At 66.1% G+C, this 92,661-nt stretch carries 77 protein-coding genes and 4 pseudogenes; 41 read left to right on the top strand and 40 right to left on the bottom strand.

The genetic code is table 11. From position 1 onward, the window contains the following. From KEG38_RS43340 to tssI (KEG38_RS43330), 3 genes are all read right to left on the bottom strand, one after another. Positions 1–427 (bottom strand): hypothetical protein (locus tag KEG38_RS43340; RefSeq protein WP_276074448.1); only part of this gene is annotated, 427 nt, incomplete at its 3' end. 23 nt (positions 428–450) lie between these two features. Next, the gene (locus KEG38_RS43335) at positions 451–2,067 is read right to left on the bottom strand and encodes a hypothetical protein (RefSeq protein WP_272426636.1); all 1,617 of its coding nucleotides are present in this window, start codon (positions 2,065–2,067) and stop codon (positions 451–453) included. 18 nt (positions 2,068–2,085) lie between these two features. Next, on the bottom strand, positions 2,086–4,971 hold the full coding sequence (gene tssI / locus KEG38_RS43330) for a type VI secretion system tip protein TssI/VgrG (RefSeq protein WP_272426635.1): 2,886 nt from the start codon (positions 4,969–4,971) through the stop codon (positions 2,086–2,088). A gap of 658 nt (positions 4,972–5,629) precedes the next feature. On the opposite strand from tssI (KEG38_RS43330), the gene KEG38_RS43325 reads away from it, so the two are divergent. From KEG38_RS43325 to KEG38_RS43305, 5 genes are all read left to right on the top strand, one after another. Beyond that, complete coding sequence (locus KEG38_RS43325) at positions 5,630–7,258, top strand: ATP-binding protein (protein ID WP_272426634.1); 1,629 nt, start codon at positions 5,630–5,632, stop codon at positions 7,256–7,258. A gap of 254 nt (positions 7,259–7,512) precedes the next feature. Further along, entirely contained in the window at positions 7,513–8,370 is an 858-nt protein-coding gene (locus KEG38_RS43320; protein ID WP_272426633.1) for a hypothetical protein, read from the top strand. 24 nt (positions 8,371–8,394) lie between these two features. Next, positions 8,395–9,882 (top strand): serine/threonine-protein kinase, encoded by a 1,488-nt coding sequence (locus tag KEG38_RS43315; protein WP_272426632.1) that lies wholly within the window; start codon positions 8,395–8,397, stop codon positions 9,880–9,882. Positions 9,883–10,966: 1,084 nt separating this feature from the next. Beyond that, complete coding sequence (locus KEG38_RS43310; RefSeq protein ID WP_272426631.1) at positions 10,967–11,185, top strand: hypothetical protein; 219 nt, start codon at positions 10,967–10,969, stop codon at positions 11,183–11,185. A gap of 825 nt (positions 11,186–12,010) precedes the next feature. Then, positions 12,011–13,177, top strand: a complete 1,167-nt coding sequence (locus tag KEG38_RS43305; RefSeq protein ID WP_272426630.1) for a hypothetical protein — start codon at positions 12,011–12,013, stop codon at positions 13,175–13,177. A gap of 3 nt (positions 13,178–13,180) precedes the next feature. On the opposite strand, the gene KEG38_RS43300 is transcribed toward KEG38_RS43305, so the two are convergent. Continuing rightward, complete coding sequence (locus tag KEG38_RS43300) at positions 13,181–14,176, bottom strand: hypothetical protein (RefSeq protein ID WP_272426629.1); 996 nt, start codon at positions 14,174–14,176, stop codon at positions 13,181–13,183. A 201-nt stretch (positions 14,177–14,377) separates the two neighbouring features. On the opposite strand from KEG38_RS43300, the gene KEG38_RS43295 reads away from it, so the two are divergent. The 4 genes from KEG38_RS43295 to KEG38_RS43280 all read left to right on the top strand — a co-directional run bounded on the left by KEG38_RS43295 (position 14,378) and on the right by KEG38_RS43280 (position 17,413). Continuing rightward, positions 14,378–15,511, top strand: coding sequence for an RNA polymerase sigma factor (locus KEG38_RS43295; protein WP_272426628.1), 1,134 nt, complete (start codon positions 14,378–14,380; stop codon positions 15,509–15,511). 503 nt (positions 15,512–16,014) lie between these two features. Beyond that, positions 16,015–16,479 carry a hypothetical protein gene (locus KEG38_RS43290; protein WP_272426627.1) on the top strand — a complete coding sequence of 155 codons (465 nt, stop codon included), beginning with the start codon at positions 16,015–16,017 and terminating at the stop codon, positions 16,477–16,479. A gap of 20 nt (positions 16,480–16,499) precedes the next feature. Continuing rightward, a complete protein-coding gene (locus tag KEG38_RS43285; protein ID WP_272426626.1) occupies positions 16,500–16,838 on the top strand; it encodes a hypothetical protein in 339 nt (112 codons plus the stop codon). Positions 16,839–17,059: 221 nt separating this feature from the next. Further along, complete coding sequence (locus KEG38_RS43280) at positions 17,060–17,413, top strand: hypothetical protein (protein ID WP_272426625.1); 354 nt, start codon at positions 17,060–17,062, stop codon at positions 17,411–17,413. 321 nt (positions 17,414–17,734) lie between these two features. Here KEG38_RS43280 and KEG38_RS43275 read toward each other — a convergent pair whose 3' ends face one another. Continuing rightward, positions 17,735–18,205 (bottom strand): hypothetical protein, encoded by a 471-nt coding sequence (locus KEG38_RS43275; RefSeq protein WP_272426624.1) that lies wholly within the window; start codon positions 18,203–18,205, stop codon positions 17,735–17,737. An 866-nt stretch (positions 18,206–19,071) separates the two neighbouring features. On the opposite strand from KEG38_RS43275, the gene KEG38_RS43270 reads away from it, so the two are divergent. Next, positions 19,072–20,349 (top strand): toll/interleukin-1 receptor domain-containing protein, encoded by a 1,278-nt coding sequence (locus tag KEG38_RS43270; RefSeq protein WP_272426623.1) that lies wholly within the window; start codon positions 19,072–19,074, stop codon positions 20,347–20,349. Positions 20,350–20,359: 10 nt separating this feature from the next. On the opposite strand, the gene KEG38_RS43265 is transcribed toward KEG38_RS43270, so the two are convergent. Next, positions 20,360–20,812: a toll/interleukin-1 receptor domain-containing protein gene (locus KEG38_RS43265; RefSeq protein WP_272426622.1), complete on the bottom strand. Its 453-nt coding sequence runs from the start codon at positions 20,810–20,812 to the stop codon at positions 20,360–20,362. Between the two features lie 150 nt (positions 20,813–20,962). Here KEG38_RS43265 and KEG38_RS43260 point away from each other — a divergent pair, with 150 nt between their 5' ends. After that, on the top strand, positions 20,963–21,487 hold the full coding sequence (locus KEG38_RS43260; RefSeq protein ID WP_272426621.1) for a hypothetical protein: 525 nt from the start codon (positions 20,963–20,965) through the stop codon (positions 21,485–21,487). A gap of 474 nt (positions 21,488–21,961) precedes the next feature. Here the strand turns inward: KEG38_RS43260 and tnpC are convergent, their stop codons facing one another. The 4 genes from tnpC to KEG38_RS43240 all read right to left on the bottom strand — a co-directional run bounded on the left by tnpC (position 21,962) and on the right by KEG38_RS43240 (position 25,361). Next, positions 21,962–23,620, bottom strand: coding sequence for an IS66 family transposase (tnpC, locus tag KEG38_RS43255; protein ID WP_272426620.1), 1,659 nt, complete (start codon positions 23,618–23,620; stop codon positions 21,962–21,964). A 47-nt stretch (positions 23,621–23,667) separates the two neighbouring features. Continuing rightward, positions 23,668–24,027, bottom strand: coding sequence for an IS66 family insertion sequence element accessory protein TnpB (gene tnpB / locus KEG38_RS43250; RefSeq protein ID WP_272426619.1), 360 nt, complete (start codon positions 24,025–24,027; stop codon positions 23,668–23,670). Beyond that, on the bottom strand, positions 24,024–24,380 hold the full coding sequence (gene tnpA / locus KEG38_RS43245; protein WP_272426618.1) for an IS66 family insertion sequence element accessory protein TnpA: 357 nt from the start codon (positions 24,378–24,380) through the stop codon (positions 24,024–24,026). Before tnpA ends, tnpB begins: the two co-directional genes overlap by 4 nt. A gap of 246 nt (positions 24,381–24,626) precedes the next feature. Continuing rightward, complete coding sequence (locus KEG38_RS43240; protein WP_272426617.1) at positions 24,627–25,361, bottom strand: helix-turn-helix transcriptional regulator; 735 nt, start codon at positions 25,359–25,361, stop codon at positions 24,627–24,629. A gap of 669 nt (positions 25,362–26,030) precedes the next feature. Between KEG38_RS43240 and KEG38_RS43235 the strand changes: the two genes are divergently transcribed. Continuing rightward, on the top strand, positions 26,031–26,228 hold the full coding sequence (locus tag KEG38_RS43235; RefSeq protein WP_272426616.1) for a hypothetical protein: 198 nt from the start codon (positions 26,031–26,033) through the stop codon (positions 26,226–26,228). Positions 26,229–26,328: 100 nt separating this feature from the next. Here KEG38_RS43235 and tcmP read toward each other — a convergent pair whose 3' ends face one another. After that, entirely contained in the window at positions 26,329–27,498 is a 1,170-nt protein-coding gene (tcmP, locus tag KEG38_RS43230) for a three-Cys-motif partner protein TcmP (protein WP_272426615.1), read from the bottom strand. Positions 27,499–27,566: 68 nt separating this feature from the next. Here tcmP and KEG38_RS43225 point away from each other — a divergent pair, with 68 nt between their 5' ends. Beyond that, a complete protein-coding gene (locus tag KEG38_RS43225) occupies positions 27,567–28,343 on the top strand; it encodes a DUF5131 family protein (protein ID WP_272426614.1) in 777 nt (258 codons plus the stop codon). Between the two features lie 395 nt (positions 28,344–28,738). Here the strand turns inward: KEG38_RS43225 and KEG38_RS43220 are convergent, their stop codons facing one another. From KEG38_RS43220 to KEG38_RS43205, 4 genes are all read right to left on the bottom strand, one after another. Then, positions 28,739–30,016, bottom strand: coding sequence for a tyrosine-type recombinase/integrase (locus KEG38_RS43220; RefSeq protein WP_272426613.1), 1,278 nt, complete (start codon positions 30,014–30,016; stop codon positions 28,739–28,741). A gap of 498 nt (positions 30,017–30,514) precedes the next feature. Continuing rightward, positions 30,515–33,400, bottom strand: coding sequence for a hypothetical protein (locus KEG38_RS43215; protein ID WP_272426612.1), 2,886 nt, complete (start codon positions 33,398–33,400; stop codon positions 30,515–30,517). 549 nt (positions 33,401–33,949) lie between these two features. Next, the gene (locus KEG38_RS43210; protein WP_272426611.1) at positions 33,950–34,885 is read right to left on the bottom strand and encodes a tyrosine-type recombinase/integrase; all 936 of its coding nucleotides are present in this window, start codon (positions 34,883–34,885) and stop codon (positions 33,950–33,952) included. Between the two features lie 419 nt (positions 34,886–35,304). After that, positions 35,305–36,051: a hypothetical protein gene (locus tag KEG38_RS43205; RefSeq protein ID WP_272426610.1), complete on the bottom strand. Its 747-nt coding sequence runs from the start codon at positions 36,049–36,051 to the stop codon at positions 35,305–35,307. 502 nt (positions 36,052–36,553) lie between these two features. On the opposite strand from KEG38_RS43205, the gene KEG38_RS43200 reads away from it, so the two are divergent. Beyond that, a complete protein-coding gene (locus KEG38_RS43200) occupies positions 36,554–37,849 on the top strand; it encodes a hypothetical protein (RefSeq protein ID WP_272426609.1) in 1,296 nt (431 codons plus the stop codon). Here the strand turns inward: KEG38_RS43200 and KEG38_RS43195 are convergent. Further along, entirely contained in the window at positions 37,846–38,805 is a 960-nt protein-coding gene (locus tag KEG38_RS43195) for a hypothetical protein (protein ID WP_272426608.1), read from the bottom strand. The two genes, KEG38_RS43200 and KEG38_RS43195, sit on opposite strands and share 4 nt — an antisense overlap. Positions 38,806–39,056: 251 nt before the next feature. Here KEG38_RS43195 and KEG38_RS43190 point away from each other — a divergent pair, with 251 nt between their 5' ends. The 3 genes from KEG38_RS43190 to KEG38_RS43185 all read left to right on the top strand — a co-directional run bounded on the left by KEG38_RS43190 (position 39,057) and on the right by KEG38_RS43185 (position 41,818). Further along, complete coding sequence (locus KEG38_RS43190; RefSeq protein WP_272426607.1) at positions 39,057–39,971, top strand: sigma-70 family RNA polymerase sigma factor; 915 nt, start codon at positions 39,057–39,059, stop codon at positions 39,969–39,971. Positions 39,972–40,119: 148 nt separating this feature from the next. Next, positions 40,120–40,416: a helix-turn-helix transcriptional regulator gene (locus KEG38_RS56245; RefSeq protein WP_372518234.1), complete on the top strand. Its 297-nt coding sequence runs from the start codon at positions 40,120–40,122 to the stop codon at positions 40,414–40,416. Between the two features lie 259 nt (positions 40,417–40,675). Continuing rightward, complete coding sequence (locus tag KEG38_RS43185) at positions 40,676–41,818, top strand: hypothetical protein (protein ID WP_272426606.1); 1,143 nt, start codon at positions 40,676–40,678, stop codon at positions 41,816–41,818. Positions 41,819–42,104: 286 nt separating this feature from the next. Here KEG38_RS43185 and KEG38_RS43180 read toward each other — a convergent pair whose 3' ends face one another. Beyond that, positions 42,105–42,344, bottom strand: a complete 240-nt coding sequence (locus KEG38_RS43180; RefSeq protein ID WP_272426605.1) for a helix-turn-helix domain-containing protein — start codon at positions 42,342–42,344, stop codon at positions 42,105–42,107. 134 nt (positions 42,345–42,478) lie between these two features. Here KEG38_RS43180 and KEG38_RS43175 point away from each other — a divergent pair, with 134 nt between their 5' ends. After that, positions 42,479–42,808 carry a hypothetical protein gene (locus KEG38_RS43175; RefSeq protein ID WP_272426604.1) on the top strand — a complete coding sequence of 110 codons (330 nt, stop codon included), beginning with the start codon at positions 42,479–42,481 and terminating at the stop codon, positions 42,806–42,808. Between the two features lie 311 nt (positions 42,809–43,119). Here the strand turns inward: KEG38_RS43175 and KEG38_RS43170 are convergent, their stop codons facing one another. Beyond that, positions 43,120–44,256: an FAD-dependent monooxygenase gene (locus KEG38_RS43170; protein ID WP_272426603.1), complete on the bottom strand. Its 1,137-nt coding sequence runs from the start codon at positions 44,254–44,256 to the stop codon at positions 43,120–43,122. Between the two features lie 132 nt (positions 44,257–44,388). Between KEG38_RS43170 and KEG38_RS43165 the strand changes: the two genes are divergently transcribed. Beyond that, the gene (locus KEG38_RS43165; protein ID WP_272426602.1) at positions 44,389–45,312 is read left to right on the top strand and encodes a TetR/AcrR family transcriptional regulator; all 924 of its coding nucleotides are present in this window, start codon (positions 44,389–44,391) and stop codon (positions 45,310–45,312) included. A gap of 999 nt (positions 45,313–46,311) precedes the next feature. On the opposite strand, the gene KEG38_RS43160 is transcribed toward KEG38_RS43165, so the two are convergent. The 3 genes from KEG38_RS43160 to KEG38_RS43155 all read right to left on the bottom strand — a co-directional run bounded on the left by KEG38_RS43160 (position 46,312) and on the right by KEG38_RS43155 (position 47,925). Continuing rightward, positions 46,312–46,845 (bottom strand): RNA polymerase sigma factor, encoded by a 534-nt coding sequence (locus tag KEG38_RS43160; RefSeq protein WP_272426601.1) that lies wholly within the window; start codon positions 46,843–46,845, stop codon positions 46,312–46,314. Continuing rightward, entirely contained in the window at positions 46,802–47,089 is a 288-nt protein-coding gene (locus KEG38_RS56240; RefSeq protein ID WP_372518236.1) for an RNA polymerase sigma factor, read from the bottom strand. Before KEG38_RS56240 ends, KEG38_RS43160 begins: the two co-directional genes overlap by 44 nt. A 509-nt stretch (positions 47,090–47,598) precedes the next feature. Beyond that, entirely contained in the window at positions 47,599–47,925 is a 327-nt protein-coding gene (locus KEG38_RS43155; protein WP_272426600.1) for a hypothetical protein, read from the bottom strand. Between the two features lie 243 nt (positions 47,926–48,168). Between KEG38_RS43155 and KEG38_RS43150 the strand changes: the two genes are divergently transcribed. Continuing rightward, positions 48,169–49,140 carry an AlbA family DNA-binding domain-containing protein gene (locus KEG38_RS43150; RefSeq protein WP_272426599.1) on the top strand — a complete coding sequence of 324 codons (972 nt, stop codon included), beginning with the start codon at positions 48,169–48,171 and terminating at the stop codon, positions 49,138–49,140. A 42-nt stretch (positions 49,141–49,182) separates the two neighbouring features. Here KEG38_RS43150 and KEG38_RS43145 read toward each other — a convergent pair whose 3' ends face one another. The 4 genes and pseudogenes from KEG38_RS43145 to KEG38_RS56235 all read right to left on the bottom strand — a co-directional run. Next, positions 49,183–50,508 carry a hypothetical protein gene (locus tag KEG38_RS43145; protein ID WP_272426598.1) on the bottom strand — a complete coding sequence of 442 codons (1,326 nt, stop codon included), beginning with the start codon at positions 50,506–50,508 and terminating at the stop codon, positions 49,183–49,185. Positions 50,509–50,523: 15 nt separating this feature from the next. Further along, the gene (locus KEG38_RS43140) at positions 50,524–51,042 is read right to left on the bottom strand and encodes a hypothetical protein (protein WP_272426597.1); all 519 of its coding nucleotides are present in this window, start codon (positions 51,040–51,042) and stop codon (positions 50,524–50,526) included. Between the two features lie 2 nt (positions 51,043–51,044). Beyond that, positions 51,045–52,001: a hypothetical protein gene (locus tag KEG38_RS43135; RefSeq protein WP_272426596.1), complete on the bottom strand. Its 957-nt coding sequence runs from the start codon at positions 51,999–52,001 to the stop codon at positions 51,045–51,047. Next, positions 52,002–52,139 (bottom strand): annotated as a pseudogene (locus KEG38_RS56235) (plasmid mobilization protein); the annotation flags it as partial. Between the two features lie 1,103 nt (positions 52,140–53,242). On the opposite strand from KEG38_RS56235, the gene KEG38_RS43130 reads away from it, so the two are divergent. Then, on the top strand, positions 53,243–54,331 hold the full coding sequence (locus KEG38_RS43130; RefSeq protein ID WP_272426595.1) for an RES domain-containing protein: 1,089 nt from the start codon (positions 53,243–53,245) through the stop codon (positions 54,329–54,331). 451 nt (positions 54,332–54,782) lie between these two features. Here the strand turns inward: KEG38_RS43130 and KEG38_RS43125 are convergent, their stop codons facing one another. The 3 genes from KEG38_RS43125 to KEG38_RS43115 form a co-directional block, all read right to left on the bottom strand. Further along, a complete protein-coding gene (locus KEG38_RS43125) occupies positions 54,783–55,217 on the bottom strand; it encodes a hypothetical protein (protein ID WP_272426594.1) in 435 nt (144 codons plus the stop codon). A gap of 110 nt (positions 55,218–55,327) precedes the next feature. Beyond that, entirely contained in the window at positions 55,328–57,373 is a 2,046-nt protein-coding gene (locus KEG38_RS43120) for a virulence-associated E family protein (protein ID WP_272426593.1), read from the bottom strand. A gap of 283 nt (positions 57,374–57,656) precedes the next feature. Then, positions 57,657–57,929 carry a hypothetical protein gene (locus tag KEG38_RS43115; RefSeq protein WP_272426592.1) on the bottom strand — a complete coding sequence of 91 codons (273 nt, stop codon included), beginning with the start codon at positions 57,927–57,929 and terminating at the stop codon, positions 57,657–57,659. A gap of 550 nt (positions 57,930–58,479) precedes the next feature. Here KEG38_RS43115 and KEG38_RS43110 point away from each other — a divergent pair. From KEG38_RS43110 to KEG38_RS43100, 3 genes are all read left to right on the top strand, one after another. After that, the gene (locus tag KEG38_RS43110) at positions 58,480–59,568 is read left to right on the top strand and encodes a hypothetical protein (protein WP_272426591.1); all 1,089 of its coding nucleotides are present in this window, start codon (positions 58,480–58,482) and stop codon (positions 59,566–59,568) included. Between the two features lie 151 nt (positions 59,569–59,719). Continuing rightward, positions 59,720–59,971: a hypothetical protein gene (locus KEG38_RS43105; RefSeq protein WP_272426590.1), complete on the top strand. Its 252-nt coding sequence runs from the start codon at positions 59,720–59,722 to the stop codon at positions 59,969–59,971. Continuing rightward, positions 59,958–60,398, top strand: a complete 441-nt coding sequence (locus tag KEG38_RS43100; RefSeq protein ID WP_272426589.1) for a hypothetical protein — start codon at positions 59,958–59,960, stop codon at positions 60,396–60,398. The genes KEG38_RS43105 and KEG38_RS43100 overlap by 14 nt, the downstream gene beginning before the upstream one ends. Before the next feature lie 620 nt (positions 60,399–61,018). Here the strand turns inward: KEG38_RS43100 and KEG38_RS43095 are convergent. After that, positions 61,019–61,231 (bottom strand): hypothetical protein, encoded by a 213-nt coding sequence (locus KEG38_RS43095; protein WP_272426588.1) that lies wholly within the window; start codon positions 61,229–61,231, stop codon positions 61,019–61,021. 237 nt (positions 61,232–61,468) lie between these two features. Here KEG38_RS43095 and KEG38_RS56230 point away from each other — a divergent pair. Further along, positions 61,469–62,554 (top strand): annotated as a pseudogene (locus tag KEG38_RS56230) (tyrosine-type recombinase/integrase); the annotation flags it as partial. 146 nt (positions 62,555–62,700) lie between these two features. Here KEG38_RS56230 and KEG38_RS56225 read toward each other — a convergent pair. Continuing rightward, complete coding sequence (locus tag KEG38_RS56225; RefSeq protein WP_372518235.1) at positions 62,701–63,087, bottom strand: site-specific integrase; 387 nt, start codon at positions 63,085–63,087, stop codon at positions 62,701–62,703. An 864-nt stretch (positions 63,088–63,951) separates the two neighbouring features. Between KEG38_RS56225 and KEG38_RS43085 the strand changes: the two genes are divergently transcribed. The 3 genes from KEG38_RS43085 (at position 63,952) to KEG38_RS43075 (ending at position 65,695) form a co-directional block, all read left to right on the top strand. Beyond that, entirely contained in the window at positions 63,952–64,362 is a 411-nt protein-coding gene (locus KEG38_RS43085) for a hypothetical protein (protein ID WP_272426586.1), read from the top strand. A 39-nt stretch (positions 64,363–64,401) separates the two neighbouring features. Further along, positions 64,402–64,536, top strand: a complete 135-nt coding sequence (locus tag KEG38_RS43080; RefSeq protein WP_272426585.1) for a hypothetical protein — start codon at positions 64,402–64,404, stop codon at positions 64,534–64,536. Between the two features lie 148 nt (positions 64,537–64,684). Then, on the top strand, positions 64,685–65,695 hold the full coding sequence (locus KEG38_RS43075) for a VOC family protein (protein WP_308216897.1): 1,011 nt from the start codon (positions 64,685–64,687) through the stop codon (positions 65,693–65,695). A gap of 47 nt (positions 65,696–65,742) precedes the next feature. Here the strand turns inward: KEG38_RS43075 and KEG38_RS43070 are convergent, their stop codons facing one another. Further along, the gene (locus KEG38_RS43070; protein WP_272426583.1) at positions 65,743–66,315 is read right to left on the bottom strand and encodes a hypothetical protein; all 573 of its coding nucleotides are present in this window, start codon (positions 66,313–66,315) and stop codon (positions 65,743–65,745) included. A 109-nt stretch (positions 66,316–66,424) separates the two neighbouring features. After that, positions 66,425–67,147 (bottom strand): hypothetical protein, encoded by a 723-nt coding sequence (locus tag KEG38_RS43065; protein WP_272426582.1) that lies wholly within the window; start codon positions 67,145–67,147, stop codon positions 66,425–66,427. Positions 67,148–68,857: 1,710 nt separating this feature from the next. Between KEG38_RS43065 and KEG38_RS43060 the strand changes: the two genes are divergently transcribed. Further along, positions 68,858–69,025: a hypothetical protein gene (locus tag KEG38_RS43060; RefSeq protein ID WP_272426581.1), complete on the top strand. Its 168-nt coding sequence runs from the start codon at positions 68,858–68,860 to the stop codon at positions 69,023–69,025. A gap of 57 nt (positions 69,026–69,082) precedes the next feature. Here the strand turns inward: KEG38_RS43060 and KEG38_RS43055 are convergent, their stop codons facing one another. Together KEG38_RS43055 and KEG38_RS43050 are read right to left on the bottom strand one after the other, a co-directional pair. Then, a complete protein-coding gene (locus KEG38_RS43055; RefSeq protein ID WP_272426580.1) occupies positions 69,083–69,325 on the bottom strand; it encodes a hypothetical protein in 243 nt (80 codons plus the stop codon). Positions 69,326–69,396: 71 nt separating this feature from the next. Continuing rightward, a complete protein-coding gene (locus KEG38_RS43050) occupies positions 69,397–70,428 on the bottom strand; it encodes a hypothetical protein (RefSeq protein WP_272426579.1) in 1,032 nt (343 codons plus the stop codon). 545 nt (positions 70,429–70,973) lie between these two features. Between KEG38_RS43050 and KEG38_RS43045 the strand changes: the two genes are divergently transcribed. The 3 genes and pseudogenes from KEG38_RS43045 to KEG38_RS56220 all read left to right on the top strand — a co-directional run. Continuing rightward, complete coding sequence (locus tag KEG38_RS43045) at positions 70,974–71,525, top strand: hypothetical protein (protein WP_272426578.1); 552 nt, start codon at positions 70,974–70,976, stop codon at positions 71,523–71,525. Between the two features lie 200 nt (positions 71,526–71,725). Then, positions 71,726–72,388 (top strand): hypothetical protein, encoded by a 663-nt coding sequence (locus KEG38_RS43040; protein WP_272426577.1) that lies wholly within the window; start codon positions 71,726–71,728, stop codon positions 72,386–72,388. A gap of 17 nt (positions 72,389–72,405) precedes the next feature. Beyond that, positions 72,406–72,564 (top strand): annotated as a pseudogene (locus KEG38_RS56220) (helix-turn-helix domain-containing protein); the annotation flags it as partial. On the opposite strand, the gene KEG38_RS43035 reads toward KEG38_RS56220, so the two are convergent. Then, the gene (locus tag KEG38_RS43035) at positions 72,563–73,438 is read right to left on the bottom strand and encodes an RNA polymerase sigma factor (protein ID WP_272426576.1); all 876 of its coding nucleotides are present in this window, start codon (positions 73,436–73,438) and stop codon (positions 72,563–72,565) included. The pseudogene KEG38_RS56220 and the gene KEG38_RS43035 overlap by 2 nt on opposite strands. A gap of 307 nt (positions 73,439–73,745) precedes the next feature. Between KEG38_RS43035 and KEG38_RS43030 the strand changes: the two genes are divergently transcribed. From KEG38_RS43030 to KEG38_RS43005, 6 genes and pseudogenes are all read left to right on the top strand, one after another. After that, entirely contained in the window at positions 73,746–76,049 is a 2,304-nt protein-coding gene (locus tag KEG38_RS43030; RefSeq protein WP_272426575.1) for a type VI secretion system Vgr family protein, read from the top strand. 10 nt (positions 76,050–76,059) lie between these two features. Then, positions 76,060–77,544, top strand: coding sequence for a hypothetical protein (locus tag KEG38_RS43025; RefSeq protein ID WP_272426574.1), 1,485 nt, complete (start codon positions 76,060–76,062; stop codon positions 77,542–77,544). Beyond that, positions 77,522–80,404, top strand: coding sequence for a DUF6531 domain-containing protein (locus KEG38_RS43020; RefSeq protein WP_272426573.1), 2,883 nt, complete (start codon positions 77,522–77,524; stop codon positions 80,402–80,404). The genes KEG38_RS43025 and KEG38_RS43020 overlap by 23 nt, the downstream gene beginning before the upstream one ends. Before the next feature lie 42 nt (positions 80,405–80,446). Continuing rightward, positions 80,447–81,538: pseudogene (locus KEG38_RS43015) on the top strand (RHS repeat-associated core domain-containing protein); the annotation flags it as partial. A 2-nt stretch (positions 81,539–81,540) separates the two neighbouring features. Continuing rightward, positions 81,541–82,014: a hypothetical protein gene (locus KEG38_RS43010; RefSeq protein WP_272426571.1), complete on the top strand. Its 474-nt coding sequence runs from the start codon at positions 81,541–81,543 to the stop codon at positions 82,012–82,014. After that, the gene (locus KEG38_RS43005; RefSeq protein ID WP_272426570.1) at positions 82,011–82,475 is read left to right on the top strand and encodes a macro domain-containing protein; all 465 of its coding nucleotides are present in this window, start codon (positions 82,011–82,013) and stop codon (positions 82,473–82,475) included. Before KEG38_RS43010 ends, KEG38_RS43005 begins: the two co-directional genes overlap by 4 nt. A 1-nt stretch (position 82,476) precedes the next feature. Here the strand turns inward: KEG38_RS43005 and KEG38_RS43000 are convergent, their stop codons facing one another. The 5 genes from KEG38_RS43000 to KEG38_RS42980 form a co-directional block, all read right to left on the bottom strand. Then, entirely contained in the window at positions 82,477–82,998 is a 522-nt protein-coding gene (locus KEG38_RS43000) for a tyrosine-protein phosphatase (RefSeq protein ID WP_272426569.1), read from the bottom strand. Positions 82,999–83,117: 119 nt separating this feature from the next. Further along, positions 83,118–83,744 (bottom strand): HNH endonuclease, encoded by a 627-nt coding sequence (locus tag KEG38_RS42995; RefSeq protein ID WP_272426568.1) that lies wholly within the window; start codon positions 83,742–83,744, stop codon positions 83,118–83,120. A 526-nt stretch (positions 83,745–84,270) separates the two neighbouring features. After that, entirely contained in the window at positions 84,271–85,749 is a 1,479-nt protein-coding gene (locus tag KEG38_RS42990) for a serine/threonine protein kinase (RefSeq protein ID WP_272426567.1), read from the bottom strand. A 24-nt stretch (positions 85,750–85,773) separates the two neighbouring features. Next, complete coding sequence (locus KEG38_RS42985) at positions 85,774–86,742, bottom strand: tetratricopeptide repeat protein (protein ID WP_272426566.1); 969 nt, start codon at positions 86,740–86,742, stop codon at positions 85,774–85,776. 116 nt (positions 86,743–86,858) lie between these two features. Then, positions 86,859–87,293 (bottom strand): hypothetical protein, encoded by a 435-nt coding sequence (locus KEG38_RS42980; protein WP_272426565.1) that lies wholly within the window; start codon positions 87,291–87,293, stop codon positions 86,859–86,861. 439 nt (positions 87,294–87,732) lie between these two features. On the opposite strand from KEG38_RS42980, the gene tssI (KEG38_RS42975) reads away from it, so the two are divergent. From tssI (KEG38_RS42975) to KEG38_RS42965, 3 genes are all read left to right on the top strand, one after another. Beyond that, a complete protein-coding gene (tssI, locus tag KEG38_RS42975; protein ID WP_272426564.1) occupies positions 87,733–90,573 on the top strand; it encodes a type VI secretion system tip protein TssI/VgrG in 2,841 nt (946 codons plus the stop codon). Between the two features lie 18 nt (positions 90,574–90,591). Beyond that, the gene (locus KEG38_RS42970) at positions 90,592–92,208 is read left to right on the top strand and encodes a hypothetical protein (protein WP_272426563.1); all 1,617 of its coding nucleotides are present in this window, start codon (positions 90,592–90,594) and stop codon (positions 92,206–92,208) included. A 188-nt stretch (positions 92,209–92,396) separates the two neighbouring features. Continuing rightward, a partial coding sequence (locus tag KEG38_RS42965) for a hypothetical protein (RefSeq protein WP_272426562.1) occupies positions 92,397–92,661 on the top strand: 265 nt, incomplete at its 3' end.

Here is a 92,661-nt window from a genome sequence, read left to right as displayed (position 1 = left end):
CGCGCGCCGCCTTCTGCGCGCCCTCGGCGGCCCCCGCGGTCGACAGGACCGTGGATACGAGCTTTTTTTGCTCGTCGATTGCCCCGAGCTCGCCCAGCACCGCGAGCTGTGCCTCCCAGGTCTCGCCGGCCTTCGCGGGGCAGAGCTCGGCGGCACGGGCGAGCGCGCGGCGCGAGCGCTCAAGCTTCCCCTCCGCACGAAGGCCCGGGACCCGCGCAACAAGATCGGCCGCTTGCTCGCAAGGGGGCTTTGGGGCAGGGACCAATGCGGATGCGACCGCCGGAGAGGCCGGCGTGTCCGTCGTCGGGCTGGTGGCACTGCCTTGCAGGGTGTGCGGAGGAGGAGGAAGCGGCGTCCCGCTGCCGCAGGCAACGCTGAGGAGCGCTGCGGCGAGTGAACTTGCGCAAAGAGAGCGCGATGCGTTCATGGTTCGTCGTGTACGCATGAGTATCACATGAGCGGGAGCATGCCGGGCTTGCCGGCGACCACGGTCTCCTCGGGCAGTGGGGACCGCGGGGGACCGCTGAAGTACGAGCTCATCGCCGTGAGGTCAGCGATCTGCGGGTTGTCCTTGTTGCTAGGATCCGCGCACGTGTACTGCTCATCGACGGTCATCCTGCGCCAGCGCGCCCAGAAGGTTTGCTTGGGCGCGTCCGCAAACTTTAGGTCCTGCAGCTCCTTGGGAAACTTCGATGCGCCCGAGATAGGCACCCCGTTCCACTCGTTTTTCTTGCCGTCGATCTTGCGTCGTTCGAACACGGGCCCCGCATCGGCACCGTCGATCATCGGCGTCGAGCCCATGATGTGCGTCGGCTCGAGCAGCGTTTCGAGCCCCTCGTCCCGCAGTTCCGCCGTGAGTAGCTCCCGCACGGGCTTCCCCCGTGCGCCTGCGGCGAGGAGCGCGCGCGTGAATTCCGCGACGCGCGGGATGCTGAGGATCCAATACACACGGACATCGTTTGCGGGCAGATTTCGGACGGACCAGATGTAACGGCAGAGCGAAAATCCCTTGCCACCGTGATCCATGGGCAAAACGCGACTGATGAAACGGACGGTGCGCGAGGCGTCCACGATCACGAGCTGTGCGAAGCCGAGAGGGCGCGCCGTCGCGAGGAACTCCACCTGGTCCTCCGAGGGCTCGGATGCGGGCAGAATACCGACCCCGACGAGGATACGGCTCAGGGCGGTCATCGCCCCCTTCGTCCCCCCGTGATCCGCCGTCCCTTGCTCATTTTTGCCATCTCCGAGCGGCCCGGTGTCGATCCCCTGGAACTTCGGCGGATCGTTGTCGGGATAGATCCGTAGCACGGAGGCAATGTGCGCCTGCCCTGCCTGGCTTCCCGATTCAGGCCCGAGCGAGTTGAAGGCGAAGACGCTTCCAGGCGTCAACTTCAGCGCATCGAAGAGGTATCTGACGCTGCGATAGCTGCCTGTCTCGGTCTTCTCACCCGTGCTCGCGACGTACCACCGCTTTTCCTCACCGGGCTTCGACTTGAAAATGGGTAGCCCGCCGGTACCGCCTCCCGCGGTCATTCCCCGCTTGCCCATCTCGGTATGTGAAATGCCGCGCGACATCGCGCAGAGCGTCGTCAGGTGTTGGCATGCGAGCACGATGGGATACGCGGGATCGCTCTCGTCCTTGTCGAGGCGACGCATGATGTCCATGTCGTCCTTGCCGCCGTCGGAGCCTTTCGTTCCGTAGCAGCCGGCCGTTCCACCATAGGCCGCGTACACGACGAGCTCGGAGAAGATGCGGGCCCACTTCTCCTCGTTCGAGGAGGGGAGCTTGCCCTGGTAGCCGTACTCGGAAGCCCACGCTTCATCGAGCCCCATCTCCAAGCGCTCGCGAAGGTGGTCCACGAGGAGCTGGACGTTCTCTCGGAACTTCGTGGGGTCACTGAGATCGGCGACGCGGTTCGAGCGCTCGACGGACGTCTTGTAGCGCTCCTCCGTGCCGACGGGGGCGAGTTTCACGGCCAGCGAGAGCCGTGGGACCGGCGCGTCCATGTCGGAGACATGGGCCGGCCTGGAGAGGTCGACGTCTTGCTGGTTGTTGGGCTTTGCCATCGGCGCACCTCCTCCCGTTCAAGATCCGTAGACGTCCTGAAGCGCGGCCACGGTCTTCGCGTCGAGCTCGCCGGTGGCCTCGAGCCGATCGCTCTCGACGTGATCCCGCTGGAAGGCCGCGAGCGCGCTCTTCGCGTCGGCGTTCATCTCCTCGGTGGGTTTGCCGAAGTAGAACCCGAGGGCCCGCAGTCTTGCCTGCGCCCCTTGCGGCGTATCGGCCGGCGGGATCTCCGCCATCGAGAGCGTGTAGAGCCGCTGCCGTCCGGTTGGATACTCGTCGACCCACAGCTTGATCACGACCTGCTTCACGCCCTTCGGGAGCTTCTGCTGCACGACGCCGTCGGCGTCCGTCGTGCCCTCGTACTTCAGCCCCTCCGCCATCAAGTGATACTTCTTGTTCGCGTAGGGCTTCATGTACCAATCGCTCAGCTTGCACGAGAACGGCTGCGTTTCCTTGCGGTTCTCGTCCTCGTCCCCTTCGGGCTCGCCCGCGTCGCAGTTGAGCAGCACCTTGTCGCCCTTGATGCTCGCCTCCTTGTCGAGCTCCACGGACGCGCCCTCCGAGTAGAGGCTGATCTTCTTCGCGACGAGCTCGACCTCGCTGTCGAGGCTCAACGTCGGCCCCTTGCCCGACACGGTCGCCGACTGCGCCGCCTTCACGTCGATCGAGCTTCCGCGCAGCGTGATCCCGCTCGGCCCGATCTCGATCGCACTCTGCCCGCACTCGATCACGAGCCCGCCCTCGGCGCGGAGCACGAGCCGCTCCGAGGCGCCGATCGAAGCGGAGCCGAACACGTACGTGTCGCTCTGCGCCTCGCGCACGCCGTTGCCGATCACGACGCTGTGATCGCCATCGACCGAGAGCGAGTGGTTCATCACGACGTGCAGTGAAGCGTTCCCGCGCACCGTCGTGGCGTCGTCCCCGTCGATCGACGTCGTTCGGTTCTGCTTCACCGAGAGCCGCGCGTCGCCGTTCACCTGCACGCCCTGGTTGCCGAGCACCGCGAGCGTGTCGTCGCGCCCGACCTGCGCGCTCCGGTTCCCCACGACGTTCTCGACGCGATGGCCGCGAACATCGCTCGTCTGGTTGCGCTCGATCACCTCGTCGAAGTCGCGCTGCGCGTGCAGGTACACCTGCTCACGTCCGGTGCTGTCCTCGAAGCTCAACTCGTTGAAGCCTTCGTCGCGCGGCGTGCTGCGCGTGCGCACACCGCTCCTCGTCTTGTTCTGCGGCAGCATGAACGGCGGCGGGTGGGTCGCGTTGTACGTGCAGCCCGTGACGATCGGGCAATCCTGGTCGCCACCGAGGAACGTCACCATCACCTCCATCCCGATGCGCGGGATGAACTGGAACCCCCACGAAGCGCCGGACCACGTCTGCACGACGCGCAGCCAGCACGAGCTGTGCTCGTTGCGCTTGCCGTCCAGGTCCCAGTGGAACTGCACTTTGATGCGCCCATGCTCGTCGGTGTAGATCTCCTCGCTCTCGGGGCCGACGACGGTTGCTGATTCGAGCACCTGCCGCAGCGCGCGGCGGGGGCGCTTCGGGCGGAAGACGACCGAGGCGGGGACACACTCGAAGCGGTTCTGATAGACCCGCGGCCCGGCATCGGTGCTCACCGTCGTGCTCGTGAGCTCGGGCGTGTGGCCCTCGTGTTCGACGCGCGTGGCGACGTACTCCAGGCTGAGCGAAGGGTTCGTCTCGGCGTCGAGGTGGAAGCGGCGGCCTGGCGAGAGGTGCCGCACCGTGCTCGCGCCCTCGCCATGCACGGCGTAGCGTCGGTGTTGCTCGAGCTCGACGCGCGCGCGCGTGGGGTTCACCTCGGGTTCGTCGTACTCGCCGCGGTGTTCGTAGATGCGAAGATCGCCGGCGACGGTCGTGGGCGTGTCGCCCGTGCGTAGATCCACGGAAGCCTTCACGCCGACGCGCGGATTGGCGCTCGCGGAGGCGCTGAGGCTGAGGCCGTTTGCAGATGCTGTCGCCTCGGATCGCAGATCAAGCAGCGGGCGGCGGAAGTCGTAGTCGCGCAGGAGCGTGGAGCTCGGACGCACCTTGCGGCGAAGCGAAAAGCTCGTGACGACGTCCTCGGGGGCGTTCGTCCCGGAGATGTCCCGAAGCGGGAGATGCGGGCTCGGCGTGGTGGTCGCGGACGCGTACATCGACACGTCGCCGCTCGGCGAGATGGATGCGTTGACCTCTGCGCCGAACAAGCCTCCGCCGGGGAGCGCGATGTACGCTTCCGCGCTGTCGCCGAACACGACCGTCTCCGCGTGGTCGAGCGCCGTGGCGACTACGCCGCTGGTCGCGCCTGGGACGAAGTTCTCCAGGAGGCCCGAGGGCTGCTCGAACGTGTAGAACATGCCTTCCTCGGCGATGAGCCGCTGGATGAACGCGTAGTCGGACTCCTGGTACTGCACGCAGTAGGTGCGCGCCGGGTACGAGCGCGAGAGCTTGAAGGCTGCGCGGACGCCAGCCTGTTCGAGCACGGCGCCGATGATCTCGGGCACGGTGCGGTTCTGGAAGATGCGGCTCGTGACGCGGTGCTTGAGGAGCCAGAGGCGCGGGACGAGGCGGATGCGTAGGGCGTGGCGGTCGCGGGCCTTAGTGGTGGCCTCGGGGGAGATGCTGGCGACGACGCCGTGGACGACGCGGGGGTTCTGATCGTGGACGCGGACGATGAGGGTCGCGGGTTGGCCGAGGAGAGAGGCTTCGACAAGGTCGAAGGGGGGCGGGGCGGTGACGAGGATGTCGAAGGAGAAGGGCTTCGACAGGGCTTCGCGGCCGCGGAAGGAGACGACGGCGAGGTCGAGGGCGCCGAGGGGGCCGAGGCGGAGGGAGAAGAGGGAGGGGGCGGGGATCGTGCCGATTTGGGCGTAGTCAGCCGAGCTTGATGCGCTTAGCATGGGGACAAGGACTCCTGCTCTCGAAGCCGCCTCTAGTCTGCGGGGGGCCTAAGCCCATCCTGGCACAGGCAGGCAGAAACAGAAGACGGAAGGTTGCCTGGAAGTGGGCGTCTCCGTCCCTGGGCAGCTACTCGGGGCTTGCGAACGGATCCAAGGAGTGAGAACATTTGGGTTCCGGCACGTGGCGGGCTCGCGAAGGAAAACGCAAGTGAGTCACTTTAACGAAGATCCTGCGGTTACAGAGCATTTCGCCCACCACCCTGACGAGAGGACCCTTCTTCGCCCAATCTCTCAGAGCTTCAAAATCAGCTGGGCTGCTCGGCGGCGACCTGCCAATGCCGACCTCTCAGTTTTCATTGTCCGTCCAAACAAGCAAGTATCCGAGTTGTTTGGGTTCACTCAGGAACTGCTTCTTGTATATTCTCCTCATCGAGAGCTGCAACCGCGTGCATTTCAGGGAGCCGAGGAAATACTAAGCCAGCTGCCTGCGCGCGGCAGAGTGGACCCTCTCACCTGTCTCGTCGTCTCCAATGACCCTGACGCAGACAGTCGTGTCCTTGAGTATTTGGCTCAGAATCGTGAGTCCCGTACATACGTGGGGCTAAGTGCGCAACAGCTCAGGCATGACAAGGACGGATGGGGATTCAAGAACCATTTGATGGCCCGACTGTTCGGGCGGGACATCTTTGACCACCGCCTGCCACTGAAGAGTGACACTTACTTCTTTGGGCGAGAAGCCCTAATTCAGGAATTCCAACAAGCATTTCTTGCCGGCGAAAATCGAGGCTTATTTGGACTTCGCAAGACCGGAAAAACCTCATTTTTATATAAGCTTCAGCGCATGTCTGAGGGTCACTCTGCGCTGTGCTACCTCTACTATGACTGCAAGTCTCCTACGATTCGGACCCTGCGCTGGACGAAACTCCTCAAGAAAATAGCCAACGACATGGCCACTGCGTTGGGGATTCACGCTAGCGATATGGGTGAGGAGCCCGCAGAGGCGGCCGAAGCATTCATGAGGGTAGCTTGCAGGGCGCCCGATGGTCAGACGCCGGTACTTGTATTCGACGAGGTTGAATATATTAGCCCATTTGCTAAACTCGATAAGCACTGGGAACAGGACTATGTGCCCTTCTGGCAAACCATCTGGTCAGCTCAAAGTGCTGCCCGTGCGCTACCGACCTTGGTATGCGGTGTTAGTCCTGCGGTTGTAGAGCAGGATTTGGTTGGAGGAGTACAGAATCCGCTTTTCGGGATAGTTCCGGCACGTTACCTCACGGGTTTGGGGAACGCGGAAACTCGTCGAATGCTGCTGTCGCTCGGCAGTCGAATCGGGCTCAAGTTTACAGATGATGCGGCCACATATCTATATCAACGATATGGCGGACACCCTTTCCTGACACGTCTTGCATGCAGCGCCGTGCATCGTGCGCTGCAAGCCCAAAAAGTGCCACGGCCCATCACCATTGATCGCGACCAGCTTATTAACGGGGAAGAGCAGCGTGATGGAGAGCTGGCATATTACTGCGGTCACGTTGTTTCAGAATTAAAAGAATTCTACCCGGATGAATACTCGTTGCTCGAAAACATCGCCACAGGGCAGCTTGCGGACTACTTTGACTTCTACCGCCAACCGGAGTTCGTAACACATCTCTCGCACTATGGCTTGCTACAGCGTGCACCCAATAGTGTGCCTCAAATATCGATTCCTGTGGTAGGTCACTATGTAGGTCTTCAGGCTGCTAGAGCGGCCGGTCGTCGGTCCATCCTGCACGTGATTCCCGTGGGATCACGTAAGGATTGGCTCGGCAGAAGAATCCGCGCCATCATCGACGACATTCGGGCACTCGAGGGTGTTACCCGGCGACCGGGGGCCACACTATTGTTTGGTCCCAACTCGTTTCCAGAAGCAGATAAGCTGCTGCATGCTGAGGTTGCCGAAAACGAAACATCGTTTGCTACTTGCGTAAACATACTCAATCGCTGCTTTGTTGAGCCGATAGAAAAGTACGGGTTGTCTATCGGCAAGAAGAATTATTTCTGGGACGAGGTAAAAGCTGTGTTCCCCTCGCTCTGGGATGCTTTGTGCAGGATCAAAATATACAGACATGACCGAGTGCACATCGTCCTGAACCCTTCCGTGTCCGACGCGCTCGACGCATACCTGAATCGTGACCTAGAGGGACGGACTCCTGGAAGTGTGGACGGACTCTGGTTCGTGCTGCAACAGTGCACCCTAGATAATTTGTTTTTGGGCATCCAGGCCGAACTGGAGAGGTTCAGCTGATTCAGCGAAGTTCGTTCACCTCGCAGGGCTACGACCAGGGGCAGGGGCTCGGACATCGCTGGGGGACTCCGCATGAGTACCTCTGTTGTCCCCCACCTGGATGCCCCTGTACACTCCTCCCGCAACCCGGAAGGTCCAGACGGATGCACACGCGAGCCAAGCTTGCGGCCTTGGGGGTGGTCTGTGCCGCAGCAGCGTTCGCAGCACCGGCTCGGGCCGAACCCACCGCAGCCGACAAGGCCACCGCCGACGCCTTGTTCACCGAAGCCCGCCAGCTCCTCGATGCGGGCCGCGCACCAGAAGCCTGCCCCAAGCTCGAAGAGAGCCAGCGCCTCGACCCCGCCGTCGGCACCGCCCTGAACCTCGCGGACTGCTACGAGCGCACCAACCGCACCGCAAGCGCCTACATCACCTTCGAGGACGCCGCAGCCCTCGCGCGCCGCACTGGCGACACCGCCCGTGCCGAGGAAGCTGAACGCCGCGCCCAGGCCCTTCAGCCCAAGCTCGTGCGCCTCGCCGTCAACGTTCCCGAGCCGCACCGGATCCCGGGCCTCACGATCCTGCGGGACGGTCAGCCGCTCCCGCAGGCTCAGTGGGGAACGCCGGTCCCGGTCGATCCCGGCGAGCACGTGGTCGAGGCGAAGGCGCCGGATCGAACGCCCTGGAAGAAGACCGTGCAACTCACGACGCCGGGAACCGTCGAGCAGCTCGCCGTGCCGCTCCTCGGCGAAGTCGAGCGCCCGCCGCCTCCTGGGCGAACGGCTCAGCGGGTCGCCGGCATCGTGGTCGGCAGCGTGGGGCTCGCGGGGCTCGCCGTGGCCGGAGGGCTTTCCATTGCAGCGGTCACGACCGACAAGGAGTCGAAGCAGTATTGCCCCGAAGACCCGAACAAGTGTTACCCGAGAGGCGTCGCACTTCGGAACGAGGCGATCATGTACGCCGATACCGCGACGGTCGTGGTGATCGCCTCAGGCGTCGTCGTCGCCACGGGCGTCACCCTGTTCCTCCTCGCGGGGGCGCCGAAGTCGCCGAACAAAACCGCCCGTACGTGGGTCCTCGCGCCCCACGCTTCGCCGCAAGGCGCGGGCCTCGTGCTCGGTGGTGTCTTCTGACGAACCCGGCCCTCCGGAGCCCGCATGCAAACCGCCTTTCAACCCGGGCAAATCCTCCTCGACAAGTACCGCGTCGAGCGTGTGCTCGGCGCTGGAGGCATGGGCGTCGTCGTCGCGGCGAGGCATCTCGCGCTCGATGAGCTCGTCGCGATCAAGTTCATGCTCGGGCCAGGGAGCCAGGCGGATGTGACTCGCTTCGTGCGCGAGGCGCGCGCCGCCGTGCGCCTTCGGAGTCAGCACGTGGCGCGTGTTCTCGACGTCGCTGCGCTCGAGGACGGGACGCCGTACATGGTGCTCGAGCACCTCGAGGGGAACGACCTCTCGCACGTGCTCCGCGAGCGCGGGCCGCTTCCCGCGGAGGAAGCGGCGGACGCCATCCTTCAGGCATGCGAGGCCATCGCAGAGGCGCACTCCATCGGGATCGTGCACCGGGACATCAAGCCCGCGAACCTGTTCCTCACGCGCGCGCTCGACGGCACGTCGTGCATCAAGGTGCTCGACTTCGGCATCGCGAAGTGGGCGAATGCGAGCACGGCGAAGCTCGACCCTTCGCAACCGATGGGATCCGCGCCGTACATGGCGCCGGAGCAGTTCGCAGCGACGACCCGCGTGGATGCGCGGACCGACGTGTGGGCGCTCGGCGCGACGTTGTTCCACCTCTTGACCGGCAAGATGCCGTTTCACCACGACGACGTCGACTCGATCCAGTCGATGATGCACGCGGTTCTGCATCGTCCGCCGTGGAAGCCGCGTGAGCTCCGGCGCGGTCTACCCGAAGCGATGGAGGCCGTGCTCCTACGTTGCCTGGAGAAGGACCAAGCTGTGCGGTTTGCCAGCGTCGCCGCGCTAGCGGCGGCTCTGGCGCCCTTCGGCTCCGAGCACACGACGATGTATTCGAAGCGCGTGGCGAAGGTTCTCGGCGAGCCGGAGCATAGCGCACGTGTGCCGTCGCGTCCGGATGTTGCGCCGGTTGCTGCAGCGCACCCTGCTCTACCGCACGCGCCAACAGCGCCGTTGCCGGAGCTCGGCGCCACGGCACGATCCGCGGAGCAGACAGCTCCGGTCCCGCAGCTCGGCCGCGTGAACGAAGCAGCGACACCACCGGCGGCAGCAGTCACCACTCCGCAGCTCGATGCATCTGCCTCGAGCAAGCTTCGCGGCCCACTCGTTGCTGCACTCGTATCCCTTGTCGCGGTGCTGGTAGCCCTCGCGATCGGCATCCGTGTGGGCCGTGAATCTGTCTCGCCGGCTGCGGCATCCGATGTACCTGAAGCGAAGGTGTTGCCGCCGACCGAGAGGCCGACCGAGTCCTCCGCCGTGGCTCAACCGCCTCTGCCTGCCTCCGATGCCTCGTCCGCGAGGGATACGCCCGCACGCGTCGAGACGACGGCTAAAGCCGCTCCGACGCAGGCTGCACCCCCGCCCCAGCGACGCGCGAGCTCCCCTTCCCCCGCGACCACGCCCGCCGCGACGACCGCACCGAAGGAGGACCTCTATGGCCGCCGTCGATGACCTGCGCACGCCTGGACAGCAACGCCCGCCGCACCGACGAACGGCATGGGGACGTGCGCTCGCGGCGGTGCTCGCCGCCGGCCTGGCTGCCACCATCTCGGGATTTTCGTGCAAGTCGTCGAACTGCTCGCAACCCGAGGACGATCACAACCCGTGCACGATCGACGCCTGCGACAACGGCACGCTGACGCACACGTACCTCGGCGACGGGCATCCGTGCTTCTATGGTGCGCTCAAGGGGACCTGTGCCGGGGACGTGTGTTTTGTCCCGTGCAGCACGAACAAGGACTGTGGTACCGGTCTGCCGTGCGCCTGGAGAGCGTGCACGCAAGGGTACTGCGCCATCGGTCCAAGCGAGCTCGCGCCACCCGACGACGAGAACGAGTGCACCGAAGATCAATGTTTCGACGGGGAGCCGAAGCATTGGCCAAAGCCCGACGGCACGCTGTGCGGTGATGGCCGCAGCGAATGTACGGCAGGGATGTGTGAGACCCAATGTAACATCAGCACGGACTGCGGGGGCAGCACGGCGTGCATGACCTGGAAGTGCGAGAGCGGGGTCTGCATTCCTAGCTATGGGCCCCAATCGGTTCCCGTGGCCTCACTCGAGGTGGGCGGCGACTGCAGGCAGTGGGTTTGCGACGGGCATGGTGGAATCGAGCTCGAGGTGGCTCTCCAGGACACTCCATTTAGCAGCGATCCATGTTTCGAGTGGAAGTGCGAGGGCTGGACCCCGGTTCGCCTGCCCCGGATCCACCAGCCATGCACGAAGAACAACGGAGACCTGGGATACTGCGATCTGACTGGCGTCTGCGTCGAGTGTGTCACGGACAACGATTGTTCCTGGAACGAACGCTGTGACCAAGGCACTTGCATCACGTGCGGTGATATCACGCCGGATGGCCAAGAACTTTGCGGCGGGAGCTGTGGCGCATGCCTCGGGCAGCCGTGCGGAGAGGACCTGGAATGTGCGGCCAAGAAGTGCGTCTTCACGAACGTCGGCGCGAGCAAGGTATGCTGTGACAATCCGTGCGACGGCCCCTGCGAGGAGTGCTCGACGTCCGGCGCCTGTCAGGCGGTCCCCTTGGGAAAGATTGATTATGAAACGTGCAACAGCCCGGGGGAAGTCTGTAATGGTAAGGGGCAGTGCAAGGTACAAACGGGCTACACGTGCAAGACCAACACCGACTGCGCGAGCAAGCTGTGCGATCTCGCCACCGGGACGTGCAAGCCCTGTGCATCGAGCGCCGACTGCGCCATCTACGGCACGACCTGTGACCCAGTGCTCAAGTTCTGCAAGTGAAGGCCATGCGCGCATATCACATTCTCACGCTGGCTGCGCTTTTTGGTATCGCGACGGGTTGCCGACGGATTTTCGGCATCGAAGAGGCTACGCTGATTTGCCCTCCGGAGAACCCGAACTGCGAACTATGCAATACCACCAGCGACTGCGGCCCGAGCGGGGAGTGCTATTCTTGGACTTGTAAAGACAACGCGTGCGTGCCCGTCAACTTGCCGGTACGGACGAAATGCTCGACGGGTGTGTGCAGTGAGGACCCCACCTCCGTATGCGTGGCTTGTGTAGAGTACGAGGACTGTCCGGATGGTGGGCAGTGCAAGAACCATGTCTGCTCACGATGCGATGACGGCATACAGAATGGTTACGAATCCGGCGTCGACTGCGGAGGCGGAGGCGCCTGTCTCGAATGTCTCGGAACCGCGTGCACGAGCGATGCCGAATGCAAGAGCGGTTTCTGTGCACAGGGCACATGCTGCGTGACCGCATGCGACGAGACCTGCACATGGTGCAACAATGCCGAGGGCAACTGCTCACCCTTGCCGGCGTACAACAACGACACGTACCACGACCCTGTGTGTGCAGGTAATTACTCTTGCAACGGTGCCGGCGCATGCCAAATCACCGCAGGGGCATTCTGCACGTCGCACGTCGAGTGCATCAGCGGGCGGTGCGTGAACAACCGCTGCGCCAAACTGCAGGGCGAGTCGTGTACCCAGCCCGAGCAGTGTGTCGACAACTCCTGCGTAAGCGGTGTCTGCACGACGTAGGCTTTCCTGTTTGCCCAGGGGGCTCGACCAAGCCCGCCCCGACAGGCTATCATTGCGCCGAATGTTGTCCCGGCTGCGCATCGCCGCCCTGCTCGTGCTTCCAACCGCGGCCGCCCTGGTCTCCGCGACGGCTTGTGACGTCGGAACCATCGAGCTCGGCAGCAACTGCCCCGACTGGGTCACGGACGAGTGCTGCCCCTGCCCCGTCCCCGAGGCGTGTCCAGACGGATCCCCGCCGTTGCCCGCGCACTGCTTCGCGGACGGTGGCGACGCGGGCTCGGAGGCGTCAGCCGACGGCGAGTCGGCCCTCTGCCCCGGCGACTGCGCGCCGAAGCCCCCGGATGCGTGGAAGGGTCCAGTTCACGTGGCGATCGGGGCCGCGATCAGCCTCGCCGAGTGTCCTGCGAGCCTGCCGAATGTCGTGTTCGAGGGGCAGGCGGCGCCCGAGCCTTGGCCGCTCGTCTGCCCCACCTGCTCCTGCGATGCTCCTCTGGAATCGTGCGAGCTGCCGACGACGTGGACCGTCAGCTCGGCGCCCTGCAACGATCCAGGGTCGGGCGTCAAGACAAATCTCGATCCGTCCGCGGGGTGGGATGGCACCTGCACCACCGAGGACGCCATCGCCGCGGGCAAGCTTTGCGGCGGCGCCCCGTGCGTTCAATCCATTGCGGTGTCTCGTCCCGTCCTCGAGCAGCAGCCATGTGTTCCGCACGTGGACGAACCCGAATTCGAGCTGCCACGGTTCAGCGGCGGCCCGTTTGCCACCTCGGTGCGGGCGTGCGCAACGGACGTGCAATGGCCTTCGTGCAGCGACTCGGCCCTGTGCGTACCACAAGAAACGGGATTTTCCGTCTGCATCAGCCATTCTGGAGACGAAACGTGCCCCGAGGGATGGAACGACAAACACGTGTTTTACGACGCGGTGGATGACCTGCGCTTCTGTGAGCCGTGCACATGTGGCTTGCCGAAGGGGGGCGTCTGCGAGATCCGTTATCGGATTTTCGACGACAGTGCCTGTTCGAGCGAGCTGATCGCCATCAAGCTCTCGTCTGCCGGCGACCCCAATCCATGCCAGGATTTCAGCGTCGCCGGAGTCGCCCTCGCATCCAGGACGGCGGAGGTCCTCACGTACGAGCCCGGTGCGTGCGAGCCGATGGGAGGAACCGTCGCTGGTGAGGTCGTATTGTCTCAGCCGACCACCTTCTGCTGCCTCACTCCGTCTTCGTGAGGTTCAGAGCGAGGCGAATAGCCAGGCCCCGAAGGTGACGCTCACGGGGCCGGGCGCTCCGAAATCGAATCGCCTCGTCGTACTGCGCCAATGCGCACCCGAGACGACGACATCAGCGTCGAAGCGGAGCGTGAATCGGCTCGCAAGGGGTGGACTCTCCGCTGCAACACGAGCACCCGAGCCTAGAACGGGGACCCCGCCCCCATTGGGATCGATGACATTCACAGTGGACTCTTGACGCCACCCAACTACCAAAAGCCCGCAAAACGCAAACGGATCAGGGCGAAAGCAGGGCGCAGCGACCGCCGACATGGTGGTGACCTCGACGATCGTGGGCCCGATCGGACGCGTCTCGACCGCCGGCGTCCATCGTGCATCGAGCTCGACCGACCACAACTTTGGCCACCGCGCCACGACCCCGGCCTGGATCCCGCCAAGCGCCTCCGGCGCCATCCCGAGCGAGAACATTCCCCCGAGGCCGACCTGCACCCGCATCGTCCGAGACGCGCGCGGTTCGAGCACCGCGGGTCTCGTCGCTCCCGTGACCCTCGTCGTGGACGGAGCTGCCTTTCGCACCGCGTTCGGCGGCGGAGCTGCGGGAGCTGGTTGCTCTTCGGGACAGTGCACGAGCGGGGCCCCATCCCGCTTGCTCTTTGGCGGCTTGAATGCGCCCATCTGCGTCGCCGAGATGAAGGCTGCATTGTAGAGGACCTCGAAGCAGCTAACCGCCGAGGGGTATTCGAGGTGCTGGGGTTCGCCGATCGTCGTTCCCTCCAGGCTCTCGATCCTCACGTCAGCCGTATACGTCCCGCTCGACGTGCGCCCGATGTGCATCACGAGAACTCGTGAGGCGGGCGGCTCGAGTACGTCCTCGGACACGTGGCTATCGAGCATCGCCTCGAAGCTGCTTGCGCGATCGCACGCCGGCAGCTTGGGGTCGGCCGAGAACTCGATGCGGTAGTGAGGCGCCTCGTCGGCCCTGCACTCCGGCGCTGTCATCAGCGCGCACGCCACGGCCGTAGCGGCCGCTACGAACTTCCCGATGTAGGTTTGTCGAGGTGGACGGCAAGGAGCATGCCTACCGCTCTCCCGACCCCCACGGGCGGTGCCTTGGATCACCATGCCCGGGCTCCGAGAGGTTTCTGTCGGGTGGCTGCTCTTTCCTTGCATAGATTTGGCCTTCTCGTGCTCCTTATCCACGTGGCCAGAGACATCCCAGCCGATGACGTCCGACGGTATCTGGAGATCGCGCGCCGGCACATGGCGCTCCTGCAATACACCGCTCGGGAGCACGGCGTCGAGATCCAAGACGTCGATGATGTCGTCAGCAGCGCTCTCGTCTCCGCCTTGAAGTTCCCGGAAGACAAACCGCCGCCGCCTCCCGAGGACGAGGGCCGGGTCAAGGCCTGGCTGGTGAATCGCGTCAAATGGACGGCGATCGCTCATCGGTCGCAGGAGAGCAGGTCGGTCGAAGCCCTGTTCGACGACGCCGAGGGAATACAGGCCGTACCCGATGAGCTGGATGTCACGGGCGAGATCGAGCACGGTCGAAGCCTCGATCTGGGCCTGAAGAGCGTCCGGCCCGAGCATGCGCGGGTCATGCTGGAGCACGAGGTGTACGACGTGCCGGTCGCCGACATCGCGAGAGACCTGAACATCCCCTACGCGACGGCGTATTCCCACTTGCGTCGCGGCAAGCAGGAGCTGCGTGAGGCCCTCGAGAAGCTGGAGCTTCCCGGGGTGAATCCGCCGCAGCGGAAAAACAGGTGCATTCTCCCGTTGTGGTGGTCCGACAACCTGCGGGCTCGCCTGAATCAACTTTTTCACGAGTCTGCCCGGCTGCTTAGCGACTTCCTTCGAGTGCCGCTTCGGGTGTGCGCGAATCTCGCTGCTGTGGTTGCTGTGGTGGCATTCACGCCGAGCGACGATTTGTGCGCGTTCGAGAGCCGTGCGGCGCCGAGCTCCACGGTGGAAGCGGAGTCGAGGCCCCTCACCCGTGTGCAAGCAAGGGGAGCCGCGCCGAAGACACCAGCACCCGTCCCCGTCACTGGCGAAAAGCCTGCTGATCATCGACCGTCAAGGCAACGGCCCTCCGCGCGCCCCTCGTCACCCGCCGGAAGCACGCCAGCGGCCGCGTGGGACCTTGCGCTCGCAATACGCGCGGCCAATGCACTGGCTCGCGGCGATGTAAAGAAAGGACAGGCGCTGCTCGACGCCGACGAGCGCGCCCGAGGCGGTCCTGAGGATCCGGCACGGCGCGTTCTCCGCGCCGATGTTGATGCGCAGCTAGGAAAGATGCGGCCGGCACCGACAGCGACAGAAACGGCACATTAGCGGCACTATGCAAATCTCGCCGCTCGCGGGCGGCTGCGCATGGCGTGCGTTCGAGCCTGGGACTGGACCCCCGGGCAGGATCGACGCATCTGCGCGCAGTCGCCCGGGGGTGACGAGCCGTGTATGCGGCTCGGTCGAGTCTCAAAAATAACGGGCCCGTAGAAGTGGGCGATCGGGATGCGCATATGCTCGGGCGAGCACACGTCCCATCGTCCACTTCTGCGGGTCGCTCGTCACCGATCTCGGGCGGCGGCGAATCGAGGCGTCCCTTTTCACGCGCACGCTCTCGATACGCCGTCGCCTCGGGTCGGTGACGATCTGGAGGGGCCATGGGTGCCGCACCGAATCTCGATGATGATGAGCTAGCGACAACAGTGATGGACCGCCCCGTGCTGCCCCCGCAGAGTGGGACACGCGTGAGCGTGGCGCATTCCGAGCCGCCGCGCGATACGGTCGTGGATCCCCCCTCGGGCTGGAGCCGCATCCGGGCTTTCGCAGGTGCCGTGGTACGCCAAATCCGCGAGCGCTTCCACAAGCCGCGCCTTGCGGATCGCCTGCCGCCGCTTCCACCGCCGCGTTCTGCAAGGGCAACCCAGGTTTCAGCGGGCGCCGTCGGACACGACGACCGCGGCGAGCTGCTCCTGCTCGAACTCATGCGCGCGGACCCGGCCTACCAGAGCGCCGCGATCTACATCGCGAACTATGCTCTGGCTCTTCGTAAGCTTGGCAGCAACGCGTACGCCGAGGGCCTCGTGCACTACACGTTGTCGCGGATGCGGGCAGACGCGGACGGATTCGTCTCCTTCGCGCGGCTGCGCGACATCCTTTGCGAGATGTCGGTGTCGGGGACACTCGTGCCCGCACTGCTCCGGCTGGAGAAGGCCGGCATCGTCGCGATCAAGGGAAGCACCTCCGTGGGAGCCGCCGCGCCGCTCCCCGATCGCGTGCAGCTCCGAGTTCCGTTGTGATCCCGGAAGGAGATCGAACCGTGGAGACCCTACAGACCGAGCTTCTTTTCGCAAGTGATGGCACGATCTACGTCCACTTCGAAGACACGCCGCCCGCAGGCCGGCGCGTCTTCGCCGGCTACGCGCTCACCGCCGAGGAACGGGCGCAGCATGGCGCGCGAGGCTTGCTTCGCTGGGCCTGTCTCCAGCTCCTGGCGGTCGGGAGTGATGGGTGCGTGTACGTCGAGCAGGGGGCAATCAATGCAGAGGGACGCAAAGAGTTCCATGGTTACGCCCTGACCGACGAAGAAGCCGCGCGCATGTTCGAGGAGTTCCACCGCACGGCGCTCAACCTGACGATCGCGGCGCGGACCAAATAGCAACATGATCGACGATCAAGAGGCGATCGACGCGCATTTCGCGCAACACGTGGGGGAGTCCGCGTTTGCGGTTCTGGACGACGACCCCGTGCTCTTCCCCACGCACATCTACGCCATTCCACCGAGTGAGCGGCGACCGTATTGGGTACTCCATACCAACGGGATGAGCGTCTACCCCCTCGAAGGTTCGAGCGGAGGGTGCTCCGCGGCACGCCGAGTTCATGATGTCGCTCGCAGCGAACTGGGACCCAAGCCACGACTGGCCCCGTTACGTGCTCCGCTCCATCGCCCGCGTGGTCGCTACACACTACGAGGTCCCGCTGGACGGCGAGGTGTACGTCAATACATGCGACGTGGAACCAGGCTCCGAGGAGGTGTTCGCCTTGGTCATCGCCCCATCCCGGCAGCTTGGCAAGGCTTGGCTATTTCGTACCCCGTCAGGGTGCAAAGTCGGTATTTACGCGATGTATCCCATCCCGATCGACCAGTATCTCGACCGCCTGAAGAGGCCGATCGACGTGGCCGCGCTGCCGGAGGTCATCGAGCGATGGCAAAGAATGTTGCGGCCGTTATAGGCAGGGAGGCTCGGGGCGATGAAAAGCAAACGTGAACGACGAGCAGCTCCGCGTAGCATTGGAGTGAAAGGGGACGAGGGGGACGAAGTATGCATCCAGATCGTTGACGTACCGGAAGGGAACAGAATCGGTCGAAGGGCGAGATTCATCGACGCGCTCGCAGATCTTATCCTCGCAGATCTCATAGCATATCCTCCCCCCAAGCACGGCGTTGCAAAACCAGATCAAAATGGCGGTGAAGACCGCTGAGTGACCGTTGAGGAGCTAGCGTGTAGGTAGGAGGAGGGTCTGTTCTCGGAAGGCCATCGAGCAACGACAGATTCACGCCGCGCGCATCTCGTCCTCCAGTATCTTCCGCGCCAGCACCCGCCCGGTCGGGTCGACGACGTGTACCTGCCAGCGCAGGTGCACCGCCTCGTACATCGACAACAGCACGCCCCAGACCACGTGTCGCCGCACGATACGTGGCTCGGCGCGGACGCGGAAAGACCGCTCAGCTTCAGACGCCTCCCCCCGGAGCAGGACGGAGCCGCTCGCGAGGATATCGTCATCTGCGTCGACGAGGTCGAAGCGGACCTCCGCGGCCTCGACCTGAACCGCCTCGAGCCGAACGCGAACGAGGATGCCGAGCACCCCCGCGAGCTCCGCGTCGATGAGGCGCGAGGCGTGGTCGCCCCCTTCAACCCCTTGTTCGGCTTCCTCCCCGCCTTCCGGCCACCACGCCCTCCCAGATCCCCTGCTCTGGCTGCGAACCTGCCTTTTGGTTGCGAAGTAAGTCCTCTGCTCGCGCATGATCTCCACCTGGCCACGTTGGCCTCGGAGGGACCCCGCCCAGCCCTACGCTGGGCATAGATCCCCCTTCACTAGGCCCAGTGTGTTGACAGCGCGTTTCGTCCGCAGAATTCGAAGCACCTTCCCAAGAAAGGTAGGACAATGTAGGCATCTCGAAGGAGGACCTGCCATCTCCCACCGCTGTGAAGGTTGCTGCCCGTGCCACGACCGACCTCCGTGGGCAAACGGATTTCAAGCCGGGGCCATCCAGGCGAACAGAGGGTGGCGCCACCGCCCCCCCGGCAGCGGCGGCTCGAGGAGAGAAACGGCGTGGCGTGTCCAGTTATTTGATTATTTTGTAACCCAGACGTCGCAGTTCTTCCCTCGCACGTCGCCTGTCCTCCTCGCTCGGTGGATGAAGTGGCGGTACCACAGGAGCATTGAATCGGACAGGGCGGCGACGGAGACCTCCGCCGGGGATCTCGTGATCTTCCGGCGCGTCGAGAAGATCCGCGATCCGCCGAAGCAGAATGGCTATCTGCGTCCACTTGCCCTTGGCCGACGCTGCTGGTGATAGCTTCCGCTCTTTTTGCGTAGATGCGCCCCGTTTGTCACCCTGCTGATCGTTACGTCGGTGTCGCGGCGGCATGCTGCATGCTCCTGGCCCGGGCGAGTTTCGCGCGAGGTCGGGAAGACGATACGGATGTTCGACAATCGACGTCAAGGTGGACGCAAACCTGGCTGCCCGCCCTCAGTTGGCGACGCTCATGCCGGACTTGCCTGGGGTTTGGCGCTCGTGCCAGTCTGGAACGTCAGAGCGCAAAGTTCTTTCCCATGGAGGGCCAGACATGTATGCTGGGACTGGTGTGATGCCTCCCCCGGTCGACGTGTACATCTCCTTTGCGCCGGAAGATGCAGCGTCTTGCGAGACGCTCGAGAGGCACCTCGCGCGCTTCGTGAACAAGGGTCGCATCCGCGTCGCGCACCGGGGTAAGGTCACCGCTGGGCAGAACATCCACGCCGTCCTCGATACCTGGTTCACGCAAGCGCGCATTATCGTACTTCTGCGCACAGTTAATTTCGATAATAACGAGCGATGTCGGAACGAGGAGCAGTGGGCCTATGAACGACAAGAGCGGCATACGGCGAGGGCCGTTCCGGTCCTCGTCAGGCACCACGCCTTGAATACGACCCGCGTGTTTCCCGCCGGTGTAGCCACCCTGCCTGGCAAGGGGTTCGTCGAGAGCTGGTCCAATCGCGATGAGGCTTGGACTGTGGTCGCGGAGGGCATCTACGGCATTGTCAAGAGCCTACTTGCGTCCGAGGGGTATGTCGATGCGCCGGTGAGTATGCCCATGCATGCGCCACTGGGGCAGCACTACCAGACGCCAGCCGTTTCCCCGATGCAGGCACAATATGCGCCTCATCAACCGGCTCCCCAGCCCGCCACGGCCGCGACCAGCGCACGTGGCGCAATGATACGCAAAGCCGTCGGGCTTGGCCTTCTGGGCTACGCCGTATACCTCGCGTGGCAAAAGACGGCACACGAGAACGCTCCTGCGGCGCCAGCCGCCATCGCGCCCACCCCGGTCGCTGCGACGCCTCTCGCGCCCCACACGACCACCATGCCTACCGGCATCTACGCATCTTCGTGCTGCGGCGGAATCGACTGCCAAGCCGATGCCGAGAACCGGAAGAAACTCCCGGACGTGTGCCTCGATGGTCAGGCGATGTGCGGGAAATGTGGTTCTGCAAGGGCGCGCGTGCTGGGCGCGTGCAGCGAGAACCTCAGCGCCGAGCAGCGCTATTCGCTCCGGCTAGCTCACGCATTCATCAACGGCAACGAGCCGTCCAAGGATGCGCTCGTATGCTTCCGCCGACCAGGAGTAACCGCATCTCGCACGTGTGTCCCGTACTCGTCGGCGCACGCAAACTCGGAGAAGCTGTTTGCAACGCCGCCGCAGCCGGTACCTATTGTACTGGGTGAGCTGATCCACGGAAAAGGCATCCAGATCGAGATCTGGGAGCCTGGACAGCTTCTCCCTAGTATGCAATTCACCGCGAGCCACAACTACATCAAGACAACGGCGCTATGCATCGGGCTTCGGCTCGCGCCACCGAACGCCAAGGACACGCGCGTGCTGGTGTTCCTCGATGATCCTTGATGGCCGCCGGTCAAGGACGGGCCAAGCCTTCGACCACGGCTCTGATTCCCCGCGCGACGTCCGTCCACGCAGCGTCGCGACTCTGCCACTCCGCGACGGGTTTGGCGTCTTTCGGGAGAGCCTGTAGCGCCCCGAGCGGTGTTTGGTGCCAATCGCAGGCACGCACGATGATGGGGACGACGTGCGCTTGGCCGGCCTCGCGGCGTTCGAGCGCACGCTTCATCTCGATTTCGTAGCAGTAGTTGGACGCGATGAAATCGGCACTGACGAGCACCAGCACGAGGTGCGCCTTCTCGAGATGTACGTCGATGGCGTGCTTCCAGCTCTCGCCGGCTGGGATGAGCCGGTCGTGCCACTCGTGGATCAACCCGCTCCGCCGAAGGCTGGACAAGTGGGCTGCGAGCTCGTCACGCATGGCCTCGTCACGGTGCGAGTAGGAGAAGAAGATGTCGATCGGTTTCATTCGAGCTCATCCGCGCCTAGCCGACCCCGTACGGCTCGTCAAGTAATGGCGGAAAGCGACTCCGCGCGCGCGCGGTCCAGCTCTGGGTCCCGCTGCCGAACATCCTGCGCTCGTTGTCCTGCCCATACGCGGTGGTCTACGCTGGCATCGATGAACGACCCGCCCGCCCAGCAACCGCCCACACGCGAAGAGTTGCTCGAGAGGCTCGAGGACCTCAAGCGACGCACCGAGGAACTGCGCGACCGCGCAGACGCCGTGACCCGGCCCTCGCCCGCAGTCGTCGCCCTGCGCGTGTTCCTCCTGTTCGGGCTGCCCATCCTCGTCGCGATCGGCGTCTACGTCCTCACGTCCTCGATCCTGTTCGCGATCCTCGCGCTCGTGGCCGCGCTGATCACGGCCATCGCGATCGCCCTGCGCCTGTCGCCGGCTCCCGCGGCGATGACCCCCGGCACGCGCGCCTTCGAGGCCCATCACACCGCGATGCTACTCGGTAACGTGATCGCCGCGCGCCGCGAGGAGCAGCGCACGACCTCCGATCCCGAGCGGCGCGCACGGCTCGAACGCGAGATCGCGTTCCTCTCCGAGCAGCTCGACGAGAACCGCGCGATCGTCGCCGCCAACGACGGTTCGCCTGGCAAGGGCCACATCGGGTTCAAGCCGTACGCGGGCCCGTGACCCGCTCTCTTCCTTCGCGGAGCAGTGTACGAACGTGCCCCCTCTGGGCCGGGTCATGGGGAGCAAGAGCATCACGGACCTCGCCTACATGGTATCCGTTCGGCCTCCCGCATCATGGCGTCGCTCGAGGCTGCTGCGTAACCTTCCGCCGCGATGCCGCAGCGTGACGAGTTCGTCGTGGATGGACCTCTGGGAGAGGCAGCACGCCCGAAGCCCGCGAGAAAGCGTGGTTCTGCGGGGGGCCGAAGCGTAGGTGGCAACCGCGCGGGTGCGCCCGAGGGCCTTGATGGTCGCCCGGGAGGCATCGAGAGCTCGTCGCGGCGTCGCGGCTCGACCGAACCGTCCGAGCGTGGCGAACAAGCGACGTCGACGTCCGACGCACCTTCGAGGCCTGCTCGGAATGTTCGTGTCCGACGAACCCTAGCCGACGAAGGCGCGGATTCGAGGGCCCCCACGACCGCACCGCGCTCGAAGTCAGGACGAGGGCGGCGTGCTCGAAATGCGGCGCCAGATGCCCCTGTCGAGCCGCTCACGAGCGTCTGTCTGCTCGAGGGTTTGCTTCCAGTGCTTGGGGGACAACTCGAGGACCCGGTCGCGGGGCCAATCCGGCAGCAGGATGAGCACGTCGCGCAGGTATGCCCAGGGCTCGATGCCGTGGAGCTGGCAGGAGGCGATGAGCGAGACGGCGATGGTATTCCACTCGGCGCCCTCGTCGCTGCCGACGAAGAGCCAGTTTTTCCGGCCGACCGCCTGGCGGCGCAGCTCGAGCTCGGACCCATTGTTGTCGAGGCGCAGACGACCGTCGTCGAGGAATCGCGTGAGCGGCGCCCATTGATTGCGAGCGTAGCCGATGGCTTGGCCGATGGGGCTCTTGGGCAAGGCGACGAGCGCCTCCACGTCGAGCCAGATGCGGAAGGCCTCGAGCACGGGCGTGGCGAGCCTCCGGCGCTCCTCCGTCCGGCGAGCCGGCGGCAGCTCCTTGGTCTCGGCGTCGATTGCGTAAAGCTTTCCGATGAACCCGAGCGCCGCGAGGGCGCGCTCCTTGTCGGACGAGAGCGACTTGAAGAAACCGCGCCTGCAGTGGGCCCAGCAGCCGACCTCGGTTACGTCCTCGGTGCGATAGAGCAGCTCGTAGACATTGTGCGCATCGGCGAGTACATAGCCCTTGTAACCGCGCAGGAATTCTCTCGGCCCGTCCTGGGTATGCCGGGGCGTGAAGCGAAAGAGGACGTGGTCCTGGTCGGCGACGAGCACCCAGAAGTAGCCCCTCCGGCACTTCTCCTTTGCCTGCACGAGCACGCCGGTCGCGTCCATCGCGATGCAATGCGCGGTTTTCGCGTCGACGAGCATCGCGTCGACGACGTACTTGAGCAAGCCCGTGGAGGCCCCCACCCAGTTGCACAGGGTCGAGCGCGCGAGGGAGACGCCCTCTCGCTCGAAGATCCTCTCCTGCCTGTGGAGTGGCAACGAATTGCCGTACTTGCTCACGATGACGTGCGCGATCAGCCCGGGGCCAGCCATGCAGCGCGGAATGGGCGCCTCGGGCGCGGGCTCGACGCGCACGCCTTCCTCGGGTTTGCCTTTCGTCGCGAACTTCGGACGAATGACCCGGACCCGCACGAGGCTCGCGGGCCGCCATTCGAGCGTTTCGCTCACCTCTTCGCCTATCCGCACGAGGGACGCGGCGCCTTCGCCCTTGGCCTCGGGCGGGAGGAGCTCGATTTCGTGGACGGGCAGGTGCTCGGGTAAGATCTGCCGCCCATGCGGCGTGACCTTGCGGTCCTTTTGCTTTGGCTTTTTGCCATCCGGTAGCTTCTCTCCGGAGGGCCGATCGGAAGGCGGAGCCGCATCCGGCGTCTGCTCGGAGAGCCGCTCGAGGCCGCCGAGGGCCTCGACGACCGCGGTGAAAGCGAGCTGCGTCTGCGCCGGATCGATCTGCTCGGCCTTGCGACCGAAGATATGGCGACGAAATCGCTCGAGCTCGATGCTGGCGAGCTCGTAGAGCTTGCGATACTCGTCCCGCTCATGCCGGAACTTGTCCCGCTCGTGGCTGAGTTTGTCCCGCTCGCGGGAGGCTCCCGCGAGGCGGCTCTCCAGAACGACGACCTTGGCCTCGAGCTCAGGGTTTGTCACGGGACGTGCCGTACACGCTCCGTGGCTCTCTTGTAAAGAGGAAAGTTTTACTTGATGGAACCCGGCTCGAGCGCGCGGGTGCGCTGCTTCGTCGGCGGGAGCTGGATCCCTTCGAGGAGCCTCGCCATCTCGGAGGCCTCGATCGGGATGCGCGTCGCGCCGGGCTCGAGCCCCTTCGGCACGCGAAACGTCCCGCGCTCGAGGCGCTTGTAGAGCAGGCAATAGCCCGTCCGATCCCACCAGAGGATCTTGACCCGGTCGGACGCCTTGTTGAAAAACATGAACAGCGCGCCCGAGAGCGGATCCTCGCGCAGCACGTCGCGCACGACCCCGGAGAGCCCGTCGAACGAGCGGCGCAGATCGAGCCGCTCGGTGGCGACGTAAATGGCCATCCGCGCGGGGATCATTCGAACACTCCGCGCAGCGCCGCGACAACACGGCCGAGCTGGGCGAGGTCAGCGCCAGGAGGCACGCGGATCACCTCGCCGCGAGGAAGAACGACCTCCAGGGTCATCGGTGCGGACATCGAGCCCGACGGGGCGTCGTCGATGATCTCGACCGGCAAAAACGTCGGCGCAGCGGGAGCGCATTCGGAGTCGTGTGCCGCATCCTGTCTGCCGAGTCGACTGCTCCACCAGTACATCGTGACCGGGCTGATCCGATGGCGCTTCGCAAACGCGCGCGCGGGCAAACCGCTACGCCGCCACTTCTCGACGATGCGCCGCCAACGACGCTCGGCCTTGGTCGTCCTCGTAGCCATGACGAACCTCCCTTCGACGGGCATACATGCATGACCGAGGACGGAAGCGGAAGGATGGGGGTGGCGGGACGGATACCCTACATGCCTGGGCACGTGCCTCGCGAACGGCGGCGATCCGATCGGTGAGGCGCAGCCCAATGCGGATACCGCCGTCACCTTTTGCTGCATAGCGCCATTCGCTGGCTGAGTCGGCCATGCCCACGGGGCCCGCTGCCCCAGGTGTCTCTTTAGCCCCCGCCCCGCGGTCTACGGACCTCGGGACGTGTGCTTCATCCTGCCCGAGAACCAGAACAGAAACTCCTTTGCAAGCTCGTCTCGCGACTCCACGCAAACCGTAGCGAAGATCTGCTTCAGGTGCGCTTTCACACCGTCGACCGATATACCCAGGAGGCGCGCAATATCCAAATTTGATAGACCGCGAGACACCTCTTCACAGATGGCGAACTGTCGACGGCTCAGCGAATCGAAGAGGACCCGAGGCCTGTGGTTTTCTAGCTGCGCGATTCTATCCTGCATGTGCAATGATACAGCCGCAAGGGTAAGCAGGTCTTGGGCGTCCAGCGGTTGGTCGCCATCCCTACGTGCACCTGCGATGGCCCCTCTTACAACATTACCGACAATGATCGGGCTTGCGCCATAATGCCTCAAGTTTTCACGACGCCCAAATTCTAGCCACATCGGATGCCGGCGCCATTCGTGCTCCTCATGCAGCATCATATCATGCATGGGATTACCGAGCTCAAAGATGGCACGGACCAATTCATCATGTGGAACACCACGCTCGATGTAGTGCTGCGCGAGCCGCTGATCGTGGCCACTAAATTCAACCGCCCTCAAAATACCATTAGGTTCCCTGAACAAGAACCCAGTGACAGGAGCCTGAGTGAGCGCGGGCAGATGGTCCATCACGTGACCGGCCAACTCCTGAAGAGTCGATACCTGTTTGATGCGCATGGCCAGCTCGTTGAAACAACGGTTCATCGGCCCCCTCCCATCGTCCGGTTGGTGCCCCACCAGGCAAACGTAGCGGAGCCCACTTCCCCGAGAAACCTATAGCATAATACGTACAGAGTGGACAGTAGCTACTGCCCTCCGACTTGACACAACTACCCGCCGGGTAGTTGCGCTCGTCGCCCTACGAATCCTAGCTCAGTACATCCGGCGTGCTGACGCCAGCATGCGTAGCATCGAACGCCAACAAGCCCGACACAGTGTCACCCTGGCATTAGTGAAAGGAGACCAGCGTGTCCACTCCCTTAATTAGGCACAGCACAACAGCAATCATAGGTCTTCTCTGTCTCTGTACTCCGAAGTGGAGCCGCGCAGAAGCGCCATTCGTAATAAATGGCATATCGATCAGATCCGGAACAGCAATCGTCACGCTACCGGCAGGACACCGGAGCTATCGATTAGACGATGGTATCCTTGTTCAGCGCGATGAAATTTTCTTTGGGGGCGGAGTCATTACCGGACCCTCGTTGGGGTTGAAAGTCCGCGGGTGGGATGTGGACATCAGCTGTCCCCTGACTTTCGCCCCCTTCGACTCGAACCTATCTAGTGCGGTGATGTTTTCGCCAGGCGTGTCAGGTGGAGTCAGTTTTCTGAGCTATAACAACAGCAGGCCAGCAATGATTTAATGTATTCGCCGGCGTGATGGTGCCGTTCGCCAATGGCCCTGACAACGCAATACTGGCGAAAAACAGAACGTTGATTGCTGGGCGCGAGGGCGGGACGTGCGGTGCCCCCGCAACGATGCCATGTCCGCGAATAACGGAAGCGGAGTTCGCCGCAAGTACCAAGACGACGCCTTTGCTGTCGTTCATGATCGGCGTGCAGATCGGCCTCTGACGGTGGGCTCACCCCTCGGGGCGCAGAGCGATGGAAGCAGCCCGCACGCTCGACGGTGCATTCGGGTGGAGGCTGACGCTGCTCTCGACACAACCGGAGATTACGCCAACCTGACCAGGGCGAGAACGTGGTCGTCCTTCACTGACCGTTCGCGGTGCTGCTTGTTCTCGATGCAAATCTCACCCTGCTCGTGCATCTGCCAGATCACCTGCGCGAGTTGCGTTTTCGTCAGGTGATGGACTTCCAGCAACTCGGGCCAAAGATCGGCAAACCTCACCGTTCGTCGCTGCCCGATGCGCTCCAGGATATCGCGAGGGGCCTGTGCGAGAGCGCGCGCGTGAAACGATTCGTAGTGCAGGTCCGTCGCTGGCGGCGCCATTAGCAGAGGGAGCTGGCCGGTCCGCGCCTCTTTGGCCTGTGAGACAGCTTGCTCGCGAACTGCGGCAGCCTCCACACCGATCACTTTCTTTTCTATGCCACGGAACACCTCAAGCACTGCTGGGTTCTTGCCACCGACAACCAGCCGAAACTTCGTGCGTGACATGGTTGGATGCGGGATCGCCAGATCGGCAGCATATGCGATGCCACAGTGAAGCTTGATCTGCCGCCGATAGAGCGCGAAGAGCTCTTCCTCTCCGAGACCAGGCGGCATGTCGCGATCGTCGAGTCCGAAGAACTCCCGCATCTGCGTACGCAGGAACCGCCGGGGGTCGTCCTTGAACCGATTGATGTGGTCGAACATGACGTTCACGAGAACGTCCCGCATCTTGCCGTCAGAGAGCAGGGGCGCGATGCGGTGTATTTCCGCTCCCTTCCAGCCCGTCGGATCCACGAAGACAAAGGCTGGATCTTCTTTGAGACAGGCTCGGATCGTGCCGCCGTGATCTCCGAACTCACCGCGGAACGCTTGTGTTCTGACGTTGCCCGATCGGGACGCCAGGATCTGCTGGAGGGCAGCGAACGAGTCCTTGTCCTTCTCGACGAAGTAGGCATCGATGGCGATCGAGGAGCCCTGGCTCCTCCACGTCGCGGCAGCGGCCTCGAGTGCGTCGAGGGCGAGCGCGATCGACGTGTCGGCGAACGCGGCATCCTTCGCCTCCCATGGCCCGGCGAAGCAGTCGACGTAGCAGAGGCGCACCGGAAGCCCCCGTCTCGCGACCGAACCCAACTTGATGCCCCACTCGAGGAGATACTCCTTGAGCACGCGGTGCTTCAGGTAGCTCTGCTCTCGGCCCTGATACTCCGCGGGAACGCCCGTGTTGCTCCCCATGCGGCAAACCCCCTTGTCCGTTCGATCTCACTCTACGATACTGCACACGTGCCCAGGATGAGCAGACCATGAGCGACCAGAGCGCGATCGAGTGGACGGACGCGACGTGGAACCCCGTCCGAGGGTGCACGAAGATCTCCCCCGGTTGCAAGAATTGTTACGCCGAAACGTTTGCCGAGCGCTTCCGCGGCGTGCCGGGGCATCCGTTCGAACAGGGATTCGATCTCCGGCTCGTCCCGGCGGCGCTGGAGTTGCCGCTGCGCTGGAAGCGCGGGCGGCTGATCTTCGTAAACAGCATGTCCGACCTGTTTCACGAGGACATCCCGCTCGACTTTGTCCAGCGCGTCTTCGCCGTGATGGGCGAGGCGAAGCAGCATCAGTTCCAGGTACTCACGAAGCGGGCCGCGCGGCTGGAGGAGGTCGCGCCGCGCCTTGCGTTCGCGCCGAACATCTGGATGGGCGTGAGCGTCGAGAATGCTGTCTACACGAAGCGGATCGAGCACCTGCGCCGAGTCCCCGCGCATGTGCGCTTCCTGAGCATCGAGCCCTTGCTCGGGCCGATCGACGACCTGCCGCTGGAGGGAATCCACTGGGTGATCGTCGGGGGGGAGAGCGGGCACCGCGCGCGACCGATGGCGCCTGAGTGGGTGCGATCGATCCGCGATCAGTGCCGGCGTGCACGCGTGCCTTTCTTCTTCAAGCAGTGGGGGGGCGTGTTCAAGTCACGGACGGGGCGAGAGCTCGATGGGCGGACGTGGGATGAGATGCCGAAAACGCTCCGTGAGGCGGTGCTGCCGTCGGCGAGGCAGGGGGGCGGCAAGGTTCATCTGCCCACCAGTCCTTGAGGCGACGACCTGGAGGGTGGTTGTCGCTTCCGGACGAGTCCGCTCGCCGGCGTTACCAGAGCGTTACCACGGCGAGGCTACCGTCGTGTCTCTTCCCGTCCTCTCCCGGGCACTCCGAAGAACCCCCTCACCTTCGCGAAAGTGCCTGGAACGACGCTGTTTTTGATGTCATTCTCGTACTTTGGTGAGGGGGTTCCCGAATCCCCGGCAGCGGTTTCCTAAACCGAAGGTCGCAGGTCCGATTCCTGCCGGGGGTGCCCAATGATTCCGCGGGGTTAGCGCATCCCGCTCCCGTTGCCCCAGGGCCGTCTGGAAACGCGTTGCCCCACTGTTGCCCCAACCCCCCGGGTCCTCTCCTCGACCCCGGCGGGTCGCGAGCGGCTCCGTGGTGACGGTCACCCCTTCCGGCCTCGCCCCTTGACCGGACGCGGACCGTGCGATGCCCCACCATCGCCCCGTCCGTGACCCCGCCTCTGCTCCGGCTCGCCGGACTCCGTTGCCCCGCTGTTGCCCCGCCCCTCGGTCGCCAGCGCGATCCTCCGGGCGGCCTCGGCGAGGTCTTCCTTCAGGTGGTGCACGTAGCGCTGCGTCGTCGACAGGTGCTTGTGCCCCGCCATGCGCTGGACCACGTGCACGGGCACCCCGGCCCTCAACCACGACGTGATCGCGAAGTGCCGCAGCCCGTACACGCTCCACCCTCCGAGCGCGGCGCGGTTGCGCACGCGCTCGAACGCTTGCGTCAGCCCGTACTGCCCCCACGGCTTGCCCTGCTGGTTGAGCGCGACGCGCCCATCCTTCGGCCCGTGCTCGACGTGCTCGAGGAGCCCCGCGAGCGGGGCCGTGATGGGAATCTCGCGTTGTCCCGTCTTCGGCGTGTGCGTCTCGCCGTAGGAGCGGCCTTCGCGCACGCTGAGGAAGCCGCCTTGCGCCTCGCCGTTTGTCCCGGGGAGGAGCACGTCGCGCCGACGTAACGCGCGTACTTCGTTGGGGCGAAGGCCGGCATACGCCATGAGCGCAAACGCGAGGCGCTGGGACGGGACCGCGGAGGCCAGAATCGTGTGGATGTCCCTTTCGGTGGGGATTTCGAGGATGCTCTTCTCGGCGGCTTTGAGCCGAGGCAACGCGGGGGGCAAGCCCGCGAGGTAGCCGCGGCTCGTCGCGAAACGCAGCACGGATCGGAGGACGATCTGCACGTTGTTTCGCGTGGCGCGGGCGCGGTCCTGCTTGGAGAGCGCGAGGTCGAGCTCGGCGGCCGCGGCTCCGTCGACCTGGGCGAGCGGGAGCTCGCCGAAGGTCGGGAGGAGGTGGCGGTCGAGGACGAGCGCGTAGCCTCGGCGGGTGGTGACCTTGAGGTCGGTCAGCATGAAGGTGGAGCGGTATTCGCTGACGACTTCGGAGAAGGTCTTCGTGGGGAGGGCGGAGGTGGTGGATGGGGTGGGAGGGAAGCCGGCGGGGGAAGCTGCCGGCGACGCGGGGACGTCGTCCTCGGGCGCGTACGGGGTGCCGTAGCGGGCGAGGTTCAGGAGAACGCGTTTCTCCTCGGCACGAGCGCCGGGGAGCGTCTGGACCTGGGCATCTTTGCGGTACCTTGCCCGCTGTCCGTCTTTCGTCTTGTAGCGGATGTCAATGAACAGCCGGGTTTCCCCGCGGCGGTTGACTTTCCGGATTGGCATGATCGGGTCCTTTCCCGGTCATCCCAGCCGAACTGCGAGGTTCAGATCATATCATGCGCTCGTCTTAACTGCCCCTGCTAATCGTGGCACCTCCGCATCCACGTCTGGACGGGCGTCAGCGGACGTGTAGGGACCGCCGCTGGCTTCGTGGACGGCTGCTGCTTGAGTCTGGGTCCGGCGTAAGCAATCTATTCGTTGCGCGCATCACCGACGCCCTCGTAGCTTTGCCGAGCACCTGCTTCGCCTAGACGAGCGACCATTCGATAAGCGACCGCATATCCGGCGCGACTATCCGACCACGCCGAGCTCGTGCACGACCTCCACGATCGGCAACGACGGCTGCGCCTTCGGTTCAGCCGGGGGTGTTCACGATCTTGCCGAACCCTTCGCCCGAGGCGGCGGAGAGGCATCACTGAGCCCGAGAGGGGGGCGGTCGGGAGGGGGCCTCGCTCCGCAGGAGCAACCCATCCGCCCCCCAGGTTGATTTGTACCGTTACCTCACTTCTCGGCCCTGCGCCGCAATCCCCCCAGTGTGACAAGACCTATGAGGACGAGGCTCCACGCGGCATTATCACGGGAATCACTGCCTGCGACGCGGCAGCCGCAACCCTCCTCGCCGGCCCCACCGCCTTGACCGCTGCCGGCGCCGCCTCCCCCTGCGCCTCCACTGCCAGCGGCACCTTCACCCCCTGCGCCTCCGCCACCAGCGGCGCCCCCACCGCCAGCACCCCCACTGCCAGCGGCGCCCCCGCCGCCAGCGCCCCCGCCGCCAGCGCCCCCGCTGCCAGCGGCGCCCCCGCTGCCAGCGGCGCCCCCGCTGCCAGCGGCGCCCCCACCGCCAGCACCCCCGCTGCCATCGACACACATGCCGTCGACGCACATCCCACCCGCACAGGTCTCGCCATCGGGGGCGGCGCCGTCGTTTGGGCAATCGGCCGAGATACCGCTGCACGTCTCCGCGATATCGCATGAACCGGCGGCAGCACGACAGACAACGCCCGGCGGCGCGAGCTGATCGGCAGGGCAAGCCTTCGATACACCATCGCACTTGTCGCTTACATCGCAATCGCCCGCGGCTGGTCGGCATACCGTTTGCGTGCTGGCAACGGCATCGGCTGGACAGGTCTTCGAGCTGCCATTGCAAGTATCGTCGATGTCACATGGGCCCGACGCCGGACGGCACACGATCTGCACGTCGGCCAGGGCGTCGGCGGGGCAGGCCGCAGAGAGGCCGTCGCAGTTCTCGGCCACGTCGCAATCGCCGGCCGCTGCGCGGCATGGAGTGCCTGCGAGCGCCAGCCCGTCCGCGGGGCACGCCGCGCTCGTCCCGTCACACGATTCGGGCGCGTCGCAGGCGTCCGCGGCGGCGCGGCAGGTAGTTCCGGCGGGGACAAGGGCATCCGCGGGGCATGCAGCGGACATACCATTGCAAACTTCAACCATGTCGCAATCGCCCGCGGCCGCGCGGCACCCCGTGCCCGCGGGAGCGCGCGCATCGGCAGGGCAGGTCGTGCTCGCGCCGGTGCAGGCTTCAGCCACGTCGCAATCGCCGGCGGCTGCGCGACAGAGCGTACCAGCCGAGGCCGGCGCGTCGCTGGGGCACGTCGTGGCCGCGCCATCGCATACCTCTGCCGCGTCGCAGGCACCCACCGCGGCGCGGCAGACCGCCCCAGCCGCCACGGGCCCGCAGGTCCCATCCATGGCCGCACCCGAAGCCACGCTACACGCCTGGCAATCGGTCGTCGATCCTCCGCCGCAGGCGCTGTTGCAGCACACGCCATCCACGCAGAAGCCGCTCACGCAAGCGGTGCCGAGCGAACAGCTCGCGCCATTTGGCTTCGGGGGCGCGAGAGAAAACGCATACGCTGCACCTGTGTTGGTTGCCCCAGCGTCATGTTCGTAAGCTCCGACGAGCACGGTGTCGCCGCTCACGCCGACGGAGAAGCCGAAATAATCCCACATGCCGTATGTGTTCGGGAGAAGCTTCGCTTGCTCGGTCCAGATGGTGCCGCTGCGCGTGAACACGTGGGCGGCGCCGACCATGCTCGATCCGATCAGCGTGTTGTGGGCGCCGATGACGGCGGTGTCGCCCTCGAGCGAGACTTGGGTGCCGAACACCTTCGAGTTCGCCACATCGGTGGCGTAGAACTTGGCCTGCTGCGTCCAGACGGCGCCGCTCCGAGTGAACACGTAGGCCGAACCAATGTAGGTGTTCCCCGCGTATTCGTCGCCGGGCGCTCCGATGAGCAAGGTATTGCCGTCCAGGGACACGCTGGTGCCGAACAGGTCGTTTCCGTCGCCGCCGAGGGCGGAGGTGAGCTTGGCCTGCTGGGTCCAAACGCTGCCACTGCGCGCGAACACATAGACGACCCCTTCGTCCGCTATCGAGTTGATATCCGTGTTGGGGGCCCCGACGACGACGGTGTCACCACGGATGGATACCGATCGGCCGAACCCATCGGCCAGCTGCTGCTGGCCGTTGACGTAGAGCTGAGCCTGATAGGTCCAGACACCGCCGCTCCGTACGAAGGCCAGTACCCCGCCGGAGCCGCTTCCGCCCTGGGATGCGACAATCGCCGTGTCGTTGTCGATCGCCACGTCATGGCCAATCTGCGCGCCAGCCGGGGCCGGTGCAGTGAGCTTGCCCTGCTGGGTCCAAACATTGCCAGTGCGGGTGAAGACGTAAGCCGCGCCCACGTTGGCGATTCCCCCGATATCGACGCCAAAAGCTCCGATTATGGCAGTGTCGCCTTGGAGCGCGACGGAGTGCCCGAAATGGTCGTTGGCGAGCGCGTCGTTGGCCACGAGCTCGGCCTGCTGGACCCAGGCACCGCCATTACGCACGAACACGAAGGCTGAACCTGCCTGCTGTCCGGCAGCCGTGGTGTCGTTCGGGGTCCCGACGATGGCGGTGTCCCCGCTGATCGCGACGGAGTAACCGAACCAGTCACCGGCCTCCTTGTCGGGGGCCACGAGCTTGGCTTCCAGCGTCGCGATGAGCGGGTCGACGACCACGGGATAGACGGCCCCCGCATCGTCGAACGAGATCGTCACGTCGCTGCCCCGCACCCCGAGCCGTGAAGGCAGCGTTCGTCCGGTCGCGTCACGAACGAAAAGATTCCCATAAAGGAGCTCGGTCGCCCCCGCGCCATTGTGGAGCTCCACGATGTCTCCCGAAGCACCGAGCGCCGGGGAAAGCTCGCCCGCGACGGTGAGGCCGAGCGTGATCTCGCCACCGCCGCCGCCTCGGCACGCGGGCGCGGCAGTCAACGTGAACCCCTGCTCCAGCCCGAGCGGGCCGCTGACGTACCACTCCGTCAACTCTCCGCGGTGGTAATCGACGCGGTTTGCCGTCGCCACCGGCTCCGCAGGCGACGGCGCCAACAGAGAGCCGCCGCAGCCCATACCCGAGAACGACAGCGTCGCGGACCAATCGGGCGATGGCGAGGCTTGGGCGCCAGGAGTCAATCGCACCCCTTCGGCATCAAGGTCCGCCACGAATCCCAAGGAAGGGTTGGCCGCACGCCAGCGACCAGCGGCGACACGCTCGACGGAATGGGATTCGCCTGCCCGCGATTGCATCGCTTCGATGTATGCTGCGACGAGCTCCGCCGACATGGGTGTTGCGCTGTGAGGCGCGCTCATCACCTCGCCGGCTCGATCGGTCTCCGCGGTCCAGAACGGCAAGGGATCGCCGTCGGCACCACAGTTGGCGACCGTCAACAACGTGAATATCGCGAATGCATTCGATGCCCTGGCGGGTAAACTCATTTGAATCACCGAGCGCGCGCATGGACTGAAGTAGTTCCCCCCCGCCCAGAAGAACCGTGCGCGGAGAGATGCGCGACACCATACAAATGTGGCTTCCCGTTGTCCAGTGCATTCGTTCCCGAGGAGCTGCTCGCGCCACGGCTGAGAGCGCGGGCCGGGAGCTTAAACCGTCCGCCTCCCCGCCATCCTCCTCCCCGCCTCCTCCAAATCCTCCTTCAGATGATGCACATACCGCTGCGTCGTCGCCAAATTCTTATGCCCCGCCATCCTCTGCACCACGTGCACCGGCACCCCAGCCCTTAACCACGCCGTGATCGCATAATGCCGCAGGCAATACACCGACCACCCTTCCAACCCCACCCGAGCCCTCACCCGCTCGAACGCCTGCACCAACCCCGACTGCCCCCACGGCTTCCCCCGCGCCGTCATTGCCACGAGCTCCTCCCGCGCCCCCGCCTCCACCGGCGCGAGCAACCTCCCGAGCTCCGGCGTCACCGGCACCTCCCGCTGCCCCGTCTTCGGCGTATGCGTCTCCCCGAACGACCGCCCCTCCCGCACGCTCACGAACCCCCCGGCGACCGCCTCTCCCTCCCACCTGAGCCGCACATCCCGCCGCCGTAGCCCCCGCACCTCATTCGGCCGCAGCCCGGCATACGCCATCAACACGAACGCCAACCGCTGCGACACGCTCGCCGCCGCGAGGATCCGGTCGACCTCCTCGTCGGTCGGAATCTCCAGAATGCACTGCCCGATCGGCTTGAGCCGCGGCAACCCCTCCGGCACCCGCGCGATGTACCCACGCGCCTTCGCGAATCGCAGCACCGACCGGAGCACGATCTGCGTATTGTTCCGCGTCGACTGCGACAGCTCGCGCTTCGACAGCTCGAGGTCGAGCTCCCCGGCCGCGACGCCGTCCACCTCGTCGACCCCACGACCGCCGAACCTCGGAACCAGCGTCGCGTCGAGCACCCCCTCGTACGCCTTGCGCGACGTCACCTTCAGCTCGGTGATCATGACCGTCGACTTGAACTCGTCGACCACCTCGCCGAACGTCTTCCTCGAAGGCACCACCAGGGGCGCATGATCCTGGCGAACCACGTCGCGGGAGCGTATTGGAAGTCAGATGGGTCGCACGGTCCTGATCCGACCAATACCTAGAGATGGGTGACCTACAATGCCGGGCGGCGGGGGCGTGATGTCATTCCGACCCATCTTTCGCTGCGCTCGCACCCAGGAAACCGTGGCTGCCTGGGGCAGCATCGTGCGCATTGGCTGGCCGCACAAGGATAGGACCATGCCACGATTCTCCGGTTCTTCTACGGGGAAGACGTCGAGTTTCACGAGCTCTCCAGCAGTGGGGAGAGCACGGGGTTCGGCCAAGTGCTGTTTGGCGTGATGGCGCTGGCAGTTTTCGGACGCACCGTGCGGAGGTAGCCGTGGTGCTTCGCCTCGTGCAGGTCGGCGAGCGCATGAGCTCGTCGAGCTCCTGTCCCATCACGAACACATGCAGAACGCAGTTACTTGCAGCTCTTGCTCGTGTCGCGTGTGCACTCGTGTGGGCCGAGGCTCATGCACTTCTTGTACGCCTCTTGGCTCGGGCACGCGTAAAACGCGCCGTTGATGCAGCACGTGATCGTCTGGCTGCCATGGGTCGTCGAGTGGTTCAGGTTCACGCCACCCGCGGGGAGCTGGGGCAGCGGAATCGGGATGACCACCTGGCCCTGCACGGGTTGGGTCTGCGGTGGCTGCGAGGCCGCCTGGGCAGCTTGGGCGTTCGCCTGAGCCTGCGCCGTTTTGTGCTGCTCGATGAGGAGCTGGTACTCGCGCTCGCGTTTCGCCGTCTCCGCGGCCTCTTTCTTCGGCACGAGGAGCTCCTCGCCGATGCGCGCCCTCAGGCCACGGACCCACCCCGACCAGTGATCGTCGACGAGCACTTCGCCGCCCGGGCCCGGCTTCGTCTGGAGGCCGGTGCTCTTCACGTATTTTACGACGTACTGCGTGCCCGAGTACTCGATGTCGACGTCGAGGGTGATTTCGCCTTTGTCGAGGCGGGCGGCGATCTTCCCCGGCTCTTCGCCGAGGGCCGAAAATCTCCGAGCTTCCATCGCTCGGATCACGGCCGCGCGCACCTCGGCGGGAGACTCCGCGCGCGCGATGAGCACGGGCTCCGCCGTCTTCGTCGAGGTGAACGCCGTGCCGCCGCACGCGACGACGGACAGGGCGAGAAGTGCAGGTGCCAAGAAGTGCGAGGCGCGAAAAGTCATGCCGGAGCGTGTACCAGAAGGGCGGTTCGTTCGACAAGCGCCTAGGGCGGACAACCCCGGATTTTGTACTCACCGACGCCGAGCATGCTTCCCGCATGCCGGATGGTTGTGACATTCCACACATGCAGCGACCACCCGCTTCTTGCTCCAATCGACCTCTTCGCGAACGTCATGGCGTCGCATTGATGTCCCGATCATAGCGATAGAAACCCGAACCTCGCCCGCTTTGACGAAATCTCGGAGACCGAGGTGCGCGCAATGCCGCTCGCCCAGCCAATTCTTCTCGCCGAGAAACTCCCCGCCTGCACGTGCTCGGATCGCTGCGAATCCGCCTGCCGTATGAGCCGCGACGAGTCCCCCGAGTGCCGCTTGCGCTGCCCGTGCACCCCGTAAGCCAAGGTTTGTCCCTTCCCCCACAGGGTTTGCCCGCGCATCTCCAACCAACACGGGATCCGCCCTTTAGACCTTGCCGCACCACGCCCCGGTGCCGTACCCTCGCGTCATGGTTCGTCTCGCACGTACAGCGCTTCTGCTCGCAGCCAGCGCGGGCCTTGCCGCGCTCGCCATCCCGGCCTGCATCGTCTCCAGTGGCACGATCGGGTCTGATTGCCCCATCGACGACGACGGCAACCTCCTCATCCCGCGGGAGTGCTGCATTTGCCCCTCCCCTGAGGCTTGCCCGCAGGGATGGCCGAAGTACGTGACCGTCCCCGACTACTGCCGCCCCGATTGCCCGGAGGACGTCCCCTACGAGTGCTGCCCGTGCCCGAGTCCCGAGTGGTGTCCCGACGGCGTCCCCCCCGAGAACTCCAGCTACGAGAGGTATTGCCCATCTGCGGGAACGGACGCAGGTGTCGACGGCTCGACGTCCTCGCTCTGCACGGGCGGCTCGTGCGTGGCCCCTGGGCCTGCGGGCTGGAAAGGGCCGATGAGCTTCTGGCAGGGCTGGGACATCGCGGCGCCGCCATGTCCCAAAGAAGCGCCGATCCTCGCGTTCGAAGGCTGGACCGCGCCGCCCCCGCCCTCGTGCGGCACGTGCAAGTGCGATGCGCCCGAGGGGACGTGCAAGCTCCCAGAGACGTGGACTGTCAACTCGGCCGCCTGCGCAGATCCGGGTGGCGGTGTCAAGACAAACTTCGATCCGCCGACAAACTGGGACGGGACCTGCAACGGCGACAAGTCGATCCTTGGGGACAAACTCTGCGGCGGTGTTCCCTGCGTCCGTTCGATCACGATTTCGCCCCCGGTGATCGAGGAGCTGCCATGTAAACCGCACCTCGTCGGCGATCCGGAGCCCAAGGCTCCAAAGGCATGGAACGGCGGACCGGAGATCACGCTCGGGCGGGTCTGCACGAGCGAGAGCGCCTTGCCGACGTGCACCGAGGCGGAGGGGAAGGTGTGTGTCGCGACGCCTCCCGGCTTCTCCTCTTGTTTGTACCTCGAGGGGGACCACGTGTGCCCGGAGGGATGGGGCGAGAAGAAGCTCCTCTACGGGTACGTGGAAGACAAACGGACCTGCGCGGAGTGCGCGTGCAGCGAGCCAAGCGGCGGGTTCTGCAATGTGAAGTTTCGGATCTTCAGCGACGCGGCATGCACGATCGAGAAGGAGGCCGCCGACGTCTCGGCCGGCATGACCGCTCCCTGCAAGGACCTCATGCCGGGGACGCAGCTCTCCGGCAAATCGGCCGCGGTCCTCGAATACACGAAGGGCGCGTGCACGCCGAGCGGGGGGAACGCGGAAGGGGAGCTCGTGCTGCTCGAGCCCGTCACGGTCTGCTGCGCCATGGCCGTGATTTAGAACGCGTACACGAGCGAGCCTCCCCCCGTGAACGTGGGGGTCAGCGTCTCCCAGAACGAAGGGTTAACCAAATCGAGTCGGGTACCGACCAGCGGAAACGCAACTTCAACGTCGACGCGCGCAGCAAGGTGCTCCGTAAACGGTAGCTCGACGCCACTGCGCGCACCGACGCCGAAGAACGCGCGCACGATATGACCAGCGTAAGCTCGGTTGAGCGTCGCCGCCCCTACGGCGCCCCCCGCAGCCAAGAGACAGCCGAGAAGCGGAGGGCGCTTCACACACGCGCCAGCCGTCAGGGCGAACGTGTGCATCTCCGCCTCCGTGAACCCCAGCGGGCGCGTGTTCAGGTTCGCCCCCCAGCGCGCATCGAGCTCGAGCGAGAGCTGCGGGAGCTGAACGCCGCCGGCAACGCGGAGCCCGGGTGCCCAATCCGGAATGAGCCCGTAAGACGCGATCCCTCCCAACGCCAGGAAAACGCGCCTGGCCACCGGAGCCGGGGCTGCCGCGGGCGGTTTCGAGGGCGGTGGACACGTCGGGAATCTCGGGCACGGGGCCGTCTTGGGAGATGGCGGAGGCTCTACCGAAGGCGTTGGGGCCTGCTCCTCCTTCTTCGGCGCTGCTGCTCGGATCCGCGTCGCCGCGTCGAAGGCCGTCCAATAAAGCACCTTGAAACAGTCGGTTTGGGGCGAGTAGTCGCGGTGATCGGTGGATACGGCGACGCCGTTCTCGTCCGTGATCGTCGTATCGACCGACTTCCCGCCATCGGGGAGTCGCCGGATCCGCACGACAAGCGCGCGCGCCGCCGTCGGATCGATCGTACTCACGGGCACCCAATTAGCCAGGATGGCCTTGAACTCGAACGCATCCGAGCAACCGGGCAACGTCCGATCCGTCGTGAGCTCGACGCGACTGTGCGGCAGCTCGTCCGCCGCGAGGGCCGACGACGACCAGGCCACGCTTAGGGCCGCCGCGCCAAACGCACTCCAGAAGCGCCTGAAATCAGTGTGCGACCTCACTCCGTGGCCCCCTCGACGAAAAATGTGGAGGGGTCGGTCGATTTTTCCCGTGATGGAGGGCGACTTCTGCCCTTTGTATCCATGGGACTCGTGAACGCGAGCAGAGGGTCTGGGGCATGACACGCGTCCTCGACGACTGCTCGAACGAACTCGGTATCTCCAGAGAGGCCACGCTCCGGTATCGGGATGCTATGGCCGCGGTGGTTCGCTCGGTCGGAGTCGATTCGGAGCATGTGATGGACGTCGTCCATCATGCATTCCTGGTCGTATGTAGCAAGCCTAAAGCAGAGCGGCCCGATCCAAAAGACGAAGAAGGCTTTGGCGCATGGCTGAACGCCGTCGCGAAATACGAGGCCCTGACGAACCGCAAGGACGCATCCCGCTCGCGGGAAGTCGCGACGCCCACCGAGGAGATCGTACGCGCAATCGAGGCCAGCAGCGCGCATGTCGAGAACTACGAGGCGAAGGTCGACGCGTCCAAGGTATTCGAGCGTCTGGGCCTTGACGATGGCTCACTGCTCCACGAGCATTTTTACGAGGGGACGACGATCAAGGAACTCGCCGCGGAGCGCAACGTCGCGTGGGCAACGATGCGAGAGCGAGTGGATGGCGTGCTCCATCGGGCGCGCATTGCGGTGGACGAGTCTGCGGCGCGGTCGCTCCGCCGTCGTCGGCGCCGGATCGGTGCCATTCCGCTGGCTCTTTTTGGCTTGCTCGCCCGCGAGGCGCGCGCGCAGGTGGGCTCGTTCTGGACGCGGTTGCTCGGGTCTCTTCACCGCACCCCTGCCCGTTTCATCGGAAGCCTCGGCACGGCAGCCGTAGTCTTCACAGCCACGCCCCACCTCGGGTCGTGCGCAGGCGAAGAGGACGCATTCGCTGCTCGCGCCCACAGCGTGGAAGGCCGAATGTCGGACGGTCTCGCGCGGCATGCTGGCCTCGTAAGGTCGAGACTGAAGCCCACCACCCCCGCGGAAACGCCGAAGGTCACAAGTCCCCGACGCACGTCGATCGGCCCTAAGTCTCCGCCGGGGCATCGATACGAGGAGCGCTCGCCGTCGCCATGGATGATCGCGAACGCGCTTCGAGACGCCGAGGCGACGCAGTAGCGCTTTCACATCGGTTTTTTAGTTCGCGAAGTACGAATCGCCGGCCTTGGGCGGCTCCGGTGTGGCCGCTCCCTGCTCGCGCACAGGTGCTCGCTGGCTGCACCGTAGTCGCCCAAGGTCGACGAGCACCAATCTCGGAGGACCGGCCATGCCACGTCGACCAACGACCCATCCACTTCTCTCAACCCTCGGCACGCGCATCCGGGAGTTACGCCTGGATCAACGAATGTCGCTGGCCGACCTCGCCGACACGAGCGGAGTTACGAAAGGCGCCTTGTCCAGTATCGAGAATGGGCGCGTCAATATCACGATCGAGACCTGCGTGAAGATCGCCGTGGGCCTCGGCCTCCGGGTCGAGGACGTGATTCCTGGCGGATTGGAGGATCTGGTGGGGAGCGGTCCGGCGAACGGACCGAGGAGCCATGCCCAAGAACGCGCTCGATAACGTCGCGACCGCGCGCTCCACGGCGCGGCCGAGGGTGGGTGTGGGACGGTGGCAGCGCCGCGCCGCCAAACGATAACTAGGGAGCAGACGGCCCCCTGATCGTCTATCCCCTTGTGCACGTTGTACGTCCCATCCCCACCAAGTTGAAACACGGCGAATGGACGCCCTTCGGGTGTCTCGAGCACGATCCGGCGCCGCCCCGTCGGAATCGTGCTCGCCCGCTGGGCGCACCGCCGCCGTCGTGCTGACCATCCCGGCCATGGTGAATCGCCCGATCGTGTACGCATCCATCCTGACCTTCCTCATCGCGGCCTGCGCAGCCAGCTCGAGCTCCCCGGGCACGACGGGAGGCGGAGGCGACGGCGGCACGGACACGGGCAACGTCTCGTCGAAGGGCGAGCAGGCGAACGGCGCGTGCCCGTCGTCGCCCGCCGAGCTCCACGGCACCAAGCCCGGCGGCGAGAGCTGCTCCACCTTCGCCGACTGCGCGCCCGTGTGCTGCAACTGCGCCACGAGCGGCGAGCAGTTCCTCGCCGCCGCGTGCATCGACGGCGCGTGCGCGGCGGCAGGCAACGCCTGCCAGGCCGTGGAGACTCCCACCTTCTGCGGTGGGGGCACAGGCGGCGGCGGCGGCGCGGGCGGCGGCGGCGCGGGTGGCGGCGGCACGGGCGGCGGTCCCGTCGACCCCGAGTGCGATCCGCCCATCGACGGATGCTGGCAGACCTGCCTTGCCAACGACACCAGCCCGTCGACCTGCGCCTCGCAGTGCCCCATCGGCAACGGCGTCGGCTGTTATGCCCTGTGCGTGCAGAAGGGCACCTCCGCCTCCACCTGCGAGACCATTTGCGGCACCGACACCCCGTCGGCACAGGGCGCCTGTTACGATGTCTGCATCGCCGACAGCACGTCGGCATCCACCTGCGAGATCATCTGCGGCACCACCACCGCCTGCGGTGAGCGCGGCTGTTACAAGAACTGCGCCGCCGACGGCACGAGCACGTCCACCTGCGAGACCATCTGCGGCACCACCACCGGCCTCGGCCAGTACGCCTGTTACCAGCTCTGCGCCGCCAACGGCACGTCGTCGTCCACCTGCGAGACCATCTGCGGTCTCGGCACCGAGTGCGCCGAGCTGGGTTGTTACGAGAACTGCGCCGCCAATGGCACCTCGACCTCCACCTGCGAGACTATCTGCGGCACGAACTCTGACTGCGCCATCGTCGGCTGTTATAAGTTGTGCATCGCCAATAATACGTCGACGTCGACCTGCGAGACCATCTGCGGCACTTCGGCGGGGACGTGTAATGCCTGCGGGACGTCGCAGACCCCCAAGGACGCGTGCTACGCGCTGTGCGCGCACAACGGGACGTCGACGTCGACGTGCAGCACGATCTGCGGCTGAGGGAGGAGCTGGGTGGGGCCCCACGCGCGGCTCGGCCGTAGCCTGCACTCGCCCCACTGTTACCCCAACGTAGGCACCGAAGGGTCTCAGAACGTCGCGTTGTGGTCAGCTTCAACTCGCCCCCTCGATCTCGCAGAACGGCCGGGGCATCCGACCACAGGATCTACAACGTGTTCATTAATCCCGCGTAGGGGTAGGCGAAGTGACGTTGAGGTAGCGCCACCGTCGCATCCCCTCCCGCCTCGAAGCGCGACGATGACCCAGGGGTGGGCATCGGGGGTTTGTCCTACTTCCGTGGCAGCCTCGCTTCGACCTCGGAAACCAGGCGCGTCATCGTGGTCCCGAGCGCCGTCGCGAGGGCCTGGACGACGTTCAGCGACGGATTGCGCTTCCCTCGCTCGAGCAGGCTTACGTACGTGCGATGCAGATTGGCCCGATCTGCCAGCTCTTCCTGGGAGATCCCCACCTCGATCCGGACTTCGCGGACCACTTGCCCGAAGATCTGCTCCAGCCCGTTGCCAGCCACCTTGACGGTCGACGGTCTGCGAGTAGAGACTGGGCGTCTACAGACTATAGTCTGCAAGAAGCGCCGCCCCGAGGGACCTGGAAATCCCCCGGGGCGACTTGGCCGCAACCCCGTTACGAGCGGAGTCGCAACCCATGCCCATCATCGGTCGTCCTGCCATCGCAGGGCAAGAAGGCACCGATCCGTCCGTCGAGGATACGCACGATCAAGACCCGGACAGCGTTCCCGCTGTCCTCTCGAACGATATGCAGGAGCGCGTGCGGAGCGCGCTCGTCGCGTACGCGCAGGGGAAAGCCCAGCATGCCGTGGCGCAGACGCTCGGGTATCCGCGTGGCTACGTGGCCGCGGTCCTCGACGGCAAGCTTCACGTGACCGTCCACTTCGCGGGTGGGCCTGCGCAGCCCGGGGTGGGAGAGGCGGCGGAAGGCGCCCCCGAGGGGGCGGAGGGGCCGCCTAAGGCCTGACCGACCAACGAAGGCGGAGGGCGCGCTCCAGGCCGGGGTCTGGGTCAGGGGTTTTTCTTGGTCCCGTTTCCCGGCAAGCCGGGTGGGTGTCGCGAGTTCGGGGACCCCGGGTTGAGCGCGCCCTCCTGAGACAAGGTTTGTCCCGGGACGGGGCGGATGTCCAGAAAAACCGACCGCAGCCGGATCGCGCTCGTGACACCATCCGCCTCCTGCTCCGACGCTTGGGCTCCCAAAGGAGCATCCGATGAGATCATGGTGCGAATCGGACGGCCACCAGACAATGCTCACCGCCGCTCGCTGACCAGCCTGGTTCAGACGTACGTCGGCAATGTGACGTCGCTGGCCGCGCTCGCCGTCATCCGCTCGAACACGCCGGCGAGCGGGCGGGATGTGAGCGCTCGGTACATCGCGTTCCGGAGGGCGATGGCCGCGCGGGATCGCGGCGCGAAGAATGGGCCCATGTGGCGCGCGGTGGCCTGGCAGCCGCGCGCGTAGCCCGCGATGGTGGCCTCGTAGCGTGCGAAGGCCCGCGCGTGATCGGCCTCCCTCGCGAGCTCGCCAGCGAGCACGTACGCGGCGACGACGGCGACGCCCGTACCCTGGCCCCCGATGGTGGCGCCGTAACCCGCGTCGCCGAGGAGGACGACGCGGCCGCGCGACAGCCCGTCGACGTCAACGCGACTGATGGTGTCGGTGTAGAGGTCGCTCGCGCCGTCGAGGTACGGGAGAAGCCGCGGCACCTCCCAGCCCATGCCGGTGAAGCGCGTGCGGAGCGGCTCGTTCGAGGGGGTGAAGACGAGCATGACGACGGCCTCCTCCACATTCCGCGTGCTGCTGACGACGACGGCCCTCCCGGGCTCGCTGTAGACGAGGCCCCTCCGCTCGAGGCCGAGGAGGTTCGGCATGCGGAACGTGGCGACGGAGTGCCCGTGGTGACGCACGTAGCGGCGCTCCTCGCCGAACGCGAGCGCGCGGACGCGCGAGTGGAGGCCGTCGGCGCCGACAACGAGATCGAAGCGGCGCGGCCGTTCGCGCTCGAATGTGACGTCGACGCCCCCGCCATCCTGCGCGATCGAGGCGATCGAGTCGCCAAAGACGTATTCGGCGCTATCGCGGCTTTTCTGGAACAGCACGTCGACGAGATCGCCTCGCTCGATTTCGAGCTCGCCGCCGGCGAACGATGGCGGCAACGTAAAGACGACACGACCCCTCGCGTCGACGAATTGCAGCGCGCCCATGTGCGTACGCCGCTCCGCGAGCGCCTCGAACAGGCCCATCTCGCGCAGAACGCGCATGTGCACGGGGCCGCGGAAATCGACGGCTTGCCCTCCGCGCCGCAGGGCGGGGGCGCGCTCGACGACGGTCACGGAAAAACCCGCGCGGCCGAGCCGGCACGCGAGCGCGGGGCCGGCGATACCTGCGCCGGAGACGAGGATGCTACGAGCCATGGGACCTCCTCGCGTGCGAGGCACGCCGAGCCGCGCGCACCACACGCGGAGCTGCGTGCACTGTACGCAGCCCAGCAGGATCGTCGAATGAATCCTCCGCAATTCGCAAAGATTCTGTGCTAGTACAGGGCGATGGATCGCGCGGGGGCCTCGCAGCGAATCGTGGCGGAGCTCAAGCGGCAGGTGGCGACCGGCGCCCTCCCGCCGGGCGCGCGGGCGCCGTCGACGCGGGCGGTAAGCCGGCGCTTCCGGGTGGCGCACGCGACGGCCGCGAAAGCGCTTGCAGCGCTGTGCCAGGAGGGTGTGCTCTTGGCGAAGCCGCGGGTCGGCCACGTCGTCGCGCCGCGGCAGGCCCCGGCGGAAGAGGGCCTCGGCCGCGCGAAGATCGTGCGGGCGGCGATGGCCATCGCGGACGCGCAGGGAGTCGACGCCCTGTCGATGCGCGCGGTCGCGGCGGTGCTGTCGGCGCCGCCGATGTCGCTCTATCGCCACGTACAGAGCAAGGCCGAGCTCGTCGCCGCGATGGTCGACGCCGCGTTCGGCGAGCTCCAGCTGCCGCCGCCCGCGCGCTCGTGGCGCGAGGGCCTCGAGGTCTCCGCACGCGGGCTCTGGACGCTCTACCAGCGCCACCCATGGCTCGCCCACGTGATGACGGTGACGCGCCCGCTCACCCAGCCGAACGTGGTCGCGTTCGCGGACTGGATCTTCCAAGCGCTCGAGGGCTCGGGCGTCGACGCACGCGGGCGCCTCGAGCTCCACCTGCTTGTCTTCAGCTACGTGCGCGGCGTCGGCGTCGATCTCGAGGCCGAGCGGCGCGCCGAGGCCGAGAGCGGCGTCGACGGGGAGCACTGGAACGAAGCGCAGGCGCCCGTGTTCGCCGAGCTCGCGAGGTCGGCCCGCCACGCGAGCTTCTCGTCGGTGCTGCGGGACCTCCGGGAAGGCTTCGACCTGAGCCTCGACGCGCTGTTCGAGAGCGGCCTCGCGGCGCTCCTCGATGGCATCGAGCGACGGCTCCCCGCGCCCCCGGCCAGCTCGCCACGGGCACGGACGCGGTAGTGCTCCCGGCAAGCGGGGTCTTCCTTGTTGCCCCACTGTTGCCCCAACCGATGCACCGGACGGTCTCGAAACGTCTCGTCTCGGTCATCCCCAGCTCACACCCTCGATCTCGCAGAACGGCCGGGATCACCGCTGTTTTGCTGCTGATCTCCGTGTGGTTCGAGGGTGCTGCTAGAAGCTACCTAAGCCGTTTCCTAAACCGAAGGTCGCAGGTCCGATTCCTGCCGGGGGTGCCAATGATTCCGCGGGGTTAGCGCTTCCTACCGCGCTGCCCCGCCGAACTCTCGGAACCCGTTGCCCCACTGTTGCCCCCACCCCGTTTGCCCTCGGAGGCCAGGGTGAGCCGGCGGGCGGCCTCTTCAAGGTCCTCCTTGAGGTGATGCACGCAACGTTGCGTGGTGGCCAGGTGCTTGTGACCTGCCATCCGCTGGACGACGTGTACGAGCCCCCCCACCCGCAACCACATCGTGATCGCGTAGTGCCGCAAAGGATATGAGATCGAGCCGATCGACCTCGAACCCGCGGAAAGCGAGCCCGAGACCGTCGAGCCCATCGAGCCGATCGGCGAGCGTAACCCCGCGATTCCTGGTCGCTCGACAGAATCCCGACGAGAACCCAAGGCGATCACGGCCCCCCCGTCGAGCCCTCTCGTCCAGGCGACCGCGGCCGTCCGTGCGATGCTCGACGCGGCGCTTGCGTCGGGTGACATCGAGGGCGCGCGGCGCGCTACGGTCGCCCTACAGGCCCTCCTCGGCGAGCCCCCGCCCGCTGGCCAGGAAGCGCCGGCCTCGGCGGTGAAGAGCAGCCGCAAGCGCCGGAAGGCGTAGGCCGCTCCCATGGCCCCGGGCGAGCTCGTGAGGGTTCGCCCGGGGCTCACCCCTTCCCGATCCCCCTGCACCATGTGCGCGTCGCGCCGAGCGGCGCGCGCTCGCGGCGTAGCCGACGCGCGAGGAGCGCCGCCGCAGCGCGCCCGTTATTGCGCGGCCGTGCTCCCGTGGATCATCTCATGATCGCCAGCAAGTCACGCGCTCGAGACAGCCTGCTTTTGGCCGTGCCGAGCACCACGCCGACGGTCTCGGCGGTTTCGCTTGTCGTGCACTCGAGCGCGTCGAGCTCGACCACCCTGCGCAGGTTCGGAGGCAATCGCTCGACCATCCGCAGAGCTTCGCGAGCCTCGAAACGGAGAGCGGGATCCCCCCCGCGCGAGGGTGTTTCGTCTGCCGGGCCCCCACCGCTCCACCTTGCGCTCCGCCGATAGCGCCGGGCGGCCCGGACTGCAAACGCCGCGATGAGCGTCCGTGCCGCGTCCACGTCGGCCTTCCCCTCGATGACGCGGATCCGTCGCTCCTCGGAATAGCGCCAGAATGCAAAAAGCACGTCCTGCGCCAAATCGTCACGGTCGGCAGCGATAACGCCTACCCGGCGAGCAATGCCGCAGACGTAGGGCCGAAGCTTCTCTAGATCGGATTGATCCAGCGTGATCCGTTCGCTATGCTTGCCCGTCTCTTCGTTGACCACCCATTGCCGTTGCATGGCGTCCCTCCGTTCGTTTCAGCCGTTCTTGTCCAGCGTGCAATCGTTTCCAAGCGGTAGCGCGCGAGGTCTCGAGCCTGCGTGCTATCTCGTCGATCGAATAACCTTCGAGGTGGAGCCGCAGCGCGGCGCGCTCGACGGGCGGCAGCCGTTCGGCGCGGTCACACCATTGCGCAAGCTCGGCGCGCTCCTCGGGCGAGGGCGACGGGTCGAGAGCGCACCTTTGCAGGTCTCTCCCTGGCATGAGCACCTCGACCCTATGACGGGCGAGGCGTCGCCAATTCATCGATAGGAACCACGCCGTTCGCATGAGCCATTCGGCAGGGTTACGCGGCGCTCTGCTTAGCTGGGAGTATTGCAAGAACACACGTTGCGCGAGGTCGTTCGCGTCGGCCTTATGCACACCGAGCCGGCGCAGCTTCGCGACAATTCGCGGCCGTTCTCTGGCAAAAAGGCGGACGAATCCCGCCCCGCTCGCGCCCGTCGGGCGCTCGGGTCCCTTGCGCTGCATTGTGCATCGCTCCCGGCCGCGTAGGACGGCCCAGGCTCGATTTACGAGCGGCCGTGGCCCGGTGGCAAGCGCATTTGCGTACGACGAACGTTTTTCCTGGCCACGTGTTGCACGATGACGATATGCCACGCCGCACGCATGCAGCATTGATTGCGCATGTTTGCGGCACGCGGACGCGTGAATCGCCGGTGATTGACAGATATTCGCGGGGCTACCGTCGACGAATATCCGGGCGGCCGTCCCTATGGTCGCGCTGAGGCCGAGGACCAGGGCGCCTCGCGGCCGTCCTCGCGCGTCGAGCCGTGCCGCCCGGGGGAAGAGCACGAGCACGAGCTCGCCGCCGTCCTCGCGGCGCTCGCGGCGCTCGCCGAGGTCATGGTCGAGCAGAACGAGGCCGAGGACCAGGCCGCCTCGATGCACGGCGCTCGCGGCCGTCCTCGCGCGTCGAGCCGTGCCGCCCGGGGGAAGAGCACGAGCACGAGCTCGCCGCCGTCCTCGCGGCGCTCGCGGCGCTCGCCGGGGTCATGGTCGAGCCGAACGAGGCCGAGGACCAGGCCGCCTCGATGCACGGCGCTCGCGGCCGTCCTCGCGCGTCGAGCCGTGCCGCCCGGGGGAAGAGCACGAGCACGAGCTCGCCGCCGTCCTCGCGGCGCTCGCGGCGCTCGCCGGGGTCATGGTCGAGCCGAACGAGGCCGAGGACCAGGCCGCCTCGATGCACGGCGCTCGCGGCCGTCCTCGCGCGTCGAGCCGTGCAGCGGAAACCAATGGTGCTTCTCCTTGCCAGGATGCTGCCGCCACGTAAGATCGCACTCGTGATCACGCCTTCTCAACTACAGGCACGCGTTCTTCAGGTGGTCGACCTTGTACTTGAGGGCCGAAAACCAGAGGATCAAACGGTCGAGTTAAAGAGCAGATGGATCGAGCCGATACACAAAATGGCCCGACATATCGCGGCTCATGCCAATGCATCTCGAGGCAATGACATTTTGTGGATAATCGGCGTCGATGATGACGGCCGCAAAGTCACCGGTGCAGACGGGAAAGAAATCTCCAACTGGTATAGCCGGATGGTCTCCGAATTCGAGCAAAGCGTAGCTCCAGAGTTGTTGTTGCACCGCGTATGCATGCACGAGCAGGGACCCGTTGTTGCAATGTTGTTTTCAACAAGCGCGGCGCCGTACGTCGTGCGCATCCATGATAAAGAAGCGGGTGGCTTCCAGCCTAAGCATGAAGTTCCGTTCCGTCAGGGCAATTCGACACGCACCGCAACGCGTACGGATCTGCTGCGAATGCTCGCACCCCCAGCGTTGCTACCATCAATGGAACCACTCAATTGCAGCTTGCGGCTTTATCCGGGGCGCAGCCGAGGACTTCCAAACGCGATAATTCAAATGAATGCATTTGTCTCAGCGCCCAATGGCGCCAAGCTAGCTATGCCATATCACAAATGCTTCGCCAGGATAACTTCCCGCGACGCGATCTGCCACAGGTCTCTTTCGTTTGCGGCCAAAGGATTTCGATTTCTGCCATGTGAACAAGGGGATCCAGTTCAGTCGGTGGCAATCGTGGACAGGGCCGCATATATTCAAGCAATCGTCGAAGCGGAAACCGATTGGTCGCCAGATACTCATGACTCAGTTCATCTGGTCATGAGTTTTGGGTTCCCAGATACGGCGCTCACGCTGGATCATCATATGCCGCTTCGCCCGCAACTCGGCGGCGGCAAGAATAGTCGATTAAGTTGGGCGTGGCTCTCTCGGCACGAACAGGAAGCAATAGAATAGCTGTGCCGCGGAGGATTGATTCTATGGCGGACCGCAGGCACTTTACAGATACGGTCCGCGTTCGCGCGCCTCAGCCGCATTGCGCTCGTCCTCGGCCCGCATTGCCGCGAGCCTCGGATCCGTCCCCCGTCCCTGCTTCTCCTCGTATTCGAGCGCCGCCCGATCGCCCTGCGCCACGAGGCGCGCATGATCGGCGCGGAGCATCGCCCGGGGCTTCCCGCCCGGATCGCGTAGAAGCAAGCGCGCCCGCTCCTCGCTGGTCAAGGTCCGCCCGTGGTTTCCCTCGTGCACGCGGCACGTGCTCATGGCCCAATTCGTCGAGAGCGCTCGCATGATCGCCATATCGATCGCGTACGCGCGGCGCTCGATCTCGGCTCGGTCCTCGGCGGTCGCTCCGAGGAACCGGCCGAGGATCACGGCCGCCTCGGCGAGCTTCGGATCGACCGGCTCGAATTCGCTCCCCACCTTGCGCGCATCGACGCCGGCCTCGTGCGCCTCGGCCGCGAGCTCGCCGAGCATCCCGCGCGCCTCGCGTTCCAGCTCGCCCGCGAGCGCCAGCATGGCGACGGCCGGCGCAGCGTGCGCATACCAGCGCTCGACATCGGCGAGGGATTCCAGGACGGCGCGAGCGGCGGCGCGGCGCTCCTCGGCCTCGGCCTTGATCTCCCGGGCCCGATGCGGCTCCGCCGCGAGCGCTCGCCGATCGCCCGCCTCCCCCGCGTCGAGAGCGGCGAACACCTCGGCGCGCAGCGCTCCGGCGCGGGCCCGCGCCTCGCCGAACGCCTTGCGCGACATGTCGAGGATCACCGCGAGCTTCGGCCCGGGGTGCGTCGCGACGTAGGCCGCGCTCGCCTTTTGCGCGTCCTCTCCGGCCCGCACGATGCGCCCCTCGGCCTCGGCTCGATCGGCGTCCGCGCGAGCCCCCTCGAGACGCGTCCGCGCCGCCGCGAGCGCCGCGCGGGCCTTTTCGAGGGACGCGCCGGCCGCGTCATGCCGCCGCGAAAAGGACGCGAGGATCCCAGCGGCGCGCGCCTCGGCTTGCTGCGCCGCCGCGAGCGTCGATGCCGCGCGCTCGTCGTCGGGAGCCGAGGCCGCGACGTCCTCGGCCTCGTGCAACGCTCGACGGGCCGCTTGATGCGCGCGTTCGGCCGCTTCGCACGGCATGCGGGCCGCCGCGAGCGCGGCTTGCGCCTCGGCCTCGGCGCGCTCGCATGCCATCACGGCCGCCTCGGCGCGCTGGACCTCGAGAGGGGGCGGCGAGGGGGAAGCGGGCGGCAATGCCGGGCGAGGCCCGGGCCCACCGGGCGCGGGCGCGGGCGCGGAGGTGCCCCCGATGGCAGAGAACAGACGACCGAGAGGGTTTTTCATGGTGAACGCTTCCTTTCATCGAGCGCCGCACGCGGGCGGCGAAACACTCATTGCGGCGGCTCGTTCGGCTTCCGCGATGATCGGCGATACCGTGGGCGGAGAGGGCGCAGCGACGCAGCGCCGGCACGTCTCGGCGAAGAGCCCGGCCGTGCGCGCCGCGAGCGCCGGATCCTTGCGTTTCGCTTTGACCAGCATCGGGGCGACGATATTGATCACGAGGTGTTCCTTTTCGATGCTCCACCCCGCCATGCGGTAGGCCGCGCCGAGGACGTGCATTACCTCGTGACAGACGGCCTCGGGCCATTCCCGTAGCTGCCGCATCGTGCGAGGCCTACGAACGGCGATCCTGGCGCTGCGCGCATTGCGGTCGACGGTGCACAACCCCGCCATGCGTTCGCCCTTCGCCGGGTATCCCGCGCCCGCGTCGTTGCACGGATATCGAAGATCCTCGACGTGGCGCGCTTCGATCGTCCAGTCATCGAGGCCGAACGCCTTTTGCCAGAATGCCACCTCGGCCGCGAGGTTCGGGAGCACGGTCAACCCTGCCTTGCGGTCACGAGGCGGACCGCGGTGATCGTTCGTCCGGACGCATCGATCGGCGCGAGGCCGCTCGCGTCGTCGCCTGCCTCGGCCGCGAGCTCGCCGCGCGTGACGAGCACGAGCACGGCCGCGCGCGCTTCCTCGAGGGACACCCCGCCGACGTGGACCTCGAGGACGAGCACGGGCGCGGGGATCGGCGCGGAGGGATCCAGCGCCGCGAGGGACCGCGCCGCCGCGAGGACGGCCGCCGCTGCTTCGGAGAGCTCCGGGGCATCATCGAGGCGCGCCTCGTTCGCAGGGACCTCGGCGAGCTCGTGCACGGACGCGGGCGGCGCGTCGAGAGCGTGATCCGGATCGGCGAGCGCCGCGAGGACGGCCTCGTGAGCCTCGCGCGTCGCGCTCGCGGCGAGCGTCGGAAGCGCCGGCCGGGCATCGAGAGCTTCCTCGGCCTCGGCCGGCGCAGCGGCGGCGCGAGGGGACGCCGGGCGGCCCGGATCATCGAGGCGCGCCTCGTGCTCGCCAATCGGCTCGCGCGGCTCGCGGCGAGGCGCCTCGGCCTCGGCGGGCGCGGATGGGAGACGATTGGCCGGACCGGCATCGAGGGGAGCGGCGGGCGGCGCGGCTCCGTTCGTCTCGACAGACGGGCGCAGCGGGCGCGCCTCGGCGAGCACGGGCGCCACCTCGAGAGACGGATCGGCGAGGGGTGCGCTCGTCCCGATCGTTCGGCGCGCAGCGGCCGAGGACGGGCGCCTCGGCGAGCGCGGAGGGGGGCGCGCATCGAGGCTCACGACGTTGCGGCACGCAGGCGCCTCGGCGAGCGCGGGCGCGGAGGATGCGCGCAGCGGGATCGGCTCGCGCGGCTCGCGCGGCCCGGCATCGACGGGGGAGACGCGGCGAAGGGCGCGAGGCGGCGCGGGCGGCGCGTAGCCTCGGCTGGACAGATGGCCGAGCATCGTGCGCCGGGCGTATTCGTTCCTCGCGATCCCGGCTTCCTCGGCCGCAGATTGCAGCGCCTCGGCCTCGGCCCGCGTAAGCCGAAAGGATACGAATTCGGAGGCCGGCTCACTGAAACATCGTCGGGGGCGGCCCATTGTGCACGCGGAGCATAGCAGCGCGGCGCGATTACGGCCAGCAGCGAGGAGCATCGACACGAGTTTTTCGCGAATATCGTGCACGAAACGAGCGGCGATAGGGTGACGGGCGCCGACGTTCACGGACACGAACCGCGCGAAACAGCGAGATCCGCCTCGCTTTCAGTGTTCACGACGATTTCAACGCGTCGAGGTCTTCGCGGGAAAGTCGCCTCCCTAGCGCCTGCGTGTCCCTGGTACTGTTTTCGAGGGTGTGCACAGTGGCCAGCCTAGCCAAACTGTGCAAAGCGCTTCGGCCAATGGTCGCGAGGAGCACGAGCGGCGGCGCGGGGTAGGGCGCCTCGCACTGGCAGGAGATTGGCCAGAGATTGGCCAAGGATTCCCCAATGGTTTCGCTGGAGTGTCCAATCGGCCAATCTGTCCAAGGGGTCCCGCAACATCTTCCACGTGCACACGTGCGTACCGTGTGCGCGCCTCCCCCCGAGGGGAGCGTGTAGCGTGGTCTTCTATGTGTGCGCGTACGCTTATGCTTGGACACATTGGACACGTGTGCAGATGAGGCGGGATCGCAAGGCTTTTTGCGGTGTCCAATCTCTGGCCAACCTGCGGCCAATCTCCCAAGACTGGCCAAGGGGAGCCACGGGAAACGCCGCGTTTCCGGACCTCGAGAGCATCGAGGGGGGGCGAGCACGAGCGCCGCGAGCACCCTGCCAACCGTACCCCCTCGCCGATGTCCCCCCGTCCGCGCAGCGGCGGCGCGGAGCACGAGCGGCGCCTCGGCGCGCGCATGGTCCTTCAGCGCCGCGCGTACCTCGCCGAACGCCAGCGGCCCCCAGCGCCGCGAGGACGCCCGGTAGCAGCTCCCCACGGGCGCGAGGTCCCCCGTCCCCCGTCGATGCGTCCTCGGCCCGGTAGCAGGCGACCGCGAGCCGATCGGCGAGCGCCGGCAGGCAGAGAACACCCCGCGCCGTCTCCGAACGCGAGCGCCGAGGAGCTGCTACCGCGCCCGCCTCCAAACCAAGGGCCGCCGGGAAGCCGGCGGGCCGCGTTTCTTGGCCTTGCCGGGCAGTTCGATCGAGCATGCATCGAAAGGAGATCTCCCCATGCCGACCCTCGAAGAGTGGTGCCGATCCGATGCTGCGCAGCTTCCGAAACAGCGCAGCGAAGACCACTTTCCCCAATATCTGGAGAGAGTATTCGCCGAGCACAAAACGGCTATGACTAACCTCTCGGGCTCACCACTCGAAGCGCGCATTGCGGCAGAAGCAGCGGCTTTCGAAGAATTGACATCCGGCATTCGTCAGTGCGTCGACGAGTATCTCGAAGGGCGTCCAAGCAACGCATATCTTACATTTGCCAAAGCAATGTCCCAAGTATCACGGCATATTCAATCGATGAGGGTGTTCCCGGCACGCAATGGACTCCCATTTGCGTTTCGCATGCGGACCAGCGTCGAGCCCAAACGGTGGTCCTCGGAAGAGCTATTCCACATACCATTTGAGAAACGTGGCCGAGTCTCTTCACAACGCTACAGCATTCAAGGGCTACCATGTTTGTATCTCGGCACGTCGACGTACGTTTGCTGGGAGGAGATGGGACGCCCACCATTCGCTTCCGTCTATGTCATGGCGCTTCGGTTTGCCGATCCGGAAAATGTTCATGTGCTGGACTTGGCTAATGTTCCTCGCCGCCTCGTTTCAGAAGTAGAAAAGCTTCGGCAGGATCCTGCCCAGACTGACTTGGAAAATTACATCGTAGCAAATGCCGTTTGCTGGCCACTTGTAGCAGCGTGCTCCACGATAGCTAAAGAACCTAGTGCGACATTTAAGCCGGAATACATTGTCCCGCAACTACTGCTGCAATGGGTCACGCAGAATACTGCTGTCGATGGTATTCGATATTGTTCAACGAAGGTGGGCAATCGAACGAGCCCCCACTTGGGCACAAATTACGTATTCCCTGTGCGCTCGTTGCAGTCGAAAGGGTATTGCTCGAAGCTGTGCAGCATGTTCCGCGTGAGTCCCGTGGTCAATTGGGAGACACTGCTCGCATGCCCCCCTGGAGGCTATACCATATATAGTCTTGGAGACCATATCGAGGCTGCTCCGGACGCCTTGTCGTGGTATACGACTACTACCTTTGCCAAGGTCGATGGAATGCTTCTCGAGTATGAGGGAAAGCCCATATGCTAAAGAGCACTTGCTGGCTGTGCTCGCGAACGGCTCGGCGAGATGCGACAGACGTCCGCCGCTTGCGTCGCAGTCCGCCCCTGCCGCGCCCGCTCGAGCTTCGTCCTTCGCGTTCATCCCGCCCGAGCGCTGGGATCGTCCTCGTTCGCGCTCGCCGTCCGCCTCGGCCTCGCGTTCGGCCTCGCCACGGTACGCTCCCCACGTCTCCCCCCACGACGCGCCCACGGGCGGCGCGAGCTCGTGCACCTTCACCCCGCGAGCGGCGAGCCGGCGCGCGAGCTCGTACCCATGCGGGCGCGGGATCGACACGTACACACGATCGCCGGGCGCGAAGGGCGATGCATCCAGGGGGAGCCATTCCAGCCACGGGACGACGTATGCGACGGCCGCCCGCCCGCGGGCCTCGGCGAACGCGAGCAACGCGAGCGCGTCCAAGGCGTCGGCGACGAGCACGCTACGCGCATCCCTCGCCGGCTCCTCCGCGCCGATCCGAAGCAGGCCACGCGCGTGCCGCCCGGGGGGGCCATATCGTGACCGGGTAGCGCTCGTCCGGTGGTAGGAGCGAGCGCCGGGCGAAGGTGCGCTTGTGCTCCTGCTCCGCGCCCGCCTCGGCCGTCCAGGGGATCAAGAGACGGTGCGCGGGCCACTGCGGGCGCATGCCGCCCGCGTCGAGCCGCGCGAGCCCAGCACCGACGAGCTCGGCCGTCGAGAGCGCACGCGCGAGGACATCGAACGCAGGGAGCGCCGTCCACCCCGCGCGGCGCGCATGGCCGAGCAACCCCGCACGGTCGAGAGCGCGCGCGACGGGCGCGCCCTGCTCGCTCTCGAGGGATCCGAGGCGGGCGAGGGTGTCCAGCACACGAGCGAAGGGCGCATCATCGAGGCGCACGCGCGGCGAGGCGGAAGCAGGCGATGGGCGCGCGGGCGGCCGTCTCCCCGACGTCGAGCCCCGTTGCGACGCCGGGCGGCGCGGAGGGTTCCCATATCGGCCGCCTTTCGTCAGCACGTGCAACCCCCTTGATCCATGTCTGCATGCTCGCAATGGCCATTGCGGCAAATCGGTCGACATTCGCAGAGCGCGAAGGGACAGCCGTTTTTGCCCTTGGCGAAAACGTACCGCGGCAACCTCCCGGCGTGCGCCGCTTCGTCAGGATCGAGCCAACGCACGACATGGCGACCCGGCAGAGCGACGACGGCAAAGCTCTGATAATGGGCCTCGGCGTAGGATTGCCCTTCAGGCAACGGCTGCAATCCGGCCGCGGCGATTGGGTCGCGTCTCCAGTCGTGCGGCTCCGCGCCCGCGTCCTCGTCCTCGCGCGGTAGCTGCGCGCCCGCCTCGGCGCTTGCGGGTTGCTTCGGAGGCCGCTTGTAGACGGTCTCCCTGCGGCCGTCGCGGCGCTCGCGACCGTCCCTGCTCCACCCCGCGCGAGTGAGACACGTAGCGGCCCGGATGCTCGCCCCGTGGTCCATTCTGGACGCGTCCAGCCGGACGGCGCGCTCCAAAACCTCCGTGATCGTGACCTCCTTGCGCGGTGGCTTTTCCAGGTAGGCGTCAATCAAGCCCTGCCACGCATCGCCGAGGCGGCGTGCTTCGGCCTCGGCCGCGCACAAGGCTTTTTCCTCGGCTGTCTCGGGCCACCATCGGCGCGTTGCTTCGTCGCCCTGGTACCATTGGACCGCCTCCGCCCATAGCTGCTCGCGTTCGGCCGCGAGCTCGCCGAGGTCCGCCTCGTGCGTGCATAGCACAGGCCAGAACCGCCGGTTTTCGTCGTCGCGGAGATACGTGCCCAGGGCGTTCGGATTGACCGTGCCCGCGAACACGCAATGCCTCGGCGCGGTTTCCGCCGCTTTCGCATAGGGTCGGCGGTAGTAATCCTCTTGCGTCGCGAGGAACGCCTTGACCCTGGAGATCTCGGCCTTGTGGATGCCATCGAGCTCGGCCATCTCGACGCACCAGCGCCCACGAAGGACCTCGAAACGGTCTTTGCTACCCCAGTCGATCGACGCGTCGGAGAACCATTGCGCGCCGAACAGGGTGCGGAGCGTCGTGCTTTTCTTGAGCCCCTGAAGTCCCTCGATGATGATCATCGTGTCCACCTTCTCGCCGGGGCGCATCGCCCGAGCCACGGCCGACACGAGAAACCAGCGCGACACGAGGCGCACGTACTGCGTATCAGACGCGCCGAGGTGACGGATCAACCACGTCTCGAGGCGTTTTTCGCCGTCCCATCGAAGGCCGTGCAGCCATTCGCGGATAGGGTGGATCCGGCGCTTTTTTGCCACAAGCTCGGCCGCCGCGTAGCATTGCCCTGGGGTCAAGTCGAGCTCGTACCGGCGCACGAGCCACGCCTGTAGCTTCGTGACGTCCGTCTCCGTCCACTGGGATAGCTGCGCCCCGTCGTCGTCGTCAGGATGCCAGGGTGGAGACCGCGTGCACACGATCGCACAGATGAACTCGTCCCAGACCAGGACACCGCGCCACGATTCGTCGTGAGTTAGAATCGTAATGGCATTCGCCGGGACGTGCCGGATCTTGCGGCTGTCTCGTGTGTACGTGTACACGAGCGCGCTGCGCCAATCCCCCGGGGGATGGTCCGGCGCTTGCCGCTGGGATCGCTTGTGCCCGCGGGCCGAACCTTGCGCCTCGGCGCGTTTCGAGCCGCGAGGGGACCGGGCGCGCTCGCGAGCCTCGCCAGGCGGGCGGCCGTCGTCGTGCTCCTCGGCAGGCGGGCGCGATGCGTCCGGCCGGCTCTCGACCTTGGCGGATTGTTTGCGGCGCGGAGGGACCTCGAGAGCATCGAGGGGGGACTCGTTCTGCGCCAATTGTTCCGCGCCCGCCTCGGCCTCGCGGGGCCGGATCTCGTCCGGCTCGACGTGCGCCTCGTTCGGCTCGCGCGTGGTGTGCTCGGCCGTCCCGACCGGCGCGCCCGCCTTGGCCTCATGCGGAAGCTCCCCAGCGTCGGCCGGGCGACCGTCGAGAGCATCGAGGGAATGCTCGTCCTCGCGCCGCCCATTGCATTCGGGCTCTGATTCTGCTACTTTCATGGTGTCTCGACCATTCGCGGCCGTCCGGTGTGCTCCCGGGGCGGCCGTTTTTCTTGGTATACGATCCCAGCGCGCACGATCGCCGCTCGCGCGAACCATCGCAGCGCGCACCTTTCCCGCTCGCGCCGCCCTCCTTTCGACGCGTCCCCCTGGCATTATGATTGCGAGGCCGCGAGCGCCGCCCGGCATCGAGGCCGAGGACGCTCGCACCTCGCGTTCGTTCAGGCGAGCGCCGCCGCGCCGCCCGGCATCGAGGCCGAGGACGCTCGCACCTCGCGTTCGTTCAGGCGAGCGCCGCCGCGCCGCCCGGCATCGAGGCCGAGGACGCTGCGCCGGCCGTGCTCGCGGTGTCGGTTGCCGTGAGCCGATCCAGGACCGCGCCGAGCTCGTCACGGACCGTGGACACGTTCGCCCGCGCAGCGCGCAGCGCGTCGCGAGTCTTTCGGGACATGGGCTTGCCCTCAAGCGCCGCCCGCGCCGTCTCGGGGTGTAGGTCTGCGACGGCCGCGAGCAGATAGACGCGCCGCCGCGTGTCGGATTCCAACGGAGTAGCCATGGCCGAGGTTTTTTCACAAGCTCCCGGCATTAGCAAGAGCACTGCGAGCACATTGTGCGGCACACAATCGAGCCTCAACGCAATGCAATCGCGGGCCGTCCCCGCGACGCATACCGCTCGATTGGCGAGGGGTACCGCGCGATTGCTCCGCCGAGGTCCGAACCGGCGAGCCGTCGGAATCTTGCCCCCTCTGCCGGAAGGCAAGCGGGCGCACCGAGGACGCGCCGCCCGGCGTCGCACGTCGAGACGCACCCCGCGATCCTCCTCGGCCTCGGCGCGGGCCGATCGGCGAGGCTCGCGCCGCGAGCTCGTGCACGTCGAGCCGGCGCTCGTCCTCGGCCCGCTGCGCCCATGGTCCGCGGTCCCTTGGCCCGGCGATCATCGAGGGCGGCGCGGAGCACACTCGTCCTCGGCGAGCCGCGCCGCGAGCTCGTGCACGTCCGCCGATCGCAAGCGCCCGGCCTCGGCCGCTACGAGCTACGCCCGGCCGAACCTCGGCCCCCTCGCCGAAAACTTGGGGATCTCGAGGACGGAACGCACGATCCCGCACATGGCCAAGGGGAAGGCGAGCACGAGGAAGCAGGGCAAGGGCGATGCGACGCGCGAGGCCGCGAGCGCCGCGAAGAAGAGCGCCGCCGCGAAGAAGAGCGCCGCCGCGAAGAAGAGCGCCGCGAAGAGGAACGCGAGACAGGCGAGCACGCGCAACCCGCCCGATGCGCCCGCCGTGGCGAGCGTCGAGCCTAATGCGAGCGCGCCGCACGATGCGCCGGCCGGTGCGCATATCGAATCGAAAGCGGGCGCAACGCACGAGCAAGCGCCGGTTACCCAGGAAGACGCCTTTACCGCTCAAATCGAGGAAACCCAGCGCCTTCTGCGCGAAGTGCTGACGTTCTTCGGGCCCAACTTGATCCGGCTCTCCTACGTGCCAACGGCGAGCGAGAGCGAGGCACTTGCACGCCTCGGCATGACTCCAAAGGCGACGAACGACCCACAAATCAGGCACCGACGCCATATCCACACGATACGGCGGGTCGTGCTGGCTCAGCGCATCCTTTCTCACCTCATGCTTGCCATCAAAGAGAATAACCACGCGGCATGGCTAAGACTTGAGCATGCGGCAGAATCCTTGGAATGGAAAGGCACGCCTCCCCAAAAGGATCTTTTCGTCTATGCCGTACTGGACGCGATCCGCGATGCGCGGGAGGAGCTAAGCCGTCTCCACGGCTTTGGGCATCTTGCCCCGGGGTGGCGAGACCTCGACAAGAAGGGCGGTCGAAAAAAGAAGATCGTCCCCGGCCACGGCGAGCCCTTGCAGCGCGAGACGATCGAGCAGGTTCGCGCCCTCGCGCTGAGTCTGAAAGAGGACCTGGAGAGCATCGACCGACGATTCCGCCACGTCGCGATCGAGCGCTTGGATGAATTGCTCCAAGAGAACATTACCGTTGAGCGGTTCGCCGGATATCTGATTGCAGAGTGTGGCGCGCTTGGATACCAGCTACCAAAGGAAAAGCTGATTCGCACGATCGGAACCATGCAATACAACCGCGAAGCGGAGCGGCGCGAGAATGCGGAGCGCCTCCGGGCCGAGACCCAGGCCGGTCGACCCCAGCGAGACCCCAATACCGACCCCGACCCCTAGATCGTGGGAATGAATGCCCAAAGCGGGTTTGGGCACCCCATGTAAGCCGCGATTCCCCAAAGCCTCTTTGGGCATTCCTGGCCGCGGGTCTCGAATGCCCACGGGCGCATTGTGCATAGGCGGGGGCGCAGGAATGACTAGAACACCTCGCATGCACCAAGCGCAACGCTCCAAGATTCCCCGCGCGCAGGGTGTCACCCCGCCCGATGACGTGCGCCAAGCCCTCGGCGCTCTCGTGTCTGCCATCGGCGAGCGGGCGGCACTCGAGCGCCTCAACATCAGCCGTCAAACCCTCGCACGCGTGACGGGGGGCCTCCCCGTGCGCGTCGGGACGCTCGCCCAGGTTCGTCAGCAGCTACAGGCAAGCGCGCAGAAGGGAGGCGCCAACCATGGCAACGGATGACCCTCGGCCCGGCGATCCCTTGACCGATCTTGGCAACGCATTCGTGCGCTTCCTGAAATGGCTTGTGACGCTCGTCATAGAGACCGCGGCGCAGCACGGGAGACGCGACGGGCCGCGCTACTACGACCGAAAAACCTTCCCCTGGGGCGAACGGTCCTTCCAGCGGCTCACGGGGCAAGGGAAGCTCCGGAGCTTCAAGGCGCCCGACGGGAAGACGATCCTCGTGCTGCGGGATGAGGCTCACGCGTTCATCGAGGCGCAAGAGGGCGCGCCCCCGCGAGCGCCGCGCCCGCCTCCCTTCGCCCGCGCCGCGCCGCCCGTCGACGTGAACGCCTTATCGCCCGCCGAGGCGCACGAGCTCGTCATGGGTCGAGACCCGAAGCAGGGCCCGACCACGGAACGGAGCCCGCGCCCGCGCCATCGCTGATTCCGCCGAGGCGCCTCGCGCGAGGTCCGGACCGTCGAGACCTCGATCGGCCTCGTGCTCGCGCGTCCTCGGCCATCGTGCGCGCCCGTGGGGGGCGGGCGCGCTGGGATTGAAGCACTCGAAAGGGAGCGGCGAGGCGCACGCGAGCGCCGCCGCTGATATGCCATGACGAACCATACACGAGCGGCGCCTCGATGCGCGCCGCCCGAACGGACCGATCCGCCCTTCGCCCGTCGAGACATCGAGGCCGAGGACGGCCGCGAGCTCGCCGCGCTTCCGAACGGGCCACGCTGCGCGGAGCATCGCGCCGCCGCGAGCCGATCGAGCCGCACGGGCGAGCGTGCGCTCTCCGAGGCGCCCGCCGAGGACGAGCACGAGGCGGACCTCGAGAGCATCACCCCGCGCCGCCGCGCCGCCGCTGCGCCGGGCGGACATGCGCGCGCCGAGGCGCATCCGGACGAAGGGCGCGAGCGCGCCCCCCACCACGCGCGAGCCGATCGCCCGGACGAACCAAGCTCGAGAGCACCCCGACGCGGGCGCGCAGCGGGCGCGAGAAGATCGGCGAGGGGGGCGAAGCAGGGTTCGGGCGCTACCGCGACGCGGGCGCGAGCACGAGGCGCCTACGCGCCGCCGCGAGCCGATCGCACGGGCGCGCCGAGGCCGAGGCCGAACGCGAGCACGAGGCGGACCTCGAGAGCCCCCGCGAGCTCGCCGAGGTCCCCCCGCGCCGAGGCCGACCGGCGCAGCTCCGCCACGTCCCCCCACGGGCGCGAGGACGGGCGCAGCGTGCTCGATGCGACGCCGGGCCGCTCTCCCCTCGCCGATCCCGTCACGGGCGCCCCGCGCGCCGCCGCGAGCCAACCGAGCGGCCGAGGCCGGCCCTTGACGCCCGCCGAGGGGTGTGGTCGGCTGGTAGGGCAGTACAAAGCGGGCCTCCATGCATGATGGGACATGCACGGAGACCCTTGCCAAACCCCGAACAGAGCGAGGTTTGACCGTGGCTACCATACCGTCCATCTGGGCGAGATCCAGCGTTTTTCCATCCAACCGAAGCGCGGAGGTCCTGTAATATGGGCCGCCGTCGCACGGGTAACATATTGCTTGAAGGTGACCATTACGTGGCGCGCGTCCTTCTGGACGGCCGCTACGTGCGGATCCACCTCCCCCCGGGCATGTCCGAAGCTCGCGCCCGCGAAACGGCGAAGTTCTACACGGACAACCCCGACAAGGCGCGCGAACGGCTCGACCAGCAGGCGCGCGAGCGGAGCAAGGGCGCGCCCATTCCAAAGGGAGAGACGTTCGCTGCGTATTTCGAGCGGTGGATAAGGGACCGCGAGGAGCGAGGATATACCAGCATCAAGAGCGACCGCTCGGCCTTTACGCTGCACGTCGTGCCGACCATCGGAGAGAAGCCAATCGCGACGATAACGCGCGAGGATTTGGAGAGACTGGTCCAAGTCCTCGACAAGAAGATCGTCCAAGGCGAGTATTCGTGGCGCAGCGCGAAAAAGCTATGGCTTGCGGTGCACAAGCTGTTCAGGGATGCATCGTCGGCGAAAAACCTCGCGCTGCGCGTCCGCAAGGACAATCCAGCGCAGGGCGTCGTGGGTCCTGACTTGGGTACTCATCGATCGAAGGTGTACCTTTTCCCGAGCGAGTTCCTACAACTCGCGTCGTGCGAGAAAGTACCGCTCGAAATGCGCCGGCTGGCGACGCTTGCCATATACCTCTACTCCCGCATATCGGAGATCCTTCGTCTGCGGTGGACCGACGTTAACCTACAGGAGGGCGTCATCTATGTCCGCCGCAGCTTCGATAACGCTCGAAAGCAGGAGAAGGGGACGAAAACCAAGCGCCCGCGTGCCTTTCGCATCGAGCCGAATCTACTGCCCTTGCTTCACGCGCTGTACGCCGAACGTGACGAAAGCGGCCGGGTGATTCCAGTCTATGGCGGCCACATGGCCCGGCGCTTCCGCCTCGCCATGCAGACGGCAGGACTCGACCGGCCGGACCTGTACATCGCGGATGACCTCCACAAGCGAATGACGTTCCACGACCTACGTGCGACGGGGATTACGTGGATGGCCATGCGTGGGGATTCTACGCATGTCATCATGCAGCGCGCGGGACACCAGAACTTCAACTCGACGTTGATCTACATCCGCGAAGGTGAAGCGCTCCGGGGCAACGCCGGCGAAGTCTTCCCGCCCCTGCCCGCCTGCCTGCTCATCCCGGCCGGCGAGGGATCCCCGGGCGGCGGGAATCTGTCGGAAAACTATCGGGGAGGCACGACCCCGACGAGTCAAGTGTCGGTAAAATCAAGCGAAAGTGAACGCGAGGCGTATTGCTCTAGACAATACACCGACCACCCCCCGACCCCCACCTTCCGCCGCACCCTCTCAAACGCCTGCACGATCCCGTACTGCCCCCACGCCCTCCCCCGCTCATTCAGCGCCACAAACTCCTCCCGCCCCGCACCCCCGGCCCCCTCGACCCCCGCCAGCAACCTCCCCAGCTCCGGCGCCACCGGCACCTCCCGCTGCCCTGTCTTCGGCGTGTGCGTCTCCCCGTGCGACCGCCCCTCCCGCACGCTCACGAACCCGCCCACGACCTCCCCATCTCGCCGCAGCCGCACATCCCGCCACCGTAGCGCCCGCACCTCGTTCGGCCGCAGCCCCGCGTATGCCATCAACGCAAAGCTCACCCGATGCCGCTCACTCGCGGCCGCGAGGATCCGCTCGACCTCCTCGTCCGACGGAATCTCCAGAATGCTCTGCCCCATCGCCTTGAGCCGCGGCATCCCCTCGGGCATCGCGCGCAGGTACTTCCGCGCCACCGCGAATCGCAGCACCGACCGGATCACCACCTGCACATTGTTCCGCGTCGCCCGCGCGAGAGCGAAACGAGCACGGCGCATTCAACGCGGTCATTCACGTCCCGGAGGACATCGTCTTCCCGATCAAGCCGATCGAGCTCGGAGGCGTGCTCATGCGGCCGCTCGAAGTGGGGCTCTACGTGCAGCTCTCGCTCAACGGGATCGCGTTCCAGCACCACCAGCGGCAATCGGGCGTGAAGACCTGAAGGGGGATGGCATGAGCGTGGCGGAGATCGATAGCGAATCGAAGCAGAACGTCGTCGAGTCGGATCCGCAGTTCGGCCCAACGACACATTGCATCGTTATCATGGAGCAGCCGCCGCTGGTGGGGGACGAGCCTCCCCCGCTCACGCTTCGGGATGTCGTTTTCGGAAAGGAACGGTTGCTCGTCAGTCTGCCCGCCGTGATCGTGGGTCCCCTCGTGCAGAAGCGGCAGGTCGTGGCGATGGCGAAGTATCCGAGCCCCGTCGAACGATGGGTCTTTCGCTTCTGGAGTGGTGCGGGGCGGGCGACGGCGCGGGTCTGGTTGCATCCGGGGACGTCGCCGGTGACGGATTGCGGCATCTTCGTGGTTCGGCACGGATTGAAGAGATGAGCATTCTGATGGAGGAGGAGCCTGCCGAGGCGCCGGAGCGGATCCTCACGACCGCGGGGTGACTCTCGCTCGAGCTCGAATACGTGCCGCGGGTGGTCGCGGGCGAGCATTTGCACGCGCATCCGGAGGCGAAAGCGGCTCTCGCCATCGCCGTGCGAACGTTCGTGCTCCGGGCGATGCGGGACCGGCTGACGCTGGGACGCACGACGGCGATCCCCAGCGGGCAGCAGTTCCAGGTGTTCTCGCGGTACGCCGGCGGGGACTGCGTCGAGGCAGCGACGCGGACGCGGGGCATCGTGTTGCGTTATCAGGGGCCGATGATCCTCGCGAATCACGTTGCGGGGGCGTATTGGAACCCGGATGGGTCGCACGGTCCGGATCCAACCGAGACCGAGCGATGGGTGACGTACAATGCTGGGCGGCGAGGACGTGATGTCATTCCGACGAGTCTTTCGCTGCACTCGCACCCGGGAAACCGCGGCTGCGTGGGGTAGCATTGTGCTCATTGGCTGGCCGCCCAGGGATACGACCACGTGACGATCCTCCAGTTCTTTTACGGCGAGGACATCGAGTTTCACGACCTTGCCAGCGGCGAAAGCACGGGCCTCGGTCAGGTGCTTTTCGGTGTGCTGGCGCTGGCGGCTCTCGGAATTACCATGCGGAGGTAGCCGTGGCACTTCGGCTCGTGCTGGCCGGCGAAGGGCACCCGAGACCGCTCGTGTTGGCGTTTCTGATCGGGGGCGACCTCGATCCGAAGCTTCGGCCGGCGTTCGCCCGCCACCAGGTAGATTGACCACTCGGTCGGAGGTATTTAGGGTGGCCGACGTGAGACACGACATCGTTCGCATACACCACGTTGGCCACGTGGTCGACGACATGGCCGCCGCGCTCGCGCTCTACCGACGCCTGGGCTTTGTGGTGCCGCCACCCAGCTATCCCGCGATGGCCCGCCAGGAGGGGGCCGAGCCCGAGCCGTTCGGCGCTGCCAACACTCACGCCGATTTCCCAGGCAACTTCCTTGAGCTCGCGACCCGCGTGCGCGAGGGCGACCACATCCCGGCCGACGCAAAGCTTGTCCCTCTGCAGGCGCCGGCCGATGTGCTGCCGAAACTCGTCGAGCGGATTGCCACCACGAGCGCCAGCCTGGCCGTGTGCCTGGAGCGCTTCGAGGGCTTGCACATCTTGATGTTCTCATCGCCCGACATCGACGCGGTTGCCACGCGGCTGACCGCGTCCGGGATCGGGCACGGCGGGGTGAACACCGTGCGGCGCCCGGTGGAGACCGAGACCGGAACCGTGGTCGAGACCGTTCGCTACTTGGAGATCGACACGAGGCCGGGCTCGGTTGCGGAGGGACGGGTCGGCGTCGCCGCGGAACTCGATTCGCACATCCAGGGCGCCCGACAGTCAGACCACCCCAACGGCGCGGTCGACCTCGTGGAGGCCGTGCTTTGCGTCGCGGATAGCGAACTTGCGGCCGCCCAGGCCCGGTACCAGGACTACCTCGACCGGCCGATCCGGACGGACGGCCCGGCGCAGGTCTTCGACCTTGATAACGCGCGGTTGACCCTTGTGCCCGAATCCGGCCTGGCAACACTGTTGCCGGGCGAGCAACCCGCCGCACTGCCCGCCCTCGTCGCCTACACCGTCGCCGTGCGCGACATCGCCGCCACCCAAAACCTCCTGCGGGACAACGGGATCCCACTGCGCCGAACAGCATCCGGCGACCCCTTCGTGCCAAGCGCCAATGCCCTCGGCACAGCGATCATCTTCCGGGAGGCGCTACCCCCCGAACACGCCACAGTCCGGGGAACATGGCCGAAGTGAGGCGCGACCGGGGCACGCATCCCTGCCACCAATGTCCGGCAAGGGCGTCAGAAGCGGAACCCGACGTTGATATCCACCGTTGGCCCGAAGAGGGAGAACCCGGGGCGTGCCGTCCTCCCCAAGAAGGAAGCGCGGTGATATTGGGCGCCGAGCCCGAGGCCGAGCAGGACGTGATTGCCCAGCCTCCACGTCCACCCGGCGCTCAGCCCCGCCGCGAACGCGGGACCCCAGATCTTCTCCGATGCGACCCTCGAGCGGACCGGGCCCGCCTGCGTATAGGGTGAAATCCAAAGCCCGCCGGGCGCGCGCCCGAGCGGGTGGAAGAAGACACGCCCACGCAAGACCATACCGATGACATCCTCGTCCGGCGTGCGATCGCCGCGGCCCAGACCGAGCACGTTTTGCGTAACCGTCCAAGGCCCATAAAGCCCGGCGGTCGCCTGCACCGTGACGTGACAGCCGAAAACGCGCTGATAACCGGCGTTGATCACGTGCAGCCCGAGGTCCGCGACGACGGCGTTCGGGCGTTCGGAGCACGACGGCTCCTCGGCGTGGGCGGCGCTGGCGATGAGGAGGACTGCGGCGGGAACGACCAGATCGAGGGCGGTGCGTCGTCTCATGCGGCGCAGGAGCGTCGCACCGTTCGGCGTCGATGGGCAACAGGGGCGGCGAGGCGCTTTTCTTCTTCCTTCATGAACCCTTTCGGTCCCCGGACGTTGCCTCTGAGCGTCATTGTTGGGTTCCTGGTGTCCTTGCTCGGGTTGACGTCCAAGGCGCGCTAGACGCTCGGTTCATGCGCACGAATCCGGCAAAGAGGTCGCCAGAATACTGACTGAGGTGATCACAGGGACGCATCTCTTCGTTGTGAAAATGCGCGAGGGCAAAGGAAAACCGCAACATGTTGCGGCGTGCTGCATCATTTGGATGAATGACCTCGGAATCGAGATTGGACTGTTGGCCGAAGAGGGTATACAGCGCTTGATAGAAGAGCGGGCCCGGCACCACGGCTCCGTCCGAGACGAGCCACGTAACGCCTTGGTTGAACCTGTCGAGCATGCTGCGCGGCGGAGGGGGCGAGAGCGGCATGTTGGTGCAGTTGCTCAGCGACAACCGCCTCAACATCGTGCCGTGGCGCCATTCCTCGCCGTCGAGCAGCCACACATCGGAGATGTAGCCGTGGTCGAGCTCTCGCACGTCGACAAGGAACATCCCCAGCAGTCCCTTCTTCGCGTCGAGCAGGAAGAACGTGGCCGGCCCCGAGTAGCGAATCTGTTCGCCGTTCGCGAGCTTGATCTCCTGCGCACCGGTCATCGTGGGGGCCTCTGTCGGATCCACGTCTTCGGGAGTATCGGTGAGGGACCGCTTCGCTGCGGGCGAGTCGCCCGTCTGCCGTGCAGGTTCGAGCCCGCTGGTCGGCCCAACCAAGACGTTGACCGTTTGCGTCTGGGTCATGGGCGGCGCGGTAGGGGCCGGTGCGGTGGAAGTGGGTGGCTGCGGGTCCCACGTCACGGGCATGCGCGCGGCATCGCCGGTCGCTGCATGAATCACCGTGTTGGGCATGGGGCCACTGCACGCCGTTAGGCCAAGGGACGTCGCGAGCCAGATAATGGCGGGGGACTGCATCGACGCTCCTCCGTCGCGATGCTCCACATCACGACGCGTCGACCACTACCCCGCAGCATGAGCACGGGCAGTGCGGGAGTTCGGCGGCTCCACGTAGGCGAGTTCCTGGTGCCCCATGTCACGGACATGCGGTGCCGTCCGTGGCGCCGCGGATCGTAGGGGCAGGTTTGTCCCTTCCCCTCCCAGGTTTGTCCGTGTACCCTCCGCCCTCATGGCAGAACCGACCGCTCCGGCGCCGACGCGCGAGCCCTCCGCCGCGCCGGCCGTCAAGCAGCGCGCGACCGCGACCGAGAGAGTAAGAGCAACTCCTTCGGCCTCCGCGCGCGCTGCGCCTCCGCGGCCCCTGACGCCGAGACCTGCGGCCCACCTGCCCGCGACGCTCTCCGCGGAGCTCGCTGACGAAGGAGTGGTGTAACATGAGGACCATGGTTCGTCTGGTGCGTGCCGGCATCGTGATCGCGGCTTGCCTCGGAGGCGCCGCGATCGCCGTTCCCGCATGCCTCGCTCCCGGCGGTTACATCGCTGGCGACTGTCCGCTCCAGGACAACGGGTTGCTGTCCATCCCGGAAGAGTGTTGCCCATGCATCTTCCGTGAGGCGTGCTGGGATGCGGATCCTCCGCCCCAGCCCCCCGAGCACTGCCGCACCGGCTGCGCTCCCGACGTCCCCTTCGAGTGCTGCCCGTGCCCGACGCCCGAGTGGTGCCCCGAGGGGAAGAGCCCTCGAACGCTCGCTCCGTGGTGCTCCTCGCTCGATGGAGGCAGCGACGGCTCGATGTCTTCCCTTTGCGCTGGTGGAACGTGCACGCCGCCCGCGGCCGGCAACTGGAAGGGGCCAGTCAGCTTCTGGCAGGGCTGGGATCTGGAGGCGCCGACGTGCCCTGAGGACGCGCCGATCCTCGCCTTCGAAGCGTGGGCCGAACCGCCCCCGCCCTCATGCGGCACATGCAAGTGCGATCCGCCCGAGGGAACGTGCAAGCTGCCGGAGACGTGGACGGTTAGCTCGGCTGCGTGCACTCCGGATCCGAACCTCGGTGTCAAGACAAACCTCGATCCGCCGACAAACTGGGAGGGTGTCTGCAACGAGGACAAGTCGATCCAAAGCGGGAAGCTCTGCGGCGGGGTGCCCTGCGTTCGGTCGATCATGATCGCGCCCCCGACGATCGAGGAGCTGCCGTGCAAGCCGCACCTCGAGGGAGACCCCGAGCCCACAATCCCGCGGGCGTGGGAAGGCGGTCCGCAGACACCACTCGGGAAAGCGTGCATGAGTGCGACTCCCGCGCCGATCTGCGCGGAAGCTGCGGGTAAGGTGTGTGCCAACGCCTCCCAGCTTCTCCGCTTGTTTGTTTCGCGAAGGGGATCACCCCTGTCCGGAGGGCTGGGGCGAGAGACAGCTCCTCTACCGGCATGTAAAGGACAACCGGACCTGTGCGGAGTGCACATGCAGCGAGCCGACCGGCGGTTTCTGCAACACGAAATTCCGGCTGTTTAGCGGCGCGGGCTGCACGATTGAGGAGGCGGCGTTCAACGTCTCCACCGGCATGAGCTCCCCGTGCCACGACCTCATGGCGGGTACGCAGCTCCTCGGCAAGTCTGCCGAGGTCCTCGAGTACACGAAGGGTGCATGCATGCCGAGCGGTGGCGACGTGCAAGGGGAAGTCGTGCTCGCGGACCCCGTCACGGTGTGCTGCTACGCGCCCACGAGCTGATTCTGAATATCCCACGGGCGTCAGGGAAGTGCCCCGATGACGCAATCCCGTACTCGTTCACTCTGGCGCGCACACGAGCTCCTGCGGGAGCATGCCGGGGAACTCATCGGCGAAATTGGCAACATCCTTCGTTAGCTGCCGATATGATGCTTGTTGCCAATGGCCTTCATAGCGAACCAGCGTATCATCGCATCGCGCAATGAGCCACTCGATGTCCAGAGCCGGCCTCTCCGGTTCGCGCGATAAAGCGACCAGGTGCGCGCGGATTTCGTGAGTCCACGATTCTTCTTTCTTGGACAAGGGCATTTGGTCTCCCCACGGGCTCGGGAGCCCTGAATGATACGCCGAGGACGCTGCGGCTGCACGCCCCCTCAGAACGCGTACAAGAGCGAGCCGCCGCCGGTCGCGACGGGAATTAGGTGCTCCCAAGGCGAGGGCCCGAAGAAATCCAAGCGGGCGCCAATGAGCGGTAGCGCGACCTCGACGTCCACGCGTGCCATCAGGTGTGACGAGAGCGGAAATTCCACCGCGGTGCGCGCTCCCGCGCCGAAGAAACCACCTGCGCCCCGCCATGCATAGTCCCTGCTCGACACCACCGTACCCACGATCCCACCGGTGACCAACAGGCAACCGAGGAGCGGCGCGCGCTTGAAACAGCCAGCGCCCGTCAGGCCGAACGTGTGGATGTCAACGTCGGTCAATCCTGCACGGCGCGTGTTCAGGAGCGGCATCCACTGGCCATCGAGCTCGAGCGTGAAGGATGCGAGTTGTAGGCCCCCCGCGAGGCGGAGGCCCGGTCCCCACTCCGGCGCGGCTCCACGGGAGATCGTCGCACCTAGAGCCACGAAACCGCGCATGGGAGGCGTAGCTGGCGGCTTTGGCGGTGGCGGGCACGCCGGGCAGGGCGGGGCCGGAGCAGGCTTGGGCGGCGCGGGCTCGGGCGGCGCAGGCTCGGGCGGTAGCGGTGCGGCAGGCTCCTCCTCTTGTGGCGGCGCGAGCTCGCGGATCCGTTTCGCCGCGTCGAACGCCGTCCAGTACAACACTTTGAAGCAGTCGTCCGTCGGCGGGTAGTCGTGATGCTCGGAGTGCGCCACGGCTCCGGCCTCGTCCGTGATCGTCGTGTCGACCGACTTCCCGCCATCCGGTAGCCGCCGGATCCGCACGACGAGCGAACGCGTGGCGGTCGGGTCCAGGGTGCTCACGGGCAGCCAGTTCGTGAGGATGGCGCTGAAGTCGAACGGGTTGGAGCATCCGGGGAGCGAGCGATCCGCCGTGAGCTCGACGCGATGACGCGGCACCTCGTCCGCCGCGAACGACGACGATGGCCAGGTCAACGCCAGGACAATCGTGCAGCCCCCGACGCCGAGGCGCCCGCCATGGCCTCTGGCCGTGTGCGGCTTCACGTTTCAGGCCCCTCGACCAGAAATCTTCGGGGGGTCCGTCGATTTTTTCGTGATGGGAGGCTTCTCGTGCCCTTTACCTTCGTGGGACCAGTCAACGCGAGCAGGGACGGGGCACCGGGCCGAGGCTCGGCCGAGAGGTATCCGGAATGACACGCGGCATCGACGACTGCGCGAACGAGCTCCGGGTCTCCAAGGAAGCTCTGCTCCGGCACCGGGTCGCCATGGCCGCGGTCGTTCGGTCGATTGGAGTGCACGCGGCGCATGTCGATGATGTCGTCCATGATGCATTCGTACTCGCGTGTGGCAAGCCCGAAATGGAGCGACCGGATCCAAAAGATGACGACGCGTTTGGCGCGTGGCTCTGCACGCTCGCGAAATATGCGGCCATGACGAACCGGCGGGATGCCTTTCGCTCACGAGAATCGCCCGCGCCCGAAGAGGACATTGAGCTCGTTGCGGAGGAGAAGGAAGCGTATCTCGGGCCCTTCGAGGACAGGGTAATCGCATCCACCGTATTCGAGCGCCTCAGCCGGGATGACGGGTCGTTGCTCCTCGAGCACTTCTACGAGGACAAGGACATCAAGGACCTCGCCGAGGACCATGGCATCCCGTGGAGCACGATGCGCGCGCGGGTGGATTGCGTGCTCGACCGAGCGCGCATCGCCGTGCGCGACGTGGCGCCCCGCTCGCGCCGGCGTCGTCGGGCCTGGGCCATTCCGCTCGCGCTGCTTGGCTTCGCAGCGCGCGAGGCGCGTGCACACGTGGGCTCGCTCTGGGTGCGATTTTTCGGCACGCTTCACCGGAGCCCTGCGCGGTTGATTGGCTTCGGGGCGACGGCGGCAGTGATTCTTGCCGCGACGCCGGATGCCGGGTCGCGCGCGGCGGACGGTTTCGCGGCTGGCGCGCAGAGCGGACATTCTGAGGAAACCGCGCGCTGCACTGCCTTTGTGCGGTCAAGGCTGGCACGCCCGCAAGAGGATCCGGAATCGGAGATGCCGAGCAATACCAAGGCTCTCCCGCCGCGCCGCTACGTGCAACGGTCGACGTCCGTGTGGATGATCGCGAACGCAATTCGCGATGCGGAAGCACGAAAATGAAATAGCCAGCCGCCTCATCCGCGACGTTTCACCGTTCGCAGTGGATTCGCGTACCGCAGCCCACTTCTGGGCAAGCACAGCGCTGCGCGCACACGAATCCACTGGGGTCGGTGAAGGCCTCGCCCACGTCCGAGCACGACTTGTCGCCGATCTTAGACGGCGGCGAACCGGGGCGCCGCACCGATGCCGACGGAGGAACGATGAATGCTCTTCGGGACGTCGACGACGACGCAGCAACGACCGTGATGGACTGCTCGGCGCTTCCGCCGCAGAGCGGAACGCGGATGAGCTTGGCGCATTCCGAGCCACCGCGAGACACGATCATGGATACGAAGTGCGGGCCGTCGCGATGGGATCGATTCTGGGCGTTCCTCGGCCGCAAGGCGGATAGCTTCCTGAACGCATTCCGCGAGCCTCCTCTGTCGACCCTTCTCCCTCCCGTTCCGCCAAATCGGTTGCCCCGCGAGACGCGCGTCTCCGCGGGGACGATGCTCGGGGACGACCGCTGGGAATTCCTGCTGATCGAGCTCCTGCGCGCGCCCCCGCATTACCAGCGGGCGGCACGAGAGGTCGTCAAGTATGCCGTGGGCCTCCGGCAGCTCGGGGAGGAGGCGTATATCGACGGCCTCGTGCACCTCGTTCTGTCGCGGCAGCGCGAGGACGCGGACGGCACCATCAGCATTGGGCGTCTCCGGGATATCCTGCGTGACATGTCCTTCTCGGACAGCCTCATGCCCGCGCTGCGTCGCCTGGACGACGAGGGCACGATCGACCTTCTGCCGGCCAACGGGGACGTCGACCGCAACACCCCCTCCGAGCTCCGGGCCCCTCCGACCCGCATCCGCCTCTGGGCGCGGGTTTGAGCTACGGAGACAGGGCCATGCCACGTCGGCAAGTCACGTCTCCCCTGCTCGTCGAGATCGGCGCGCGCATCCGGGACATCCGCCTCGAGCAAGGGATGTCGCTGGACCAGCTCGCCAAGAGGAGCGGCGTCGCGAAGGGGAACCTTTCGAGCACCGAGCACGGGCGGGTCAACATCACGGTCGAGACGTGCCTGAGGATCGCGGCTGCGCTGGGGGTAAGCGCGGCGGAGCTATTGCCGGGGCCGGAGGAGGCGCAGGGGACCGGTTCGGAGAGGTCGCGGCGAAGACCTGGGACCGGCGGACGAAAGGGGAGGACGCGCCCCGGAATCGGGTAGGTGGTTTTCTCGGTCCCGTTTCCGGAAGCAGAGCCGGAGGGGGGCTGCGAGTTCGGCCCCCGCCGCCCCGAACAACAGGCAGCAGGGCCGCCATGAGCACGCTCGCCATGTGCCCGAGCATCGGCGCGGCCCTCTGCACGAGGAGGGCAAGCGGCCCGCTCGGCGGCATCGGGGGCACGACGCTGTAGTACGCGTCGCGGAAGTCGCGCATCTCCTTGCGAAGGTATCGGCGCACGCGGAGCGCGCGCATCTTCACCGCGTTCTTCGAGATCCTGAGCTCCTTACGCGCTTCCTCGAGCGTGTACTCTTCGAGGTAGACGAGGAAGAACACCTCGAACAAGACGTCGGGCATCGCGTCGACCGCCGCGTAGAGGCGCTCACGCGCCTCGCCGAGCTGCGCGCTCACGTCGGGCGAGGGGCCGGGGGCAAACGCTTCCACCGCGGCCTCTGGCTCCGTCACGATCACCTTGTTTCGACGACGCACCGTCCTGCGATGGCGCCGATACACGTTGTTCGCGACGCCCATCGCCCAGCGCCGGAGCTCGCCCTCGGACCGGTAGGTATGGAGGCTGCGGACGCCGCGGATCAACGTGTTCTGCGCCAGATCATCGGCATCGGCGCGCCCGCAGCGGAGACGCGCGAAGCGCTGGACGAGATCCGGACGAAGGGCGAGGAGCTCGGCGAGAAGATCGGGTTCGTTCAGTTTCTTCCCCACACTCGCTTCTTGCCCGCAGCAGGAGAACGGTAACCGAAAATCCGCGCGGCTCACTCCGCCGAACCTAACGTGAGATTCCTTGGTCAGGCAGGGTTCGTTCTGCTGCACTGCCGACGTCAGAAACCCGACACGTGGTGACCCGTACCACGGTCCACCTCTTGCGTATCTCAGTTTGTAGGACGTAAAATGTCCTACGCGAAGCACGCTTCGCACTTCTATCCTTGACGGTCAGCATGTCGGTCGGACAACCTGCCGCCTATCCAGGCTCTCCGACTCTTCGGGGATCCTGCACGTAGGGGTCAGGGCAATGAATATCCTCCTTTCGATCGAGGGGGCTGGCGAACTATTGCGTGGGGTTCGGCTCAGCGGCTCAGAAGGTCTGTCGGAGCTTTTCCGATTTGAAATTGATGTTGTTCGGGGCTTTCCGCTGCAGGGAATCGTCGGTGGGTTGCTCGACAAGCTGGGCGTCGGATCCCTGCCGATCAATCCGGTGGCCATCGCGCAGACGGTCCACGCAGCTATGGCGGACCATGCAGGCCGAACGGCTACTCTTACGTTCGATACGGGCGAGAGCACGCGGACGGTTCGCGGCATGATCGCCGAGTTCGTGCAGCTCGACGACGGAAAGACGGGGACCGCGTACCGGGCCGTGCTCGTCCCGGAGGTCACGCGACTTCTCCATCGCAGGGACAACCGCATCTTTCAGGAGCGGTCGGCGCCCGAGATCGTTGCTGCCGTGCTCGAATCCGCTGGAGTCCGCAGGGGTAGCTTCCGCTTCGCGCTCGGGAAGGATCGAATGCGGCGGGATTATTGTGTCCAGTATCGAGAGACCGATTGGGCCTTCGTCTCCCGGCTTCTCGAAGAGGAGGGGATCCATTACTTCTTTGACGATGACAGCATCCTCGTGATGGCTGACGGGCCCACAGCGCATGCGCCGATCTCCGGCGGAACGCTCGCCTTCCGTGCACCGCTCGGCGCCATGGCGCATGGGGAGCACGTCTCCAGGTTCGCGTGGGCAGAGCGGGTACATTCCGGCAAGGTCACGCTGCGGGATTACGAGTTCAGGAAGCCGGCGCTCTCGCTAGAAGCCGCCAAGAAGGCTGACGAAGATTCGGAGCTGGAGGTCTACGAGTATCCGGGGCGCTATGAGACGCCGGAGCGCGGCGCAGAGCTCGCGGCCATGCAGCTCGAGGAGCTGCGGACCCGGGCGCGAAGCGGGGCCGGGGAGAGCGATTCGTGCCGGGTCATTCCGGGGAAGACGTTCCTGCTCATGGACCATCCTGACGATCGCATGAATGGGGCCTATCTGGTTATGCGGGTCGAACACCAGGGCACCGCGCCGATGCCGGATGCCATTCTCACCGATGGAGAGTCCTCCTACGAAAATCGTTTCGAGGTCGTGGGCGCGGACGTGAGGGTTCGTCCCTCCCGCACGACCCCCCGACCTGTGATCTCGGGGCCGCAGACGGCGATCGTCGTCGGGCCCGGCAAGGAGGAGCTGCACACGGACGCCTACGGCCGCGTCAAGGTGCAATTCCATTGGGATCGGCAGGGAAAGAAGGACGAGCGCAGCTCGTGCTGGCTTCGCGTCATGCAATCCTCGGCGGGCGCGGGCTGGGGCGCGCAGTTCTTGCCGCGCGTGGGGCACGAGGTCGTCGTGGCCTTCCTGGAGGGCGACCCCGATCGGCCTTTCGTCATCGGGAGCTTGTACCACGCAGCGAACGTGCCGCCGTATGCGCTGCCGCAGCAGAAGACGCGCAGCGGAATCCGCACGAAGACGTTCGGCGGAGACGGACATAACGAGATCCGCTTCGACGACGCTACGGGTGCAGAGGAAATCTACGTGCACGCCCAGCGCGATTACAATGAGGTTGTCGAGCACGACCGCTCCGCCGCGGTGCACGGCAAGCGCACGCAGACCGTGGACGGCGACGACACGGAGCACGTCCGCGGGAACCAAGGACTCACGGTCGACGGCAGCCAGCACATCCACGTGCGAGGAAATCAGCGGACGATCATCGACGGGGACGAGCCGAAGCCTGGAGGCGTACGCGGCGGCGCGGTGACCGTGCGCGGGAAGTACGAGCTCGACGCGTCGGACACAGTACACGTTCAGGCGCCCGCGTCGATCCGACTCGAGTGTGGCGGGAGTTTCGTGCTCATCGAGCCGGGGAAGATCACGATCACGGCCGGTGGCGGGGCGACGTTGGTTCTCGACCCGAACGCGCTCCTGCAATCGGCCGCTGGGTCGCGCATGTTCCTCGATGCGAACGCGCTCGCAAAGGCGACGGGCGGCGCGGAAGTGCTGCTCGATGCGAACGTCTGCGCGAAGTCTGCCGCGGGTAGCCAGGTGCTACTCGATGGCAACGCGTGCATGTCGTCGACCGGCGGGAGCACCGTGCTCCTCGACGGGAACGCGACCATGAGCAGTCCGGCCGAGGCGACGATGTGCGGGAGCACCGCGACGGTCTCGGGTAGTGCGGTAGCGGTTCTCTCGGGGCCTGGAGGCGTCGTTGCGGCGGACGGTGGCGGGGTGTCGTCGTCCGGGGGCAAGGTGGACGTCAGCGGCGGCGCATTCAACGTGGCCACGGGCATTGCCAGCGTGAATTGAGGGGGCGGCCATGTTCAAGAGCATCACGGATCCCCTCGTCCACGTGGCCGAGGCAATGCAGACGTTCATCGCCGAGCCGGAACTGCGGCTCCTGCACGTGACCACGTCCGATCCCATCCGCATCGCGGCCCTCGAGCACATCGCCGCGGCGGAGCACCACCAGGAGAACCTCTGCCCGTTCGTCTTCCTCGAAGCGCCGACCGAGACGACGGATGACGGCTGGAGCCTCCGCAGCGAGGAGCTGCGAGCCGACATGGAGGAGCTCGCCGAGCTGCACGAGAAGGCGGGCGAGGGGGTCACGATCCGCCCGATGCCCGCCGAAGCGCGTGCCCCGTCCACGCTGGGACGCTTCGGTTTGGAGCTGAGGGCCGCGGTCGACTCCCTCGGCTCCCCGCTGGAGGGGCTCGTGGTCGTGCTTTCGCCTGTCTGGGTGCGCGATCCGAAGCAATGGATGGAGGACGTCGCTGCGCTCGTCGAGCGGCCAGAGCTTGCACGTGTTCGATGGGTTATCGTCGACTTGGACGAATCAATCTGCAGGTCGATCGCCGAGAGGCGCGGCGACTTGGCGCTCGTCGTGGACGCACGGCTCGACACACGCGAGGTGCAACGCGACGTCGAGGCCATGCTTTCGGCTGCGGCATCGGCGCCCCCCGGGGCCGATGGGATGCGGATGGCGGGCATGGCCGGGCCGGATGAGGTTCCGCCGCCGCACAAGGTGCGGACTCCCCCGCTCACGTCCCAGCAAGCCCGCGTGATCGCGGAAGCTACGGAGAAGGCACGCTCCGACGCGATCGAGAAAGGCATTCCGGAGCCGCTTTTGCGGCCTGAGCCCATGCGCGAACTTCGCGGGTTCGTCATCGGCGCAGCGGGTGCGATGATCAAGGGCGATGCATCGCGAGCGGTTGCCCTCATGCGCGAGGCGAAGGCGCTTTGTCGCGGGGCGGGGCTCGGGAAACTCGCCGTGATGATGGGGCTCGTCATGGGTGGATTCGCCATGCAGGCGCGCGCCCCGGATACCGCGGCGGCCATCTTTCGCGAGGCTCGCGCGGAAGCCGACGCGGCGAAGCTGCCGGCGCTCTCCGCGCAGGCCCAGCTCGCGGTCGGCTCCGGCCTGCTCGCGGCGGGCAAGAGCGGCGAGGCTGCGCTCGCCTTCGCCGAGGCCGGGCAGCTGGCCGCTGGGCAGGGTGAGCGGATGTTCGCGATTGAGGCCTATCGCATGGCTGGGCAGGTTCTCGTCTCGCAGCGGGATATTGAGCATGCCGCGGGCGCATTCTGGCGTGCCGTGCAGATCGCGAGCGACGGTGAGCCGGAGGAGTGGCGGTTGTCGAGTGGACCGGAAGCTGCGCGCGCCCTCGGGCGAATCTTCCGTGAGCACGGGAGCACAGATCGGGCGGACTGGCTCGAGCGTGTCGCGGTCGAGATGGAGACGATGGGCGAGAGCGAGGCGGATACTCCGTCGATGGAGGGGGACGATGCTTGTTGCGACGCAGTTTGATCCCGTCCTCGGGCTCGATTTCCACATCGTCGGGGTGCCTGCTCCGCCTGCCCCTGCGCCGGTACCGACGCTCGTGCCGATGGCGTTCGTTGGTATGGTGTTCGATCCCGTGGGGGCTGCAGTTTCGGCCGCAGTCGGCATGGCTGCGGGGGCTGGGCCTGGGCTCGTGTTCGTCAATGGAATGCCTGTCGCCAACACCGGCACCCTCGGGACCAACCTGCTCACGATGCCGCACGTTCCGACGCCGGGCGTGACGTTCCTGCCGCCGACGGGACCGGGGAACGACGCCGAGTTGATGTTCGGATCGCTGGGCGTGACACTCGGCGGCAGCCTCGCCGTGCGGCTCGGGGATCTCGCGCTCTCGTGCAGCGATCCGGTTCGCCTGCCGACGAGCGTGGTGCTTGCCGTGCCCAAGGGTGCGCCGGTGCTCGTGACTCGGCCGATGGTGCCGGACGTGAAGGCCATCGCGTTCGCGGCCGGCTTCAAGGCGACGCTTCGTGCGCTCGGGGCCGTGGTTCGCGCGGGCGGGAAGCTCTTCCGGAAGCTGCGGGCCGCGCAGCGGCGAAGCGGCAAGTGGGCGCGCATCAGCCAAGGAATGCGTCGGGCTGTTGATCACATCGCACCGCGGCGTTATCGGGACCGTATTCACACGGCGATCTGCTTCGCGACGGGGCATCCCGTGGATGTCGCGACGGGACGCATGTTCACGGAGAAGCGCGACCTGGAACTGCCGGGGCCGATGCCGCTCGCTATCGAGCGGATCTACTCGTCGTCGCGGTCGTGGCGGGATGGGCCCCTCGGTTATGGGTGGTCGCACAGCCTGGATCAAGCGGTGTGGTGCGAGCGGGGCAAGGTCGTCTATCTGGCAGAGGACGGACGTGAGATCGAGTTTCTGCTCGGCCATCTCCCCGAGCGCATGCTTCGGCCTGGCCAAAGCGTGTACGAGCCGACCAACCGCCTCACGTTGAAAGCTCGCCGCGGGCATCGGTTCGAGATCGAGACGCACGAGGGGCAGGTGCTGCACTTCGCGCGGATGAAGGGCGCAAAGAATCCCATGCGCGCCCGACTCCAGCGTATCGCGGCGCGGGACGGCATCACCATCGAGTGTGAGTACGACGAGCGGGGCAGGCTTTCACGGGTGATCGATAGCGGAGGCCGGATGCTCCGGCTCCTGTACGACGGCAACGACAGGCTCCGTGAGATCAAGGTGCCGCATCCGCGTGAGGGATGGGTACGTCACGCAAAGTACGAGTTCGACGAACCGGGGAACCTCGTACGTGTGGTTGATGCGCTTGGGAACGCGGAGACGTACGCGTACAAGGGGCATCTGCTCGTGAAGGAGACCGACCGCACGGGGTTGTCGTTTTACTTCCAGTACGATGGGCTGAACGAATACGCGAAGTGCGTGCGGACGTGGGGCGATGGCGGCATCTACGACCACGTGATCCGGTACGACGAGCGGAACCGGAAGACGTTTGTGGACGATAGCCTCGCCAATCTGCGCGTGTTCCACCGGGACGAGCTGGGAAACGTCGTGGAAGTAACCGACCAGCAAGGGAAAGCCACGCGGTACCGCTATGATCCCGAGAGCGGTCAGGTGGCCGCGGAAGTGGATCCGCTCGGGTGGGAAGTACGGCGCGAGTTCGACGAGCGCGGAAACTGCGTGGAGATCGTGCGTCCCGATGGAACGACGGAGCGTATGAAGTACGAGCGCGACCGCCTGGTGGAATTCGCGAATCCGTGCGGAGCCGAGTGGCGCCTCCGGTATGACGGCGCGGGGCGCATGCGGGCCATGATCAATCCGCTCGGGGGAGAGACGCGGTGTCGATGGAAGCGGGGGCTGCTCCGCGAGGTCACGGACCCGATGAGTGGACGGGTCGCGCTCGAGTACGACGACGCGAAGAACGTGCGGAGCATCCGCTACGCGAACGGGGGCGAAGAGAGGCTCGTCCACGACATCCTGGGCCGTGTGGTCGAGCATCACGACGCGCGTGGCGGTGTCACGAGGTACAGGTACAACGCGCTCCGGTTGGTCGAGGTCGAGGAGGCGGACGGGAACCACCTGCGGATCAAGTACGACGCGGAGGGGAACCCAGTCGAGGCCAAGGATCACGCCCGACACGTGAGGTTCGGCTACACCGGGTTCCATCACCTCGCGCTGCGCGAGGAGGCCGGCGAGACGGTTCGGCTGCGGTACGATACCGAGGGGCAGCTGATGGCGATCGAGAACGAGGCCGGCGAGATCCACACGCTCACGCGCGACGCGTGCGGGCGCGTGATCCAGGAGATCGGCTTCGACGGGAGCTGTCAGCGGTACGTGTACGACGCGGGCGGCGTGCTCGTGAAGAGCGTGCAGCCGAGCGGGCGGACGGTCGCGTTCGAGCGTGATGCCATCGGGCGCGTGACGTGCGTCCGCTACCCGGACGGCACGGAGGAGCGGTTCACGTATCGCGCAGATGGGGCGCTCATCGCGGCCGAGAACGAGGCAGCGCGCGTGACGCTCGAGCGCGATGCGCTGGGGCGTGTGGTGCGCGATCAGCAAGGGCCCCACGTCATCGAGCGGCGCTACGACGCGCGCGGCCTGCTCGCCGAGGTGTCGTCGTCCCTTGGCTTCGATGGCGCGTTCCTGCGTGATGCCATGGGCGAGCTCGATGCGATCTCGCTCGGCACGGGCGTCGATCGATGGCGTACGTCGATCATGCGTGACGCGGCGGGGCTCGAGGCCGAGCGGCGGCTGCCCGGCGGGATCGCGGTCCGAACGCGACGCGATCCGAGCGGGCGTGTCGCCGAGACCTCGATGCTCGACGGCGGCAAGGAGCTGCGGCGCGTCGCGTTCACCTGGGAGCCGGGCTCGTTGTAGAAGGAGCGTGACGACTCCCGCCGCGGGCTCACGCGGTACTTCCACGACAGGCGCGCCAGGCTCACGGCGGCGACGGAGCCCAGCGGGCGCGTGCGCTGGCGGCGCCCCACGCCGACGGGGAACATCCAGCAGGCGATGCAGGGGGAGCCGCAGACGTACAAGAAGGGCGGCGTGCTCGCCGCTGCGGATGGGGTGACGTACGAGCATGACCGCGACGGGAACCGGACCGCGAAGATGTGGCCGGACGGGCGGCGCGAGACGTACACGTGGAGCGCTGCCGGGCGGCTCGTGGCGGTCACGAAGGCGGACGGGAAGGTGGTCCGGTTCGAGTACGACGCCCTCGGGCGTCGAGTGAAGAAGACCTCGGACGCGGAGGAGCAGACGTGGATCTGGGACGGGGATGTCCCGCTGCACGAGCTCTCCACGAGGGAAGGGCCGATCGCGTGGGTGTTCGAGCCGGGGACGTTCACACCAGCGGCGAAGGTACAGGGCTTGCGGCGGTGGGCGATCGTCACGGATCAGGTTGGGGCGCCATGCGCGGCGTTCGATGAGTGGGGCGGGGTCGCGTGGCAGGGCGAAGTCGACGTCTACGGGAAGGCGGCGGCCGATGTGGAGAAGACCGCGGTTCCGTGGCGGTTTCCGGGGCAGTACGAGGATGCTGAGACGGGGCTGTTCTACAATCGGTTCAGGTATTACGACCCGGAGACTGGGAGGTACACCAGCAAGGACCCGATCGGGTTACTAGGTGGAATCGAGGCGTATGGATACGTGCCCGACCCCGCGGTTGCATCCGATCCGTTGGGCCTCGCGATCGTGTACCACTACACGAGCGCAAAGGGCTTCAAAGCTATCACTGCGCAGCGAGACTGGCTCTTCAAGGCATCGAAGCCACCGGGTGACCATCCATACGGAGCTTATTTTACGACGCTTCCGCCAACGCATAAAAACCTAGCGGCAAAGCTGGGTGGGCTTCCGCGTGAAAAGGTGGAGTATTACTTCCAAATGGACATCCCAGACTCGTTGCTGAAACCATTGCGGGGCGGACGGGGAGAGGCTGGTGTCTCAGTGTATCATCCGGCGGATCTGACTGTTCGTCGCGAGCAGCAGATCGCTCATGGCAAAAGGTGCAAGTAATCATGTTCAAGGTGTCGGTTCAGAAGGTGTCCAGCGCGGGAGACGAGGAGACCTCAACGGTTGGAGGGTTCGACCACAACTTCCCGCGTGTACCACACTTCGAGGATGTAATGAGCCGCTTTCTCATGGCGGTACGCGTCCGGTGGCCCAATGCCATTTTCCGCATCTACGACGAGAACGACAACGAGGTGGTCCTGCGCGCGCCACACATGCCCGCGACATGGCCGCCGAAAGGATGGGCGATTGTCGTTCGAGACGACCTGATGGACAAGCACCTGGAGGAAGAGGGAGGGGTTCCCATGCCAGATGGCGAAAGCGGCCTCGTTCTCTGGTTCTCCCCCGTCTCCGAGGGCATCAGCTACCTGGACCTTGTAACGGTGAGCGATCCCTTGGAGAACCAATTCTGTTGGTGGGCAGTCGAGCAAATCTGGGATGCTTACCTCAGTGTAAAAAAGGCCGCCAAGGACGCGACGTGATCACCTACCTGAAGGGCGACGCCACCGTCCCCCAGGCGAAGGGTCCGAAGCTCATCGCCCACGTCGTCAACGACCTTGGCGGCTGGGGCAAGGGGTTCGTGCTCGCCATCTCCCGTCGATGGCCGGAGCCCGAGCAGGCGTATCGACGCTGGCACGCAGAGCGGGCGCGGAACGACTTCGCGCTCGGTGCGATCCAGGTGGTCCGGGTCAAGCCGGACACTCACGTGGTCAACATGCTTGCACAGCGGGGCATCCGGACGGGCTCGAAAGGGCCGCCCATTCGCTACGAGGCACTCGCTGAATGCCTGCGCAAGCTGCGCGGCGTGGCAGAAGAGAACCGAGCGTCGGTTCACATGCCTCGAATAGGGTGCGGGCTCGCTGGTGGCAAATGGGAGAAGGTCGAGCCGCTCATCGAGGATGCACTGATCGACACGCCAGTGTTCGTGTACGATTACGAGTGATTCAGACTGAGCGTAACCGCTCTCTTAGTCGCTGCACGTCGACCCGTGCGAGATACCGCCGCACATCCCCGATCCCATCAAGTGCCCGCTCGATCCAAGCCCGCTCCACCTCCCCATCACTGAGCAGGTACTCCTCGACGATGATCGCCCGCGGCGCACCGAGAGCGGTGAGCAGCAACGCGACAGCGACGCCGGTCCGGTCCTTCCCGGACGTGCAATGGAGCATCACTGGAAATGCGGGCGCTTCGCAGACAGCCTGAGCCACCGCGTTGAGCCATCGGCGTACGGTCGCGTCGGTCGTATCGTACTTCTCGTACGAATTCGGGATGGAAACGTGCCGATACTCTGCCCCGAAGGTGTGCCGATCCGGACCCTGCCGAAGGTTGACGATCGTCCCAGGATGGCCGATTTCCGCAGCCTCTCGGACCGCGTCAAGCTTCCCGCCCCGTAGCAACCGCCTTGCGGGAAGCAGGTTCTCTGCCCCCAGCAGAGCAATCCACTCGCCGACATCCCGAAAATTCACGCAGGACATTGGACGAGCGTCACGACGAGCGCCGGGTGGGGATCAGCGTGGACGTCCGGGTTGTTGACATACGCGACCGAGCTCGACTGGTAGTTTGCTGAGAGAGTATGCCGCACGTGTTAAATCGCAGGTACATTGAGTTCCGGGCGCTTGAAGACTTCACGATGGTGCCAACGCAAATTATCGGGATGGGGCCGGTGCGCTGGGTCGAGGGGGAGTAGATGGAGGTTTGCCCGATGAGCGCGGAGGAGCCATTTACGAAATGCCTCGCTTGCTCCGTTCAGCTCCGCGCTGAACAGGACGCGGTACACGTGTCCGTTCCACTCAATGGCGAGCGCTCCTGCATCGAAGAGCTTGTGATGCAGCGAGCACATGGCCAGACCGTTGTCGATGTTGTTGGAGCCGAGCATCTGCACCCAGCGGATGTGTGCTGCTTCGAGGCCCACGTTCCTGCCGCCGAGCCTCGCGTCGAAGCCGCAAATCGAGCAGCAGTGGGCATAGGCGTTGAGCACGTGATCGCGAAACCGCGGATCGCGCATTCGCTTGCCGAGCGCCGCAAGGTCGAGTTCCAGTCCGACGGCGTCAGCGATGTCCTCGTGGAGCGTCTCGGGGAAGTGTCGCCAGAGCAACTCTTTGGCGGCGGCCGCGAGAAGCACGGGATCCGCGACGAGCGCGTCCTTGTTGACTGCGCGTTTGCCGTCCCTGGCGTCCACGTAGACCCGGATGTTCCGGAACGCCTCCAGCATCGCTTCGTTTGGGGGGGGCGTCTTCTGATCGGACTGGGCCCGGGGGCATCTGCCTCGCGCGGTTCTGGCCCCACGGGCCTCGTCGCGTCGCTCGTGAGCATTGTCGTCACGATCGAGACGGGCGTGGCTGAAGGCGCATACGCCGGAAGGTTCGAAACCGAAACAGTTGTTCACAAAAACGCAGGAGCCCCCTTGGCACTCACTCAGCGTGCAAGGGTTGCCGTCGTCGCAGTCCGTCAGGGATGCACACGGAATCGTGCATCGTCCCGAGTCGCAGCGGCCTTCCCGTTTGCCCTCGAAGCACGGGTGTCCGTCACCAAGGTACTCGTGTGTGGGCGTGCCGCCGTCGCAAGCGTCCAGCGTACAAGGATCGCCGTCGTCCTGAGCCACGCAATCGGTAGAGGCCCAAGAGCAGCCAGGGATAGGCGCAACGAGGCCGGCGAGCGCGAGCGCGAGCACGGTACCAAGCCATTGACCAGCGCGCCGGGAAGACGACAACGGCACGAGCTGCGGCCATGTTCGCGACTCATCGGCGTCGGCCATAGAGATCCTCCTTCGGTGGGGACTTCGATGCGGGAGCTCCCGTGAGTGAGGCCGGTCGTGCGGATCGTGGCGGCGACGACGTGCTGCGCTGGGTGGGGGCCGATGCCGTCGTCTCGACGCGGGCAGGCGTGTCTCTCGCGGGCGAAACATCGGCGGCAGGCAAAGGTGGCTGAGCAACGACGGAGGACTCGGTCGGCCTCTCGGTCGGCGGCAACACCTTCGCTTCAGGTACATCGGATGCCGCAGCCGGCGAGACAGATTCACGGCCCACACGGATGCCGATCGCGAGGGCTACCAGCACCGCGACAAGGGCTACGAGTGCAGCAGCGAGTGGGCCGCGAAGCTTGCTCGGGGCAGATGCATCGAGCTGCGGAGTGGTGACTGTTGCCGCCGGTGGTGTCGCTGCTTCGTTCACGCGACCGAGCTGCGGCAGCGGAGCTGTCTGCTCCGTGGATTGCGCCGTGGCGCCGAGCGGCGCTGTTGGCGCATGCGGTGGAGCAGCGGGCGCTGCTGCAACCGGCGCGATCTCGGGACGCGACGGCACACGTGCGCTGTGCTCCGGCTCGCCGAGAACCTTCGCCACGCGCTTCGCGTACATCGCCGTGTGCTCGGAGCCGAAGGGCGCCAACGCCGCCGCGAGCGCAGCGACGCTGCCGAACCGCACGGCTTGGTCCTTCTCGAGGCAACGGAGTAGCACAGCCTCCATTGGTTCGGGGAGATCTCGCCGAAGCTCGCGCGGCTTCCACGGCGGACGATGCAGAACCGCGCGCATCATCGATTGGATCGAGTCGACGTCGTCGTGGTGAAACGGCATCTTGCCGGTCAAGAGGTGGAACAACGTCGCGCCGAGCGCCCACACGTCGGTCCGCGCATCCACGCGGGTCGTTGCTGCGAACTGCTCTGGCGCCATGTACGGCGCGGATCCCATCGGTTGCGAAGGGTCGAGCTTCGCCGTGCTCGCATTCGCCCACTTCGCGATGCCGAAGTCGAGTACTTTGATGCACGACAAGCCGTCGAGTGCGCGCGTGAGGAACAGGTTCGCGGGCTTGATGTCCCGGTGCACGATGCCGATGGAGTGCGCCTCCGCGATCGCCTCGCATGCCTGGAGAATGGCGTCCGCGGCCTCTTCCACGGGAAGCGGACCGCGCTCGCGGAGCATGTGCGAAAGGTCGTTCCCGTCGAGGTGCTCGAGCACCATGTACGGCGTCCCGTCCTCGAGCGCAGCGACGTCGAGGACTCTCGCCACGTGCTGACTTCGAAGACGAACCGCGGCGCGCGCCTCGCGCACGAAGCGAGTCACATCGGCCTGACTCCCGGGCCCGAGCATGAACTTGATCGCGACGAGCTCATCGAGCGCGAGATGCCACGCCGCGACGACGATCCCCATGCCTCCGGCACCGAGCACACGCTCGACGCGGTACTTGTCGAGCAGGATTTGCCCGGGCTTAAAGGCGTGTTGCATGCGGGCTCCGGAGGGCAGGGTTCGTTAGAAGACACCACCGAGCACGAGGCCCGCGCCTTGCGGGGAAGCGTGGGGCACGAGGACCCACGTACGGGCGGTTTTGTTCGGCGACTTCGGCGCTCCCGCGAGGAGGAACAGCGTGACGCCCGTGGCGACGACGACGCCTGACGCGATCACCACGACCGTCGCGGTATCGGCGTACGTGATGGCTTCGTTCCGAAGGGCCACGCCTTTCGGGTAACACTTGTTCGGGTCCTCGGGACAATACTGCTTCGATTCCTTGTCCGTCGTCACCGCTGCAATGGAAAGCCCTCCGGCCACGGCGAGCCCCGCGAGCCCCACACTGCCGACGACGATGCCGGCGACCCGCTGAGCCGTTTGTCCAGGAGGCGGCGGGAGCTCGACTTCGCTGAGAAGCGGCACGGCGAGCTGCTCGACGGTTCCCGGCGTCGTGATCTGCACGGTCTTCTTCCAGGGCGTGCGATCCGGCGCCTTCGCCTCGACTACGTGCTCGCCGGGATCGACCGGGACCGACGTTCCCCACTGAGCCTGCGGGAGCGGCTGGCCGTCCCGCAGGATCGTGAGGCCCGGGATCCGGTTCGGGTCGGGAACGTTCACGGCGAGGCGCACGAGCTTGGGCTGGAGGGCCTGGGCGCGGCGTTCAGCTTCCTCGGCGCGGGTGGTGTCACCTGTGCGGCGCGCGAGGGCTGCGGCGTCCTCGAAGGTGATGTAGGCGCTCGCGGTGCGGTTGGTGCGCTCGTAGCAGTCCGCGAGGTTCAGGGCGGTGCCGACGGCGGGGTCGAGGCGCTGGCTCTCTTCGAGCTTGGGGCAGGCTTCAGGTGCGCGGCCCGCGTCGAGGAGCTGGCGGGCTTCGGTGAACAAGGCGTCGGCGGTCGCCTTGTCGGCTGCGGTGGGTTCGGCCCGAGCTGGTGTTGCGAACGCTGCCGCGGCGCAGACCACCCCCAAGGCCGCAAGCTTGGCTCGCGTGTGCATCCGTCTGGACCTTCCGGGTTGCAGGGAGAGTGTACAGGAGCGTCAGGTTGGGGACAACATGGGGCGACCGCTGGACCTGTCCGTGGCCCTTCAAGACCGGAACCGGCCGGCAGCGATTACCACCACGCAACGATGGCATCTCGAGGGATAGAAACTTCGCGGCGCAGGTCGCCCTCTGGGGTCGCGAGTCGGACGACCGTTGCATACCGGAGTGCAGCTACCGAAGCGAAACGATGATTGCCAAGGTCAAACCTCCAGTATTCGCGAGGATCAGTCTGACCATAGGAGAGGGGATGGCCAACCTTCACATCTGCAAGCTGAAATTCGTCGCCGTCCGCAACCCGTTCGATCGCAGAACGACGGATCAAGATCCCGTGTTTCAGCCCTCGAGCCTTGGCGGCCTCCTCGTGCGAGGCGGCAAAAATCGTGTCGGCTACGAAGAAGTTGATAGTTGGACGGAGTGGGCGGTGCACTCCGTGGCCGGGTGTCGCGGTAAAGCTCCAACTACCACCATTTCTATATTTGTCCCTGTTGTCCTCGAAATACTTCACTCGTTCGGTCCAATAGAGGTGAGCGAGCAGTGCGTCCTGCCCAGAGCACAACTGGACGAGCCGTTCACGAGAGCAAGGCTCCTCGGCAATGCCAACATCGGTTGGCGTACGAAGTTCGGGGCAGTTGCGCCGATCGTGTCCCCTTCCATTACAGAGACCACACCGGCGCACGCGCGTGCACGTCTGGACGTTATGACCACCCTGGCCGCATTTCGAACATGCCATCGGCGGGTCTCCTACGAAGGCGGTAACCTTGTCAGGATCTCACTGACGGGTTCGGTTTGCAAGCCCACGCCGACGCTGTCCGGCGTCTTGGCAACCCGTGGAGTTAGCATCTCCGCCGAACCTCGTAATCCTGCTTCCGCCTATGAATTCTGCGCCAGACCGGGATACACAAAGACCGCAGGCGCCGTAGCGCCCGAGCAGGAGCCCGCTTCCCATGCCTACCCCCTCCCTCTTCGAACTCCACCTCGGCCCCCTCGGCGCGCTCTCCCTTGCCGTCATCTCCTTCCGCGGCCGGGAAGCCCTCTCCAAACCCTTCTCCTTCGACCTCCTCGTCACCGCCCCGCCCCCCTTCGATCTCCTCGAAACCTCGCTCCTCGGCCAACCCGCGACCCTCGTCATCCGCGTCCACGACCAGAACCCCCGCGTCGTCCACGGCGTCGTCGCCAGCATCTCCCCCGAGGCCACCACCAAGGCTCGCGACCGCCACGCCCTTCGCATCCGCCTCGTCCCGCGCCTGTGGCTCCTCAAGCACCGCGTCACGAGCCGCATCTTCCAGCACCGCACCGTGCCCGAGATCATCGGCGCCGTGCTCGAGCAGGCCGGCGTCCGCGCAGCCTTCAAGCTCTCGCGCTCGTACCCGGCGCGCACCTACTGCGTGCAGTACCAGGAGTCCGACTACGTGTTCATCCAGCGGCTCATCGCTGAGGAAGGGATGTTCTACACGTTCGAGCAGCCCTCGGGCCTCCTGGAGAACTTCGTCCCCGGCGCGGCCAGCGGCGTGATCGCCACGGCGCTCGACCACGCGGAGACGGTCGTGTTCGGCGACAGCGCGGAAGCGTACGTCGCTCTTCCCAGCGGAGCCTTATTTGGCGCGGAGATCAACGCATCCGCCTCGACGAGCGGCAACGTGTCGATGTACGCGTCCGCAACCACCACCCCGAGCCCGCATCTCCCGTTACGCGACCTCTCGGGGACGAACACCCCCGAGGACGTGGTCACGAGCTTTTCGCTGCGCCGCAAGGTGCGCCCGAGCTCCACGCTCTTGCGGGACTATGACTTCCGCCGCCCGCTGCTTGATCTGCGATCCGAAGCGAAAGCCTCTGCGAACGGCATCAGCCTCAGCACCTCCGCGAGTGCCAATCCGCGCGTCGGCGTGAAGGTTTCCGTGGATCTACGCACGGGCGACACGCCAACGACCGTCGCCGGTGATCTTCGCATCTACGAACATCGCGGCGAGTACGACGAACCCGAGGTGAACCCCACGCGCGCCCGCGTCGAGCTCGAGCAACACCGACGCGACGCCGTGCACGGCGAGGGCACGAGCACAGTGCGGCACCTCTCCCCGGGCCGTCGCTTCCACCTCGACGCCGAAACTAACCCTTCGCTCAGCCAGGAGTACGTCGCCACGCGCGTCGAACACGAGGGCCACACGCCCGAGCTCACGAGCACGACGGTGAGCACCGATGCCGGGCCGCGGGTCTATCAGAACCGCTTCGAGTGTGTCCCCGCCTCGGTCGTCTTCCGCCCGAAGCGCCCCCGCCGCGCGCTGCGGCAGGTGCTCGAATCGGCCACCGTCGTCGGCCCCGAGGGCGAGGAGATCTACACCGACGAGCACGGGCGCATCAAAGTGCAGTTCCACTGGGATCTGGACGGCAAGCGCAACGAGCACAGCTCGTGCTGGCTGCGCGTCGTGCAGACGTGGTCTGGCGCTTCGTGGGGGTTCCAGTTCATCCCGCGCATCGGGATGGAGGTGATGGTGACGTTCCTCGGCGGCGATCAGGACTGCCCGATCGTCACGGGCTGCACGTACAACGCGACGCACCCGCCGCCGTTCATGCTGCCGCAGAACAAGACGCGGAGCGGTGTGCGCACGCGCAGCACGCCGCGCGACGAAGGGTTCAACGAGCTGAGCTTCGAGGACAGCGTCGGACGCGAGCAGGTGTACGTGCACGCACAGCGCGATTTCGACGAGGTGATCGAGCGCAACCAGACGAGTGATGTGCGCGGTCATCGTGTCGAGAACGTTGTGGGGAACCGGAGCGCGCAGGTCGGGCGCGACGACACGCTCGCGGTGCTCGGCGATCAGGGCGTGCAGGTGAACGGCGACGCGCGGCTCTCGGTGAAGCAGAACCGAACGACGTCGATCGACGGAGACGACACCACGACGGTGCGCGGGAACGCTTCGCTGCACGTCGTGATGAACCACTCGCTCTCGGTCGATGGCGATCACAGCGTCGTGATCGGCAATGGTGTGCGCGAGGCGCAGAGCGACACGTACGTGTTCGGGTCGGCCTCGATCGGCGCCTCGGAGCGGCTCGTGCTCCGCGCCGAGGGGGGGCTCGTGATCGAGTGCGGGCAGAGCGCGATCGAGATCGGGCCGGGCGGGATCACGCTGCGCGGAAGCTCGATTGACGTGAAGGCGGCGCAGTCGGCGACGATCGCGGGCAAGGGGCCGACGTTGAGCCTCGACAGCGAGGTCGAGCTCGTCGCGAAGAAGATCAGCCTCTACTCGGAGGGCGCGTCCGTGGAGCTCGACAAGGAGGCGAGCATCAAGGGCGACAAGGTGCTGCTCAACTGCGACGCGGGCGAGCCCGAAGGGGACGAGGACGAGAATCGCAAGGAAACGCAGCCGCTCTCGTGCAAGCTGAGCGATTGGTACATGAAGCCCTACGCGAACAAGAAATATCACTTGATGGCGGAGGGCCTGAAGTACGAGGGCACGACGGATGCGGATGGCGTCGTGCAGCAGAAGCTCCCGAAGGGCGTGAAGCAGGTCGTGATCAAGCTGTGGGTTGACGAGTATCCAACCGGAAGGCAGCGGCTCTACACGCTCTCGATGGCGGAGATCCCGCCGGCCGATACGCCGCAAGGGGCGCAGGCAAGACTGCGGGCCCTCGGGTTCTACTTCGGCAAACCCACCGAGGAGATGAACGCCGACGTGCAGAGCGCACTCGCGGCCTTCCAGCGGGATCACGCTGAGAGTCATCGGCTCGAGGCCACCGGCGAGCTCGACGCGAAGACCGTGGCCGCGCTTCAAGACGTCTACGGTTCTTGAGCGGGAGGAGGTGCGCCGATGGCAAAGCCCAACAACCAGCAAGACGTCGACCTCTCCAAGCCGGCCCATGTCTCCGACAAGGATGCGCCGGTCCCGCAGCTATCGGTGGCCGTAAAGCGTGCGCCAGTTGGCACGGAGGAGCGCTACAAGACTTCGGTAGAGCGTGCGAACCGCGTCGCCGATCTCAGTGACCCCGCGAAGTTCGGAGAGAACGTCCAGCTCCTCATGGACCACCTTCGCGAGCGCCTGGAGATGGGGCTCGATGAAGCGTGGGCTTCCGAGTACGGCTACCAGGGCGAGCTCTCCTCTTCGAACGAGGAGAAGTGGGCCCGTATCTTCTCCGAGCTCGTCGTGTACGCGGCTTACGGCGGAACGGCCGGCTGCTATGGAACGAAAGGCTCCGACGGCGGCAAGGACGACATGGACATCATGCGCCGCCTCGACAAGGACGAGAGCGATCCAGCGTATCCGATCGTCCTCGCATGCCAGCACCTGACGACACTCTGCGCGATGTCACGCGGCATTTCGCATACGGAGCTGGGCAAGAGGGGAATGACAGCGGGAGGCGGTACCGGCGGGCTTCCCATCTTCAAGTCGAAGCCTGGTGAGGAAAAGCGGTGGTACGTCGCGAGCACCGGTGAGAAGACCGAAACTGGCAGCTATCGCAGCGTCAAATACCTCTTCGATACGTTGACGCTGACGCCTGGAAGCGTATTCGCCTTCAATTCGCTGGGGCCTGAATCGGGAAGCCAGGCCGGACAGGCGCACATCGCCTCCGTGCTCCGCATTTATCCGGACAATGATCCGCCGAAGTTCCAGGGGATCGACACCGGGCCGCTCGGAGATGGCAAGAACGAGCAAGGCACGGCGGATCACGGGGGTACGAAGGGGGCGATGACTGCCCTGAGCCGTATTCTCGTGGGGGTCGGAATTTTGCCTCCATCCGAGCCCTCGGAGGAGCAGGTGAAGTTCCTCGCGACGGCGCGCCCTCTCAGCCTCGCGCAGCTTGTGGTCGTGGACGCCTCGCGCACCGTCCGGTTCATCAGTCGCGTTTTGCCCATGGATCACGGTGGCAAGGGATTCTCGCTCTGCCGCTACATCTGGTCCGTCCGAAATCTGCCCGCAAAGGACGTCCGCGTGTATTGGGTCCTCAGTATACCGCGGGTCGCCGAATTCACGCGCGCGCTTGTTGCGGCGGGCGCACGAGGGAAGCCCGTGCGGGAGCTGCTCACAGCGGAGCTGCGGGACAAGGGCCTCGAAACGCTGCTCGAGCCGACGCATATCATGGGCTCGACGCCGATGATCGACGGTGCCGACGCGGGGCCCGTGTTCGAACGACGCAAGATCGACGGCAAGAAAAACGAGTGGAACGGGGTGCCTATCTCGGGCGCATCGAAGTTTCCCAAGGAGCTGCAGGACCTAAAGTTCGCGGACGCGCCCAAGCAAACCTTCTGGGCGCGCTGGCGCAAGATGACCGTCGACGAGCAGTACACGTGCGCGGATCCTAGCAACAAGGACAACCCGCAGATTGCGGACCTCACGGCGATGAGCTCGTATTTCAGCGGTCCCCCGCGGTCCCCACTGCCCGAGGAGACCGTGGTCGCCGGCAAGCCCGGCATGCTTCCGCTCATGTGATACTCATGCGTACACGACGAACCATGAACGCATCGCGCTCTTTTTGCGCAAGTTCACTCGCCGCAGCGCTCCTCGGCGTTGCATGCGGCAGCGGGACGCCGCTTCCTCCTCCTCCTCCGCACACCCTGCAAGGCAGTGCCACCAGCCCGACGACGGACACGCCGGCCTCTCCGGCGGTCGCATCCGCGTTGGTCCCTGCCCCAAAGCCCCCTTGCGAGCAAGCGGCCGATCTTGTTGCGCGGGTCCCGGGCCTTCGTGCGGAGGGGAAGCTCGAGCGTTCGCGGCGCGCGCTCGCCCTTGCCGCGGAGCTCTGCCCCGCGAAGGCTGGCGAGACCTGGGAGGCACAGCTCGCGGTGCTGGGCGAGCTCGGGGCAATCGACGAGCAAAAAAAGCTCGTATCCACGGTCCTGTCGACCGCGGGGGCCGCCGAGGGCGCGCAGAAGGCGGCGCGCG

Source organism: Polyangium jinanense (assembly GCF_028435265.1).
In the GTDB taxonomy this organism is placed as follows: domain Bacteria; phylum Myxococcota_A; class Polyangia; order Polyangiales; family Polyangiaceae; genus Polyangium; species Polyangium jinanense.
This window is presented reverse-complemented; position numbering and strand designations above follow the sequence as displayed.

What these genes read in the sequence shown, in the direction of transcription:
- KEG38_RS43240 (WP_272426617.1), bottom strand. Translation starts at nt 25,361, where the DNA reads ATGAACCGTTGTTTCAACGAGCTGGCCATGCGCATCAAACAGGTATCG.
- KEG38_RS43185 (WP_272426606.1), top strand. Translation starts at nt 40,676, where the DNA reads ATGGTGAATCGCCCGATCGTGTACGCATCCATCCTGACCTTCCTCATC.
- tssI (WP_272426635.1), bottom strand. Translation starts at nt 4,971, where the DNA reads ATGCTAAGCGCATCAAGCTCGGCTGACTACGCCCAAATCGGCACGATC.
- KEG38_RS43065 (WP_272426582.1), bottom strand. Translation starts at nt 67,147, where the DNA reads ATGACCCAGACGCAAACGGTCAACGTCTTGGTTGGGCCGACCAGCGGG.
- tnpB (WP_272426619.1), bottom strand. Translation starts at nt 24,027, where the DNA reads ATGATCCCCGCGCGGATGGCCATTTACGTCGCCACCGAGCGGCTCGAT.
- KEG38_RS56240 (WP_372518236.1), bottom strand. Translation starts at nt 47,089, where the DNA reads ATGCCAGGGAGAGACCTGCAAAGGTGCGCTCTCGACCCGTCGCCCTCG.
- KEG38_RS43315 (WP_272426632.1), top strand. Translation starts at nt 8,395, where the DNA reads ATGCAAACCGCCTTTCAACCCGGGCAAATCCTCCTCGACAAGTACCGC.
- KEG38_RS42970 (WP_272426563.1), top strand. Translation starts at nt 90,592, where the DNA reads ATGGCAAAGCCCAACAACCAGCAAGACGTCGACCTCTCCAAGCCGGCC.
- KEG38_RS43300 (WP_272426629.1), bottom strand. Translation starts at nt 14,176, where the DNA reads ATGACAGCGCCGGAGTGCAGGGCCGACGAGGCGCCTCACTACCGCATC.
- KEG38_RS43160 (WP_272426601.1), bottom strand. Translation starts at nt 46,845, where the DNA reads ATGCAACGGCAATGGGTGGTCAACGAAGAGACGGGCAAGCATAGCGAA.
- KEG38_RS43060 (WP_272426581.1), top strand. Translation starts at nt 68,858, where the DNA reads ATGAGCTCCCCGTGCCACGACCTCATGGCGGGTACGCAGCTCCTCGGC.
- KEG38_RS43110 (WP_272426591.1), top strand. Translation starts at nt 58,480, where the DNA reads ATGGCCAAGGGGAAGGCGAGCACGAGGAAGCAGGGCAAGGGCGATGCG.
- tcmP (WP_272426615.1), bottom strand. Translation starts at nt 27,498, where the DNA reads ATGGGGAGCAACACGGGCGTTCCCGCGGAGTATCAGGGCCGAGAGCAG.
- KEG38_RS56245 (WP_372518234.1), top strand. Translation starts at nt 40,120, where the DNA reads ATGCCACGTCGACCAACGACCCATCCACTTCTCTCAACCCTCGGCACG.
- KEG38_RS43030 (WP_272426575.1), top strand. Translation starts at nt 73,746, where the DNA reads ATGAATATCCTCCTTTCGATCGAGGGGGCTGGCGAACTATTGCGTGGG.
- KEG38_RS56225 (WP_372518235.1), bottom strand. Translation starts at nt 63,087, where the DNA reads ATGGCATACGCGGGGCTGCGGCCGAACGAGGTGCGGGCGCTACGGTGG.
- KEG38_RS43165 (WP_272426602.1), top strand. Translation starts at nt 44,389, where the DNA reads ATGGATCGCGCGGGGGCCTCGCAGCGAATCGTGGCGGAGCTCAAGCGG.
- KEG38_RS43175 (WP_272426604.1), top strand. Translation starts at nt 42,479, where the DNA reads ATGCCCATCATCGGTCGTCCTGCCATCGCAGGGCAAGAAGGCACCGAT.
- KEG38_RS43100 (WP_272426589.1), top strand. Translation starts at nt 59,958, where the DNA reads ATGGCAACGGATGACCCTCGGCCCGGCGATCCCTTGACCGATCTTGGC.
- KEG38_RS43135 (WP_272426596.1), bottom strand. Translation starts at nt 52,001, where the DNA reads ATGCTCGGCCATCTGTCCAGCCGAGGCTACGCGCCGCCCGCGCCGCCT.
- KEG38_RS43070 (WP_272426583.1), bottom strand. Translation starts at nt 66,315, where the DNA reads ATGAGACGACGCACCGCCCTCGATCTGGTCGTTCCCGCCGCAGTCCTC.
- KEG38_RS43115 (WP_272426592.1), bottom strand. Translation starts at nt 57,929, where the DNA reads ATGGCTACTCCGTTGGAATCCGACACGCGGCGGCGCGTCTATCTGCTC.
- KEG38_RS43220 (WP_272426613.1), bottom strand. Translation starts at nt 30,016, where the DNA reads ATGCCAATCCGGAAAGTCAACCGCCGCGGGGAAACCCGGCTGTTCATT.
- tssI (WP_272426564.1), top strand. Translation starts at nt 87,733, where the DNA reads ATGCCTACCCCCTCCCTCTTCGAACTCCACCTCGGCCCCCTCGGCGCG.
- KEG38_RS43265 (WP_272426622.1), bottom strand. Translation starts at nt 20,812, where the DNA reads ATGAAACCGATCGACATCTTCTTCTCCTACTCGCACCGTGACGAGGCC.
- KEG38_RS43130 (WP_272426595.1), top strand. Translation starts at nt 53,243, where the DNA reads ATGCCGACCCTCGAAGAGTGGTGCCGATCCGATGCTGCGCAGCTTCCG.
- KEG38_RS43190 (WP_272426607.1), top strand. Translation starts at nt 39,057, where the DNA reads ATGGCCGCGGTGGTTCGCTCGGTCGGAGTCGATTCGGAGCATGTGATG.
- KEG38_RS43225 (WP_272426614.1), top strand. Translation starts at nt 27,567, where the DNA reads ATGAGCGACCAGAGCGCGATCGAGTGGACGGACGCGACGTGGAACCCC.
- KEG38_RS43010 (WP_272426571.1), top strand. Translation starts at nt 81,541, where the DNA reads ATGTTCAAGGTGTCGGTTCAGAAGGTGTCCAGCGCGGGAGACGAGGAG.
- KEG38_RS43020 (WP_272426573.1), top strand. Translation starts at nt 77,522, where the DNA reads ATGCTTGTTGCGACGCAGTTTGATCCCGTCCTCGGGCTCGATTTCCAC.
- KEG38_RS43040 (WP_272426577.1), top strand. Translation starts at nt 71,726, where the DNA reads ATGAATGCTCTTCGGGACGTCGACGACGACGCAGCAACGACCGTGATG.
- KEG38_RS42995 (WP_272426568.1), bottom strand. Translation starts at nt 83,744, where the DNA reads ATGCTGGAGGCGTTCCGGAACATCCGGGTCTACGTGGACGCCAGGGAC.
- KEG38_RS43260 (WP_272426621.1), top strand. Translation starts at nt 20,963, where the DNA reads ATGAACGACCCGCCCGCCCAGCAACCGCCCACACGCGAAGAGTTGCTC.
- KEG38_RS43280 (WP_272426625.1), top strand. Translation starts at nt 17,060, where the DNA reads ATGATGTCGCTCGCAGCGAACTGGGACCCAAGCCACGACTGGCCCCGT.
- KEG38_RS42990 (WP_272426567.1), bottom strand. Translation starts at nt 85,749, where the DNA reads ATGCAACACGCCTTTAAGCCCGGGCAAATCCTGCTCGACAAGTACCGC.
- tnpA (WP_272426618.1), bottom strand. Translation starts at nt 24,380, where the DNA reads ATGGCTACGAGGACGACCAAGGCCGAGCGTCGTTGGCGGCGCATCGTC.
- KEG38_RS43305 (WP_272426630.1), top strand. Translation starts at nt 12,011, where the DNA reads ATGTTGTCCCGGCTGCGCATCGCCGCCCTGCTCGTGCTTCCAACCGCG.
- KEG38_RS43325 (WP_272426634.1), top strand. Translation starts at nt 5,630, where the DNA reads ATGGCCCGACTGTTCGGGCGGGACATCTTTGACCACCGCCTGCCACTG.
- KEG38_RS43105 (WP_272426590.1), top strand. Translation starts at nt 59,720, where the DNA reads ATGCACCAAGCGCAACGCTCCAAGATTCCCCGCGCGCAGGGTGTCACC.
- KEG38_RS42985 (WP_272426566.1), bottom strand. Translation starts at nt 86,742, where the DNA reads ATGCACACGCGAGCCAAGCTTGCGGCCTTGGGGGTGGTCTGCGCCGCG.
- KEG38_RS43205 (WP_272426610.1), bottom strand. Translation starts at nt 36,051, where the DNA reads ATGACTTTTCGCGCCTCGCACTTCTTGGCACCTGCACTTCTCGCCCTG.
- KEG38_RS43200 (WP_272426609.1), top strand. Translation starts at nt 36,554, where the DNA reads ATGGTTCGTCTCGCACGTACAGCGCTTCTGCTCGCAGCCAGCGCGGGC.
- KEG38_RS43275 (WP_272426624.1), bottom strand. Translation starts at nt 18,205, where the DNA reads ATGCGCGAGCAGAGGACTTACTTCGCAACCAAAAGGCAGGTTCGCAGC.
- KEG38_RS43335 (WP_272426636.1), bottom strand. Translation starts at nt 2,067, where the DNA reads ATGGCAAAGCCCAACAACCAGCAAGACGTCGACCTCTCCAGGCCGGCC.
- KEG38_RS43170 (WP_272426603.1), bottom strand. Translation starts at nt 44,256, where the DNA reads ATGGCTCGTAGCATCCTCGTCTCCGGCGCAGGTATCGCCGGCCCCGCG.
- KEG38_RS43145 (WP_272426598.1), bottom strand. Translation starts at nt 50,508, where the DNA reads ATGAAAAACCCTCTCGGTCGTCTGTTCTCTGCCATCGGGGGCACCTCC.
- KEG38_RS43025 (WP_272426574.1), top strand. Translation starts at nt 76,060, where the DNA reads ATGTTCAAGAGCATCACGGATCCCCTCGTCCACGTGGCCGAGGCAATG.
- KEG38_RS43120 (WP_272426593.1), bottom strand. Translation starts at nt 57,373, where the DNA reads ATGAAAGTAGCAGAATCAGAGCCCGAATGCAATGGGCGGCGCGAGGAC.